Annotated in this window: 108 protein-coding genes, 7 tRNA genes and 1 riboswitch (1 of these 116 running past the window's edge); of the genes, 71 read left to right on the top strand and 44 right to left on the bottom strand. The window is 50.3% G+C overall.

Features of this window, described 5'->3' with window-relative positions; all coding sequences use genetic code 11:
* Positions 1 to 121, top strand: the 3' end of a protein-coding gene (locus Q8M75_RS00575) for a YqjK family protein (RefSeq protein WP_305485042.1). It extends 191 nt beyond the left edge of the window; the window shows 121 of its 312 coding nt (coding positions 192–312); the start codon falls outside the window, past its left edge; it ends in the stop codon at positions 119 to 121.
* Positions 122 to 166: 45 nt separating this feature from the next.
* A complete protein-coding gene (gene yjgA / locus Q8M75_RS00570; protein WP_305485039.1) occupies positions 167 to 673 on the top strand; it encodes a ribosome biogenesis factor YjgA in 507 nt (168 codons plus the stop codon).
* On the opposite strand, the gene Q8M75_RS00565 is transcribed toward yjgA, so the two are convergent.
* The 3 genes from Q8M75_RS00565 to Q8M75_RS00555 form a co-directional block, all read right to left on the bottom strand.
* A complete protein-coding gene (locus Q8M75_RS00565) occupies positions 670 to 1968 on the bottom strand; it encodes a DEAD/DEAH box helicase (RefSeq protein ID WP_305485037.1) in 1299 nt (432 codons plus the stop codon). The two genes, yjgA and Q8M75_RS00565, sit on opposite strands and share 4 nt — an antisense overlap.
* A gap of 237 nt (positions 1969 to 2205) precedes the next feature.
* Entirely contained in the window at positions 2206 to 3141 is a 936-nt protein-coding gene (locus tag Q8M75_RS00560) for a tripartite tricarboxylate transporter substrate binding protein (protein ID WP_305485215.1), read from the bottom strand.
* A gap of 420 nt (positions 3142 to 3561) precedes the next feature.
* Complete coding sequence (locus tag Q8M75_RS00555; RefSeq protein ID WP_305485035.1) at positions 3562 to 4371, bottom strand: enoyl-CoA hydratase/isomerase family protein; 810 nt, start codon at positions 4369 to 4371, stop codon at positions 3562 to 3564.
* 66 nt (positions 4372 to 4437) lie between these two features.
* On the opposite strand from Q8M75_RS00555, the gene Q8M75_RS00550 reads away from it, so the two are divergent.
* From Q8M75_RS00550 to Q8M75_RS00540, 3 genes are read left to right on the top strand one after another with little or no spacing between them, the layout of a single operon-like run.
* A complete protein-coding gene (locus tag Q8M75_RS00550; protein ID WP_305485032.1) occupies positions 4438 to 5682 on the top strand; it encodes a CaiB/BaiF CoA-transferase family protein in 1245 nt (414 codons plus the stop codon).
* Positions 5683 to 5707: 25 nt separating this feature from the next.
* Entirely contained in the window at positions 5708 to 6106 is a 399-nt protein-coding gene (locus Q8M75_RS00545) for a VOC family protein (protein WP_305485031.1), read from the top strand.
* Between the two features lie 2 nt (positions 6107 to 6108).
* On the top strand, positions 6109 to 6594 hold the full coding sequence (locus Q8M75_RS00540; protein WP_305485029.1) for an isoprenylcysteine carboxylmethyltransferase family protein: 486 nt from the start codon (positions 6109 to 6111) through the stop codon (positions 6592 to 6594).
* Between the two features lie 14 nt (positions 6595 to 6608).
* Here Q8M75_RS00540 and Q8M75_RS00535 read toward each other — a convergent pair whose 3' ends face one another.
* Positions 6609 to 8207, bottom strand: a complete 1599-nt coding sequence (locus Q8M75_RS00535) for a gamma-glutamyltransferase family protein (RefSeq protein WP_305485026.1) — start codon at positions 8205 to 8207, stop codon at positions 6609 to 6611.
* Positions 8208 to 8461: 254 nt separating this feature from the next.
* On the opposite strand from Q8M75_RS00535, the gene Q8M75_RS00530 reads away from it, so the two are divergent.
* From Q8M75_RS00530 to Q8M75_RS00520, 3 genes are read left to right on the top strand one after another with little or no spacing between them, the layout of a single operon-like run.
* Positions 8462 to 9562, top strand: a complete 1101-nt coding sequence (locus tag Q8M75_RS00530; protein WP_305485024.1) for a TRAP transporter substrate-binding protein — start codon at positions 8462 to 8464, stop codon at positions 9560 to 9562.
* Positions 9563 to 9595: 33 nt separating this feature from the next.
* Positions 9596 to 10120, top strand: a complete 525-nt coding sequence (locus Q8M75_RS00525) for a TRAP transporter small permease subunit (RefSeq protein ID WP_305485022.1) — start codon at positions 9596 to 9598, stop codon at positions 10118 to 10120.
* Entirely contained in the window at positions 10113 to 11438 is a 1326-nt protein-coding gene (locus tag Q8M75_RS00520; protein WP_305485019.1) for a TRAP transporter large permease subunit, read from the top strand. The genes Q8M75_RS00525 and Q8M75_RS00520 overlap by 8 nt, the downstream gene beginning before the upstream one ends.
* A 113-nt stretch (positions 11439 to 11551) precedes the next feature.
* Here Q8M75_RS00520 and Q8M75_RS00515 read toward each other — a convergent pair whose 3' ends face one another.
* Complete coding sequence (locus tag Q8M75_RS00515; protein WP_305485016.1) at positions 11552 to 12085, bottom strand: hypothetical protein; 534 nt, start codon at positions 12083 to 12085, stop codon at positions 11552 to 11554.
* Positions 12086 to 12140: 55 nt separating this feature from the next.
* Here Q8M75_RS00515 and Q8M75_RS00510 point away from each other — a divergent pair, with 55 nt between their 5' ends.
* The 4 genes from Q8M75_RS00510 (at position 12141) to Q8M75_RS00495 (ending at position 17751) form a co-directional block, all read left to right on the top strand.
* A complete protein-coding gene (locus Q8M75_RS00510; RefSeq protein WP_305485013.1) occupies positions 12141 to 12797 on the top strand; it encodes a cupin domain-containing protein in 657 nt (218 codons plus the stop codon).
* A 79-nt stretch (positions 12798 to 12876) separates the two neighbouring features.
* Entirely contained in the window at positions 12877 to 13998 is a 1122-nt protein-coding gene (locus Q8M75_RS00505) for a glycosyltransferase family 4 protein (protein WP_305485011.1), read from the top strand.
* A gap of 97 nt (positions 13999 to 14095) precedes the next feature.
* Positions 14096 to 16042, top strand: a complete 1947-nt coding sequence (locus Q8M75_RS00500; protein ID WP_305485008.1) for a spermidine synthase — start codon at positions 14096 to 14098, stop codon at positions 16040 to 16042.
* Positions 16043 to 16050: 8 nt separating this feature from the next.
* Positions 16051 to 17751: a GMC family oxidoreductase gene (locus Q8M75_RS00495; protein WP_305485006.1), complete on the top strand. Its 1701-nt coding sequence runs from the start codon at positions 16051 to 16053 to the stop codon at positions 17749 to 17751.
* 41 nt (positions 17752 to 17792) lie between these two features.
* Here Q8M75_RS00495 and Q8M75_RS00490 read toward each other — a convergent pair whose 3' ends face one another.
* Together Q8M75_RS00490 and Q8M75_RS00485 are read right to left on the bottom strand one after the other, a co-directional pair.
* Positions 17793 to 18053 (bottom strand): hypothetical protein, encoded by a 261-nt coding sequence (locus Q8M75_RS00490; protein ID WP_305485003.1) that lies wholly within the window; start codon positions 18051 to 18053, stop codon positions 17793 to 17795.
* A gap of 91 nt (positions 18054 to 18144) precedes the next feature.
* Positions 18145 to 18220, bottom strand: a tRNA-Asn gene (locus Q8M75_RS00485).
* Between the two features lie 47 nt (positions 18221 to 18267).
* On the opposite strand from Q8M75_RS00485, the gene Q8M75_RS00480 reads away from it, so the two are divergent.
* Complete coding sequence (locus tag Q8M75_RS00480) at positions 18268 to 19188, top strand: DMT family transporter (RefSeq protein ID WP_305485002.1); 921 nt, start codon at positions 18268 to 18270, stop codon at positions 19186 to 19188.
* A 9-nt stretch (positions 19189 to 19197) separates the two neighbouring features.
* A complete protein-coding gene (thiD, locus tag Q8M75_RS00475) occupies positions 19198 to 20088 on the top strand; it encodes a bifunctional hydroxymethylpyrimidine kinase/phosphomethylpyrimidine kinase (protein ID WP_305485000.1) in 891 nt (296 codons plus the stop codon).
* 19 nt (positions 20089 to 20107) lie between these two features.
* On the opposite strand, the gene Q8M75_RS00470 is transcribed toward thiD, so the two are convergent.
* From Q8M75_RS00470 to Q8M75_RS00415, 12 genes are all read right to left on the bottom strand, one after another.
* The gene (locus Q8M75_RS00470) at positions 20108 to 21304 is read right to left on the bottom strand and encodes a multidrug effflux MFS transporter (protein ID WP_305484997.1); all 1197 of its coding nucleotides are present in this window, start codon (positions 21302 to 21304) and stop codon (positions 20108 to 20110) included.
* 17 nt (positions 21305 to 21321) lie between these two features.
* Positions 21322 to 21453: a hypothetical protein gene (locus Q8M75_RS00465; protein ID WP_305484996.1), complete on the bottom strand. Its 132-nt coding sequence runs from the start codon at positions 21451 to 21453 to the stop codon at positions 21322 to 21324.
* A gap of 200 nt (positions 21454 to 21653) precedes the next feature.
* Positions 21654 to 22595: a thiamine phosphate synthase gene (locus Q8M75_RS00460; RefSeq protein ID WP_305484994.1), complete on the bottom strand. Its 942-nt coding sequence runs from the start codon at positions 22593 to 22595 to the stop codon at positions 21654 to 21656.
* Positions 22592 to 23407 (bottom strand): thiazole synthase, encoded by an 816-nt coding sequence (locus Q8M75_RS00455; protein ID WP_305484992.1) that lies wholly within the window; start codon positions 23405 to 23407, stop codon positions 22592 to 22594. The genes Q8M75_RS00460 and Q8M75_RS00455 overlap by 4 nt, the downstream gene beginning before the upstream one ends.
* Before the next feature lie 27 nt (positions 23408 to 23434).
* Positions 23435 to 23632, bottom strand: a complete 198-nt coding sequence (gene thiS, locus Q8M75_RS00450; RefSeq protein WP_305484990.1) for a sulfur carrier protein ThiS — start codon at positions 23630 to 23632, stop codon at positions 23435 to 23437.
* A complete protein-coding gene (locus Q8M75_RS00445; RefSeq protein ID WP_371131721.1) occupies positions 23620 to 24852 on the bottom strand; it encodes an FAD-dependent oxidoreductase in 1233 nt (410 codons plus the stop codon). The genes thiS and Q8M75_RS00445 overlap by 13 nt, the downstream gene beginning before the upstream one ends.
* Positions 24815 to 26731, bottom strand: a complete 1917-nt coding sequence (thiC, locus tag Q8M75_RS00440) for a phosphomethylpyrimidine synthase ThiC (RefSeq protein ID WP_305484988.1) — start codon at positions 26729 to 26731, stop codon at positions 24815 to 24817. Before thiC ends, Q8M75_RS00445 begins: the two co-directional genes overlap by 38 nt.
* 40 nt (positions 26732 to 26771) lie before the next feature.
* Positions 26772 to 26870, bottom strand: a riboswitch (TPP riboswitch).
* Between the two features lie 51 nt (positions 26871 to 26921).
* Entirely contained in the window at positions 26922 to 27764 is an 843-nt protein-coding gene (locus Q8M75_RS00435; protein ID WP_305484986.1) for a DUF4743 domain-containing protein, read from the bottom strand.
* Between the two features lie 341 nt (positions 27765 to 28105).
* Positions 28106 to 28180: transfer RNA gene (locus Q8M75_RS00430), tRNA-Arg, on the bottom strand.
* 23 nt (positions 28181 to 28203) lie between these two features.
* Positions 28204 to 28365, bottom strand: a complete 162-nt coding sequence (locus tag Q8M75_RS00425) for a hypothetical protein (RefSeq protein ID WP_305484984.1) — start codon at positions 28363 to 28365, stop codon at positions 28204 to 28206.
* Between the two features lie 41 nt (positions 28366 to 28406).
* The gene (locus Q8M75_RS00420) at positions 28407 to 29639 is read right to left on the bottom strand and encodes an MFS transporter (RefSeq protein WP_305484982.1); all 1233 of its coding nucleotides are present in this window, start codon (positions 29637 to 29639) and stop codon (positions 28407 to 28409) included.
* A 12-nt stretch (positions 29640 to 29651) separates the two neighbouring features.
* Positions 29652 to 30872 carry a CaiB/BaiF CoA-transferase family protein gene (locus Q8M75_RS00415; RefSeq protein WP_305484981.1) on the bottom strand — a complete coding sequence of 407 codons (1221 nt, stop codon included), beginning with the start codon at positions 30870 to 30872 and terminating at the stop codon, positions 29652 to 29654.
* Positions 30873 to 31001: 129 nt separating this feature from the next.
* Here Q8M75_RS00415 and Q8M75_RS00410 point away from each other — a divergent pair, with 129 nt between their 5' ends.
* A complete protein-coding gene (locus Q8M75_RS00410) occupies positions 31002 to 32990 on the top strand; it encodes a DNA topoisomerase IV subunit B (RefSeq protein WP_305484979.1) in 1989 nt (662 codons plus the stop codon).
* 122 nt (positions 32991 to 33112) lie between these two features.
* On the top strand, positions 33113 to 35416 hold the full coding sequence (parC, locus tag Q8M75_RS00405; RefSeq protein ID WP_305485212.1) for a DNA topoisomerase IV subunit A: 2304 nt from the start codon (positions 33113 to 33115) through the stop codon (positions 35414 to 35416).
* Positions 35417 to 35480: 64 nt separating this feature from the next.
* Here the strand turns inward: parC and Q8M75_RS00400 are convergent, their stop codons facing one another.
* Positions 35481 to 35945 carry a RidA family protein gene (locus Q8M75_RS00400; protein WP_305484976.1) on the bottom strand — a complete coding sequence of 155 codons (465 nt, stop codon included), beginning with the start codon at positions 35943 to 35945 and terminating at the stop codon, positions 35481 to 35483.
* Between the two features lie 134 nt (positions 35946 to 36079).
* Between Q8M75_RS00400 and Q8M75_RS00395 the strand changes: the two genes are divergently transcribed.
* Both Q8M75_RS00395 and Q8M75_RS00390 read left to right on the top strand, forming a co-directional pair.
* Positions 36080 to 36460 (top strand): cytochrome c, encoded by a 381-nt coding sequence (locus Q8M75_RS00395; protein ID WP_305484975.1) that lies wholly within the window; start codon positions 36080 to 36082, stop codon positions 36458 to 36460.
* Between the two features lie 21 nt (positions 36461 to 36481).
* Complete coding sequence (locus tag Q8M75_RS00390) at positions 36482 to 36823, top strand: cytochrome c (protein WP_305484973.1); 342 nt, start codon at positions 36482 to 36484, stop codon at positions 36821 to 36823.
* Between the two features lie 12 nt (positions 36824 to 36835).
* Here the strand turns inward: Q8M75_RS00390 and Q8M75_RS00385 are convergent, their stop codons facing one another.
* Positions 36836 to 37468, bottom strand: coding sequence for a GntR family transcriptional regulator (locus tag Q8M75_RS00385; RefSeq protein ID WP_305484970.1), 633 nt, complete (start codon positions 37466 to 37468; stop codon positions 36836 to 36838).
* 121 nt (positions 37469 to 37589) lie between these two features.
* Here Q8M75_RS00385 and scpA point away from each other — a divergent pair, with 121 nt between their 5' ends.
* The 8 genes from scpA to Q8M75_RS00345 are packed head-to-tail and all read left to right on the top strand — an operon-like array spanning position 37590 to position 46752.
* Complete coding sequence (scpA, locus tag Q8M75_RS00380) at positions 37590 to 39770, top strand: methylmalonyl-CoA mutase (protein ID WP_305484968.1); 2181 nt, start codon at positions 37590 to 37592, stop codon at positions 39768 to 39770.
* Between the two features lie 6 nt (positions 39771 to 39776).
* The gene (gene meaB, locus Q8M75_RS00375; protein WP_305484966.1) at positions 39777 to 40802 is read left to right on the top strand and encodes a methylmalonyl Co-A mutase-associated GTPase MeaB; all 1026 of its coding nucleotides are present in this window, start codon (positions 39777 to 39779) and stop codon (positions 40800 to 40802) included.
* A 9-nt stretch (positions 40803 to 40811) separates the two neighbouring features.
* Positions 40812 to 42344 (top strand): acyl-CoA carboxylase subunit beta, encoded by a 1533-nt coding sequence (locus Q8M75_RS00370; protein ID WP_305484964.1) that lies wholly within the window; start codon positions 40812 to 40814, stop codon positions 42342 to 42344.
* Between the two features lie 17 nt (positions 42345 to 42361).
* Positions 42362 to 44398 (top strand): acetyl-CoA carboxylase biotin carboxylase subunit, encoded by a 2037-nt coding sequence (gene accC / locus Q8M75_RS00365; RefSeq protein ID WP_305484963.1) that lies wholly within the window; start codon positions 42362 to 42364, stop codon positions 44396 to 44398.
* A gap of 10 nt (positions 44399 to 44408) precedes the next feature.
* On the top strand, positions 44409 to 44879 hold the full coding sequence (locus Q8M75_RS00360; RefSeq protein WP_305484961.1) for a VOC family protein: 471 nt from the start codon (positions 44409 to 44411) through the stop codon (positions 44877 to 44879).
* A 10-nt stretch (positions 44880 to 44889) separates the two neighbouring features.
* Entirely contained in the window at positions 44890 to 45630 is a 741-nt protein-coding gene (gene tsaB, locus Q8M75_RS00355) for a tRNA (adenosine(37)-N6)-threonylcarbamoyltransferase complex dimerization subunit type 1 TsaB (protein WP_305484959.1), read from the top strand.
* 46 nt (positions 45631 to 45676) lie between these two features.
* Positions 45677 to 46195, top strand: coding sequence for a ribosomal protein S18-alanine N-acetyltransferase (gene rimI / locus Q8M75_RS00350; RefSeq protein ID WP_305484957.1), 519 nt, complete (start codon positions 45677 to 45679; stop codon positions 46193 to 46195).
* Positions 46192 to 46752, top strand: a complete 561-nt coding sequence (locus Q8M75_RS00345) for a DNA polymerase III subunit psi (protein WP_305484954.1) — start codon at positions 46192 to 46194, stop codon at positions 46750 to 46752. Before rimI ends, Q8M75_RS00345 begins: the two co-directional genes overlap by 4 nt.
* 23 nt (positions 46753 to 46775) lie before the next feature.
* Here Q8M75_RS00345 and lplT read toward each other — a convergent pair whose 3' ends face one another.
* A complete protein-coding gene (gene lplT / locus Q8M75_RS00340) occupies positions 46776 to 48095 on the bottom strand; it encodes a lysophospholipid transporter LplT (protein ID WP_305484952.1) in 1320 nt (439 codons plus the stop codon).
* Positions 48096 to 48145: 50 nt separating this feature from the next.
* Here lplT and alr point away from each other — a divergent pair, with 50 nt between their 5' ends.
* Positions 48146 to 49246 carry an alanine racemase gene (gene alr, locus Q8M75_RS00335; protein WP_305484950.1) on the top strand — a complete coding sequence of 367 codons (1101 nt, stop codon included), beginning with the start codon at positions 48146 to 48148 and terminating at the stop codon, positions 49244 to 49246.
* Positions 49247 to 49261: 15 nt separating this feature from the next.
* On the opposite strand, the gene Q8M75_RS00330 is transcribed toward alr, so the two are convergent.
* Positions 49262 to 50155: an outer membrane protein assembly factor BamD gene (locus Q8M75_RS00330; protein ID WP_305484948.1), complete on the bottom strand. Its 894-nt coding sequence runs from the start codon at positions 50153 to 50155 to the stop codon at positions 49262 to 49264.
* Between Q8M75_RS00330 and Q8M75_RS00325 the strand changes: the two genes are divergently transcribed.
* The 7 genes from Q8M75_RS00325 to Q8M75_RS00295 all read left to right on the top strand — a co-directional run bounded on the left by Q8M75_RS00325 (position 50149) and on the right by Q8M75_RS00295 (position 57758).
* Positions 50149 to 51180: an RluA family pseudouridine synthase gene (locus tag Q8M75_RS00325; RefSeq protein WP_371131719.1), complete on the top strand. Its 1032-nt coding sequence runs from the start codon at positions 50149 to 50151 to the stop codon at positions 51178 to 51180. The two genes, Q8M75_RS00330 and Q8M75_RS00325, sit on opposite strands and share 7 nt — an antisense overlap.
* Positions 51170 to 51976, top strand: a complete 807-nt coding sequence (gene pgeF, locus Q8M75_RS00320; protein WP_305484944.1) for a peptidoglycan editing factor PgeF — start codon at positions 51170 to 51172, stop codon at positions 51974 to 51976. Before Q8M75_RS00325 ends, pgeF begins: the two co-directional genes overlap by 11 nt.
* A 118-nt stretch (positions 51977 to 52094) precedes the next feature.
* Positions 52095 to 53726, top strand: a complete 1632-nt coding sequence (gene phaC, locus Q8M75_RS00315) for a class I poly(R)-hydroxyalkanoic acid synthase (RefSeq protein ID WP_305484942.1) — start codon at positions 52095 to 52097, stop codon at positions 53724 to 53726.
* Positions 53727 to 53792: 66 nt separating this feature from the next.
* Positions 53793 to 54533: a 3-ketoacyl-ACP reductase gene (locus Q8M75_RS00310; protein ID WP_305484939.1), complete on the top strand. Its 741-nt coding sequence runs from the start codon at positions 53793 to 53795 to the stop codon at positions 54531 to 54533.
* A gap of 54 nt (positions 54534 to 54587) precedes the next feature.
* A complete protein-coding gene (gene phaR / locus Q8M75_RS00305; RefSeq protein ID WP_305484937.1) occupies positions 54588 to 55142 on the top strand; it encodes a polyhydroxyalkanoate synthesis repressor PhaR in 555 nt (184 codons plus the stop codon).
* A 2-nt stretch (positions 55143 to 55144) separates the two neighbouring features.
* Positions 55145 to 56503 (top strand): 30S ribosomal protein S12 methylthiotransferase RimO, encoded by a 1359-nt coding sequence (gene rimO, locus Q8M75_RS00300; RefSeq protein ID WP_305484934.1) that lies wholly within the window; start codon positions 55145 to 55147, stop codon positions 56501 to 56503.
* Positions 56504 to 56573: 70 nt separating this feature from the next.
* Positions 56574 to 57758, top strand: coding sequence for an acetyl-CoA C-acyltransferase family protein (locus Q8M75_RS00295; RefSeq protein WP_305484932.1), 1185 nt, complete (start codon positions 56574 to 56576; stop codon positions 57756 to 57758).
* Between the two features lie 28 nt (positions 57759 to 57786).
* Here the strand turns inward: Q8M75_RS00295 and serB are convergent, their stop codons facing one another.
* Positions 57787 to 58683 carry a phosphoserine phosphatase SerB gene (gene serB, locus Q8M75_RS00290; protein WP_305484929.1) on the bottom strand — a complete coding sequence of 299 codons (897 nt, stop codon included), beginning with the start codon at positions 58681 to 58683 and terminating at the stop codon, positions 57787 to 57789.
* 73 nt (positions 58684 to 58756) lie between these two features.
* Complete coding sequence (mfd, locus tag Q8M75_RS00285) at positions 58757 to 62311, bottom strand: transcription-repair coupling factor (RefSeq protein WP_305484926.1); 3555 nt, start codon at positions 62309 to 62311, stop codon at positions 58757 to 58759.
* A gap of 23 nt (positions 62312 to 62334) precedes the next feature.
* On the opposite strand from mfd, the gene ispD reads away from it, so the two are divergent.
* The 10 genes from ispD (at position 62335) to Q8M75_RS00235 (ending at position 71816) form a co-directional block, all read left to right on the top strand.
* A complete protein-coding gene (gene ispD / locus Q8M75_RS00280) occupies positions 62335 to 63090 on the top strand; it encodes a 2-C-methyl-D-erythritol 4-phosphate cytidylyltransferase (protein WP_305484924.1) in 756 nt (251 codons plus the stop codon).
* Between the two features lie 24 nt (positions 63091 to 63114).
* The gene (gene ispF, locus Q8M75_RS00275) at positions 63115 to 63627 is read left to right on the top strand and encodes a 2-C-methyl-D-erythritol 2,4-cyclodiphosphate synthase (protein WP_305484922.1); all 513 of its coding nucleotides are present in this window, start codon (positions 63115 to 63117) and stop codon (positions 63625 to 63627) included.
* 110 nt (positions 63628 to 63737) lie between these two features.
* A tRNA-Leu gene (locus Q8M75_RS00270) sits at positions 63738 to 63824 on the top strand.
* A 56-nt stretch (positions 63825 to 63880) separates the two neighbouring features.
* Complete coding sequence (gene tig / locus Q8M75_RS00265; RefSeq protein WP_305484919.1) at positions 63881 to 65215, top strand: trigger factor; 1335 nt, start codon at positions 63881 to 63883, stop codon at positions 65213 to 65215.
* Between the two features lie 26 nt (positions 65216 to 65241).
* Positions 65242 to 65895, top strand: coding sequence for an ATP-dependent Clp endopeptidase proteolytic subunit ClpP (gene clpP, locus Q8M75_RS00260; protein ID WP_305484917.1), 654 nt, complete (start codon positions 65242 to 65244; stop codon positions 65893 to 65895).
* Positions 65896 to 67275, top strand: coding sequence for an ATP-dependent Clp protease ATP-binding subunit ClpX (gene clpX / locus Q8M75_RS00255; RefSeq protein ID WP_305484915.1), 1380 nt, complete (start codon positions 65896 to 65898; stop codon positions 67273 to 67275).
* Positions 67276 to 67455: 180 nt separating this feature from the next.
* Positions 67456 to 69888, top strand: coding sequence for an endopeptidase La (lon, locus tag Q8M75_RS00250; RefSeq protein WP_305484913.1), 2433 nt, complete (start codon positions 67456 to 67458; stop codon positions 69886 to 69888).
* Positions 69889 to 69988: 100 nt separating this feature from the next.
* A tRNA-Val gene (locus Q8M75_RS00245) sits at positions 69989 to 70064 on the top strand.
* 102 nt (positions 70065 to 70166) lie between these two features.
* On the top strand, positions 70167 to 71633 hold the full coding sequence (locus Q8M75_RS00240) for a peptidylprolyl isomerase (RefSeq protein WP_305484910.1): 1467 nt from the start codon (positions 70167 to 70169) through the stop codon (positions 71631 to 71633).
* 6 nt (positions 71634 to 71639) lie between these two features.
* Positions 71640 to 71816: a hypothetical protein gene (locus tag Q8M75_RS00235; protein WP_305484908.1), complete on the top strand. Its 177-nt coding sequence runs from the start codon at positions 71640 to 71642 to the stop codon at positions 71814 to 71816.
* Positions 71817 to 71836: 20 nt separating this feature from the next.
* Here Q8M75_RS00235 and Q8M75_RS00230 read toward each other — a convergent pair whose 3' ends face one another.
* Positions 71837 to 72472: an arylesterase gene (locus Q8M75_RS00230; protein ID WP_305484905.1), complete on the bottom strand. Its 636-nt coding sequence runs from the start codon at positions 72470 to 72472 to the stop codon at positions 71837 to 71839.
* Positions 72473 to 72484: 12 nt separating this feature from the next.
* Here Q8M75_RS00230 and Q8M75_RS00225 point away from each other — a divergent pair, with 12 nt between their 5' ends.
* The 3 genes from Q8M75_RS00225 to Q8M75_RS00215 are packed head-to-tail and all read left to right on the top strand — an operon-like array spanning position 72485 to position 78017.
* A complete protein-coding gene (locus Q8M75_RS00225; RefSeq protein WP_305484903.1) occupies positions 72485 to 73171 on the top strand; it encodes an ABC transporter ATP-binding protein in 687 nt (228 codons plus the stop codon).
* A gap of 39 nt (positions 73172 to 73210) precedes the next feature.
* Positions 73211 to 77248 carry a phosphoribosylformylglycinamidine synthase gene (gene purL / locus Q8M75_RS00220; RefSeq protein WP_305484901.1) on the top strand — a complete coding sequence of 1346 codons (4038 nt, stop codon included), beginning with the start codon at positions 73211 to 73213 and terminating at the stop codon, positions 77246 to 77248.
* Positions 77249 to 77255: 7 nt separating this feature from the next.
* Positions 77256 to 78017, top strand: a complete 762-nt coding sequence (locus Q8M75_RS00215; RefSeq protein ID WP_305484898.1) for a spermidine synthase — start codon at positions 77256 to 77258, stop codon at positions 78015 to 78017.
* 101 nt (positions 78018 to 78118) lie between these two features.
* On the opposite strand, the gene acnB is transcribed toward Q8M75_RS00215, so the two are convergent.
* Together acnB and Q8M75_RS00205 are read right to left on the bottom strand one after the other, a co-directional pair.
* Entirely contained in the window at positions 78119 to 80704 is a 2586-nt protein-coding gene (gene acnB / locus Q8M75_RS00210) for a bifunctional aconitate hydratase 2/2-methylisocitrate dehydratase (protein WP_305484896.1), read from the bottom strand.
* 169 nt (positions 80705 to 80873) lie between these two features.
* The gene (locus Q8M75_RS00205) at positions 80874 to 81062 is read right to left on the bottom strand and encodes a superinfection immunity protein (protein ID WP_305484893.1); all 189 of its coding nucleotides are present in this window, start codon (positions 81060 to 81062) and stop codon (positions 80874 to 80876) included.
* A 131-nt stretch (positions 81063 to 81193) separates the two neighbouring features.
* On the opposite strand from Q8M75_RS00205, the gene Q8M75_RS00200 reads away from it, so the two are divergent.
* The 4 genes from Q8M75_RS00200 to ftsB are packed head-to-tail and all read left to right on the top strand — an operon-like array spanning position 81194 to position 85364.
* Positions 81194 to 82855, top strand: coding sequence for a CTP synthase (locus tag Q8M75_RS00200; RefSeq protein WP_305484891.1), 1662 nt, complete (start codon positions 81194 to 81196; stop codon positions 82853 to 82855).
* Positions 82852 to 83703, top strand: coding sequence for a 3-deoxy-8-phosphooctulonate synthase (kdsA, locus tag Q8M75_RS00195; RefSeq protein WP_305484888.1), 852 nt, complete (start codon positions 82852 to 82854; stop codon positions 83701 to 83703). Before Q8M75_RS00200 ends, kdsA begins: the two co-directional genes overlap by 4 nt.
* A gap of 10 nt (positions 83704 to 83713) precedes the next feature.
* Entirely contained in the window at positions 83714 to 85000 is a 1287-nt protein-coding gene (gene eno, locus Q8M75_RS00190) for a phosphopyruvate hydratase (RefSeq protein WP_305484887.1), read from the top strand.
* Between the two features lie 31 nt (positions 85001 to 85031).
* Positions 85032 to 85364, top strand: coding sequence for a cell division protein FtsB (gene ftsB, locus Q8M75_RS00185; RefSeq protein ID WP_305484885.1), 333 nt, complete (start codon positions 85032 to 85034; stop codon positions 85362 to 85364).
* Positions 85365 to 85375: 11 nt separating this feature from the next.
* Here ftsB and Q8M75_RS00180 read toward each other — a convergent pair whose 3' ends face one another.
* Positions 85376 to 86341: an Hsp33 family molecular chaperone HslO gene (locus tag Q8M75_RS00180; RefSeq protein WP_305484880.1), complete on the bottom strand. Its 966-nt coding sequence runs from the start codon at positions 86339 to 86341 to the stop codon at positions 85376 to 85378.
* A 50-nt stretch (positions 86342 to 86391) separates the two neighbouring features.
* Here Q8M75_RS00180 and gltX point away from each other — a divergent pair, with 50 nt between their 5' ends.
* The 4 genes from gltX to Q8M75_RS00160 all read left to right on the top strand — a co-directional run bounded on the left by gltX (position 86392) and on the right by Q8M75_RS00160 (position 88188).
* Positions 86392 to 87813: a glutamate--tRNA ligase gene (gene gltX, locus Q8M75_RS00175; protein ID WP_305485211.1), complete on the top strand. Its 1422-nt coding sequence runs from the start codon at positions 86392 to 86394 to the stop codon at positions 87811 to 87813.
* An 81-nt stretch (positions 87814 to 87894) separates the two neighbouring features.
* Positions 87895 to 87970, top strand: a tRNA-Ala gene (locus Q8M75_RS00170).
* 41 nt (positions 87971 to 88011) lie between these two features.
* A tRNA-Glu gene (locus Q8M75_RS00165) sits at positions 88012 to 88087 on the top strand.
* 24 nt (positions 88088 to 88111) lie between these two features.
* Positions 88112 to 88188 (top strand) — tRNA-Asp (locus Q8M75_RS00160).
* 45 nt (positions 88189 to 88233) lie between these two features.
* Here Q8M75_RS00160 and Q8M75_RS00155 read toward each other — a convergent pair.
* The 3 genes from Q8M75_RS00155 to Q8M75_RS00145 are packed head-to-tail and all read right to left on the bottom strand — an operon-like array spanning position 88234 to position 90715.
* A complete protein-coding gene (locus tag Q8M75_RS00155) occupies positions 88234 to 89103 on the bottom strand; it encodes a M48 family metallopeptidase (RefSeq protein WP_305484878.1) in 870 nt (289 codons plus the stop codon).
* Between the two features lie 30 nt (positions 89104 to 89133).
* The gene (locus Q8M75_RS00150; protein WP_305484876.1) at positions 89134 to 89730 is read right to left on the bottom strand and encodes a hypothetical protein; all 597 of its coding nucleotides are present in this window, start codon (positions 89728 to 89730) and stop codon (positions 89134 to 89136) included.
* Positions 89731 to 89770: 40 nt separating this feature from the next.
* On the bottom strand, positions 89771 to 90715 hold the full coding sequence (locus tag Q8M75_RS00145) for a LysR family transcriptional regulator (protein WP_305484873.1): 945 nt from the start codon (positions 90713 to 90715) through the stop codon (positions 89771 to 89773).
* A gap of 129 nt (positions 90716 to 90844) precedes the next feature.
* Here Q8M75_RS00145 and gcl point away from each other — a divergent pair, with 129 nt between their 5' ends.
* From gcl to Q8M75_RS00115, 6 genes are all read left to right on the top strand, one after another.
* A complete protein-coding gene (gcl, locus tag Q8M75_RS00140; RefSeq protein ID WP_305484871.1) occupies positions 90845 to 92635 on the top strand; it encodes a glyoxylate carboligase in 1791 nt (596 codons plus the stop codon).
* A 105-nt stretch (positions 92636 to 92740) separates the two neighbouring features.
* The gene (gene hyi / locus Q8M75_RS00135; RefSeq protein ID WP_305484869.1) at positions 92741 to 93517 is read left to right on the top strand and encodes a hydroxypyruvate isomerase; all 777 of its coding nucleotides are present in this window, start codon (positions 92741 to 92743) and stop codon (positions 93515 to 93517) included.
* Between the two features lie 126 nt (positions 93518 to 93643).
* The gene (gene glxR / locus Q8M75_RS00130; protein WP_305485209.1) at positions 93644 to 94558 is read left to right on the top strand and encodes a 2-hydroxy-3-oxopropionate reductase; all 915 of its coding nucleotides are present in this window, start codon (positions 93644 to 93646) and stop codon (positions 94556 to 94558) included.
* 57 nt (positions 94559 to 94615) lie between these two features.
* The gene (locus Q8M75_RS00125) at positions 94616 to 95203 is read left to right on the top strand and encodes a YqiA/YcfP family alpha/beta fold hydrolase (RefSeq protein ID WP_305484866.1); all 588 of its coding nucleotides are present in this window, start codon (positions 94616 to 94618) and stop codon (positions 95201 to 95203) included.
* A gap of 320 nt (positions 95204 to 95523) precedes the next feature.
* Entirely contained in the window at positions 95524 to 96105 is a 582-nt protein-coding gene (locus tag Q8M75_RS00120; protein WP_371131718.1) for an HNH endonuclease, read from the top strand.
* Positions 96106 to 96191: 86 nt separating this feature from the next.
* Positions 96192 to 97082 carry a DUF3108 domain-containing protein gene (locus Q8M75_RS00115; protein WP_305484864.1) on the top strand — a complete coding sequence of 297 codons (891 nt, stop codon included), beginning with the start codon at positions 96192 to 96194 and terminating at the stop codon, positions 97080 to 97082.
* Here the strand turns inward: Q8M75_RS00115 and Q8M75_RS00110 are convergent.
* Genes Q8M75_RS00110 through mltG form a run of 6 tightly spaced genes read right to left on the bottom strand, consistent with a single transcriptional unit; the run spans position 97045 to position 102002 of the window.
* A complete protein-coding gene (locus Q8M75_RS00110) occupies positions 97045 to 97563 on the bottom strand; it encodes a transporter (protein WP_305484862.1) in 519 nt (172 codons plus the stop codon). The two genes, Q8M75_RS00115 and Q8M75_RS00110, sit on opposite strands and share 38 nt — an antisense overlap.
* A 55-nt stretch (positions 97564 to 97618) precedes the next feature.
* A complete protein-coding gene (locus Q8M75_RS00105; RefSeq protein WP_305484860.1) occupies positions 97619 to 98332 on the bottom strand; it encodes an ankyrin repeat domain-containing protein in 714 nt (237 codons plus the stop codon).
* Positions 98329 to 99117, bottom strand: coding sequence for a TatD family hydrolase (locus tag Q8M75_RS00100; protein WP_305484858.1), 789 nt, complete (start codon positions 99115 to 99117; stop codon positions 98329 to 98331). The genes Q8M75_RS00105 and Q8M75_RS00100 overlap by 4 nt, the downstream gene beginning before the upstream one ends.
* 58 nt (positions 99118 to 99175) lie before the next feature.
* On the bottom strand, positions 99176 to 100321 hold the full coding sequence (locus Q8M75_RS00095; protein WP_305484856.1) for a DNA polymerase III subunit delta': 1146 nt from the start codon (positions 100319 to 100321) through the stop codon (positions 99176 to 99178).
* Positions 100294 to 100935, bottom strand: a complete 642-nt coding sequence (gene tmk, locus Q8M75_RS00090) for a dTMP kinase (RefSeq protein ID WP_305484854.1) — start codon at positions 100933 to 100935, stop codon at positions 100294 to 100296. Before tmk ends, Q8M75_RS00095 begins: the two co-directional genes overlap by 28 nt.
* Positions 100936 to 100946: 11 nt before the next feature.
* Positions 100947 to 102002 carry an endolytic transglycosylase MltG gene (mltG, locus tag Q8M75_RS00085; protein WP_305484853.1) on the bottom strand — a complete coding sequence of 352 codons (1056 nt, stop codon included), beginning with the start codon at positions 102000 to 102002 and terminating at the stop codon, positions 100947 to 100949.
* 76 nt (positions 102003 to 102078) lie between these two features.
* On the opposite strand from mltG, the gene Q8M75_RS00080 reads away from it, so the two are divergent.
* Positions 102079 to 103041 carry a folate-binding protein YgfZ gene (locus tag Q8M75_RS00080; RefSeq protein WP_305484851.1) on the top strand — a complete coding sequence of 321 codons (963 nt, stop codon included), beginning with the start codon at positions 102079 to 102081 and terminating at the stop codon, positions 103039 to 103041.
* Between the two features lie 17 nt (positions 103042 to 103058).
* The gene (locus Q8M75_RS00075; protein ID WP_305484849.1) at positions 103059 to 103916 is read left to right on the top strand and encodes an NRDE family protein; all 858 of its coding nucleotides are present in this window, start codon (positions 103059 to 103061) and stop codon (positions 103914 to 103916) included.
* 11 nt (positions 103917 to 103927) lie between these two features.
* Here Q8M75_RS00075 and Q8M75_RS00070 read toward each other — a convergent pair whose 3' ends face one another.
* On the bottom strand, positions 103928 to 104410 hold the full coding sequence (locus Q8M75_RS00070) for a PaaI family thioesterase (RefSeq protein ID WP_305484848.1): 483 nt from the start codon (positions 104408 to 104410) through the stop codon (positions 103928 to 103930).
* Positions 104411 to 104480: 70 nt separating this feature from the next.
* Between Q8M75_RS00070 and Q8M75_RS00065 the strand changes: the two genes are divergently transcribed.
* The 8 genes from Q8M75_RS00065 to Q8M75_RS00030 are packed head-to-tail and all read left to right on the top strand — an operon-like array spanning position 104481 to position 109913.
* Positions 104481 to 105941, top strand: coding sequence for a YdiU family protein (locus tag Q8M75_RS00065; protein WP_305484846.1), 1461 nt, complete (start codon positions 104481 to 104483; stop codon positions 105939 to 105941).
* Between the two features lie 36 nt (positions 105942 to 105977).
* A complete protein-coding gene (gene msrB / locus Q8M75_RS00060; RefSeq protein WP_305484844.1) occupies positions 105978 to 106382 on the top strand; it encodes a peptide-methionine (R)-S-oxide reductase MsrB in 405 nt (134 codons plus the stop codon).
* Positions 106383 to 106398: 16 nt separating this feature from the next.
* Positions 106399 to 106950, top strand: coding sequence for a septation protein A (locus Q8M75_RS00055; RefSeq protein ID WP_305484842.1), 552 nt, complete (start codon positions 106399 to 106401; stop codon positions 106948 to 106950).
* On the top strand, positions 106947 to 107237 hold the full coding sequence (locus Q8M75_RS00050) for a BolA family transcriptional regulator (RefSeq protein ID WP_305484838.1): 291 nt from the start codon (positions 106947 to 106949) through the stop codon (positions 107235 to 107237). Before Q8M75_RS00055 ends, Q8M75_RS00050 begins: the two co-directional genes overlap by 4 nt.
* Before the next feature lie 54 nt (positions 107238 to 107291).
* On the top strand, positions 107292 to 108089 hold the full coding sequence (locus Q8M75_RS00045; RefSeq protein WP_305484835.1) for a peptidylprolyl isomerase: 798 nt from the start codon (positions 107292 to 107294) through the stop codon (positions 108087 to 108089).
* Positions 108090 to 108091: 2 nt separating this feature from the next.
* On the top strand, positions 108092 to 108478 hold the full coding sequence (gene gloA, locus Q8M75_RS00040; RefSeq protein WP_305484833.1) for a lactoylglutathione lyase: 387 nt from the start codon (positions 108092 to 108094) through the stop codon (positions 108476 to 108478).
* 5 nt (positions 108479 to 108483) lie between these two features.
* On the top strand, positions 108484 to 109668 hold the full coding sequence (locus Q8M75_RS00035; protein WP_305484831.1) for a GNAT family N-acetyltransferase: 1185 nt from the start codon (positions 108484 to 108486) through the stop codon (positions 109666 to 109668).
* A complete protein-coding gene (locus Q8M75_RS00030; RefSeq protein ID WP_305484828.1) occupies positions 109665 to 109913 on the top strand; it encodes a DUF1289 domain-containing protein in 249 nt (82 codons plus the stop codon). Before Q8M75_RS00035 ends, Q8M75_RS00030 begins: the two co-directional genes overlap by 4 nt.
* Here the strand turns inward: Q8M75_RS00030 and Q8M75_RS00025 are convergent.
* The 5 genes from Q8M75_RS00025 to msrP all read right to left on the bottom strand — a co-directional run.
* Positions 109910 to 110176, bottom strand: a complete 267-nt coding sequence (locus Q8M75_RS00025) for a DUF1488 family protein (RefSeq protein WP_305484826.1) — start codon at positions 110174 to 110176, stop codon at positions 109910 to 109912. The genes Q8M75_RS00030 and Q8M75_RS00025 overlap by 4 nt on opposite strands.
* A 3-nt stretch (positions 110177 to 110179) precedes the next feature.
* On the bottom strand, positions 110180 to 110563 hold the full coding sequence (locus tag Q8M75_RS00020; RefSeq protein ID WP_305484824.1) for a translational machinery protein: 384 nt from the start codon (positions 110561 to 110563) through the stop codon (positions 110180 to 110182).
* Between the two features lie 205 nt (positions 110564 to 110768).
* Positions 110769 to 112376 carry an ABC-F family ATPase gene (locus tag Q8M75_RS00015; RefSeq protein ID WP_305484822.1) on the bottom strand — a complete coding sequence of 536 codons (1608 nt, stop codon included), beginning with the start codon at positions 112374 to 112376 and terminating at the stop codon, positions 110769 to 110771.
* 265 nt (positions 112377 to 112641) lie between these two features.
* Positions 112642 to 113232, bottom strand: a complete 591-nt coding sequence (locus Q8M75_RS00010) for a sulfite oxidase heme-binding subunit YedZ (RefSeq protein WP_305484820.1) — start codon at positions 113230 to 113232, stop codon at positions 112642 to 112644.
* On the bottom strand, positions 113233 to 113897 hold a 665-nt coding region (gene msrP, locus Q8M75_RS00005; RefSeq protein WP_305484818.1), incomplete at its 5' end, for a protein-methionine-sulfoxide reductase catalytic subunit MsrP. It lies immediately after the preceding gene.

Raw genomic sequence — 113897 nt, 5'->3', positions numbered from 1 at the left:
GGCAAGTTACAAGCCAGCAGGCGCTCGTAAGCTCGTGGTATTTGCGGTGAGTGCGCTAAAGATAGCGCACCACGTACGTGATTTAATTTCACCCAATACTTCATCCAAGCCAAAGGCTTAGGCCGGGCTATCGGCACTGGGCGGGATTGCGACTAAAATACGCCTTATGCCATTGAAACCCGAAGAAGACGATCTAGGCCCGAGTAAGTCAGAATTAAAGCGCGAGATGACCGAGCGCCAAAAATTGGCCGAAGTGTTATCGAAGTTAAGTAGCGATGCACTCAAGAGCGTTCCGCTGGAAGAGAACATTCGTGATGCGATTGCGCAAACCCAAAAGATTAAAACATTTGAAGCCCTGCGGCGCCATAAGCAGTATTTAGGTAAATTGATGCGCGCACTCGATGCCGAGGAAATTGCTGCGATTGAAAAGCGCTTAGAGATTATTGAAGGGCCTGGCAAAGTAGAGACAGCAAAGTTGCATCAGCTTGAGGCACTGCGCGATCGACTCATTGCCAATGATGCTGCCTTGACTCAGTTAATCGAGCGCTTTCCAGACCTAGATGTGCAAAATGTTCGTACGCTTATTCGCAACGCACGAAAAGAAAAGGAGCTGAATAAGCCTCCCAAAGCGTATCGCGAGATCTTCCAGCTGCTGCGTAGTTTAGATACTTAACTAGCCTTGCGTGCTGGCCTCGATTGCGGGCGTCGTGGTGCGTTACTCGGCCTTGGCGCATTTCCAGTCGGCTTCTTACTTGCCTGCCCCTGACCTCGACCTTGCCGCTGGCCTTGACCACTACGTAATTGAATAGGCTGCGGTTTAGCATGCGGATCTGGCTCAAATCCAGCAATTACTTCTTGTGGCAAGGTTTGTTTAATTAGTCGCTCGATGTCACGTAGCATTTGATGCTCATCAACGCAAACCAAGGAAACTGCAACACCATTAGAGCCAGCACGGCCCGTGCGGCCGATGCGGTGGACGTAATCTTCTGGCACATTGGGTAAGTCGTAGTTAACCACGTGGGGCAGCTGATCAATATCAATACCGCGGGCAGCAATGTCGGTGGCGATCAAGGCCGTTAACTTACCCGCCTTAAAGTCAGCCAAGGCCTTGGTCCGAGCAGATTGGCTTTTATTGCCATGGATGGCCATACAAGTAATGCCATCCTTTTCTAATTGCGTTACCAGTTTATTGGCCCCATGCTTGGTCCGCGTGAAGACCAGCACTTGCTCCCATTGATTCGATTTAATTAAGTGTGCTAACAAAGGGTGTTTGGCAGTACGGTCTACCGGATGAATCTTTTGGGCGATGGCATCGTTGGTGCTATTGCTGCGTGCCACCTCTATCAATGCCGGCGAATTGAGAAGGCCGTCGGCCAAGGCTTTAATCTCAGTAGAGAAAGTGGCTGAGAATAGGAGGTTTTGGCGTTGCTGCGGTAAGGCTGCCAATATTTTTTTAATGTCGCGCAAAAATCCCATGTCCAGCATGCGATCTGCTTCATCCAAAACAAGAATCTCAACACCTTTAAGTGAGACTGCGTTCTGACCCATGAAATCCAATAAACGGCCAGGGGTCGCCACCAAGATATCGAGACCACTTTGGATGGCTTTGAGTTGCGGGTTAGGGCCAACGCCGCCAAAAATGACGGCGGACTTGAGTTTGGTGTACTTGCCATAGGTCATCACAGACTCATGGACCTGCGCAGCTAACTCACGGGTAGGCGTCAAAATGAGCGCACGAATCGTGCGACGACTACCTGCTGCTGGTGGAGCTCCTGTGATGAGGCGCTGCAAGATGGGCAGGGTAAAGCCAGCGGTTTTGCCAGTACCTGTTTGGGCTGCTGCCAATAGATCACCGCCTTTGAGAACCGCAGGGATCGATTGGCTTTGAATTGGGGTTGGGGTGGTATAGCCATGCTCTTTGATGGCTAAAAGGATAGGGTCGGATAAACCGAGTTCTGTAAATAACATGTAAACCAATACAAAAATAAACCAAATAAAAAAAACAGGAAGAACAAAAAAAGGAAATCAGAAAGAAGGATATGGAGCTGAAACGACTGGCGTTTTCAGAAATGGATCCCTTGCGTGTTTCTAGGCGATCTGGCTCTTCGAGCGCGTGAGATCAATAAGACCTCAGTACGGAGAATAGCACAGCGGGCATGAAAAAAGCCGCTGATGCAGCGGCTTTTTCAGTGGGGCTAGATCGAATTAATCGAGCTTAGCGCCGGATTTTGCTACAACAGCAGCCCAGCGCTTCACGTCTGCGTTCACTTGCTTGCCGAATTCTTCACCGTAGAGGTTGGGAATCTCGGAGCCGTTCGCCGCCCAAATTGCTTTGAGTTTTGGTGTGTTGAGTGCTTTTTGAACTTCAGCAATCATCTTGTCAACGATGGGCTTTGGTGTGCCGCGTGGAGCAAACAGCGAATACCAGGTTGACACGATATAGTCAGGCATGCCAGCTTCTACAAAGGTAGGTACATTTGGAATAGCTGGATTGCGATTCTTCGATGCCACTGCAATCGCCACCAACTTACCAGCATTAATTTGCGGTGCGGACGTTGCCAAGCCATCAAACTCCAGATCAACCTGACCGGCTAACAAGTCACTCATTGCTGGACCTGCACCGCGGTAAGGAATGTGAGTAATAAAGGTACCGGTTTGAATTTTATAGAGCTCGCCAGCCAAGTGATGCACTGTACCGCTGCCGGCGCTAGCGAAGTTGAACTTACCTGGATTCTTTTTCATCAGCTCAACGAATTCCTTGGCATTGCGCGCACTCACTTTTTGTGGGTTCACAACTAAGACCTGGGGCACGTTTGCAAGCATGGCTACTGGAATAAAGCTCTTCTCAATGTCATAGTCCAAATTCTTATACATCGAAGGAGCGATGGTGTGGTGCGTAGCGCCCACAAACCAGTTATAACCATCAGGTGCTGCTTTAGCTGCAGCAGAGGCGCCAACGGTACCACCAGCACCGCCGCGGTTATCAATAATCACTTGCTTGCCAAGTTGCTCGGTTAACTGGGCAGCTAGAGGGCGTGCGAACGCATCAGTACCACCGCCTGCTGGGAATGGGTTCAGAAATGTAATGGGCTTAGCTGGCCATTCTTGTGCAATTGCTGCAGTACCTGTTACCAAGGACATGCAAAGCGCAGTCTTTAGTAACTTCTCAATCAATGCGTTTTTGATCATTATTCTTCTTCCTTCTTCATTAAAAAATTGGCTCTAACGTAATTCAGTACTTCAAAAATTCAATACAGGAGTTCAAGGAACGAAAGCAGTCTAGCTGAGAATCAATATTAAAAAAGTGACAAGGGTCAATTAAACCCCAGTGCCTTTAATGATCTTGTCTCATCCTAGCGGTCTTCCGCCATGTTGTTCTTGTAACAAAAGGCTATTTTTCATTGAATTTCTTCTCAGCCATATAGCGGTTTACCCCTAGCAACTGGACTGCCGTCTAGATAGGGACTGGCCTATAAGAACTCCGCCCTGAATACAAAGAAAGGCCTGTGTTATGTGGTCAGGACGGTGATATGTTTTTTTTACCGGGTCGGTAGTCTAAATCTATTTACCTTCCCACTTAGGGGGTATTCCACTTAAAAAGGCATTTACGCCGGTTTTAAAGTCAGCGCTGCCATAGCATTCGCGTACTAAGTCGTCGCAATTGGGTAATTGACTCCGAAGGATGCGGTGAATGGTTGCTTTTGATGCTTTCTGCGTCACAGGGGCAAGTGAGCTGAGTTTTCTGGCTAAAGTGCTTGCTGCGCTATCCATTTCTTCGGGGGAGTAGGTTTTCAGAATGAAGCCATTAGCAAGCAGTTCGTTCGCAGGCACGAGCTCAGCTAAGAGCAGCATGCGCTTTACGATACCAACGCCGAGATGATGCGTCAGCCATGCAACATTACCAGCCGATAGGCAATTTCCGAGCGTACGGGCGATGGGGACGCCAAAACGAGCATCGTGCGTAGCGATCCGAAAATCGCAGCAGCTAGCAATTGCAAGACCACCACCCACGGCCAAACCCTCCACTACGGCGATGGTTGGAATCGGCAAGTCAATTAAAGGCGCAAAGTAACTATCAATCGAGGCCTCATAAGTAATGCCGTCAGCGCCGCTAGTAAAGCTGCTGAACTGGGCAATATCACTACCAGACACAAAGGATTGACCACCCGCGCCGCGCAGAACTACCGCCCGAATGCTTGGTGTCTGGGCAATTTCCAGGCAAATACTGCGCAGACGCTCATACATCCCCACGGTCATGGCGTTACGCGCAGCCACATGATCAAAGGTAATGTGTGCCACATTGTTTTCTACAGAAAACAGGACTTGAGCAAGCTTAGGTGCGGTAGAAGGGGGTGTGGCCGAAGTGTTCATAAATGATTTATATTAGACGATTGGTTCATTCTAAATATAAAAGAACCGGTTTAAGTAAGTGAGACCATGACAAATTCCACGCAACATGTAAATAAGCCGCTGCAGGCCGCCAATCGACCACTGCCACTTGCCGGAGTGCGCGTCTTAGATGTGAGTCAAGTGATGGCAGGACCATACTGCTGCATGCTCTTAGCTGATCTCGGTGCAGATGTGATCAAGATTGAGCCGCCGGGTACCGGGGATCAAACCCGGGGCGCGATGGGTTTCAAAATGAAAGGCTCCGATAGCATGGGCTTTTTAAACATGAACCGCAATAAGCGCAGCGTTGCTCTCAATTTGAAAAGCAAAGCGGGCAAGCAAGTCTTTTTTGAGCTAGTGAAGACTGCTGATATTTTGGTTGAGAACTACCGCCCCGGAGTCATGAAAAAACTGGGGATTGACTATGCGGTTTTAAAAGACATTAACCCGGGCTTGGTTTACGCCAGCATTTCAGGATTTGGTCAAACCGGCCCCTGGGCAGAGCGCCCCGGTTTTGATTTAATGGCTCAAGCGATGTCGGGGGTCATGAGCGTCACCGGCTATCCCGATGGCCCGCCGGTAAAAGCAGGTGTTCCGGTTGCTGATATTGGCTGCGCACTCTTTGCGGTCTATGCCATTTTGGCGGCGCACATTGGTAAGAAAAATACCGGGGAAGGGCAGTTTATTGACGCCTCTTTATTTGATGCGGCATTGGCGTTTTCCATTTGGGATACCTCGCAGTATTGGGGAACTGGAGTTGAACCCTACAAGCTAGGTACCGCCAATCACATGAGCGCTCCATACCAGGCAATGAAAGCAGCGGATGGTTACTTTGTGATGGGCGCCACAAATCAAAAGTTGTGGGCTTTGCTGTGCGAGAAAATAAATCGGCCTGAGCTCATGAACGATGCTCGCTTTATGACGAACCCATTGCGACTTGCGAACCGTGAAGAGCTAGTCATCGAGCTTGAAAAGACCTTTGTGACTAAAACGGGAGCAGAGTGGGTTGATCTATTGCTGGCTGAAGGTATTCCGGCAGGTCCAATCAACACCTACCCCGAGGCATTCGAGAGCGAGCATGGCAAGCACCGCCAAATGCGCATGGAAATTGATCATCCGATTGAAGGCAAGGTTCCGAATATTGGATTTGCAGTGAAGTTATCGGGCACACCTCAACAGGTTCGCATGCACCCGCCTTTATTAGGTGAACATACGAATTCAGTCTTAGCCGAAATTGGCATTACGGGCGACGCGCTCAAAGCCTTTGAGGCCGATGGCGCCTTTTTACCTTAAGTAAACCCCATTACAGGAGCATCCCTTGAATACCTTAATTGATCGCATTGACCACATTGTTCTCACCGTTACGGACATTGAAGTCACTACTCAGTTTTATGAAAAAGCCTTTGGCTTTGAGCGTGAGTTTTTTAGAGGGCCGGAAGGGCAGCCCCGTCATGCTTTGCTCTTTGGTCAATTGAAAATAAATTTGCAAGACCGCAATACAGAAACGCCTACCAAGGCACGCATCCCGACGATTGGTTCTGGCGATTTTTGCTTGATTGCATCAGTACCATTGGATGACTTCATCAAACACCTTGAGGCACAACAAATCCCAATTGATGTTGGCCCAGTTTCACGTCGCGGTGCTTTGGGTCCGATACGTTCGGTTTATTTACGTGATCCGGACGGTAACTTAGTTGAGGTAGCCGAGTATATATAGCGATGGCGCCTCAAACAAAATCACTTAAAGGCAATGGAATTGGTTTTGTTCTGGTGCAAGCTATTTTATTGGGTATGCTTTTCTTTGGCCCGGTTCGCCTCAATGCGAGTGAAGTTTGCGGTGTGCAAAATGAGTCTCTTCAATGGCTTGGCTATGCTATTTTTATCGTTGGTAGCAGTATTGCAATCATTGCAGCAGTTCATTTAGGCAAAAACCTCACACCACTGCCTAAGCCAAAAGATAATGCTGAGCTCGTGCAAACTGGCTTATATGGCTGGGTTCGCCACCCGATTTATTTTGGGGTGATTGTGTTGGCTTTGGGCTGGGGGCTAATACAGCAAACCCTATTGGTCTGGATTTACGTAATAGCCTTAATTATCTTTTTTGATATCAAATCGCGCAAAGAAGAGCGGTGGTTGGTAGAGTGTTTTTCTACGTATGCCGACTACCAAGGGCGAGTACGCAAACTCATCCCTTGGATCTACTGAAGCATCCCCGTTTTTTAAAAAGCCGCAACCGAGCCGTCGCTACGAGGGTCCCATCCACCACGCAATACGCCGGATGGTTCCCGAATGATGCAGCCCGCATGACCAACTGTTTCATCAAAATCACTGAGCATTTCAATGTCGTGACCCATGGCAGCAAGTTGTGACACCACTTTGCTATCAAAGCGGGACTCTAGTTTGAGACTGTCACTGGTTTGACCCCAGGTTCTGCCAAGTAACCAGCGTGGTCTGCTGATAGCATCTTGTGGATTGAGGCCGTAGGTCGCGGTTCGCGTAAATACAGCGCATTGTGTTTGGGGCTGGCCATCGCCACCCATCGTTCCGTAGACCATCGATCGGCCGTCTTTAAATAGTGCCAGCGCAGGGTTGAGAGTGTGAAAGGGTTTGCGATGGGGCTCTAAGGTGTTTAAGTTATGCGGGTCCAATGAAAAACTACAACCCCTGTTTTGCCAATTCACACCAGATTTAGGCAAGACAATACCGGCGCCAAACTCGTGATAAATACTTTGAATGAAGGAGACGCATCGGCCTTCGCCATCCACTACGCCCATCCAAATGGTATCGGCTGGCCCCCGTCCAGCGCCCCAAGGCAGGGCTTTCTGACCATCCACCTTGGATGCTAAATTCTTTAAAAAATCAGGGCTTAAAAAGTGCTGGGCATGATGCGACATATAGGCCGGATCCGTTACGTGTTGATCGCGCACTTGAAAAGCTTGCTTGGTTGCTTCAACGCAGTGGTGAACGTACTCAGCACTGTCCACATTAAAACGTTTTAAGTTGAGCTGATCCAGAATGCCCAAGATCATGAGGGAAACAACACCTTGAGTGGGTGGCGTCATGTTGTACACATTTCCCAAGCTGTGTTTGAGTTCAAGCGGGTCAATTAGTTTTGCCTGATGGCGCTGCAAGTCCGCTAGTCGCAATGGACTGCCGATGGCTGTTAGCTCTTTTGCGAGCAGCTCAGCCAGTTCACCGCGGTAATAGTCGTTGGTTCCTTTTTTTGCAATCTGCCGCAGAGTGGCTGCAAGCCTGCCTTGCTTAAAAATGCTACCGACTTCTGGACTTTTTCCATTCACTAAAAAAGTTTCAGCAAAGCCTGGAATGGACGATAACTCGGGGCGCTTTTTTTCTGTCAAACTGGATTGGCTGAGGGTGACAGGTACGCCGGCCTCTGCATAATGAATCGCATCCTCTAGCAGGCGAGATAAGGGCAATTTACCACCCAAGCCCTTTTTGGATAAAGCATGCGCAGCACCCCAGCCTGAAATGGTTCCAGCAACCGTGTTGGCTGCGACTGGGCCACGAAAGGGAATAGCTTTAGTGATGCCTTGGTCTGCATACCATTTCTTTGTGGCTAATCCTGCTGATGCACCGCACGCATCAATACCGCCCATGGCTTTACCTGGAGCATGCACTACCCAAAACGAGTCACCACCAATGGAGTTCATGTGGGGATAGACCACAGCAATGGTTGCCGCCGCTGAAATCATGGCTTCTAGTGCATTGCCGCCTTCACGTAAGACCGCAAGCGCTGATTCAGACGCGAGTGAGTGTGGCGCTACCGCCATTCCTTGAATACCCCATTTTGCTTGCATTTTTTTTTGCTCTCTGCTGTTAACGCGTAATTAAAGACACAGTTTAAATTGTTGCATTCACCAAATTGATGCATGAACAACATCCGCTACCAAAATAGTGCAATAAATGCACCTAACTAGGGAATATCCCGATTAGAACAAGTTGGGTTTGTACTAAATTGAATTGGAAGCATTTATTTTCGATATTTTAGTTGCACCGCACAATATTAATCACATTATTTTTTAATTTAGTTCAACTTCTTAGGAGATTTAATATGGAATCAAACCGCCGTAAGTTTCTTAGTACCGGTATTGGTGCAGGTGTTGTTGGGGCTACCTTAGGTGCTCCAGCCATCGTGCAAGCCCAATCAGCACAAACATTTAACTGGAAAATGACCAGCGCCTATCCTAAGGGCTCGCCTTTTTATATGGATGGCCCCGGAAGCGCTACCGATCTAGCAAAGCGCATCGGCGAGATGTCCAATGGCCGGTTGAAGATTCAAGTTTTTGGAGCGGGTGAGTTAATTCCAGCATTTGAGGGTTTTGATGCGGTGCGATCGGGCACCGTGGAAATGAATCACGCCAATAGCTATTTTTGGACTGGCAAAACAGCCGCTGCCCAATACTTCACAGCTGTACCTTTTGGCCTGAATTTCCAAGGTATGAACGGCTGGCTGTATGACGGCGGCGGTATTGATCTCTGGAATGAGACCTATGCTCCATTTGGCATGGTGGCTATGCCTTGCGGTAATACTGGTGTACAAATGACCGGTTGGTTTAAAAAGAAAATTAATAGCGTTGCAGACCTCAAGGGCCTGAAGATGCGTATCCCTGGCCTGGCCGGTAAGGTCTACGCTAATCTAGGTGTCGACGTGAAGGTGCTCCCAGGCGGCGAGATTTTCCCTGCGCTAGAGCGTGGCGTTATTGACGCAGCGGAGTTCGTTGGCCCATTCCAAGACCGTCGTCTCGGTTTGCAAAAAGCAGCCAAGTTTTACTACACCACCGGATGGCATGAGCCCGCAACCACTTCTGAACTTCTCATCAATAAGGCCGCATGGGAGAAGCTACCAAAGGATCTCCAGGCAGTAGTACAAAACGCATCTGCCGCATGTAATGTCATTGGCGAGGCATGGTGCCAGCGCAACAATGCGGAAGCAATGGAGGACTTGGTTAAGAAGCAGGGAGTTACTGCGCTTCCACTGCCGGATTCAGTTGTGGCTGCAATGCGTACAGAGACGAAGAAGATTTTGGATGCCGCCGCAGCTGCTGATCCAATGACAAAGAAAGTGCACGACTCGTATTTTGCGTTTAAGCGGAACTATGACATTTGGGCTTCATACAGTGAGGCCACTTACCACAACAAAGTTCGCGGCTAATTTGTTTTTTAATTATTTGAGTTAGGAATTCGTGTGCAAAAGTCCTTAGATACAATCGCAGCGCGTATTGAAGGCTTACTTGATCACATTGGCAGGGCCACGTCGTACGTGGCCCTAGCCATTGTTGTCTTGATAGTCATCAACGTAACATTGAGATACAGCATGAGTCTGGGAACCGTTTGGGCTCAGGAGCTGGAGTGGCACCTCTTAGCAGCATTAATTTTGTTTGGCATGAGCCATGCATTGCTTCGTGGTGACAATGTCCGAGTTGATTTGTTTTATGCCAACTACAAACCAAAAACTAAGTTATATGTTGACCTTTTGTCAGCAACATTAACCGTCATTGTGGCAATCTTTTTTATATTGCTCTCCATTAAGTACGTTAACCAATCGTTTTCGATTGGGGAAATGTCGCCGGACCCCGGGGGGATTCCATACCGCTGGATGGTGAAGGCGCTCATTCCGATTGGCTTCTCCCTTTTAGCACTGCAAGGTGTGGGTGAGTTTTGTCGCGTGATTGTGAACTACCAAACAAAAGGCGAGGGCAATCATGTTTGAGATGCAAACCATGGCTATTTTTATGCTCATTGGCTTTTTTGTCATGCTAATGATTGGTGTGCCAGTAGCAATTTCCCTAGCAACCGTTGGTTTTGTATTCGGTTATCTGGGTTTTGGGCCAGTCCTATTCAACCTCTTGCCGGCGCGAGTCTTTGGCGTGGTGGCAGGTTATCAGTGGCTTGCCATTCCCTTATTTATCTTTATGGGGATTACGCTAGAAAAGTCTGGACTAGCGGATGATTTATTGGACGTAATCGGACACGTTGCTGGCGGTATTAAGGGCGGCATGGCGGTTGGCATCATCCTGTTTGGCGCATTAATGGGCGCTACTACGGGTATCGTTGGCGCAACGGTCATTACCTTGGGATTATTAACTTTACCTACCTTGATTCGGCGGGGCTATGACAAAAGTATTGCGTGCGGCGCCATTTGTGCGTCCGGAACTTTAGGGCAAATCATTCCACCTAGTTTGATTTTGATTTTGCTCTCCGACATCATGCAACTGTCCGTAGGAACTCTATTTGCAGCCGCAGTAGGACCTGGAATGATGTTGGTGGTGGTCTATATCGTTTTCATTCTGATTCTGGGATGGCTTAAGCCCGACTTAATGCCTCCCATTCCCAAGGAAGAGCGTAGCCGGGTTTCCGGTAAGGAGCTCACCATCCGCTTTTGGAAGGTGGTGGTTCCTCCCATTATGTTGGTCGTCGCCGTATTAGGCTCAATCGTTGCGGGTATAGCTGCCCCAACCGAAGCGGCAGCGATGGGCGCCATTGGCGGCGTTATCGTCACCATTTTCTCTGGACGCTTTTCATGGGCAAAGCTGAAATTGGTTGCGCTGGATACAACCAAAATTAGTGCCATCATGATGTTCATTCTGATTTGCGCTCAAGTGTTTGCACTGTCATTTCGCGGCCTCAATGGTGAGGAACTGATTGCCGGCATGTTTGAGGTGATTCCAGGCGGCGTTAATAGCGATATTTGGTTTATGTTGCTGCTGATTTTTATTCTGGGTTTCTTCATTGAGTGGATTGAGATTAGCTATATCGCCGTTCCACTTTTCTTGCCAGTACTCATAGCGCAAGGTGCTGATCCTGTCTGGATTGCCATGATGATCACGGTATGTTTACAGTCATCGTTCCTAACGCCACCATTCGGCTGGGCCCTGTTTTATTTAAAAGGGGTGGCGCCACCGGAGGTGAAGATCAAGCATCTATATAAAGGCGTCATTCCATTTATCTTTATGCAGGGCGTTGCTTTGTTCTTGGTGTTCTATTACCCACAGATTTCATTGTGGCTACCTAAGACGATTGGTTGGTGACGTAATACTCTCGGGGTAACGTATCAGGAAAATCAGGATCGCTATGCGATCCTGATTTCTTTTAAAGGGGCAATAAAGGAGAGGGCGGATACTGAACGTTGCTTTAACGCGTATTACTTTGGTTTAGAACCAAATAAAATGGCAGCAACGGCTTGATTGCCAATCGATTGTTGTAATCCTAAGAAAATCAAGTAAGGCCAGAGAATCAGCCAATACATCAACGCTAGTGCTGCAATGTAAATTGGGTCGCCGTGTCCAAATGACGATATGGACTCTAAAAATGATTTGCCATGCAAAAGTCCATCAATTCCTGCCTCGGCAAAACTCAGTGCGAGCACAATGCCAAGGTAGGCTATGGAGTGCCAGACGATGGATTTAATGAGGCCGCGATTGGTATCCACGCGTAATGGAAATATTGCTTTGCTGATCATCATGAATTTAGCGCATAAAGCCGCTTTAATAATGGCAAGCCCAAACGGGGTAATTGGTATTGCCGCCTCCCGCAGGAGCGCAAACGAAAAAAAGGCGATTGCACAAAACCAGGTAGCAAAATACAGAGTCAAGAGTGCAGCTTGAACAAATTCATCCTTGATCCGGTGACGTAGACCTTCTTTGGCCTTTTGGGTAGGGGGATTCAGGCTATTCATCGCTGAATTGTAACGATCTTCTTACGGGCTGATTACTTTGATTTATTCTTATGGGATGAATATCCACAGTGATTTTGCCGAGCGCATTGTTTTGCATGCGGATGAACTGGTATGGCAAGCGTCACCCGTCGCTGGAGTGAGGCGTAAATACCTCGATCGTGTGGGCGATGAGGTCGCACGCGCAAGCTCGATTGTGCGATACGAGCCTAATACATCATTTGAACAACATACCCATGATGGGGGTGAAGAGATTTTGGTGCTCGATGGCTGCTTTTCAGACGAGAAGGGTGATTATTCCGCGGGAACGTATTTACGCAATCCGCCGGGTAGCCATCACACCCCCTTTTCGAATGCTGGCTGTACCCTATTTGTAAAGCTACGGCAGTTTGAGCGAGCGGATAGCCAGGAACTTCGTATCAATACGAAAACCAGCGATTGGTATCCTGGGCTAGTGCCTGGACTATCAGTGATGCCCCTGCATGAGCATCAGGGCATTAGTACGGCCTTAGTGCGCTGGGCTCCCAATACGGTGTTTAACCCCCATGTTCATCCGGGCGGCGAGGAAATTTATGTCCTGGATGGCGTCTTTCATGACGAGTTTGGAGTCTATCCCAAGGGAAGCTGGATTCGTAGCCCCCGGTACAGCAAACATGCTCCATTTACTCGGCAGGAGGGTGCGCTTATTTACGTCAAGGTAGGGCATTTGGCCTAATAGTAGAGGCTTAAAGGGATAGTTTTGCAAGTAAGTATGAATGGCTTGGTTAGCACCCTCAAAGTGTATGATCTGAGCCATGCAAACCGGCCTTAATCCACCCCAGCCAGCACCTACTGGTCAGCATATTATTCAGGTCGTCCGCAACTGGGGTCCTGTGGGCGGCATGGAGTCTTATGTTTGGCATTTAAGCCATGCGCTAGCGCAGCACAATTACCGTGTCACCATCGTTTGCGAAAAATCCCATGAAGTAACGGCCGCTTGCAATATTGAGGTTATTGAGACGGGTTTGTTGCCACCAAAGCCACGCTGGATTTTGTATTGGCGTTTTGCAAATAAAGTGGAGGCGGTGATTCAATCGATTCGAGGTCAGTGCATTGTGCATAGCCACGAGCGCTCGGTTAGCCACGATCTCACCACCTTTCATTCGATGCCGTTTGCTGGAATAAAAGAGAAATCCATTTGGCGTCGACTATCGATTCGGGTATGGGCTTATTTGCGGATGGAGGCGCGTGAGCTTGGCGTATCGCCAAATCCTGCTGTTTCTATTGTTCCCGTGTCCGCTGTCATTGCCAAAGCGATTTCGAAGTATTACCCCTCGGTGGTCAATCAAATCGTCTCCCCCATCTCTCCGGGTGTCATGGCCATGCCACAACGACCACAGCGTATCGTCCCCATGGACGGCGGCACGATTGGTTTTATTGGAAAAGAGTGGGGTCGTAAGGGTTTTGCTCTTTTTATGCAAATCGCCACGCAGTTACAACAGCTACGCCCTCATTTGCGGCTCGTCGTATTGGGGCCAGAGCAGGCGGAGGTAGCGGATCAGTGCCGCAATTATCCCGGCGCGATTGCGTTTTTGGGCTGGCAATCCAGCGGGTCTTTTTTTCAGGATCTCGATTTACTTATTCACCCAGCCTCCAGCGAAGCCTATGGCATGGTCATTGCTGAGGCTATGGCCTGCCATGTGCCGGTATTGGTATCGGATGCCTGCGGGGCAGCAGTGGATGTATCCGAGCGCCATGGAACAGTTCTATCTATCCAAAATTCAGTCAGCGAATGGGTTCAAGCCGGAGATGCATTGCTCCGGAGTACACAACCCGCGGCAGGATATCTGCGGCCATGGGCGCAGGTTGCTGCAGAATACGAAACGCAATACCACGCCATTTCATTAAAAAAATACCAAACCACCACAAAAACATAACAACATGAAATACAACGTACGGCTAACTTTTCAATACGGGCTCACTATTTTTTTGAGTGCATTTTTATTATTTCAGGTTCAGCCCTTAATTGGAAAAATGATCCTGCCATGGTTTGGTGGCTCTGCATCGGTTTGGACGACCTGCATGCTGTTTTTCCAAGCCACTTTGCTATTTGGCTATATCTATTCGCATTGGATTGTGAAAGCGCTCAGTCCGTATCGGCAGAGCATGCTGCACATCGCATTGCTATTAATTAGTTTGTCATTGCTGCCACTAGCTGCTAGTGAGTTATGGAAGCCCACCGGTAGTGAAAATCCCACCTTGCAAATTTTGGGCCTCTTATTTGCTTCCATTGGTTTGCCTTACTTTGTGCTATCGACAACCGGCCCGCTGATCCAGGCTTGGTTTGCGCGGGAGCGCACGGGCGGCATTCCATATCGCTTATTCGCTTTATCTAATTTTGGATCGATGCTGGCTTTATTGGCCTATCCAATTGCCTTTGAGCCCATGCTGCCAACCCAGTGGCAATCGTACTGCTGGTCAGGCTTGTATGTCATTTTTGTCTTGACCTGCGGCCTCTTGGCATGGCGCAATCGCAATAGCGTCGCCCTGGTAGAGACAGAAAAAGATAATTCGCCGGCACCCACTGCACTCCATTTGCTTACTTGGATCCTATTGGCAGCGTGCCCTTCGATTCTGATGGTGGCGGATACCAGCTTCTTAACTGAAAACATTGCCCCAGTTCCGATGATCTGGGTTGCTCCTTTGGCCCTGTACCTGCTGTCCTTCATTATCTGCTTTGAGGGGAGTGGCTGGTATAAGCGCAAGCTTTTCCTGCCCTTGCTTGTTGCATCGCTATTTATCTTGGCTTATCTGCCCACCCTTGGCTTAAATGAGCTGCCCGTGATGATTTCGACCGGGGTTAATTTATTTTCATTCTTTGTGGTGTGCATGGTTTGCCATGGCGAGCTGGCAGCCCAGCAGCCAAATTCACGTTACCTGACTACCTATTATTTGATGCTGGCCGTTGGCGGTGTGATGGGCGGCTTCTTTGTGGGCATCATTGCGCCATATTGGTTTACCGAAAACTATGAACTATCGGTTGGCATCGTATTAACTGGCATTGTGGTTGCGCTAGTGTTTTTGTCGAATACACGGTTTAAAACTAAGCAACTTAAGCTTACAGCTGCCGCTGGCATTGCTTCCTTTTTAGTGCTCATTAGCGTGATTCGGATTGACGATCATTCGCATGACATTGCTGGCATTGAGTTAACGCAACGTAATTTCTATGGCACCCTCAAAGTCTATGTTGATGAGGCTCGTGGTTATAAAACCATGCAGCACGGTCAGATTAGCCATGGCAGTCAATTTACGGATCCTGCTAAAGCCCAAGAGCCCACGACATATTATGTGCGCGAGAGTGGGGTAGGTCAGGCCATCGTGATCAAGTCCCAATCCAGTGAGCCGATTAAAGTGGGCGTGGTCGGTCTCGGGGTTGGCACCCTAGCTGGCTACGCACGCAAGGGCGATGTGTATCGCTTTTATGAGATCAATCCGCAGGTGATTGACGCTGCTCAAAAGCACTTTACATTTTTATCCAATAGTGCTGCCAGCATCCAGCATGTCTTAGGTGATGCGCGCTTGCAGTTGGAGCAGGAGCCCAATCAGCAATTCGATGTCCTCGTGATTGATGCCTTCTCGGGCGATTCCGTGCCGATTCATTTGTTAACCAAGGAAGCCTTTACGCATTACTTTAGGCACCTAAAGAGCGATGGCATCCTAGCGCTGCACATTACCAATCGCTTTTTGGATTTAAAGCCCGTAGTCAAAACCGCTACGAATGCTTTTGATCAAGATGTGAAGGTGGTGCGCTTTGCTGCCTCAGAAACCAAAGTGGGCTACCGGTCCGAGTGGGCGCTGATTAGTAAGGATAAAAAATCCTTCCGGGAGATCCAGTTTGTCAATGCCGAGGAAATTGATACGCCAAAAGACTTTAATTTATGGCGCGATGATTACAGCAGCCTTTTGTCCATCATCAAATAAACCAATCAATGAGTGTATCGGTTTCCTCTCTTGAATTTGACACCATTATTGTCGGTGCCGGCAGCGCGGGCTGCCTTTTGGCTAACCGGCTATCTGCCGACCCAAAACACCGGGTGTTATTACTTGAGGCTGGTGGTGAGGATGATTGGTTTTGGATCAAAGTGCCTGTTGGTTATTTATTTACGATTAACAATCAACGAACCGATTGGTGTTTTAAGACAGAGACTGATCCGGGTCTAAATCAGCGTTCGATTCATTACGCCAGAGGCAAGGGCATCGGCGGATCATCGTCCATCAACGCCATGATTTATATGCGCGGGCAGGCGAGTGATTATGAGCGCTGGGCAGAGCTCACGGGCGATCCGATATGGCAGTGGGATCAAACTCTTGAGACCTATAAATCGCTCGAAGATTACTATGCGGGCCCCAATGCATGGCACGGCGACTCTGGCGAGATGCGCGTGGAGCGGCCTCGTGTGCAATGGGACATTCTGGATGCGTGGCGCGAGGCAGCTAATCAACAAGGGATACCCAAGATTGAGGAGTTCAATCGGGGTGATAACGAGGGCTGCGCCTACTTTCAGATGACGCAAAAACGAGGAGAGCGTTGGTCAATGGCCGATGCTTACTTACATCCCATTCGGCAACGACCGAACCTCACCATACTGACGAAAGCCCAGGTGTTGCAATTAAAACTTCGCCCCATTAGCGATGCAAGCCTAAATCAACATCGCTTCACACAATCGGCTTGGCACGGCGCCCAAACCGAAGTCTACGGTTTGGACTTTTTGCACGATGGCGTTCGCAAAACGGCCTTAGCCCAAGATCAGGTCATCCTCTCTGCTGGATCAATCGGATCGCCGCACCTGATGCAGATTTCAGGGATTGGATCAAGAGCGCATCTGGAGAGTATCGGCATTAAAACGCAGGTTGAGCTCCCTGGCGTTGGTGAAAATCTGCAAGATCATTTGCAAATTCGGACGGTTTATCAGGTAGACAACTGTAAAACCGTCAATACACTCTATAAGAATTGGCTAACCCGAATTGGTATGGGCCTAGAGTATGTCTTTAAGCGGACTGGGCCCTTAACGATGCCGCCATCTACCTTGGGTGCCTTTACGAAAAGCGACCCCAGTCAAACCAGTGCCAATATTGAATGGCATGTGCAGCCTCTATCTTTACCTAAATTTGGTGAGCCGCTGCACCCATTTAATGCCATTACGCCAAGCGTATGCAATTTACGCCCCAGCTCACGTGGCTGGGTGAGGGCGGTATCGCCCGACGCTCTGCAAGATCCGCAGATTCAGTGCAACTACTTATCTACTGCCGATGATATGGCGGTGGCTGTTGCCAGCTTAAGGCTTACTCGAACGATTATGGCCAGCCCCGCACTCCAGCCTTTTGCTCCAAAAGAGGTATTGCCTGGAGCGGATATTCAAAGCGATGCGGACTTAGAAGAGGCTGCCCGAAATTTAGGGACCACCATCTTTCATCCTGTTAGTACCTGCGCCATGGGGAAGGTAGATCAGCATGGCAAAGCAGAAAATCCCCATACCGTGCTTGACTCAGAATGCCGTGTGAGGGGTGTAGCTCGGTTGCGGGTGATTGATGCCTCTGCTATGCCCTGCATTACTTCTGGCAACACCAATGCCCCCGTTATGTTGATTGCAGAGACAGTGGTGCGAAAGATGCTCGCAGAGTGCGCATAGTATCTGGCTAAAAAAAGACTAGCTTCTACGATTCCTAAGAATTAATGCGCAACTGCTTTTTGAGCAAGCTTTCTGCGTTTTTTCAGTAACCAGGCAGTATGGATTCGGGTGAGTGCCATGATCGGCCACAGCATCGCGCAAAGCAGGACCCAAAAAATGCGACTTTCAAAAAATGGGTTCCCATCCAACTCTTTTGCCGTATGAGGCCCTTCGCTAAACAAGTGCCGCTGTGAAAACGTTACAAATCCAAAACAAGCACCAAAGAGGATGTAAAGACTGATAAAAGTCGTGTCGGTCATCATTTTTACCTCACATCAGTTGTGTAAAGTAAATATTACATTAAAGATGTAAAAGAAAAAGCCCCTTATTTTAAAAAGGGGCTTTTGATGTATTTGGCTCCTCGACCTGGGCTCGAACCAGGGACCTACGGATTAACAGTCCGGCGCTCTACCGACTGAGCTATCGAGGAATTGCGTAAGCCAATATCATACAACATCTTCCATTTTTGCCTTAAATATGCGCTTTATCGACCTGCGAGTAATCCTGTACCTAATCCTAGCTGCCTTACTGTGGGCTGGTAATGCGGTCGTGGGGAGATTGCTCGTTGGGGAGATATCCCCATTGTTGCTGAGTACCGTCCGCTGCTTGGTGGCCGCGGCCGTGTTATTGCCATTCGGTGTCTCAGTGTTGCGTGCCAATAGCGATCTTTGGAAAAACAAAAAGCGCTTTTTGCTACTGGGCTTATTCGGCGTGGGCGGCTATAACATGCTGCTCTATTTGGCGATTCAGACATCTACTCCCATTAATGTGACCTTAATCGGGGCAAGCATGCCCATTTGGATGCTCTTAATCGGCGCTTTATTTTTTGGCAATCGACCTAGCGGCTACCAAGTGATCGGGGCCTTGATTTCCATCCTTGGGGTTTGCATCGTTCTTTCAAGAGGAGATTGGCTGGCCATTTTGCAAGTCCAATTTGTGTACGGTGATTTACTCATGGTCTTGGCAACGGTTTTGTGGGCGTTTTACAGCTGGATGCTGACAAAGCCGGGAAATAGCTCCGAGCGTCGTTGGCCTTGGAATGATTTCTTATTAGCGCAGGTTTTGGTGGGTCTACTGTGGTCGTCTGCATTTTCTGTTGTGGAGTGGCAGGGCGGTTATATGCATTTTGAGCCCAGTCTGTTGGTCTGCCTGCTGATTTTGTATGTGGCCATTGGCCCATCCCTGATTGCATACCGCTGTTGGGGTCTGGGCGTTGCTAAAGCAGGGCCAACGGTTGCTGCCTTCTTTGCTAATTTCATACCCCTTTTTACTGCCATCCTCTCAACGTTGATTCTGGGAGAATCCCCTCAGGGCTTTCATGGACACGCCTTTTTATTGATTGTGATCGGAATTGGCTTGTCGGCAACATTAAAACCAAAAGAGCGTATTTCGAACTAAGATAGCAGCATGGAAACCAGCAAAAAAACCTCGGTACGCATTCCTAAAATACTGACGATTGCCGGCTCGGATAGCGGCGGTGGAGCGGGTCTGCAGGCGGATCTCAAGGTGATTACCGCCCTAGGTGGATACGGCATGACAGTGGTGACTGCAATCACTGCGCAAAACACCCTTGGCGTGACTAAAATTCAGGGGATCGATCTGGATGTAATTGAGGCGCAAATTGATGCGGTAGTCAGCGACATCGGCGTAGATGCAGTGAAGATTGGCATGCTTTCCAGCCCGGAGATTGTGCACTGCGTTGCTGCGTCACTGCGTCGCCATGCAATCAAAACCATTGTGCTAGATCCTGTCTTGCGGGCAACATCGGGCGCAAGCTTAGGAGGCGATGCAACTGCACACGCCATACGTGAGGTTTTATTTCCGCTGGCAACGGTGATTACACCCAATATGGAAGAGGCCTCCATATTGCTTGGCCGCCCAATTTCAGAGCCTACCGACTTTGAGCAGGCGGCACGGGATTTGATCGAAATGGGCCCAGCCGCGGTATTGATTAAGGGCGGACACCTTGATGCAAAGCATACGCAGCTAATGGATTTTTTGATGTGGCGAGCAATCGATGGGGATGGCAAAAAAATCCTAGAACAGAAAAAACTCCTGCATTACCGTGTCAATACACCCAACACCCATGGCACTGGCTGCTCTCTTGCATCGGCAATTGCGACCTATTTAGCAGATGGTCATCACCTTAGTCATGCTGTTGCAAAAGGAATTGCTTATGTTGAGGCTGGATTGGAAGCGGGCGTTTATCTGAGTATTGGCGTAGGCCCGGGACCACTATGGCATATGCATGCCTTTTATCCTACGGTATTACTTGACGATCTGGATTTAGGGCATTGATCAAGTTCACCGTAGGCATTTATTTGTGAGGCAACATAATCCGAATAGTTACATACATGAGCAGTGCTGCAATTGCCATCATGCAGGAGGCAATTAATGGGCTAATGCTTTTAAAAAGGCCTAATATGCCCCCGGTGATGGCTCCAAAAAACATTTCAAACGCGTAAAAACTGCCGGCTACAAGGCCAAAATTTGACTTAAATGGGCGCATTACTGCAACCTGCGTCGCCGGAAATATAGCCCCAACTCCAAAAAGGATAACGGCAACTAAAAGTAGCAAGAAGAATAAATTGATTACCTCTAATGCCGAAAAAAGCAGCATTAGGCTGGATGCCAATAAAACCAAGATGCTTGCTCGCCGTATTAGGCTGTCAAGTGATGTATGTGCACCACGTTTACGTGTAAATACTGTTCCCGCAATATAGCCAATAATAACTGCAGAAAATGAAAAACCATAAGCAACTGGCCCTAAGTCAAAATACTGCTGCAATAAAAATGATGATGATGCTATGAATGAAAAATAAATGGACCATGCCAAGCTAATAATTAGAGTGTAGGCAATAAATTCCCGATGCGTACCAAGTAATCTCAGCTCTATAAGCGTATCCAAAAGACTCAACTTGTTTTTGCAATGAGTATGAGACTCCCTCAAAAGCAAAAAGGCAAGTGTAAATAAGATTAGCGAAAATGCTGCAATAAAGACAAATGTGCCGCGCCAGCCAACACTTTCTACCAGCATTCCTCCAAGAATTGGACCTGCAGTCGGCGATAGAGCTAGGCCGGCTGAAAGATAGCTCAGTATTCGAACCTGATCATTACAGTCAAATAAATCGCGAACTACAACACGGGCCAGTAACGTTGCAGATCCACCTCCAAAGGCCTGAATGAATCGCAGTAATACTAAACCGCCTATTGACTCTATAAAAATAGAGGCAACAGAGGCTGCTGCAAAAATAGCAATCCCAGCAAGAATGATTGGTCGCCTGCCATATCGATCTGAAATAACTCCAGAAATCATGAGGCTGCTAGAGTAGCCGATCATATAGGCTGTGAGAGTCAGCATCACATTGGCTTGATTCGTCGATAAACTTTCCTGAAGAAAGGGGAGTGCTGGTAGATAAACGTCTGTAGCCAGCATTGGCAGTATTACTAGTAATGTGAGTAGAAAAACTAGTAATCGGGGATTGCTCACTACGTGTTTTTCTATCTTATTCATGGGCAACTGTCTGTTTGTCAGTTTGCGAACCATGGATAAGATTTCTTTTGCGCAGCCATTTTTTGAAGCAAAATTTTGCAGTACCCGTTGGCTGTGCCAGCAGCTCCGCCGCCAACGATAGCAATAGCAATGGGTTCATTATTTGTCATGCAGTCTTTTTGGTTTATCAATGGCTTTATAGGGCGCCATTGGATTAAGTTGACCGCACATTATGATGTGCTTCAGCACTTCTTTAATTAGTATTTACCCTTAAAATAGGGTTTTTTATAGACTTAATTTAGAAAAAATAGACTAAAGTCATTTTTATTAATTAATAAATATTGTAGGAATTTTATAAGTAATAAATATATCAGTGATCCAAGCGCATTAGCTGACTTAGTCGCTTTACTGCAGCCTCTGGATCGTCTGACCCTGTAATTGCCCGCACTACCGCAACGGAACCCACACCGGTTTGCGCTACCGCTTGAATGGTGTTTTCATTAATGCCGCCAATACCAACCAGGGGATAGTGGCGCATGAGCTGGGCATACTTGCGCAGTCGCCCGAGTCCCTGCGGAGCAGTAGGCATCTTCTTTAACTGCGTTGGAAAGACGGCGCCCATCGCAATGTAACTCGGTAAAAATGAGTCGGCGTACACCATTTCAGCATAGCCATGCGTACTCAAACCCAAACGTAAACCGGCTTTACGAATGGCATCCAAATCAGCCAGTGCCAGGTCTTCTTGACCTAAGTGAACGCCATAAGCGCCTGCATCAATCGCTTCTTGCCAATAGTCATTAATAAACAGAAGGGTCTTACTTCCTTTGACGGCAGCAACGGCAGCATTGATTTCTGCTATGAGGCGTCCGCGGTCAAGGGTGCCTTCGGCTTTATAGCGCAACTGAACTGTCGGCACTTCGGCATCGACCATGCGCTTAACCCATTCGGCATTGGGCAATACAGCATATAGTCCGAGTGCATGAGGGCATGCAGGAAAGGCTTTGGAATGCGCCTGGTGCGGCGTTGGCATTAAGTCAAAGTAGTCGGGCAGGCTTGGCCAGCTCGCCGGATGAAAGCCGCCCGCATGGTGCGCCATGCGTGACCACGCTTTACCTAAGACCTGTGCATCGGTTTGAATAAACCCCATCTGGATTGCAGCCAGAGCGCCAGCTAGTTCGTAATGATCGCCAGCGTGCGTATTATCTAATGCAGGTGGCAGTTGATTGATGCTGGATTCAGGAACAGGAATGGCGAGATCATCTTGCCGATGGCAGGCGATGATTTGCTCCGCAAGATCGCGAATCAGACTCATGAGGTCTGATGCCAAAACGGGGTGCCAACCAAGGGGGTGCTCGCCTGCGCTGAATTCTGCGCCTGCATGGCACCAGATAAATAGGCTGCCCGACCGGCATCGACGGCTTTTGCAAACGCCGTCGCCATTGCTACTGGATTATCGGCCAAGGCTACGGCGGTGTTGAGCAAAACACCATCAAAGCCCCACTCCATGACAGTGCAGGCATGGGATGGTAGGCCAAGACCGGCATCCACCAAGAGCGGCACCTGCAAGCGCTCACGCAAGAGTTTCATGGCATAGGGATTAAGTGGCCCTTGCCCAGTTCCAATGGGCGCTGCCCAGGGCATCACTGCTTGGCAGCCAACGTCTACTAAGCGTTGACAGAGGATTAAATCCTCGGTGCAGTAGGGCAAGACCTTGAAGCCATCTTTAATCAGGGTTTCAGCAGTTTGAACTAAACGCAAGGTATCGGGCTGCAGGGTGTAATCATCACCAATTAATTCGAGCTTAATCCAGTCAGTCTCAAATACTTCACGGGCCATCTGCGCTGTCGTAATGACTTCTTGTGGGCTATGGCAGCCAGCGGTATTTGGCAAAACGGGGACAGCCATTTTTTTCAGTAAATCCCAAAAGCCACTGTGCGCTTCGGTAGTTGAAGTACCTTGGCGCCTGAGGCTCACAGTGATCATTCCGGGCTTTGCTAGTGCAACCGCATTTTCCAGAATTTGCGGCGATGGATAGCGTGAGGTACCAAGGAGCAAGCGACTTGCAAAGGTCTCGCCATAGAGAACCAATGCATCGCTGGTAGAAAGGGGAAGTGAAGTCGTCATGGGAACAGATGTATTGTCGAAGGTAGATTAACCGCCGGTGACCGGAGCGATGATTTCAACCTGATCGTTGTCCTGCAGGATATATTCCGCATGGCGCGTCTTAGGCACAAATTGCAAATTAACAGCAACCGCATAGGGCGGCTTTGCCTCAATCATCACCAAGAGATCGGTAATGCGGCTATTGCTGGGTAGCTCGCGCGGAATTTGATTGGCTATGATGCGCATGCGAGTAACTCACGTTGGGGGTCCTGCGTCACCCGCAAATCGAGGCGCTTGGCTAATGCACTACTGGCAGACGACTGGTCTGCCGAAGACCTCAGTAGCTCAATAGCGCAATCCATTACTGCGGGCGCAATTAAGAAGCCATGCCGATACAAACCATTAATTAACATCAGCCCAGGCTTGCTGACTCGAATCTCAGGCAAATTATCTTTGAGGGTGGGGCGGCATTGCGTACTCATTTCCAGAATACGTGCTTCAGCAAAACCGCTGTGCACGGTATAGACCGCACTGAGTAATTCCATTGCCGAGCGAACGCTGGTGGGCGATAAGTCTTCGGATTCAATTTCAGTAGCACCAACCACATACATATCATCCTCTTTAGGAGCAATGTAAATGGGGTAACGTGGGTGAATGAGCCGAGTAGGGCGCTTGAGTTTGACTTCAGGCGCATGCAGTCGAATCACTTCGCCGCGGATGCCGCGCAAGGGATTCGATTCCCAAGCCTCTTTTGCACCTAGGCCGCGGCAATCAATCACCCAGTCATGCTTTCCTTGGCGATGCAAATCATCGGGATCGATTGCCTGATTCCAATGCAGCTTCACTTGCATGGCACCGAGTGCATGCAATAAGGAGACCAGCAGTTGCCGATTATCGAGTTGGCCTTCGTGCGGCAAAAACAAACCCTGATGAAAGCGGTCGGCTAGGCTGGGCTCAAGTCCTTCTAGGGAGTGACGATCGAGTTGTTGTGGCTGCTCTAGCGGAAAGGCGGAAGCACCCGGCTGCTGACTCTCACGGCAATTACGGATGAGTTGCGAGCTAAGACGTTTGGCTTCGATAGCATCTTGTTGGTGCCAAACAAACACCGTCCCTTCTTGCTGAAAAAAAACCGGAAGACTGAGTTCGGCTGTGAGGGCTTGCCAGCGCGGTAAGCTGTACATGCCCATTTGCACCACATTGGCCTCGGTGATTGCAGACTCTGCAAGTGGAGCCAGCATTGCTGCCGCAATGGTTGCAGCAGCATGCTCGCCATCCGTTCCGCCGCGGTCATAGAGTGATACATCCGCACCCCCTTTTGCTAGGGCGTAAGCCATCATCCGGCCGATGAGGCCAGCCCCGACGATGGCTATTCGCTTGCCAGCAAAAGATGGACTCTGGTCAACGAGCATGGTGTGTACAGCCAATGCCTTATTGGTAAATCTCGCTACCGCGTTTGCGGAACTCAATCGACTTTTCTTCCATGCCTTTGACTGCCTCCACTACTTTTGGATTGCCATTGGCATCTAAAGTAGCAGCGTAGTCACGCACCTCTTGAGTGATCTTCATTGAGCAGAACTTCGGACCGCACATCGAGCAGAAGTGGGCAATCTTGGCTCCTTCCGCAGGCAAGGTGGCGTCGTGATACTCACGCGCACGCTCCGGATCGAGGCCTAAATTGAACTGATCTTCCCAGCGGAACTCAAAGCGCGCTTTTGATAGTGCGTTATCGCGAACTTGAGCGCCGGGCAAGCCTTTGGCTAAGTCTGCGCCATGCGCTGCAATCTTGTAGGTAATGATCCCTTCGCGCACATCTTCTTTATCTGGTAAACCCAAATGCTCTTTCGGTGTGACGTAGCAAAGCATCGCTGTGCCGTACCAACCAATTTGCGCTGCGCCAATGCCGCTGGTAATGTGGTCATAGCCTGGTGCAATATCGGTAATCAGTGGTCCAAGGGTATAAAAGGGCGCCTCTAAGCAATGCTTGAGCTCTTCAGTCATATTCTCTTCAATGCGCTGCATCGGAACATGGCCGGGGCCTTCGATCATGACCTGAACGTCGTGCTTCCAGGCTTTCGCAGTGAGCTCGCCCAAGGTATGCAATTCACCAAACTGGGCCGCATCATTGGAGTCCGCAATACAGCCTGGACGTAAACCATCGCCTAAGCTAAAGGACACGTCATAGGCCTTCATGATCTCGCAAATTTCATCGAACTTGGTGTAGAGGAAATTCTCTTTGTGGTGAGCGAGGCACCATTTCGCCATGATCGAGCCACCGCGCGACACAATGCCAGTGATGCGATCGGCTGTGAGCGGAACGTAACGGAGTAAGACCCCAGCATGAATGGTGAAGTAATCCACGCCTTGTTCAGCTTGCTCTACCAAGGTGTCACGGAACATTTCCCAGGTAAGGTCTTCGGCGATGCCGCCGGTTTTATCCAGGGCCTGATAAATCGGTACCGTACCAATCGGTACAGGGGAATTGCGAATAATCCATTCGCGAGTTTCGTGGATGTGTTTACCAGTGGAGAGATCCATGATGGTGTCTGCACCCCAACGAATCGACCACACCATCTTTTCGACCTCTTCATTAATCGAGGAAGTGACGGCAGAGTTACCTAAGTTACCGTTAATCTTGACGCGGAAGTTGCGGCCAATAATCATCGGCTCTAATTCGGGGTGATTAATGTTGGCTGGAATAATCGCACGACCGGCAGCAATTTCTTGGCGAACAAATTCAGGGGTCACGATCTCTGGTAAGTTCGCGCCATAGCCTTTACCAGGATGTTGCTTGAGCAATTGGGTGTAACGAGGGTCTTTGCGTAATTGCTCCAGACCCATCGACTCACGCAAGGCAACGTATTCCATCTCAGGTGTAATGATGCCTTGGCGGGCGTAATGCATTTGACTAACGTTAGCGCCAGACTTCGCTACGCGCGGCGCGCCGATGTGGGCAAAGCGCAGGTGTTGGGTAGCAGCATCTTTGGAGCGCGCGACACCATACTCTGAAGTAGGGCCAGCTAATTGCTCGGTATCACCCCGTTCTGCAATCCAATTGGCACGCAGTTTTGGCAAGCCTTTTTCTAGGTTAATCACAATATCCGGATCACTGTAGGGACCCGAAGTGTCGTAGACAGGCACAGGTGGATTGGGAACCATCTCTTTACCAACCGCGGTAGCCAATTGCTCAATCATGCGAATCGGTGCCTTGATGTCTGCGCGCGAGCCCTCTAAGTACGTCTTGGTTGAAGCGGGATACGCAAACTTTTGCCCAAAGTCACGCTCAAGGCTTTTGAGGGTGGGGATCTCTGGTTTTGCGGGTTTTGTTTTTACGTCTGCTGTGCTCATATCCATCTCCTAACTGATTATTCGATGGACGAAACCGGGTACCGGTTTTGATGATACTCCCCACGCCAGCATTATCTGGATCGGGTAATAGGGTCTTTCTCAGCGCCACCAATTACGGAGGGCACCCCTGTTTCATCCTTATTTATATTTAACCATGATTCGAGGACAAGTGTCCTGACCTGAGTCAAACTTAAATAATGCTGCGCCGCAAAATAAAATCAGCGGTGACCAGGGCAGCATCGGCAGTAAATTCATCGGCTAAGATCCGGGCAGCCGCCTCTGCATAGGAAACCGCAATAAAGCCAGCGACCTCGCCATCCCGGTTGGTGGGCAATAGATTGCTTGGCAGCACTAAATCATAGACAAATAGCGATTCCGCATGGAATCCCAAGGGCGGGGTAGGCCTACGCATCTCTATACGGCCTGCGGGCTGAATCTCGCTCGCAATGGCTTTGGGGACGCCAGCTTCCTCCCAAAGCTCACGGGAGGCGCAAACCCAGGGGGTTTCATCTGCTGAAATGCCGCCAGCACTCAAGTTATCTAGTTTTCCAGGGTCAATTTGCTTGTTTTCACTGCGGCGACCCAGCCAGATTTGGCCATGTTCGGTAAAGCCGTTGATGTGGCTAGCCATGCTCTTGAATCCAAATGTACGAAAAGCAGCCCGCTCTACTTGAAATAAGGCATGCCCTTGCGCATCAATAAAGGCAAATTCTTCGTTACGCCAGCCGGGAATAAACCCCCTTTGGCGCATGCGATCGGCCAAGGCCCGCATGGTTTGGCTGAGCAAGGCAGGACGAGAGCCATCAAGCAGCACGCGATGTGGCTCGATGTGCACCCCGGCGATCGGACTGGTGGTCAGGGATTGCTTTAAAAAAGTAAAAAAATCCAAGTGCAGATGGCCTACCGTTTGACCAGCTTGATTGCCTGATGGAATTGCAAGAAAAATGGGCACGTATTCCGACGGAACCGAGCGCGCCGTATTTTGGAGCATTTCTTCTAGGGCGGCGCGGGTGCTGGGCGTAAGTGCATTCATGGTGATTAAGTGTACGAGAAATCCATTCGTGCGAAGGCAGGGGATGAAATGCAGACCGTTTTTTTAAGTCATGAATTGGTATTGCGATGATCGCTAATACGGAACGACTAGATTAAAAAAACAAAAGTCAATGGTGAAACAAAACAAAAAACCGCCGAATAAACGCTGCTTATTTTTTAAGCACTCCAGATCGGCCTATAAAAATTCAACACTTAGCAACACTTTCTGTAATTTATCCACATTCGCTGTGGATAACTTTTTGAGTAAATAATCCGATTGACTTTTTAAATCATTTGAGAAGTAAAAATATGCGAACCACTTAGAGTGAAGTGTGTGGACCGTGGTCCCGCCGACAGGAATCGAACCTGTATCCCACGCTTAGGAGGCATGTGCACTATCCATTGTGCTACGGCGAGTAATGCGATTCAATCACTTGCATCTAAAAGCCGCACAGCGCCCAAACGGTATTGGTTAAGGCAACCATGAGGTCGGGTGCAAAGTAAGCCATAAAGGTCAAGGCTAAAACAAGACCGCATAGCATTGCCGCGGCAAAACTTTGCCACCTTGGCTTGCGGACTGGCGTGCTAAAAAGGGTGCGCATAAATGATTGTACTCAGACGGGCCGTCTTGGTGGGTAAGCGCTTAGGTAGACTGCAGTCGCCCAAGGCCACGCTCTTGGATTGGTAAGTTAATGAGTGCGGCAAAAATACCTAGCGCAATCGCAATCATCCACACCACTTCATAGGTGCCGCTGCGATCATACAAAAGGCCGCCGAAATAAGCGCCGCAAAAACTCCCTACTTGGTGCGAAAAGAACACAAGGCCAGACAACATACTCAAATACTTCACACCAAAAATCTGTGCCACGATGGCATTGGTGAGGGGTACAGTCGAGAGCCAAAGAAATCCCATCACCGCTGCAAACAGATAGGTTGAGAATGGCGTGATTGGCATAAAAACAAAGAGCGCGATCGCAATAGCGCGGCTCGCATAGATGCCGGATAGTAAATACCGTTTTGGAAAGCGCTGACCCAAAACGCCCGCATAAAAGGTACCGAATACATTAAAGAGCCCAATCAAGGCGAGTGCTGTGCTGGCAACCGCGGGAGAGCCAACCGCGGGGACTGCCTTAGATAGATCGCTAAGGTAAGGCGCCAAGTGCACCGATATAAATACGACCTGGAAGCCGCAGACAAAATAACCCAATGTGAGTAACTGAAAGCTGCGGTTATGCATGGCTTCGCCCAGCGCCTCTGCAATGGTTTGATTGCCTAACTGCAATTGGCTTGATCCTGCAGGCTCTTTGAGTTGAAAGGCAATGGGCAACATTAAAGTCGCCATTAAACCGAGCAGCAGGAGTGCGTCGCTTGCACCAAAGTGGCTAATTAACCCTTGCTCCACCGGAATCATCAGGAACTGGCCAAAGGACCCAGCTGCTGCTGCAACCCCCATTGCCCAAACCCGTTTCTCAGCGGCTACATTGCGGCCCAAAATTCCATAGACGACACTGTAGGTGGTGGCGGTTTGGGCTAAGCCAATTAAAAGACCGCCCGCCACGGTAAACGGAAGAATGTCGGTTGAAAGGCCCATGCCCACCAAACCCAAAGCATAGAGGATGCCGCCAGCCATCATGATGCGAAAAGCGCCGAAGCGATCGGCGAGAGCCCCAGTAACCGGCTGCAACGCTCCCCAAACTAAATTTTGCAGGGCAATCGTGAGCGCAAAGGTTTCGCGATCCCAACCATTGGCGGCAGTAATGGGGAGGTTAAATAAACCAAAGCCATGGCGAATGCCCATCGACAGGGTGACTAAAAGGCCACCATAAATAAGGAGGTGTTTCAGCGGGATAATGGCTTTGGATTGCGTGCTTGCCATGCGATGGGGAGCTTAGATGGCGTGCTTTTGGCGCAGTGCTGAAATCGCTTCAGCGCTCAGGCCAAGGCGTTCGCGCAGCACCTCGTCGGTATGCTGACCTAATGTCGGTGGCGGCATACGTACCTCAACCGGCGTTGCCGATAACTTCATGGGGCTCGCAACTAATTTCATGGTGCCGGCAGTAGGGTGAGGCACTTGCAGTTCAACCTGGCGGGAGACCACTTGCTCATTGGCAAATACTTCTTTCAAATCATTGATCGGTCCGCAGGGCACGTTGGCTTTTTCGAGGGTGGTGATCCAATCGTTCTTGGTTTTGGTCTTCGTCATCTCTGTCAGCAAGGGAACCAAAATAGAGCGGTGTGCAACGCGCGATGGATTGTCGGCAAAGCGGACATCGTCTGCCAGCTGTTCTTGCCCACCCGCTTTTACAAACTGACGAAACTGACTGTCATTACCAACGGCGATGATCATCCAGCCATCGGAGGTAGGGAAAGTTTGATACGGAACGATATTGGGGTGGGCATTGCCCCAGCGTCGCGGCGCAGTTCCGGTGCACAAATAATTGCTCGAGATATTGGCCATGACCGCAATTTGGGTATCGAGTAAAGCCATGTCGATGTATTGACCCGTACCAGTGCGGTCACGATGGATCACCGCAGCCAGAATGGCTGAGCTGGCATACATGCCGGTAAATAAATCGACAATCGCAACCCCAGCCTTTTGCGGTCCACCACCCGGTAAATCATCTGCTTCACCCGTGACACTCATGAAGCCGCCTAAGCCTTGAATAATGAAGTCGTAGCCAGGGCGCTGAGCATAGGGGCCAGTTTGACCAAAACCGGTGACGGAGCAATAAATCAGATCGGGTTTTAGTAAGGCGAGGGTGTCGTAATCCAGCCCATATTTTTTTAACTGGCCCACCTTGTAGTTTTCAATCACGACATCGGATTCGGCAGCGAGTTTGCGAATGATGTCTTGACCCTCGGGCGTGCTGATATCGACGGTAATCGAGCGTTTATTGCGATTGATCGAAATGAAGTAAGCGGCTTCCGCCGTATCTTCACCTTGCGGGTTTTGCGCAAACGGAGGCCCCCAATGGCGGGTATCGTCGCCAACATCAGGGCGCTCGACTTTGATCACGTCAGCGCCTAAATCGGCTAAATTTTGGGCGCACCAAGGGCCCGCAAGAACTCGGCTGAGATCTAAAACTCGAATATGACTAAGTGCACCCATGGCCCAATTTTGGCATGAATGGCCAAATAATCGCGCGCAAGTGCCCAAGATCGCCTCAAAATGCGCAAGCGAAGCCCGCGCAACGGTAAAAAAAGAAGCGAATCCCAGACATGGCTACAATTTCTGCGCATGGCAACCCGTAAAACCTCCGAATACAGCGAATCGTCGATTCAAGTTCTCAAAGGACTTGAGCCCGTCCGTCAGCGCCCTGGGATGTACACCAGGACCGATAACCCCCTCCACATCATCCAAGAAGTGCTGGATAACGCATCCGATGAGGCGCTGGGCGGCTTTGGCAAGCAAATCATGGTGACCTTGCATGCCGATGGCAGCGTCAGCATTGAGGATGATGGCCGCGGCATTCCGGTGGGCATGCACCCCACCGAAAAATTACCCGTGGTGCAAATTGTCTTTACCCAGCTGCACGCGGGTGGCAAGTTTGAAAAAGGCAGCGGCGGGGCGTATGCCTTCTCCGGCGGTTTGCACGGCGTTGGCGTGTCGGTAACGAATGCTCTTTCGAAGCGCCTGGATGTCACGGTATGGCGTGAGGGCCAAATGTCTACCTTGAGTTTTGCCGATGGCAATGTCATCGAGAAACTCAAAACCAGACCGGCCGATAAGGGCGATAAAGCCCACGGTACGCGTGTCCGGGCATGGCCCGATGGCAAATATTTTGACAGTGCTGCCATCCCGATGGCGGATCTGATTCGCCTACTGCGCTCCAAAGCGGTGCTACTGCCTGGCGTCAAAGTCACCTTGATCCAAGAAAAAAGTGGCGAGACGCAATCCTGGCAATACGCGCAGGGCTTGCGTGGCTACCTGAATGAAGCCTTGGCTCAGGCGGGTCACAGCGCTGAAGTGATTCCCGCATTTGAAGCCGAGCAATACGCTACTGGTAATGCCGATGAAGATACCTTTGCTGAAGGCGAGGGCGCTGCTTGGGTAGTGACCTGGACCGAGGATGGCCCACCCGTTCGCGAAAGTTATGTGAATTTAATTCCGACTCCTGCCGGCGGTACTCATGAAAGCGGTCTGCGTGAAGGCCTCTTCAACGCGGTTAAAGGCTTTATTGAAATGCATGCCTTGCAACCTAAGGGCGTGAAGTTAATGCCTGAGGATGTCTTTGCACGCGCTTCCTTTATTTTGTCTGCCAAAGTACTCGATCCCCAGTTTCAGGGGCAAATTAAAGAGCGTCTGAACTCACGCGATGCCGTGCGTTTGGTTTCTGGTTTTTCCAAATCCGCACTTGAGCTTTGGCTCAACCAGCACGTCGACTATGGTCGCAAATTAGCTGAACTGGTCATCAAACAAGCGCAAGCCCGCACCCGTGCTGGACAAAAAGTTGAAAAGAAAAAATCTTCCGGCGTTGCGGTACTGCCAGGCAAGCTAACGGATTGCGAGAGTCAAGACGTTGCCATGAATGAACTCTTTTTAGTTGAGGGTGACTCTGCCGGGGGTTCAGCCAAAATGGGTCGTAATAAAGAGTACCAGGCGATATTGCCGCTGCGCGGCAAGGTTCTCAATACCTGGGAAGCAGAGCGAGACCGCCTGTTTGCTAATAACGAAGTGCACGATATTGCGGTAGCGATTGGTGTTGATCCCCATGGCCTGAATGACACGCCTGACTTATCTAATTTACGCTACGGCAAGATCTGCATTCTGTCGGATGCCGACGTGGATGGTTCGCACATCCAAGTTTTATTGCTCACCTTGTTCTATAAACACTTTCCAAAGCTGCTGGATGCAGGGCATGTGTATATCGCTCGGCCACCACTCTTTCGGGTTGACGCACCTGCGCGCGGTAAAAAGCCAGCGCAAAAGATTTATGCCCTGGATGCCAGCGAGCTCAATGCGATCGAAGATAAGTTACGTAAAGATGGTGTTCGTGACAATGCCTGGCAAATTTCCCGCTTTAAGGGTCTTGGCGAAATGAGTGCCGAGCAATTGTGGGATACCACGCTTAATCCCGATACGCGCCGCTTACTCCCAGTTACCTTGGGCGCATTAAGTGAGCAAGATACATTTAAAACCATGGACATGCTGATGGGTAAATCCGAATCCGGTGCAAGGCGGGATTGGCTTGAAGAGCGTGGCAATGAAGTAGAGGCGGATATTTAATGGCAACGCGCAAACCCAGTTCAGAAGCCAGCATGCAAGAGCAAGCGGATTTATTTGCGATAGACAGTGCTGGCGCAAGCGTCGGTTCACCTCCTATTCCACCACGCGCATCATCTGGCAGCATGGATGGTGACGGAGGCGATGGAAGCGAAGGCTTAACGCTGGCGGTCTATGCGGAGAGAGCCTATTTAGATTACGCAATTAGCGTAGTGAAGGGCCGCGCTCTGCCTGAAGTGGCCGACGGTCAAAAGCCTGTACAGCGGCGTATTCTCTTCTCGATGAGCGAGATGGGCTTGCGTTCGGATGCAAAGCCAGTGAAAAGCGCTCGGGTGGTTGGTGACGTATTGGGTAAATTTCATCCGCATGGTGATCAATCGGCTTACGATGCCTTGGTTCGATTGGCCCAAAGCTTCTCATTGCGTTACCCCCTGATTGATGGTCAGGGCAACTTTGGTTCACGTGACGGCGATGGGGCTGCAGCGATGCGCTACACCGAAGCGCGCCTCACCAAGATTGCGACCCACTTACTGCTGAGTGAAATCGATGAAGGTACGGTTGCGTTTGCGCCAAACTACGATGGCTCGTTTCAGGAACCTAAATTACTTCCGGCGCGCCTGCCTTTTGTATTGCTGAATGGCGCATCTGGCATTGCAGTGGGCATGGCCACGGAAATCCCATCGCATAATTTGCGCGAGGTGGCTGCAGCTGCCATAGCGCTCATGAAGTCGCCGAACATGAGCAGCACTGATTTGCTGGCGATTGTGCCGGGCCCAGATTTTCCAGGTGGCGGTCAAATTATTTCGTCTGCCAGTGATATTGCCCAGATTTACGAGGGTGGTCGCGGCAGTTTAAAAGTGCGGGCACGCTGGTCAGTCGAAGAATTGGCCCGCGGTCAATGGCAAATTGTGGTGAATGAGTTGCCACCAGCAACGTCGACGCAGCGGGTACTGCAAGAGATTGAAGAGCTGACTAACCCCAAAATCAAATTGGGCAAAAAATCATTAACGCCCGATCAAAGCAATACCAAAGCAGCCATTTTGAATGTACTCGATTGTGTTCGTGACGAATCCAGCAAAGACGCCGCGGTACGCTTAGTGTTTGAACCCAAGAGCAAGAATGTGGAAGTCAATGACTTCGTCAATTTGCTGCTTGCACACACTTCGCTTGAGTCCAATGCGCCAATTAATCTCGTGATGATTGGCAATGATGGCCGGCCACGCCAAAAGAATTTAAAAGACATCATTTCCGAGTGGATTGCCTTCCGCGTTGCAACGGTAACGCGCCGCACCGAGCATCGCCTTGGCAAAGTCAATGCCCGCATTCATATTCTGGAAGGCCGCCAGATTATTTTGCTCAATATTGATAAGGTCATCAAAATCATTCGCAATAGTGATGAGCCAAAGGCTGATCTGATTACTGCTTTTAAGCTCAGCGATCGCCAAGCCGAAGATATTCTTGAAATTCGTTTGCGCCAATTGGCACGGCTGGAGGCAATTAAGATTGAGCAAGAGCTCAAAGAACTCCAAACCGAAAAAGCGGATTTAGATGGCCTGTTGCAGAGTGATAGCACCTTGCGTAAACGCATCATCAAGGAAATTGAAGCCGATGCCAAAGAGTTTGGCGATGAGCGTCGTACTTTAATTCAGGAAGATAAGCGCGCAATCGCTGAAGCTAAAGTAATTGATGAGCCGGTCACGGTCATCGTGTCGCAAAAGGGCTGGGTTCGCGTTCGCCAAGGCCATGAACACGACGCACAGCAGTTTTCGTTTAAGTCGGGTGATGCGCTCTACGCCACATATGAGTGCCGCACGGTTGATGTGATGCAAGGCTTCGGCAGTGACGGTCGTGTGTACACCGTTCCTGTTAGCGAGTTGCCCGGAGCGCGCGGTGATGGCGCCCCCTTGACTAGCTTTATTAACTTAGCAGCAGGCTCGCAAATGGTGGCCTATTACGCCGGCCAATTGGATGATTTGGTGTTGATTTCAACGCGGGCTGGTAATGGCTTCTTAGCAAATGTGTCCGATATGCTGACCCGCAATAAGGCGGGCAAATCCTTTATTGGCGTTGACAGCAAGTTCAGCCCGGGCGATGCCCCACTGGGGGCCAGCAAGGTTCGCCCTGGTATGAAACAGGTCGCCTGTTTATCGGAAAGTGCGCGGCTATTAGTCTTCCCGCTGGATGAGCTCAAGCGCCTACCAACCGGCGGTAAGGGCGTCATTTTGATGGGGCTTGATGATAAAGAGCGCCTAGCGTCGGCGGTTGCCGTGGGCCCAGATGGCGCCACTTATTCTGGCGCAGGCCGGGCTGGAAAGCCAACTGAGTTAAGTCTCGATAGTAAGACCTTGAAGTCGTTTGCGGGTAACCGCGCGCGCAAGGGCCATTATTTAGAGCCACGCTTAAGAGATGGAAAGCTAAGCCCGAATTAGGTCACTGCCTTGGAACAGATAAAGCCGGGCTGAGCGATGATTAACTTGGCTTTTTTACTGGGCCTTACTCAATCTCGGCGATGAGTTCAATTTCAACGCAGGCACCTAGGGGGATTTGAGTTACCCCAAAGGCACTACGAGCATGTTTGCCGGCTTCGCCAAAGACGTCAAATAACAGCTCGGAGCAGCCATTGACCACCAGATGCTGCTCAGTAAAGAGGTCGGTCGAGTTAACCAGTCCCATCACTTTCACAATGCGCTTGACGCGATCCAGTGAACCCAAATGCGACTGTAAGGTGGCCATTAAATCGATCGCAATCGAGCGCGCTGCGGCTTTACCGCTAGCAGTATCCATATCAAGACCTAATTTACCAACCCAGGGCTTACCGCCTTGCTTGGCGATATGCCCAGAAACAAAGACGGTAGAGCCGGTGGTCACGGCCATGACGTAAGCGGCAGCAGGGCTTGCGGTGGCGGGGAGCTCAATACCGAGGTCTTTAAGGCGATCGCTGATGGGTTTAGTAGACATATATTTAGGTACTTTTTAGGGGTAAAGGAGAGGGTAGAATCTTACCGCTAAATGCGGTAAAAATGAGTAATTGAGCGCTGTCCGCTATACTCTTGCAAGCAAATTAGTCTGTTTTTTATATATTGATGATTTCCATGAAAAAAACTGCCGTGACCCGTTTATTGTCCACACTGATATTCACTGTCGGCGCTGGATTTTCTGTTCTCTCTGTGAATGTACAGGCACAGGATGTCAAAGGCTCTGCCGAGGCTGGCCAGGCCAAAGTTTGGCTTTGCACTGGCTGCCATGCCATTCCTGAATACCGCGCTGACTATCCTTTGGTTTATCGCGTACCGAAAATTGGTGGCCAAAATGCCGCCTATATTTACGCTGCCTTAGAGGCGTACAAGTCAGGGGAGCGTAAGCATCCCACGATGCGCTCCATTGCTGGCAGCATGACTCCTCAAGATATGGCCGATGTGAGCGCGTATTACGCCGCACAAAATTCGACCTCTCCCACAAATCCCTTAAAGTAATTTTGATTTAGAGGTCTATTTATGAAAGTTGCACTCCTGATTTCTTTTTTACTTTCCAGCATTGGTATTGCTCAGGCTTCCAATCTCGCTAAAGGAAAAGAGCTGGTTGAAAAGAACAATTGTGCCGCCTGCCATGGCGCCAATTTGAATGAGCCGGTTGCTCCGGCCTACCCCAAGATTGCCGGACAGTACGCTGATTACCTGTATTACGCTTTACGCTCCTACCAGGTGTCGAATAACCCACAATTCGGCCGTAAAAATGCCGTTATGACATCCCAAGTCGCCCAGTACAGCGATGCGGATTTACGCAACATGGCTGCTTACATTGCCTCATTGCCTGGCACCATGGTGATTAAGAAGTAATTCAGTAAAAGCCTAGCGCGTGGCCTCGAGCCCGCGCGCAAGGTGGGCTTGCATGGCGTCTTGTGCAGCAGCCCCATCCCTTTTTATCAATGCTTTCAGGATGTTACGGTGCTCGTTTAAGGCACTCTGTAATCGTCCGGAACGGCCTAAAGAATCCCGACGTTGTAATTTAAGTACCTTGCGTAGGTCGTCAACCACTCCATTCATCCAGCGGTTACCTGCAATCTCCATGATCAGCTCGTGAAAGCGCACGTTGATCTCAAAAAACTGCTCTTCATCACGGTCGGCAGCGGCTTTTTCAAGTTTTAAGTGCAAATTATCCAATTGATTGAGTTGTGCTTCGCTGGCTTTAATCGCGGCTTCCTTGGCTGCAAACCCCTCTAATTGGGCTAAAACAGCAAAAATCTGCTCTAAATCGCCGCTCTCCACCTCGGTAACGTAAGCGCCGCGTCTCGGCTTCATGGTCACCAAGCCCTCGGAGGCGAGCACCTTGATTGCTTCGCGCATGGGCGTTCGGCTGATACCAAAGGTGATCGCCAAGCTTTGCTCATCCAGCCAGCTGCCGGGCGGTAGTGTGTGCGCGAAAATTTGCGCGCGCAGACGTTCTGCGACGTCATGGTAAAGGGGTTTATTGCTTAAATTCATGGATTTCTACTGAAATTGTATTCATAATTATGTATACAATATCTAGACAGAAGTCCATTTGTCAAGCAAAATAGCAATAATTAAACATGATGTCGTCACTAAGCCAACAGGAGTAAGTGAAATGAGTTCATCCAGTGCTAAGCCCAATCCATGGCCTGATTCCAAACAAGTGGGATTGAGCGATTGGGAAAAAGCAGCGCAAAAATCAGCCCCCAATGGCAATACTGATGCACTGGGCTGGAATACGCCAGATGGCATTCACTTAAAAGCCCTGTATACGGCAGCAGATTCTGCCAGCCTGCCGTATGCCAATACCTTGCCTGGATTTGAGCCATTTGTACGCGGGCCACAAGCCACCATGTATGCGGTTAGGCCTTGGACCATTCGCCAATACGCTGGCTTCTCGACCGCAGAAGAATCCAATGCGTTTTACCGTAAAGCGTTGGCAGCCGGTGGTCAGGGCGTCTCGGTTGCATTCGATTTAGCAACCCACCGGGGCTACGATTCCGATCATCCCCGTGTTACTGGTGATGTGGGTAAGGCTGGCGTTGCGATTGACTCCGTCGAGGATATGAAAATCCTCTTCAATGGCATTCCGCTCGATACCGTTTCGGTATCCATGACCATGAATGGCGCTGTATTGCCAGTGCTTGCTGGCTACATCGTAGCAGGCGAAGAGCAGGGCGTGAGCCAAGCTCAGCTCTCCGGGACGATTCAGAATGACATTCTGAAAGAGTTCATGGTTCGCAATACGTATATCTATCCGCCAGAGCCATCGATGCGCATCATTGGCGACATCATTGAGTACACCGCAAAGCACATGCCTAAGTTCAACTCGATCTCGATCTCGGGTTATCACATGCAAGAAGCTGGCGCCAATCAAGTATTGGAACTTGCCTTCACCTTAGCCGACGGCAAAGAGTACGTTAAAACCGCATTAGCCAAGGGCTTAGATGTCGACGGCTTTGCTGGACGCCTCTCATTCTTTTTTGCGATCGGCATGAACTTCTATTTGGAGGTAGCGAAATTACGCGCCGCTCGTTTGCTGTGGTGGCGCATCATGAAAGAGTTCAATCCGCAAAATCCAAAATCACTGATGCTACGAACCCATTGCCAGACCTCGGGTTGGTCTTTAACTGAACAAGATCCCTATAACAATGTGGTGCGCACCACGGTGGAAGCGATGGCAGCAGTGTTTGGCGGCACCCAGTCCCTGCATACCAATTCGTTTGACGAAGCGATTGCCTTGCCATCGGAAACCTCGAGCCGAATTGCGCGCAACACCCAGTTAATTCTTCAGGAAGAAACCCACATCACCAGCGTGATTGATCCTTGGGCCGGCTCCTACATGATGGAAAACCTCACGCAAGAGATGGCCGATAAGGCATGGGAAATTGTGCTCGAAGTAGACGCCATGGGCGGCATGACCAAAGCGGTTGAAAGCGGTTGGGCTAAGCTCAAAATTGAAGCCGCTGCTGCTGAAAAGCAAGCCAAAATTGATTCGGGCGCCGACGTCATCGTGGGCGTGAATAAATACAAACTGGATAAAGAAGAATTAGTCGATGTCTTGGTGATTGATAACGACAAAGTGCGCGTCAATCAAATCGAGCGCTTAAATTCGATTAAGGCATCGCGCGATAGTAAAAAGGTAGCGGCTGCACTGGAGGCGCTAACCAAGGCAGCGGCAGATCAAACCGGCAATTTATTGGAGTTAGCGGTGGCAGCAATGCGCTTGCGTGCTACCGTCGGTGAAGTATCTGACGCTTTAGAACAAGTCTACGGGCGCCATCGCGCCGATACGCAAAAGGTGACCGGAGTGTATGCAGCTGCTTATGACTCAGCCGAGGGCTGGGAAAAACTCAAAGGGGAGCTCGCTCAATTCGCGAGCGATTTTGGACGCAGACCTCGCGTGATGATTGCCAAGCTTGGTCAAGATGGCCATGATCGCGGCGCAAAAGTCGTCGCTACTGCATTTGCGGATCTGGGTTTCGACGTGGATATTGGACCCCTGTTTCAGACTCCAGAGGAATGTGCGCGTCAGGCAATTGAGAATGACGTTCACGCATTAGGCATCTCTACTTTGGCAGCTGGCCATAAAACCTTGGTGCCAGCGATCATCGCTGAATTGCGCAAGCAGGGCGCCGATGACATCATAGTCTTCGTTGGCGGCGTCATTCCGCGACAAGATTATGAATTCTTGTATGAGGCGGGCGTAAAAGGAATTTACGGTCCAGGCACCCCGATTCCGGCATCTGCCAAAGACGTACTCGAGCAAATTCGCAAACAGGCAAAGCCGCTCTAATTCACCATGCTGCCTGCCGCTGATCAAGCCTTGTTTGATGCAATTACGGGTCCATCAGGACCAGCGCAGCGCCGCGCCTTAGCCAAGGCCATTACCTTGCTTGAGTCGACCCGCCTGGATCATCGCAAGCGTGCAGATGAATTGCTGAATGCTTTGCTGCCAAAGACTGGCAAGTCCTTTCGGTTGGGTATCTCCGGCGTTCCGGGGGTAGGGAAGTCAACCCTGATTGAAACCCTAGGACTCTATTTGATTGAGCGCGGGCATCGCGTGGCTGTTCTAGCAATCGATCCATCCTCAAGCCTATCGGGCGGATCAATCTTGGGTGACAAGACCCGCATGGAGCGGCTATCGGTACATGAATGTGCATTTATTCGGCCGAGCCCCTCTTCCGGAACATTGGGCGGCGTTGCTGAAAAAACCCGTGAGGCGCTTTTAGTTGCAGAAGCGGCTGGGCACGACGTCGTGATTGTGGAAACCGTCGGTGTTGGTCAGAGTGAAATTGCTGTGGCTGGCATGACCGATTTATTTTTGCTATTGCAATTACCCAATGCAGGCGATGATTTGCAGGCGATTAAAAAGGGGGTCATGGAGTTGGCTGACTTGATCGTCATTAATAAAGCCGACATTGATCCTAATGCTGCCATGCGTGCACAAGCATTTATTACCAGCTCACTGCGATTATTGGGCTTTCAGGGAAATCCGGATCACGCCTCGTACGATGCCGAGTATTGGCATCCTATGGTCATGTCCTTATCGGCATTGCAAGGGACTGGCATCCCCGATTTATGGGATCACATTCTGCGCTTCCAGAAACTACAAACGGCCAATGGTCGATTGGCTGCCCGGCGTCAAGTCCAGTCAGGTGCCTGGATGTGGGAACGTATCGATGCTGGATTGAAAAGTATATTTAAAAATAATCCTGCGGTTCAGGCTTTGCTTCCCGAACTGAGCAATGCCGTCAATCTCGGAACCATCGCCCCCTCGGTTGCTGCAAGGCGCCTACTCGAGGCAATGGGCCACACCTCTTTCTAAGGAGTCAGTATGCAAGACATCATCCATCAACTCGAAGCCAAGCGCGAACTCGCGCGCCTAGGTGGCGGACAAAAACGGATTCAGGCACAGCATGCCAAAGGCAAGTTAACCGCCCGTGAGCGCATCGAATTGCTCTTGGACGCAGGCAGCTTTGAAGAATGGGATATGTTTGTTGAGCACCGCTGCACCGATTTTGGGATGGCAGATCAAACCGTACCTGGCGATGGTGTTGTCACGGGTTACGGCATGATTAATGGACGGCTGGTATTTGTGTTTTCCCAAGACTTTACGGTTCTGGGCGGCTCTTTATCCGAAGCTCATGCCGAGAAGATTTGCAAGATCATGGACCAGGCCATGAAAGTTGGCGCTCCCGTCATTGGCTTAAATGATTCGGGCGGCGCCCGCATTCAGGAGGGGGTTGCGTCCCTGGGTGGCTATGCCGATATCTTTCAGCGCAATGTGACCGCTTCGGGCGTGATTCCACAAATCTCCTTAATCATGGGCCCGTCTGCTGGCGGCGCGGTGTACTCACCGGCACTGACTGACTTTATTTTTATGGTGAAAGACAGTTCTTATATGTTTGTAACGGGTCCTGAGGTTGTCAAAACCGTGACCCACGAAGATGTAACCGCAGAAGAGCTGGGCGGAGCAGTAACCCATTCGACGGTTTCAGGTGTGTGTGATTTGGCCTTTGAAAATGATGTTGAAGCGATCATGATGCTGCGCCGCTTCTTCAACTACTTGCCCTTATCGAATAAAGAAAAACCACCGATTTTGCGCTCGGCTCGGCGCGATGAAGCGCTGGATTATTCACTGGATACCTTGGTCCCCGCCAATCCCAATCAACCCTACGACATGCATGAGTTGATTCGCAAGATTGCAGACGATGGGGAGTTCTTTGAGTTGCAACCCGATTACGCCAAAAATATTTTGATTGGTTTTGGTCGGATCGAAGGGCAAACGATTGGCATCGTCGCCAATCAACCTCTGGTTTTGGCTGGCTGCTTAGACATCAAAGCATCGATTAAGGCTGCCCGTTTTGTGCGTTTTTGCGACGCCTTTAATATTCCTGTTGTTACCCTAGTCGATGTTCCTGGCTTTATGCCAGGTACTGCGCAAGAATACGGCGGCATTATTAAACATGGCGCGAAATTACTTTACGCCTATGCAGACTGCACCGTACCCAAAGTTACCCTGATTACCCGTAAAGCCTATGGCGGTGCCTATGATGTGATGGCATCCAAGCACCTGCGCGGCGATGTGAACTTTGCATGGCCTTCCGCTGAGATTGCGGTGATGGGCCCAAAAGGCGCTGTCGAAATCATCTTCCGCGAAGAAAAAAGTGATCCCCAAAAAATCGCTGCACGTGAGGCGGAATACAAAGCCAAGTTTGCTAACCCCTTTGTAGCAGGTCGGCGTGGCTACATCGATGATGTGATCTTGCCGCATGAGTCACGTAAGCGTATTGCACGGTCACTGGCCATGCTCAAAGACAAGGACCTCAAAAATCCAGAACGTAAACACGGCAATATTCCCCTGTAATGGATAGGCATGATCACATGAAAACCACTTTATTTAAAAAGATACTGATCGCCAATCGTGGCGAGATTGCGTGCCGCGTGATTAAAACGGCCAAACGCATGGGCATTGAAACCGTTGCGGTTTTTTCTGAAGCCGATCGCGAAGCAAGGCACGTTCAGCTGGCCGATGAAGCAGTCTGCATCGGGCCTGCGCCATCGCGCGAATCCTATTTGGTGATGGACCGTATCATTCAGGCCTGTAAAGAGACTGGCGCTCAAGCAGTGCATCCGGGCTATGGATTTTTATCCGAGAACGAGCAATTTGCACGGCGCTGCGAAGAAGAGGGCATTGTCTTTATCGGGCCTAAGTTTGGGGCGATTGCTGCCATGGGCGATAAGATTGCCTCTAAAAAACTTGCGATGGAAGCAAAGGTTAATACTATTCCTGGCTTTAACGAGGCGATTGATAGTCCAGACGTCGCGGTCAACATTGCTAAGGACATCGGCTATCCCGTGATGATCAAAGCATCGGCTGGCGGCGGCGGTAAGGGCCTGCGGGTTGCGCACAATGATCAAGAGGCGTTTGAAGGTTTTGCGGCCTGCCGTACCGAGGCCCTCAATAGCTTTGGCGATGACCGCGTATTTATTGAGAAGTTTGTCGAGGGTCCGCGCCACATTGAGATTCAGATACTCGGCGATGCCCACGGCAATATCGTCTATCTCTGGGAGCGTGACTGCTCGATTCAGCGCCGCCACCAAAAAGTGATTGAAGAAGCGCCATCGCCTTTTATTGACCCAGCCACCCGCAAAGCCATGGGTGAGCAAGCCGTTGCCTTGGCACGCGCCGTCAATTACCAATCGGCCGGCACGGTCGAGTTTGTCGTTGGAAAAGATAAATCCTTTTACTTTCTGGAGATGAATACCCGCCTGCAAGTGGAGCATCCCGTGACGGAATCGATTACGGGACTGGATTTAGTAGAGCAAATGATTCGGGTTGCTGCTGGCGAAAAGCTCTCTTTTACTCAAGACCAGATCAAGCTCGATGGCTGGTCCATGGAGTGCCGGATTAATGCCGACGATCCCTTCCGCAACTTTTTACCATCCACTGGCCGCCTCGTGAAATACCGTCCTCCAGCAGAAGAAAATGGCGTACGTGTTGATACGGGTGTATACGAGGGCGGAGAAATCCCAATGTACTATGACTCGATGATTGCCAAGCTGATTGTGCATGGTCGTGATCGGATGGATGCGATTCATAAAATGCGCCACGCACTCAATCAATTTGTGATTCGCGGAATTCATTCAAATATTTCGTTTCAGGCAGCGCTCTTGCAACATCCGCGCTTTGTTTCTGGCGACTTCACAACTGGCTTTATTCCAGAAGAGTACCCCAATGGATTTCAGCGGGATTCCGTTCAGCCGGCCGATCCCAATCGCCTGGCTGCGCTCGCCACTTTCATGCGTACACGCTACCTGGAATACATTCAAGTGATTGATGGTCAGCTGCCAGGCCATGAGATGCAAATTGCCAAACAATTTGTATTGGTAACCGGCAAGCGGGTGGGTTCGATGAATGATCCCATCAACATACCAACGCGGGTTGAGCACAAAGATGGCGTCTACTCGGTTTATGTCGAAACTGCAGAGGGTATTAGTCGCTACGACATTGCTAGTGAATGGCGCCCAGGCCAAATTGTCCTCAATGCCACCATCAACGGTACGCAGTCCATATCGGCACAAGTCGAGCGCCGAGGTATTCGTTACTATTTAGTGCTCGATGGCGCCCAATACGAATGCATCGTCTTAAGTCCGCTTGGTGCCGAGATGCAGGCACGTATGCCAGTCAAGTTGCCGCCAGATACCTCGAAAATGGTCTTATCGCCGATGCCAGGTCTTTTAACTAAGTTATTAGTGAAGGAGGGCGATCGTGTTACAGCAGGCCAGAAACTCGCCTCGATAGAAGCCATGAAAATGGAAAACACCCTCTCGGCATTGCAGGACGGCGTCGTTTCTGAAATCTTGGCCAACGAGGGCGATAGCCTCGCGGTGGACCAAATCATTATTCGTTTTGAGTAAAGGACAGAGGATGAGTGACGCAAGGCCATTTCGTATTTTAGGTATCCAGCAAATTGCTATTGGTGGCGAAGATAAAGTGCGTTTGCGTTCCTTGTGGGTCGATTTGCTTGGCTTTACCTTCAAAGACACTTATGTATCGGAGCGCGAAAACGTCAATGAAGACATCTGCGCCATCGGTCAAGGTGCGTATGAGGTTGAAGTGGATTTGATGCAGCCGGTGGATATCGCTAAAAAACCCGCAGTACATCAAACGCCTCTGAACCACATTGGCCTTTGGGTCGATAATTTACAGATAGCCCATGACTGGCTCAGCAGTAAAGGCCTGCGCTTTGCTCCTGGTGGAATACGTAAAGGGGCTGCAGGCCACGATATTATTTTTATCCACCCCAAAGGTAATGATGAATTTCCATTCGGGGGTGAGGGTGTTCTGATTGAGCTGGTTCAAGCGCCGCCAGACATCATTCAAGCACTGTCGTCTTAAGGCACTGTTCTTGAAACCCATACTAGCGATCGACACTTCATCGGCTTGGTGTTCGGTTGCGCTCTCACTTGATCCGTCGGCTGAGGGCGTGGTGCTACGCCATGAATTACTGGGACCAGGAGCCAGCCAGCATCTCTTGCCATGGATTACAGAATTACTGCAGCAAGAAGGAATTACCTTACGGGACTTGGGAGCGATTGCCGTGGGTATTGGCCCAGGCGCCTTTACCGGAGTGCGCTTAGCGGTTGCAGTAGCGCAAGGCTTAGCCCTTGCTAGCCATTTACCAGTAGCACCGGTTGCAAGTCTAGATGCCATCGCTGCCAGTGCAATCGATCACCCCTGGATACAGGCAATGGATGTTAGCAAACATCAATTCACGGTGGCGATTGATGCCCGCATGGGTGAAGTGTATTGGGCCAATTACAGCGTAATGAAAGCTGCACAAGCGAGTGGCGGCAATACGGTGTTGCCAGAGCGCACGGGCGATATTCAGCTGAGTAGGCCAGAAGATGTCCAAATCGGCATAAGCGAATGCGTATTTGGCAGCGCCGTCACGCAATACTCCAGTCATTTTGAGGAGTATTTGCCATCCAGTCAGCTGGATGGATCTCTTGGGGTGAGTGCGAGCGGCGTATTACGCTGCGCAAAGGCGATGTTGGCTAAAGGGCGGCTCATTGCCGTAGATCAATTGGAGCCCTTGTATGTTCGCAATAAAGTAGCGTTAACCAGCGCTGAACGTGGTGCAAAATAGAAGCTTCTATTTTGGATTGCAGCAATCTTTTTAATTAATGCCTCAAATGACGACTACCCAGGATGCCCAGTTAACCTTCATGCCGATGCAGCCATCGGATATGCGCGCAGTTATGGCTTTGGAGGCAATATCGCATAGCCATCCGTGGACACAAGGTAATTTTTTGGATTCGCTGACTGCAGGGCATTGGGCCTATTGCATTCGGCCAGAGATGACACCCAATACAAAGTTAGCAAGTCATTTACCTGAATTGTGGGGCTATTGCATTTTGTATCCGGCTGTTGACGAATTGCATTTACTCAACATCACCATCGATCCTGCATTGCGACGCAATGGCATTGGCAGCCGTGTGATGCAAGCCATTGAGGGCATTGCGATGCGGCAAAAAATGAGTCGCATTATTCTCGAGGTGCGCCCCTCCAATATTCCTGCGGTGAAATTGTATGAGCACATGGGCTACGACATCATTGGCGTGCGGAGGGCATATTACCCGGCTGATGAAGTGACGGGGAAGCGTGAAGATGCCGGCGTCATGGCAAAATCGATTACCCTTGAGGCGCCATGAATCCCGCTCCATCCAATAACGCAAGCATGCGCTCTTCCTTTTTGAGGGAAATGGGCATTACAGAGTGGGTGGATCGCTCCGGCCTCAGCGCTACCCTGAGTACCTCAGCAGTGCCTCAAAGCAATACCCAAGCATCTCCTGAACTCACAGCAAACCCATCGGCGCATTCAGCTGAGATTAGCGGCCGCTGGATTTTTATTGGCACCAAACCCCAAGGGGATGCCCTCACTTTGTTTCAAAACATCGTGCGGGCGCTGGGCTTGCCGAATGACGCTTGGGCCTGGCAAGACCAAAAGGCGAGCATCGATGCGCTGATCGAATCAAGCACAGTACCGCTGGTAGCAATTGCATTTGGCGCGGCCAGTGCGCAGCGCTTAACGGGGGAAAATGCCCCCTTAACTGAGTTGCGTGGTGCTATCCATTCCCTGATGCACGGCGAAACAGAGGTACCTTTGATTGCAACGCTGGAATTGGCACAAGTCTTAGCAAAGCCACAAGAGAAGGCTTTACTTTGGGAAGATTTACTACTTGCCCGCTCGGTATTGCAAAGTCTTTAAACACCAAACTTATAAACTGATTCTTAGTGTTTGCTTTCGCCGATCAGGTGCAGGGAGTCATACTCCGCTTGGTTGCGAGCATGCCGGCGCATGATGAGGATCATGATGATGCTGACCGACAAACCAAAGCCAGTGATGACAAAGGCAATTGGCACATCAAGCCAGATGAGTAAGGCGTAGAGCAGCAGCATGCTGAGGACAGACAGATTTTCATTGAAGTTTTGTACCGCAATGGAATGGCCTGCGGAGAGCAATACGTGGCCACGATGTTGCAAGAGGGCGTTCATTGGCACGACGAAGTAGCCTGCAAGCCAGCCGACTAAGATCAGCAGCACATACGGCGGAATCAGATTGAGCGTGAGTTTCATTTTGTCAAACTCGATGAGCACAATCGGCGGAATCATATCGATGTGATAGATGGCCATGACGCAAACCACAAGGCCCATCACAACGCCATAGGGCAATACCTTCAAGGATTGCTTTAGGGGAATGCGGCTGGCAGCCCAGACTGCGCCTCCGGCCACGCCTACTGCAGAGATGGCCTGCAAAATAGCCCCCTGGGAAAGACTCATATTGAGCGCGACTTCAGCCCACTTGAGCACGATAAATTGCAAGGTGGCGCCAGCACCCCAAAAGAGCGTGGTTACGGCCAAGGAGATCTGACCCAAACGGTCATTCCATAGGGTTTTAAAGCAATGGGCAAAATCCACAATCAAATCGATTAGGTTTGTTTTTTGGGCGACGTAGCGAGCACCGGTATCAGGAATTTTGAGGTTAATGAGTGCGGCGATGATGTAAATCATCATAATGACCAAAATAGCGGCTTCGGCCGGTGTATCGATGCCCGTTTCAATCATCGGCAGATCAAACCCGAGTAAGCGCGATGAGACGCCGACGCTAATGAGGACTCCGCCCAAAACCGTGCCCAAAATAATGGAGCCGACAGTTAGGCCCTCAATCCAGCCATTGGCCGCTACCAAGCGTTCCGGGGGGAGCAGTTCGGTGAGAATGCCGTATTTGGCGGGCGAATAGGCAGCAGCACCAAGGCCGACAATGGCATACGATAGCAGGGGGTGGCTGCCGAACAACATGACCGCACAGCCTACAAACTTAATCGTGTTGGTGATGAACATCACATTACCCTTGGGCCTAGAGTCTGCAAACGCACCCACAAAGGCGGCCAGAAGGACATAAGACAAGACAAAGAAAAGCTTGAGCAAAGGGGTCATCCAGTCCGGAGCGTCCAGCTGGATTAGGAGTGCAATAGCCGCAATGAGGAGTGCGTTATCAGCCAGCGACGAAAAAAATTGCGCCGCCATAATGGTGTAAAAACTACGGTTCATTCGTACAATCGAGTCATTTACAGCATTAAAACATGAAAGGGGTTTCAGATATGAATCGGCCTATTTTGGCATCCATTCACATTGAGGCCTTTCGCCATAATTTGGCTCGCGTGCGTGCACTCGCTCCAGGGGCGCAAATTTGGTCGGTTGTCAAAGCCGCTGCGTATGGTCATCGCCTAGAGTCCATCTTAGAAGGCTTAAGCCAGACCAATGGATTTGCGTTACTTGATCTGCGGGACGCGAAGTGGCTGCGGAATCAAGGCTGGCAGGGCCGCATCCTATTGCTCGAGGGCTTATTTGAGGCTGAAGAGCTCGCAGAAGCAGTGTCACTGGACTGTGATTTGGTGGTCCATTGTCAGGAACAGGTGGGACTGCTTGAGCGCCTGGCCCAGCAATCTAGTCATACGTTTCAGGTTTTTCTCAAGCTCAACTCGGGAATGAACCGACTGGGCTTTTCCCCTACGACTTATCGGGATATGTACCACCGGCTCCATTCATTAGGGCATCAGGTGCACCACATGACCCACTTTGCCAATGCCGATGCGATCGATCAGAAGCCAACGGTAGGCGAACAAATGGATTGCTTTACGACAGTCACTGATGGTCTGGCTGGCCAGACTTGCCTGGCAAATTCCGCTGCCATTCTGTGGCATCGTACCGCCCTCGGTGACTGGGTGCGCCCTGGAATCATGCTGTACGGACTTTCACCGACTGGTATCCATGCGGATATTGAACATGCACACCTTCAGCCGGTGATGTCCCTAACCAGTGAAATCATTGATATCCAGCATTTAGCCGCTGGTGAGCATGTCGGCTATGGCGGTCGGTTCACTGCGCCTGAAGCAATGCGGATTGGCGTGATTGCCTGTGGTTATGCGGATGGTTATCCACGCCAGGCGCCGGACGGTACTCCGGTATGGGTTGAGTCCGGCAGCGCTGGGGCGATTTGTCCGATTGCCGGTCGCGTATCCATGGACATGATTACGATCGATTTACGCAATGCGCCGGATGCACAGATCGGAAGTAAGGTGGAGCTATGGGGGCAGATGGTTTCTGCAGACACCGTTGCTGCCGCTGCCGGCACGATTGGTTATGAACTCATTTGCGCACTAGCGCCGCGAGTGCCAGTCGAATTAATTCGCAAATCCTAAAGGGAATAACTGAGGTTATTTATTCCAGATTTGCCACCACGAGCGCTCTTTTTTGGCACGCTGTCCGGTAACGAGCATTTGGCTATCGGGAAAGTTGAGCTTAAACACCCGAATACCATCGGTACTTAAATCGGTCATGCCTAAGCGCTCGTATGACTTAATCAGAATGTAAAGCGCCTCTTCCACTGCGGGTGCACGGTCATAGTCTTTGAGTACGAGCTGCGCGCGGTTTGCTGCAGCAAGGTAGGCGCCGCGCTGAAAGTAGTAGCGCGCAACGATGACATCAGCCTCAGCCAAGGAGTTGACGATGTAGCGCATCCGGTCCAGCGCATCGGGTGCGTATTTACTGTTTGGAAAGCGATCCACCACTACCTTAAATGCCTCGAATGCTTCACGGGCTGCCTTGGGATCGCGCTCGCTTAAATCTTGACCAGTGAACTTACCTAAAAATCCCAGATCATCGTTAAAGGTAATTAAGCCTTTAAGGTAGAAAGCGTAATCAAGATTTGGACTGCCTTGGTGGAGCTTGATGAAGCGATCAACCGCTACTAAGGCTTGAGCTTGTTCGCTCGCCTTCCAGTAACAATAGGCGGCATTGATTTGGGCTTGCTGCGAATAAGGGCCAAACGGGAATCGAGCCTCGAGTTTTTCAAAGTAGCTTCCGCATTTTGCAAAATCATTGTCTTTGAGTTTTTCCGTAGCCTCACTGTAGAGCTTGGTCTCAGACCAACCATCGGTCTCATCTTTATTGCCATCGCTAGCACAGCCACTGATTAATAAGGTGGCAAGCAGAGCAAGGCCGAGCAGCAAGGAGCTGATGCGGGACGTGAATGGCAAAGCATTTGGGCTTACCTTGGTAGGCCTTACACTGTCGGCTATAACTACATATGGGTACTTCAAGCGTGGCATTGCCGAAAACTCCTGATTCGAATCCAATTGATTATATCGATGAAGAGGATTTCATTGCCCTAGAAATTCCGTGGGAGGCATCTGGCGAGCGTCTAGATAAGGTTTTGGCAGGTGCTTTGCCTGATTATTCCCGAAATCGCTTAAAAACCTGGGTTGAGGCAGGGGCGGTGACCGTAGACGGCAAGGTCACGCGAGCCCGTTACCTTTTGCGGGGCGGCGAGAGCGTCAAAGTCTATCCCCAAGAAATGCCTGAGCAATTTGCGTTTCAGGCGGAGGATATTCCCCTTGATGTGGTGCACGAAGATGCTAGTCTGATTGTGATTAATAAACCCGCAGGCTTAGTGGTTCATCCTGCTGCGGGCAATTGGTCGGGAACATTGCTAAACGGTTTGCTATTTCGTTACCCGGAGCTCGCGCAGTTGCCGCGTGCCGGTATTGTGCATCGCCTCGATAAAGAGACATCGGGCCTGATGGTGGTGGCGCGGACCGATCTGGCGCAAACAGCATTGGTACGCCAGTTACAAGAGCGCACAGTGGGACGCCGCTATTTAGCTTGGGTATGGGGAACGCCCGCAGCGCAGGGAAAAATACAAGCCATGGTGGCGCGTGATCAACGCGACCGGCTCAAAATGGCCGTCCACTCGATTCAAGGTAAGCCTGCAATTACGCTCTACCGTCGATTGGCTAATGGCCACTTTGCACAAGCGCCCGTATCGCTTTTGGAGTGCCGCCTGGAAACAGGGCGTACCCATCAAATTCGGGTGCATTTAGAGTCATTGGGATTTCCCCTCTTGGGCGATCCGGTCTATCGTAAGAAAGCGCCGAATGTGGCCAAAGACTTGCCCTTGCATAGACAAGCATTGCATGCCTATGCTTTAAGCCTGATTCATCCGGGAAGCAATCAAGTCATCCAGTGGTACCGTCTGCCGCCAGACGATCTCATGGCGCTATTGCCAGTCGTCGGGATGACTACTGCGGATTTGCCGGATGAGCCTAAGTTAGAGGTGCCCCAGCATGATGAGTGAGCACGGCAGTCAATTTCAAACCATGGACGGGCTTCGGCTACTTATTCCGAATTGGCCCGCTTCACCTCAGATTGGAGCCTTTTGTACGACCCGAGCTGGAGGCGTTAGCAAGGCACCCTTTGATAGCCTCAACTTAGGCCGCTACGTCAACGATGAGCCCCTGGCCGTGAGCGAAAATCGCGCTCGTGTGCGGGCTTTGCTCCCAGCCGAGCCGGTATGGCTGAAGCAGGTCCATGGCACTCGGGTTTGGGACGCCGATTTGGCTCCAACCGAAGAGGTCATTGAGGCCGATGCGGCGGTGACCACCAAGTCCAATACCGTTCTAACAGTGATGGCTGCTGATTGCTTACCGGTCTTGATCAGCAGTCCGGATGGTGAGGTGATTGGCGTCGCCCATGCCGGTTGGCGGGGTTTATTGGGGGGCGTTCTCGAAAATACCGTAGTTGCAATGCAGGCAAAAACAGGGCTCGGTAATGCGACCCAATACCTTGCCTGGCTTGGTCCGGCGATTGGCCCCAAGGCGTTTGAGGTGGGTGAGGAGGTGCGTTCTGCGTTTCATGATTTTGGCCAAAACCATGGCCTACCAGTGCCCGCTGAGGCATTTATGGCAGTCGATGGCAAGCCGGGCAAGTATTGGGCCAACCTCTACCAACTGGCTAGGCAGCGCCTTCAGAGCAAAGGCCTGACCCATATTGATGGCGGGGAATTCTGTACGGTTCGTGATCAAACTGACTTTTTTTCCCATCGCCGCGATGGCCTATCTGGGCGATTTGCTGCTTTTATCTGGCGCCGCTAGGCCAGGGTATAAGCTCTAGGGCTAGGGTTAGTGCTTATAACCCTTGCGCCCCATTCAAACGAGAATGAGTATGTGCGGCAAGCCGGTACGGCCTGCCTGGTTGAGAATAGAGAAAAGCATGTTTACTGGAATACCGTCTGGAAAGTCGCCAAGTTTGGCACCGCAACACATGGCCTTAATTCCGCCTGAGCGCTTATCTGAAATTCAGCAGCATTACATGACGGAATTAGCCGCCTACGTTAGTAATCCAGGCGCCTTGGAAATTAAAGATCGGCGCTTTTCAGGCAATGCCTGGCAATCGCCGTGGAGCAAAGCCATTGCTGGAATGTATTTGCTGAACTCCAAGCATCTAATGGAATTGGCGGAAGCAGTCGAGACTGATGCAAAAAGTAAGCAGCGCATTTTGTTCAGCACTCTGCAAATGGTGGATGCGCTCTCGCCATCGAATTTCATGGCGACTAATCCAGAAGTGCTCGAGCACATCATTAGCTCGCAAGGGCAATCAATTCAAAACGGTATTTTGAATTTACTGGGCGATTTAAAAAAAGGCAAAGTCTCGCAAACCGATGAAACGGCTTTTGAGATTGGCAAAAATTTAGCCACCACCGAAGGTGCTGTGGTCTTTCGCAATCACTTGTTTGAACTGATTCAATACAAGCCGCTCACTGAAAATGTATACGAGCGCCCGTTTTTGATGGTGCCGCCGTGCATCAATAAATACTACATCCTTGATTTGCAGCCCGATAACTCGGTAGTACGTTACATGGTGAGCCAGGGCCACACGGTCTTTTTGGTGTCATGGAAAAACCCCGACAAATCAATGGCAAAGGTGACCTGGGATGATTACATTGGCGATGGCGTGATTAAAGCCATCGAAGTAACGAAAGAGATCGGCGGTCTAGATCAAATTAATTTGCTGGGCTTCTGTGTTGGTGGAACCTTGGTGAGTAATGCGTTGGCGGTATTGGCGGCCCGCAAACAAAAGCCGGTGGCCAGCTTAACTTTGTTAACGACCTTGCTCGACTTTAGTGACACCGGAATCTTAGATATTTTTGTTGATGAGGACACAGTTAAGCTTCGAGAAAACACCATCGGCGGCGAGCAAGGCCAGTTTGGTTTGATGTCTGGACTGGATCTCGGCAATACCTTTTCCTTTTTACGCCCCAATGATTTGGTGTGGAACTACGTAGTTGAAAATTACCTCAAAGGCAATTCACCGCCGCCCTTTGATTTGCTGTATTGGAACGGTGACTCCACTAATCTGCCAGGCGCAATGTATTGCTGGTATTTGCGCCACACCTACCTGCAAAATGAATTGGTGAAGCCGGGCAACCTCAAGGTTTGTGGCGAAAAAGTTGACCTGTCATTAATTGATTGCCCCGCCTATATTTATGCATCACACGATGACCATATTGTTCCGTGGCATAGCGGTTATCGCTCGACTCAAATTCTCAAAGGTAAGAACCGCTTTGTACTCGGCGCATCGGGTCACATTGCTGGCGTGATTAATCCGCCCGCAAAAAATAAACGCCACTACTGGGTTAACCCAGCTTTACCAGCAAAGGCAGACGATTGGCTTGCCGGCGCTAAAGATGTTCGCGGTAGTTGGTGGCCTGACTATGTGGAATGGCTTGCCCAATTTGGCGGCAAGCAAGTAAAGGCGAGCAGCACTTTCGGTAATGCAAAGTATAAAAAAGGGATAGCAGCCCCAGGTAAGTATGTCAAAGAAAAAGTGGATGAATCAAGTTAAGTAATCAATATCAATTAATGCAATATCTTTTAGACGCAGCACATATAGAGAGAAGAGGGTAATACGATGACACAACGAATTGCTTATGTAACAGGTGGTATGGGCGGAATTGGTACCGCAATTTGCCAGCGGCTGTCTAAAAAAGGGCATTTGGTTATTGCGGGCTGTGGCCCAAATTCCCCGCGCCGCGATCGTTGGCTTGGCGAGCAAAAAGACCTGGGCTATAACTTCATCGCCTCTGAAGGCAATGTGTCAGATTGGGCGTCGACTGTAGCGGCGTTTGACAAAGTCAAAGCCGAAGTAGGCCGCGTTGACATTCTGGTCAACAATGCTGGTATTACACGGGACAGCGTCTTTCGCAAAATGACGCCAGAGGACTGGAAGGCGGTCATCGACACTAACCTCAATTCCCTGTTTAACGTCACCAAGCAGGTGATCGAGGGCATGATCGACAATAACTGGGGTCGGGTCATCAATATTTCCTCCGTCAACGGCCAAAAAGGGCAGTTTGGGCAGACCAATTACTCCACCGCTAAAGCCGGTTTACATGGCTTCACGATGGCTCTGGCGCAAGAAGTGGCCGGAAAAGGGGTCACCATCAATACGGTCTCCCCTGGCTATATTGCAACCGATATGGTCAAGGCAATTCGGCCCGATGTGCTCGAAAAGATTGTTGCCGCCATTCCAGTAAAACGCCTGGGAACCCCCGATGAAATCGCCTCCATGTGCGCCTATATCGCTTCAGATGACGCTGCATTTGCTACCGGAGCCGATTTCTCCCTCAACGGCGGCATCCATACCGGATAATTCTGGAGCTAAACTGTCGTTTATTGCATTCATGTAGTGCGGAGGATTGGGGATATGGCAACCAGAACAAAACGAGCGGGTGAAGAGCGGCTGATTAAGAAGTACCCTAATCGCCGCCTTTACGATACGCAAACCAGCACGTATGTAACCTTGGTCGATATCAAAGGCTTGGTGATGGCAAATGAGGCATTCAAAGTAGTCGATGCCAAAACCGAAGACGATCTGACGCGCAATATTTTGATGCAAATTATCTTGGAAGAAGAGGCCTGCGGTTCTCCGGTCTTTTCTTCACAGATGCTATCGCAAATTATTCGTTTTTATGGCAACTCCATGCAAGGCCTGATGGGCAATTACTTGGAAAAAACCATGCAGTCCTTTGTTGATATTCATGGGACCCTACACGATCAATCCAAAGGTGTTACTGGCGGTGCCGATGCATGGGCGCAAGCCATGAATATGCAGAACCCGATGATGCAAGGCCTCATGGGCAACTACATGGAGCAAAGCAAAGATCTGTTTATGAAGATGCAAGAGCAGATGCAAAGTTCGCAAAGTATGTTTAAGGGATTTCCTTTTACACCTCCCACGCCTAAAAAAGAAAACGACTAGTTGTGGCGGGCAAGGTTGGTTTTGTTTCCTTAGGATGCCCTAAGGCGCTAGTTGATTCAGAGCTCATCCTCACGCAATTGAGCGCGGAGGGTTATGAGACCGCAAAGGATTACTCCGGCGCCGATCTAGTCGTAGTCAATACCTGCGGCTTTATTGATTCGGCTGTCGAAGAGTCTCTTGCAGCCATTGGTGAAGCCTTGTCTGAAAACGGCAAGGTGATTGTGACGGGCTGCCTTGGCGCGCGTAAAAATGACGATGGCTCTGATTTAATTAAAAGCATTCATCCTAAAGTGCTTGCAGTAACGGGGCCTCATGCCACAGCCGAAGTGATGCAAGCAATTCATTTGCATTTACCCAAGCCCCACGACCCGTTTACTGATTTACTGCCGCCTATTGGCGTCAAGCTCACACCAAAACATTACGCCTATTTAAAGATATCGGAAGGCTGTAACCACCGCTGTACGTTTTGCATCATTCCTAGCATGCGTGGTGACTTAGTATCTCGGCCGATTGGCGAAGTCCTGCTCGAGGCAAAGCGTCTATTTGAATCTGGCGTGAAAGAACTACTCGTTGTGTCGCAAGATACCAGCGCCTATGGCGTTGATGTGCAATACCGCACCGGCTTCTGGGATGGCAAGCCTCTCAAAACAAAGATGCTGGATTTAGTCAGCGCCCTTAATCAAATTGCGCGTGAACATCAAGCGTGGGTACGCTTGCATTACGTCTATCCCTATCCGCACGTCGATGATGTATTGCCGATCATGGCTGAGTTTAAAGAGCATGGCTATGGACTCTTGCCTTACCTTGACATTCCATTGCAGCATGCCCATCCCGATGTGCTCAAGCGGATGAAGCGTCCTGCTAGTGGTGAGCGTAATTTAGATCGCATAGAGGCATGGCGCGCAACTTGCCCTGAGTTAGTCATCCGCAGCACTTTCATTGCTGGATTCCCCGGGGAAACTGAAGAAGAGTTTAGCTATTTATTGGATTTTTTAGATCAAGCGCAAATTGATCGAGCGGGGTGCTTTGCCTATTCTCCGGTGGCGGGTGCCACAGCCAATGCACTGGAAGGCGCCCTGGATCAGTCGATTCGGGATGAGCGCCAGGCCCGATTTATGGCCAAAGCCGAAGCAATTTCGGTTAATCGACTCAAAAGTCAGGTGGGCAAACGCATCTCCATTTTGGTTGATCAGGTAAGCGAGGCGGGTGGATTTGGCCGCACCGCGGGCGATGCCCCCGAAATCGATGGAATCGTGCGGATTTTGCCGATCAGTAAGCCGTCCAAGCGCTATCGGGTGGGGGATTTTGTGCGCGGAACAATCGTAGATACACAGGGGCACGACCTAATTGCTCAATTGTAGGCAATCAGGTAAAAAAGCCTTTAGAGAATGAATGCTTTTCAGATGCAATGCTTAATTTAAGGGGATTACTATGAGTCGTGAAGTCGTTGTATTAAGTGCGGTCCGTTCCGCCATTGGTGCCTTTAATGGCAGTCTGAGTAGCATGGAGCCATCCGAACTCGGCGGCATCGTCATGAAAGAAGCGGTCGCGCGGTCCGGCGTTAATCCCCAAGATATCAATTACGTTACGGTCGGTAATACCATTCCAACCGATAGTCGCTATGCCTACGTTGCGCGCGTTGCCTCGATTCAGGCAGGCTTACCAATGGAGTCGGTAGCGATGTCTTTAAATCGCCTGTGCAGCTCTGGCCTGCAAGCGATTGTTACGACCTCGCAAGCCATCATGCTCAATGATTGCGACTATGGCGTTGGCGGCGGTGTTGAAGTGATGTCGCGCGGTATGTACGGTTCGCCTGCAATGCGCAGTGGTGCACGCATGGGCGATACCAAAATGATTGACCTGATGGTTGCTGTGTTAACCGATCCATTTGGCGTTGGACATATGGGTGTGACTGCGGAAAACCTCGCTGAAAAATGGAAGCTGACGCGTGAAGAGCAAGATGCGTTTGCGGTTGAGTCACATCGCCGTGCTGCCGTTGCCATTAAAGAGGGTCGCTTCAAGTCCCAAATCGTTCCAATTACGATTAAGTCGCGCAAAGGCGATGTGGTATTTGATACCGACGAACATTGCAAGCCTGACACTACGATGGAAACGCTAAGTAAGATGAAAGCAGTTTTCAAAAAAGAGGGCGGTACCGTGACTGCAGGTAATGCATCTGGCATTAATGATGGCGCAGCCTTCTTTGTCTTGGCCGCTGCTGATGCTGCTGCGAAAGCCGGTCAAAAGCCGATTGCCCGCTTAGTGTCCTACGCTGTTGCTGGTGTGCCCAATCACATTATGGGCGAGGGTCCCATCCCTGCATCTAAAATTGCATTGACGCGCGCGGGATTAAAGTTGGATCAGATTGATGTGATTGAATCCAATGAGGCCTTTGCTGCTCAGGCATTGGCGGTTACCAAAGGTCTGGGATTAGATCCTGCTAAGACGAATGTGAACGGCGGTGCGATTGCCCTTGGTCATCCGATTGGTTGCTCAGGCGCTGCGATTGCAACCAAAGCGATTCATGAATTACAGCGCGTGAATGGCAAGTACGCTTTGGTCACCATGTGTATTGGTGGCGGTCAAGGCATCGCGGTGGTATTCGAGCGTTTGTAAAACTGGATCGATTGCGTAAGGAAACGCGTTACGCAATCAACGCCAATGTGGCGTCTAAGCCGACTCGGTCAAACGCCGCGTCGGCTTTTTCTTTGACCAAGGGCTTGGCTCGGTAGGCAATGCTGAGACCCGATCCATCCATCATCAATAAATCATTAGCGCCATCACCGATGGTAATAGTCGCAGTCTTTTTACAGCCCAAGGCCTTGCATGCATTTTTTACATGCATCGCCTTGCCGCTCGCATCCACGATATCGCCGAGCACTACACCGGTTAATTTGCCATCCTGAATTTCTAAGGTATTGGCATGCGTTTCTGTAAAGCCGAGATCGCGCTGCATGCGCTGCGTAAAAAAGGTAAAGCCACCAGAGACCAGAATGGTATGCAAACCCGCTGCATTGGCAGCGCCTAGCAATTCAGTTGCACCCGGATTAGGTCGGAGTCGTTCTCGGTAAACCGCTTCCAGTACCAATTCTGAAATGCCGTTAAGTAGTGCAACACGGCGCCGCAAACTTTCACTAAAGTTGGCAATCTCACCGCGCATGGTGGCCTCGGTAATTGCTGCTACCTCCGCTTTCTTGCCAGCAAAATCGGCAATCTCATCAATGCACTCAATATTGATTAAGGTGGAGTCCATATCCATCGCCAAAATCCGTAGGCGACTGGGATTAAAGGCGGGGGCTAAAAATGCCAGATCAAGGCTAAGGGTAGAGGCCAGCTTTCGAAAGGCCTCACGCTCGGTTGGAGCAAGCTCGCGGGACACTTGCCAGCGCTGTGCGTGGGTGTTGCCAACCGCGATGGAGCCCAGTTGATCGTAGGGCTTGAGGGATAGACCTAAATTGGTGGCCAAATTGCCCAAGGTATTGGATAAGCCGCGATCGATCGGGGCCGTGGATAGGACAACAATAATTTGACCAAGACTCATAGTGGGCTACTCATAACACCATAGTAAGCGAATTTTGCTTTAAAAAGGGATGGCTTTTGTACGCTTTCCACGTTTAGGCGCTCATCAATGTTGCGGATGCATTCAGGTGCTTTAAAAGCCGGCGTATTTGATCTAAGCGCTGCTCTAATTTATCAAAGTCGCCCGCCTTTTGGGGTAATACCTTGAGGCGATCTTGGCCGTTGAGTAAAACCTGTTTATTGGATTGCACCAACTGAATAATGCGCAGCGAATCAATCGGGGGATTGGGGATAAAGGTTATCTGAATGGCAGTTGGCCCAGCATCAATTTTCTTGATACCAAAGCCACTCATTTCAAGGCGGAGGCGATGGGTTTCGTAAAAGGATTTAGCGGGATCTGGCAGATCGCCAAAGCGATCGACTAACTCCTCGCGCAAACCCATTAACTCGGAAAAGTCGGAGCTTCCCGCAAAGCGTTTATACAGCGATAGACGCTCATGCACATCGGGGCAATAATCTTCTGGCAGTAGCGCTGGAACGCCCAAATTGACATCGGTTGTGACCTGGAGAGGGGCTAATAAATCAGGCTCCTTTCCACTACGCAGAGATTTGACTGCGCGATTGAGCATCTCGGTATAGAGCTGAAATCCAATTTCATGAATATCACCCGATTGTTTATCGCCCAGCACTTCACCCGCACCCCGAATTTCTAAATCATGCATTGCCAGATAAAAGCCGGAGCCCAATTCTTCCATTGCCTGAATCGCATCGAGTCGCAATTTGGCTTGCTTGCTGAGCGCCTCTGGATCTGGCACCAATAAATACGCGTAAGCCTGATGGTGTGATCGACCAACACGGCCACGCAATTGATGCAGCTGTGCCAAGCCAAATTTATCGGCGCGGTGCATGATGATGGTGTTTGCAGTGGGAACGTCAATGCCGGTTTCAATGATGGTGGTGCAGAGCAAGATGTTGCTGCGCTGGGTTACAAACTCCCGCATCACCGACTCCAGCTCACGTTCATGCATTTGCCCATGCGCAACACAAATGCGCGCCTCCGGGATCAAGGTTTGCAAAGCATGGCGGCGATTCTCAATGGTTTCTACTTCATTGTGTAAAAAGTAAACTTGCCCGCCGCGTTTAATTTCGCGCAGTACTGCCTCGCGCACAACCCCATCGCCTTCACGTCGCACAAAGGTCTTGATTGCGAGGCGCTTTTGCGGTGCGGTTGCGATGACAGAAAACTCCCGCAATCCTTCCATCGCCATTCCCAAGGTTCTTGGAATCGGGGTAGCGGTGAGCGTCAAAATATCAACTTCAGCCCGCAGTGCTTTGAGTGCATCTTTTTGGCGCACCCCAAAGCGGTGCTCTTCATCGACGATCACGAGACCTAAGCGTGCAAACTGCGTTTCTTTCGAAAGCAATTTATGGGTGCCAATGACGATATCGGCTTCACCACTCGCAATGGCTTGCAAGGCGGCATTGATTTCCTTGCTGGTCCTAAAGCGCGACAGCTCGACGATGCGGACTGGCCAGTCGGCAAAGCGGTCTTTCCAGGTAGCCACATGCTGCTCGGCGAGGAGGGTGGTTGGTGCGAGTATCGCGACTTGCTTGCCGCCCATGACTGCAATAAAACTGGCCCGCAAGGCAACTTCGGTTTTGCCGAATCCCACATCACCGCATACCAAGCGGTCCATTGGAGTGCCGCTGGTCATATCGCCAATCACTGCTGCAATGGCATTGGCTTGATCGGGCGTTTCTTCAAAGCCAAAACTTTCCGCAAACGCAGCGTAATCGTGCGCTGAATATTCAAAGGCATGCCCTTGGCGTATTGCTCGGGCTGCATACAGGCTCAACAACTCAGCGGCAGTATCCCGAATTTGCTGCGCAGCCTTACGCTTGGCTTTATCCCACTGACCGGAGCCCAATTGATGCAGCGGCGCTGAATCGGGGTCTGCGCCAGCATAGCGCGTCACCAATTGCAGTTGATGGACTGGTACGTATAAGGTGGCGTTGTTCGCGTAAATGAGATGCAAAAATTCTTCGAAAATAGGCGCTTCTTTTGGAGGGGCTAGGTTGAGCAACACCAAACCTTGGTAGCGGCCAATGCCATGTTCCACATGTACTACCGGATCGCCGATCTTGAGTTCAGCCAAATCCTTAAAGAGCATGTCAGGATCACTTGCTTCCTTACTGCTATCTTTGCGTCGCTGACGCGTAGTGAGCGTAAATAGCTCGGCCTCCGTAATAAAGAGGAGGCCCTGACTGGGCCAATCAAAGCCATTTAAAAGTGGGGAGACAACTAAGGCGAAGGGCGCTGTACCTTTAACAAAGGAGGCTAAATCATCGAGGAGCACTGGCTCAAGCGGATGAAGAATTCCGCCGCCATTGGCTGATACCGCATTGCTTTCATCCAGGAGTGCGCGAATGGATTCACGGCGACCAGCGCTATCGCAGCAAATCACAATGCGGCGATGCGCCTGCGCAACCTGATGGCGTAGTCGCCCAATCGGATCATGTTCGCGGCGGTGAATGCCCACGTCCGGCACCGATAAAAACTGGGGCGGCTCGTTCGCTTCTACATTCGAAACAATGCCGTTGCGATTGAGCACAAGACGCGCGCTGATTTTTGAAAGACTAAAAAATTGATCAACGTCTAAAAAGAGTGCTTTAGGCGCGAGTATCGGTCGATCTAAGTCGTGCTTTAAGAATGCATACCGTTGCTCGGTGTCTTTCCAAAAACCGCGAATCGTTTCTTCTGCATCGCCGACGGTAACGAGCCAAACCGGATCGCCCGAGCGCGGGAAATAATCAAATAGGGTGGCAGACTCGTCAAAAAAGAGAGGTAAGTAGGATTCAATCCCTGCACTCGGGATACCCAAGTTGGCATCTTTATAAATGGAGCAACGGGTTGGGTCACCCTCAAATACTTCACGCCAGCGATTGCGAAACGCAGTGCGCGCCGCATCGTCAAAAGGAAACTCATGGCCCGGTAGTAAGCGAATTTCCTTGACGGGGTACAAGCTCCGCTGCGTATCCGGATCAAACGCGCGTATTTGCTCAATTTCATCGCCGAACAAATCCAATCGATACGGCAGCGCAGATCCCATCGGGAATAAATCAATCAGGCCGCCACGCACGCTGTATTCGCCGGGGCGCATTACCGCGCTGACGGGGTCATAGCCGGCTTGTTGTAGCTGCAGTCGCAGGGCGCTTTCATTGAGGCGATCGCCTTGCCGAAAGAAAAAGGTATGGCCGGATAGGAAGTCAGGCGGCCCCAGCCGTTGTAGCGCGGTAGTGACTGGCACTAAGACAATGTCACAGGTACCCGCCAGCATTTCATAGAGGGTAGCGAGGCGCTCGGAGACTAAATCCTGATGGGGCGAAAAATGATCATAGGGAAGAATCTCCCAGTCAGGCAGCAACCGTGTTTTTAGCTGTGGGGCAAAAGCAGGGATTTCCTCTAGGAGGCGCTGCGCTTCTTGTGCTTGAGCGCAAAACACCACCATGACGGAAAAATCAGCCCGGTGCCGAAGAGCAGATTGAGCGATTAGGGCGGCATCAGCAGAGCCAACCAGGCCGGAAAAGGTAAAGCGCTGCCCAGCCCGCGGAGCAGGTATGGGGGGCGCTTGATTTGTTCCATCCGACATCTAGCCTCATTATAGAATCAGACATGCGCGATATTCTTTCTTCATGCCATGCGATTTTGCCGACCGCCGGTACCGGGTCTCGTTTGGGCGGCGCGGTTCCCAAGCAGCTTCGCGTCCTTGCAGGCAAGCCCATGCTGGCGTATGCGCTCGAGGCGCTGATTGCAACACCAGAGATTGAATCGATTTGGGTTGGGGTCAGCCCCAGCATGCACGCATCGGGTGATTTTTCTGAGTTTCAGGAAAGCAGCAGCGCTTTACTCAATACCAAGCCCAACTACTTTCTGCCAACTGGCGGCCCAACGCGTCAAGAAACCGTATTAAATACCCTGCGGGCAATGCTGGAAGCTGATCTTCCGGGTGAAGATTGGATTTTGGTGCATGACGCTGCTAGGCCAGGCATTACATCTGGCGCTATTCAAGATTTAATTCATGGTGTCTTGGATGCCGACTCCGGAGACCGATTCCATGGCGGCATCTTGGCCATGCCGGTGGCAGACACCCTAAAACAGAGTACGCCAAGTAGCGAGTGGATTGAGTGCACGATTTCGCGGGATGCCATTTGGCAGGCGCAAACCCCTCAAATGTTTCGACTTAGAGACTTATACGACGCACTGGAAAGTGCTGTTTCGGATCGCGCAGAGGTGACGGATGAGGCTAGCGCAGTTGAACGCTTGGGTGGAAAACCTTTATTAATCAAGGGCTCAACACGCAATTTTAAGGTTACACAGCAAGCAGACTGGGAGTTGATGGAGTTGGTACTCCGTCAACAACATCCCTAATACTCGATGAAAGCAGGAGAAGAAATGGCTTCAGGACACCCCGCAGAACAAAACGGACCACCATTTCGAATTGGTCAGGGCTACGATGTCCACGCCTTAGTGGAGGGTCGCCCGCTGATTTTGGGCGGCGTCAAGGTCCCCTTCGGCAAAGGATTGCTGGGTCATTCGGATGCCGATGCGCTGTTGCATGCATTGACGGATGCTTTATTGGGGGCTGCAGGTCTGAATGACATTGGACAGCTTTTCCCAGATAACGACCCGCAATTTAAAAACATGGATAGCCGCATTTTGCTCAGGCGAGCCCTGGAATGCGTTATTGAGGCTGGTTACCGGGTTGGCAACGTCGATGCCACGATCATTTGCCAACAACCCAAACTAGCAGGCTTTTTGCCTGAGATGCGGGTTCATATCGCCGCTGACCTCGGTGTCGCGGTCAATCAAGTCAATCTAAAAGCAAAAACCAATGAATTATTAGGGCATCTTGGGCGAGGTGAGGGGATTGCTGTCCATGCCGTTGCATTGGTTTATTTAGCCTAAGTAAGATTCTTCTGATTCTCAAATACGGCTTTAAACCAGCCTAAACCCTTGATCATTGTAGAATCGACCTCTTAGAGTGAAGTTTAAGCAGGGTATTGTCTGCGGTATTCGCGAGGATGGCGAAATTGGTAGACGCACCAGGTTTAGGTCCTGACGCCAGAAATGGTGTGGGGGTTCGAGTCCCCCTCCTCGCACCACAAGGCTTACCTTGGCTTGGGCTTCACATAACCTGATCTTTATAGAAGAGACGAGAATGGCTTTGCAGATAGAAAATTTAGGTCAATTAGACCGCAAGATGACCTTGGAAATTCCACGTGCTGACTTAGCAAAAGCCCGTGCCGCTCGTTTGGCTAAAGTCGGTAAGACCATTAAAATGGCGGGCTTTCGTCCAGGCAAGGTGCCCCCAAAAGTGGTTGAGCAGCAGTACGGCATGCAAGTCGATTTCGAGGTGCAATTTGATAAAGCATCCGAGCTCTTCTTTGAGCTGAGTAAGAAAGAGGGCATTTTGTTAGCAGGGCAGCCTCGCCTTGAGCCAAAGAGTGAAATTGGCGCTGACCCAATTGTGTTTGAGGCTTTCTTTGAAGTTCTGCCTGAAGTGAAGATTGGCGACCTGAGTAAAGCAGCAGTCAGTCGTTACACCACGACGATTGGCGATGTCGAAATCGATCGCGCGCTGGATGTATTGCGCAAGCAGCAAGTGCATTACCACCCACGAGGCGTTGTTGGTGAGCATGGCGACGGCGGCAGTAACCTCGCAGCCCAGAGCGGCGACAAAATCACCATTGACTTTGTTGGCAAGATTGACGGCGTGGAGTTTGCCGGCGGTAAAGCAGAAGGCTTCGAGTTTGTGTTGGGTGAAGGCCGCATGTTGCCCGAGTTTGAGGCAGCAGCACTGGGCCTTAAAAATGGAGAGAGCAAAACTTTCCCATTGAAGTTTCCTGATGATTACCACGGCAAAGATGTTGCTGGAAAAACAGCAGAGTTCACTGTTACCGTGAAGCAAGTCAATTGGCCCCACATGCCGGAAGTGAATGATGCCTTTGCTCTTTCTCTCGGTGTAACTGAGGGCGTTGCCAAGATGCGCAGTGAAGTGCGTGAGAATTTAGAGCGTGAAGTTAAGCGCCGCACGACGGCTTTGCTCAAGAATGAAGTGATGGATCAACTCGAAAAACTCTGCGAGCTAGATGTACCCAAGTCGCTGATTGCCAGCGAGCAAGAGCGCTTAGTTGAAATGGCGCGTCAAGATTTAATGCAGCGCGGTATCCCGAATGCCAAAGATGCACCCATTCCTGCAGAAATGTTTGCAGAGCAAGCCCAAAAGCGGGTTCGCCTCGGTTTAATCCTTAGCGACCTCGTTAAGCAGCAAAATCTGGTTGCTACCCCGGACCAAATCAAAGCCGAGATTGAAGAGCAAGCTTCAACCTATGAAGATCCAAAAGAGGTGGTGCGTTGGTTCTATAGCGATCCCCGTCGCTTAAAAGATGTGGAATCTGTAGTGCTAGAGGCCAATGTGATTCAGTATGTCAGCGGCCTTGGCACAATTACCGATAAAGCAGTAAGCTTTGAAGAACTAAGTAAGCTTAATTAATCGATTGCCCATGAAAGCCCATTCGCATGAACCGTACTGATTCCCATTTTTTCAATGCCAGCAATGCCTCTGCCGGTGACCTAGAAACCCGCGGTCTTGGTATGGTTCCGATGGTCATTGAAACCTCGGGCCGCGGTGAGCGCGCATATGATATTTACTCCCGCCTTTTAAAAGAGCGTGTTGTTTTCTTAGTCGGCGAAGTGAATGATCAAACGGCTAATTTGGTGATTGCGCAACTCCTGTTTCTCGAGAGCGAAAATCCCGATAAAGAAATCTCGCTCTACATCAATTCGCCTGGCGGCTCTGTGTCTGCTGGCCTGGCTATTTTCGATACGATGCAATTTATCAAGCCAGATGTGAGTACTTTGTGTATGGGTATGGCTGCCAGCATGGGCGCTTTCTTATTGTGTGCCGGCGCAAAGGGCAAGCGTTATGCCTTGCCTAATTCCCGTGTGATGATTCACCAGCCACTCGGTGGCGCACGCGGTCAGGCATCGGATATTGAAATTCAGGCGCGTGAAATTTTGTATTTACGTGAACGCCTCAATCAGATTTTGTCTGATCGCACTGGACAGTCGATTGAGACCATTGCAAAAGATACGGATCGCGATAATTTCATGTCTGCAGATCAAGCCCGTGATTACGGTTTAATCGACAAAGTTATTGATAAGCGCCCCTAATTGAGTGATTCCAAAACGCCCGCTTCAGCTGACAAGCTGCTTTATTGCTCGTTTTGCGGGAAGAGCCAACACGAAGTCAAAAAACTCATTGCAGGTCCCTCGGTATTCATTTGCGATGAGTGCATCGACTTATGTACCGACATCATTCAAGAAGAGTTAGCCAATCTCCCGTCTGAAAAAGGTGATGGCGGCCTACCTACACCACACGAGATTCGTGCCGACTTAGATCAGTATGTAATTGGTCAGGATCAAGCGAAAAAAACCTTAGCAGTGGCGGTGTACAACCACTACAAGCGCTTGCAATATTTGCCTGTACCCAAAAAAGAGAAGTTAGAGGGTGCGGCTGATGCCAAAGACAATAAATCAGCAGCCGAAACCAAACAATCCAAATTACCAGCCAAGGCGATGGTCGATGGCGTTGAGCTAGCCAAAAGTAATATTTTGCTTATTGGCCCAACCGGTTCAGGCAAGACTTTATTGGCGCAAACACTGGCACGTCTGCTCGATGTTCCCTTTGTGATGGCCGATGCAACCACCTTAACGGAAGCCGGCTATGTTGGCGAGGACGTTGAGAACATTATTCAAAAGCTGTTGCAGGCCTGCGATTACAACGTCGAAAAAGCCCAGCGCGGTATTGTTTATATCGATGAGATTGACAAGATTTCACGCAAGTCAGATAACCCCTCCATCACTCGTGACGTTTCGGGTGAGGGCGTGCAGCAGGCACTATTGAAATTGGTTGAGGGAACCATGGCATCTGTGCCTCCGCAAGGCGGCCGTAAACACCCCAATCAAGACTTCTTGCAAGTCGATACAACCAATATTCTCTTTATCTGCGGCGGTGCATTTGATGGCTTAGAGAAAGTGATTCAGCAGCGTACCGCTAAAACGGGCATCGGCTTCAGTGCTGAGGTGCCTGGCAAAGATGACCGCGGCTCTAGCGAGCTCCTCAAGGAAGTGGAGCCAGAGGATCTGATTAAGTTCGGCTTAATTCCGGAGCTAATTGGCCGTTTGCCAGTGTTAACCACCTTAGCTCAGCTCGACGAAACGGCCTTGGTACAAATCTTGACTGAACCCAAGAATGCGCTGGTGAAGCAATACCAAGCCTTGCTGACCATGGAGGGCGCTGAGCTTGAAGTCCGCCCCGAAGCTCTTTCAGCGATTGCCAAGAAAGCCATTGCACGTAAAACCGGAGCTCGTGGTCTGCGCTCCATCCTGGAGGGCGCATTAATGGATGTCATGTATGACTTGCCATCCCTGCGCAATGTTCAAAAAGTGGTGATTGATGAAAGCAGTATTCAGGGTCTAGGTAAGCCGCTGCTCGTCTACAAGCAGAGTGAATCCCCTGCTGAAAAGCAGGAATTGTCGAAAAAAGCCTAATTTCGTCTTTTTTCGGCTGTTTTTGACTTGTTTTTGTCACTTTTTTGCGTTTTTACTCTTGTAATCCCGCAGCCCAAACCCATATAAGTAGTATCCTGCTCATAGAAATACCCCTTTTAAGTAGCTTTTGGTACTTTTGAGACTTTTTTGAGTGTTTGACTACTTTGGAGGATCCGCCCCATGCCTGGCCATTTATTACTACCCTCTGAACCGATTCAACTGCCTTTGCTCCCCTTGAGGGACGTAGTTGTCTTTCCCCATATGGTGATCCCTTTATTCGTAGGGCGTCCCAAATCAATCAAAGCACTCGAGGCTGCCATGGAAACGGGCAAAAGTGTTTTATTGGTTGCCCAAAAGACAGCTGCAAAAGATGAGCCCTCGGTGGAGGATTTATACGATGTCGGCTGCATCGCCAGTATTTTGCAAATGCTCAAATTGCCCGACGGTACCGTGAAGGTATTGGTTGAGGGTTCCCAGCGTGCTGAGGTGAGCCAAATTGAAGACGCACTGGGCTACTTTAGTTGCGAAGCAACGCCCAAAGCAATCGACACACTCGATGCGCATGAGACCGAAGCGCTGCGCCGCGCAATCATGGCGCAGTTTGATCAGTACGTGAAGTTAAACAAAAAGATTCCGCAGGAGATTCTGGCTTCCTTAGGTGGCATTGATGATCCCAGCCGGCTAGCCGATACCATCTGCGCGCATTTGCCCGTGAAGCTCGAGCAAAAACAGCGCCTCTTAGAAATGACCGATGTCGTGAAGCGCTTAGAGAGTTTATTGGCTGACTTAGAGAGCGAAATCGACATTCTGCAAGTCGAGAAGCGTATCCGTGGTCGCGTGAAACGCCAAATGGAAAAGAGCCAGCGCGAGTACTACCTCAATGAGCAAGTCAAAGCCATTCAGAAGGAGTTAGGTGAGGGCGAAGAGGGCGCTGATCTCGAGGAATTAGAGAAGCGCATCAAAGCGGCGAAGATGCCGAAAGAGGCACTGAAAAAAGCCGAGTCCGAACTGAAAAAACTCAAGCTGATGTCGCCGATGTCGGCTGAAGCAACGGTCATTCGTAATTTCATCGACACTTTAGTTGGCTTGCCTTGGAAAAAGAAAAGCAAGGTCAATAATGATTTAGGTAACGCCGAGAAGGTGCTCGATCAGGACCACTATGGCCTTGATAAAGTGAAAGAGCGCATCTTGGAGTACCTCGCAGTACAACAACGCGTCGATCGCGTGAAGGCTCCCATCTTGTGCTTAGTTGGCCCTCCTGGTGTTGGTAAAACATCCTTAGGCCAATCGATTGCACGCGCCACGAACCGCAAATTTGTGCGTATGGCCTTGGGCGGCGTACGGGATGAGTCAGAAATTCGTGGCCATCGACGCACTTACATTGGCTCCATGCCGGGCAAGATTTTATCGAGCCTAGCTAAGGTGGGCGTACGTAATCCTCTGTTCTTATTGGATGAAGTCGATAAGATGGGTATGGATTTTCGGGGTGACCCGGCCAGTGCGCTACTCGAGGTACTCGATCCAGAACAAAACCACACCTTTCAAGATCACTACGTTGAAGTTGACTTTGATCTGTCCGATGTGATGTTTGTCGCCACCGCGAATTCTTTAAACATTCCTGGTCCGCTCCTCGATCGCCTTGAGGTGATTCGCCTCGCTGGCTATACCGAGGATGAAAAAACCAGCATTGCTACGAACTATTTAATTCCGAAGCAAATCAAAAACAATGGTTTGAAAAAGGGTGAACTGCAGATTGAAGAAAGTGCGATTCGCAGCATGATTCGCTACTACACCCGCGAAGCCGGCGTGCGCTCACTGGAGCGCGAAATCAGCAAGGTTTGCCGTAAGGTAGTGAAGCTGTTACTACTCAAAAAAGAAGCTGCGCCCATTACCGTGGATGCGGATAATTTAGAGAAGTTCCTCTCCGTGAAGATCTTTGATTACGGCTTAGCCGCAAAAGAGAATCAGCTCGGACAAGTGACGGGCTTGGCTTGGACTGAGGTCGGCGGCGATCTGCTGACCATTGAAGCGGCGCTGATGCCAGGCAAAGGCGTCATCACACGTACCGGTTCTCTAGGTGATGTGATGAAAGAGTCGGTAGAGGCTGCCAGAACCGTAGTGCGTTCACGTGCTCGCGCCCTGGGTATTACCGATGAGGCCTTTGAGAAAAAAGATATTCACATTCACTTTCCAGAGGGTGCAACTCCGAAGGATGGGCCTTCGGCCGGTATTGCGATTACCACTGCCTTGGTTTCCGTCTTTACTGGGATTCCAGTGCGCTCGGATGTCGCCATGACCGGGGAAATTACCTTGCGCGGCGAAGTTTTGCCGATTGGCGGCCTGAAAGAGAAGCTGTTGGCAGCTCACCGGGGCGGAATCAAGCTGGCCTTAATTCCGGAAGAGAATGTCAAAGACTTAATTGACATCCCGGATAACGTCAAGAATGCAATCGAGATTGTTCCCGTGCGCTGGATCGATAAAGTCTTGGAGCTTGCTTTGGAGCGCAACCCTGAAGCGCTCCCAGACCCAAGTCCGGACGAGTTAGCCAAAAAGGCGGCAGAAGCCAGTAAAGCTGCCCCTGGTATATCGGGCGGGGAAGTCTTAAAGCATTAATTGGATCGCTGGAATGTACCCCATGTGCACGACAGGCATAGGCTTAATCTAAAAAATAAGCGCCTGAACTGGACTAAGGGTACAATTTCGGTTGTTTATGGGGCGCTTAGCTCAGTTGGTAGAGCGTCTGCCTTACACGCAGAATGTCGGCGGTTCGAGCCCGTCAGCGCCCACCATGCCCTATATGTGATCTCGATTGGATTTCCTCATATTTCGACTGCTCACCGCTCCCCGACATTTTTATAAACCCTGCGATCATTAATCGGTAAACCCCATTCATGTTAGATTCCATACGCCAGCACCGGCGATTCATGATGTTCTTTGTGATGTTGTTGATCGTTCCTTCCTTTGTTTTTTTTGGCGTGTCTGGCTACACCGATTTCTTCGAACAAGAAACCGACTTAATCAAGGTCAATGGCAAGGCCATTACCGCCCAAGAGGTCGACAATTCAGCTAAGCGTCAATCTGAGCGCGTTGGGGCCAATTCCCAAATTGCACAAAGTCTGCCGTTTCGCCAGGCCGTATTGGATGAACTGTTACAGCAACGCCTCTTAGCTTTCGCGGTCAACAAGTTGCAGTTACGTATTAGCGATCAAGCGTTGACCAAAAACCTAGCGACCATTCCCGAGATCAAGGCCCTCTACAAGCCCGATGGAAGTTTTGATAACACCCGCTATCGCCAGCTCTTGGCTAATGCCGGAATGACCATTGAGCAATTTGAAGGTGGCCAGCGTTTTGACTTGATGATCCAGCAATTCGTGACCTCTGCAGCGCGTACTGAGTTACCGGCACCTAAGATTGCCAACATCATTTCTGCCTTGTATGAGTCAGAGCGTCAAGTACAGTCGATTCAATTCACGGCGGCTGAATTTGTTTCAAAAGCAAATCCTACTGAAGCTGAGCTGCAGGATTTTTATAAGGCAAACTCCCGTTTATTTGAAACACCAGAACGCATTGATATTGAGTTTTTAGTATTGCGTGCCGACCCCAAGGAAGATGCTAAGGCCTTTGGTGAAAAAGCCGATCAGTTTGCTAATCTAACCTACGATCAATCCGATAGCCTGAAGCCTGCTGCTGATAAGCTCAAGCTCAGTATTCAGTCGGTTAAGGGAGTGTCCCGCGGTGGTAAAGCTGGGCTTCCAGCGGATCATCCTCTGAACAATCAAAAAGTGATTCAAGCGCTTTTTGGTGATGATGCTTTAAAAAACAAACGCAATATTGAGGCAGTGCAAATTACTCCCGGGGTCTTTGTATCGGCCCGTGTAACCCAGTTACTTCCGGCAGAAGTTTTGCCTTACAGTGCGGTAGCCAGTGAAGTTAAACGCCAGGTTACTGTGCGTAGTGCTGAAAAGCTGGCCAGTGCCGCCGCCGCTGAGCGCTTTATTGCTGCTGAAAAAAATCCATCGAGTGCTGCTGGATTTGCTGCCCCAATTTGGGTCTCCCGCAACAAGCCTGCGAACTTAGTTGGTCCCGCTTTAGATGCTGTGATGGCAGTTGATCCAGGTAAGTTACCTGCGGTTATCTCGGTTACGAATGCGGGATCGGGCACAACGCTGTATCGGATTGAGCAAGTGCGTCAACCGCCTGCAGCCGACGCGAAAGTTCGACAAGCGCAATCCCAACAAATTCAAGCCCTGGCTGCTCAAGCAGAATTCGTTGGATTTATGTCCTTCTGGCGCAACGAGGCTAACGTCAAAGTGATTAACCCTCTGAAGCAAGCAAGTGCGGGTAGTGCCGGGGGTTAATAAGATATGGAAGCTAGTACACCTTTTCCGGAGTCTTTTGCTAAAAACCCAATCCAAAAGCATGAGCTACATGACGCTATAACAGCCGCATTGCTGGAGTTTGATGAGCCAGTACTCTTGATCCGAGAGCGGTCTAGTCAGAGTGAGCGTGCAGAAATTGCACTTTCAGATTCCACCGATTGACTTATAAATTAGTAATTCATTTACTTTTTGAGTAGTAATCCATAGAACGGCGTCAGGGCAGTCCAGACGTTCTGAAACATAATCGCCTGTGCTGCCTCATTCGGATGAATCCGATCTGCTTGAAAGAGTTCATTGCGCTGAGCGACGCCCTCCAAGAAAAAAGGCAGTAGAGCTACCTGCTGGCTTTTTGCAATCCGCGCAAAAAGCCCCGCAAATTGCTGGGTGTATTCCTGGCCATAGTTTGGCGGAATACGCATACCAATCAACAGCACGTCAGCGCCTGATTTTTTGCTTAGCTCGACCATGGTCCGGATGTTCTTTTCCGTTTCTACTAGCGGAAGGCCACGCAAGGCATCGTTTGCCCCTAATTCGATGATGACCAGCTTGGGTTTTTTCTGAGCCAATAACTTAGGCAGGCGCGTTAAGCCTCCAGAGGTAGTTTCGCCACTGATGCTGGCGTTCATAATTTCCCATGAACTGCCTTCTTGCTTGAGGCGATTTGACAGGAGCGCAACCCAGCCAGTTCCCCGTGCAATCCCATACTCAGCCGAGAGGCTATCGCCGGTGACCAAAAGGGTGGGTTTAATAGGGTCTTGTGCCTGGGCTGGGCCGATTAATGTGAGCCCGAGTAAGATGGTGGCAATGCAAAATTTCAAGCGATATTCCTTATGAGCAATCAATCCGTTGTGCTGCGCGCTCAGCAGCTGGGTAAGGCGGTCAACACCAGCGATGGTCCGCTTACTATTTTGCATGACATTTCATTTAGCGTCTGCGCCGGAGAAAGCGTTGCGATTGTGGGCGCATCGGGATCTGGAAAAAGCACCTTGCTCAGCATACTGGCTGGCCTAGATACGCCCAGTAGCGGTGTAGTTGAACTGGTCGGAGAAAATCTCGCCAGATTGAATGAAGACGGCCGGGCACAATTATGCGGTAAGCACGTTGGCTTCGTGTTTCAGTCATTTCAGCTCATACCGCATCTCAGCGCTTTAGAAAATGTGATGCTACCTTTGGAGTTGCGCGGCATATCGCTGAGCGACGCTCGGGAGCAGGCGCAGTATTGGCTAGATAAAGTGGGTTTAAGCGCACGCCTTAACCACTTCCAAAAAACCTTATCGGGTGGTGAGCAGCAACGCGTTGCCTTAGCCCGTGCTTTTGTCGGCAAGCCAGCCATTTTGTTTGCGGATGAGCCTACTGGCAGCCTTGACCAAGCCAGTGGCGGTAGGGTGATCGATCTCTTATTTGACCTAAACCAGGCCAATGGATCGACCTTGATTTTAGTCACCCACGATGCGGTTTTGGCAGGTCGGTGCGCTCGCCAGCTTCACCTTCAGGCTGGGGCCTTACTGGCGGAGTAAAAATACGGAGGTTTTTGGTCCAAACCTTATAATTGGCAAATGTCTTTTTTCCGTTGTTTGCCTGGGGCCGATGCCCTCTCAGCCTTCCGCCAACAGCGGCTTTTAGCTTCGCTTGCAGAGCAGGGCATTTCCCTAGCAGCCATACAAGCGCAATACCTCCATTTCGTATGGTCAGAGACCGCGCTGGATGATACCCAGCTTCTCGTTTTGGAAGGTCTCCTAACCTACGGCTCCCCTTTTACACGCGTAGAACCGAAAGCAGGGTGGTTAGCTAGCCTGAGTAAATCGCCACAACCATCGCAGGCTATTGCGATTCCGCGCTTTGGTACCGTATCGCCATGGGCTAGTAAGGCCACCGATATTGCGCATCAATGCGGTCTACCATTGCTGCGCATTGAGCGTGGCATTCAATTTACCTGGTTTGCTGAGCGAGCCCTTAGCGCAGATCAGCAGCAAACCGTATTGGCCGCCTTGCATGACCGCATGACAGAAACCGTCGTGGACTCGGTTGAAGCGGTTGCGCCACTCTATCAAACCCTTGCCGATCGTCCACTGCTGCGCATCCCAGTGATAGCTGAGGGTGAAGCTGCTTTAGAAAGAGCGAACCTAGAGTTGGGCCTTGCGCTCTCGGAAGACGAGATTACCTACCTTGCTGAGAATTTTAAACGCCTGGGTCGTGACCCAAGTGATGTTGAGCTCATTATGTTTGCGCAAGCCAATAGCGAACATTGCCGGCACAAAATCTTCAATGCCTCATGGACGATTGATGGCAAGCAGCAAGATATTTCCTTATTTGGCATGATCCGCAATACCCACCGCCTCCAGCCCAAAGGAACCATCGTGGCGTACTCCGATAACTCGGCCGTTATGGAGGGTTGCGAAGCGCAAACCTGGGTACCGCAAGGCCCCGATCAGCGCTACCAAAAAGAGCAGCGACTGACCCATACCTTGATGAAGGTCGAGACGCACAATCACCCCACAGCGATCGCTCCTTTCCCTGGGGCATCTACGGGTGCTGGTGGCGAAATACGCGATGAGGGCGCCACCGGTATTGGCGGCAGACCCAAAGCGGGTCTCACGGGCTTTTCCGTTTCGAATTTAAATATTCCTGGAAGCAATTTGCCCTGGGAGGCACCGCACTACGGTAAGCCCGAGCGGATTGCGACGCCACTGCAGATCATGATTGAAGGCCCGCTCGGTGGCGCTGCCTTTAATAATGAATTCGGGCGCCCGATTCTGGGTGGCTATTTTCGAGTATTTGAACAAACCATTAATGGCCTGCGCCATGGCTATCACAAGCCCATCATGATTGCAGGCGGCATTGGCAATATTGACGCAATCCATACGGCCAAAAAAGAAATCAAAGCAGGGCACTTACTGGTTCAGTTGGGCGGCCCCGGTATGCGCATTGGCATGGGCGGCGGTACTGCGAGTTCGATGGCAACCGGCAGCAATGCAGCTGATTTGGATTTCAATTCCGTGCAGCGCGGTAATCCAGAAATCGAACGCCGTGCACAAGAAGTGATTAATGCTTGCCGCGCTATGGGCGCCGCAAATCCCATTATTTCCATTCACGACGTGGGTGCAGGCGGTTTATCCAATGCCTTCCCAGAGCTGGCCGATGGCGCCGGGCTAGGGGCTGACTTTCAGTTGCGTAGCATCTTGCTGGAAGAGAGCGGCATGAGTCCGGCAGAGATTTGGTGCAATGAATCACAAGAGCGCTATGTATTGGCAATTGATGCTGCCCATTTGGATTTACTAACCGCCTTATGTGAGCGTGAGCGTTGCCCTATCTCTGTAGTGGGACATGCCACTACTGAGCGTCAATTGCGTCTCGGCGATAGCAAGCAGCAGCCACATTCGGATGCAGCATTCCCAATAGATATGCCGATGGAGGTGTTGCTGGGCAAGCCGCCCAAAATGCACCGCGATGTGACTCATGTTGAGCGGCAATTTACTGAGCTCGATGTCACCGACGCCAAGTTAGAGGAATGCATTGCCTGGGTGTTGCAGCAGCCGACTGTCGCCAGCAAATTATTTTTGATCACCATTGGTGATCGCACGGTGGGCGGACTGAATGCACGTGACCAACTGGTTGGCCCATGGCAGGTTCCGGTTGCCGATTGCGCCGTGACAATGATGGATTATGTGGGTTACCGTGGCGAAGCTATGTCGATGGGTGAGCGCACCCCAATCGCTGTGATCGATGCGCCTGCAGCAGCCCGCATGGCAGTGGGTGAGGCCATTACTAATTTATTGGCGGCCGATATTAGCGGACTCGATACGGTGAAGTTATCAGCAAACTGGATGGCGGCATGCGGCAAGCCTGGCGAAGATGCCAAACTCTTTGACTCCGTGAAGGCAGTCGGCATGGAATTGTGCCCCGCATTAGGTATATCGATTCCGGTAGGGAAAGATTCCTTATCGATGGCAACCGAATGGCGCGATGGCGATAGCACTAAAAAAGTGATTTCGCCTGTTTCCTTGGTGATCTCGGCATTTGCGCAGGTAGCCGATGCACGTAAAACTAGCACACCGCTGTTGCACCGCGAAGAGCACGGACAGCCCCTCGAGACCGAACTGATTTTGATTGATTTAGGTCGCGGCAAAAACCGCATGGCTGGCAGCATACTGGCTCAAGTGTTAAATCAATCCGGTAAAGCTGCAGCGAACCTAGATGATCCCAATGATCTCAAAGCGCTTGCAACTGCCATTATCGAATTGCGTGCTGCAGGTCAACTCTTGGCCTACCATGACCGTTCGGATGGCGGGCTCTTAGCCACCATAGCTGAAATGGCCTTTGCCTCCCACTGCGGCGTTTCGATAAATGTCGACATGATTGCGGTCGATTTGAATCAAGAGCCCGATTATGGGGATGCGAAAAATTGGGCGCAGCAAGTATCGGGTCGCCGCCATGAGCAAACGATTCGAGCCCTGTTTAATGAAGAGCTAGGCGCCGTTATTCAGATTCGGCGCGCAGATCGGGATGCCGTGTTTGCAGTATTGCGTAAGGTTGGCCTCAGCGCCTGTAGCCATGTGATTGGCAAACCAAACACCACCGGCCGAATTGAGATTTGGCGTGATGCTAAGAGTATTTATGCAGAGCCACGTGAAGTGCTTCACAAGACATGGCAAAGCACCAGCTGGCAAATTGCCCGGTTGCGCGATAACCCATCGTGTGCCGATAGTGAATATGCTTTACTCGATGACATCACCGATCCAGGTCTGACACCAAAATTGACATTTGATGTCGCGGAGGATGTTTCTGCCCCATTTGTAAATACAGGCGCCCGCCCCAAAATGGCGATTTTGCGCGAGCAGGGCGTGAACTCCCATGTGGAAATGGCATATGCCATGGACTGGGCAGGCTTTGATACCTACGACGTTCATATGTCGGATTTAATTTCCGGCAAAGCTAAATTAGCTGACTTCCGTGGTCTGGTTGCCTGTGGCGGATTTAGTTACGGTGACGTACTTGGTGCTGGTGAGGGCTGGGCCAAAACCATTTTATTTAATGCGCAATTGCGTGATCAGTTTTCGAGCTTCTTTAATCGCTCGGATAGCTTTGCGCTCGGCGTATGTAATGGTTGCCAGATGATGAGCAACCTGGCAGGGATCATTCCAGGAGCCGATGCCTGGCCCAAGTTCACCCGCAATCAATCGGAGCAATACGAAGCGCGGCTTGTAATGGCAGAGGTGCTTCAGTCACCATCCATTCTGCTGCAAGGCATGGAAGGTAGTCAGATTCCGATTGCGATTGCGCATGGCGAAGGCTTTGCTAATTTTAGTCAGCAGGGCGATTTAGCAACACTGCAAAGTAAAGGCTTAGCTGCATTGCGTTTTGTCGATCACCGCGGCAATCCAACCGAAACGTATCCGATGAACCCCAATGGCTCTCCTGGCGGCCTCACTGGCGTAACGACGGCTGATGGTCGCTTTACGGTGATGATGCCCCATCCCGAGCGCGTGTTCCGCGCGGCGCAGATGAGCTGGTCACCAAGTCATTGGCAACAAACCCCTGATGGGGCAAGTCCATGGATGCGCTTATTCCGCAATGCCCGCCGCTGGATAGCGTAGTGCAATCATGTTGATGGAGCCAGTCACCTTTTCCGAATCGGGCGGCATTCGGTATTTGCATTTCGGTACGGAGTTGATTCAAGGGGCAATGCGTTTGCGCGACCCCAATGAAATCTACCTGGAATACAACCAGCAAATGATGGCTTGGCTTTTATTTTTAGAGACCAAGCCCGGAATGCAAGTCGCCCAATTGGGTCTTGGCACCGGTGCATTGACTAAATTTACGCACCTGCATTGCCCAGCCGTCAAAAATACAGTGGTCGAAGTCAACCCTGCTGTCATCGTTGCGGCGCGCAGTATGTTTTATACCCCGAGCGATGATCGTCGTCTCAAGACCTTGCAAATCGATGCGCATGCTTTTGTGCATGATGAGCAGCTTCATAATCGCTTTGATGCCTTGCAAGTCGATTTGTACGACGCTATCTGCGATGGTCCATCGGCCAGCTCGCTTGATTTTTATTCTGGCTGCTATGACTTGCTGAAGTCACCTGGTGTCTTAACGGTTAATTTGTTTTCTCGGCATAAAAGCTTTGATATCAACCTGAACAATATTTGCGAAGCCTTTGATAATCGCGTTCTGCTGTTTCCGGAATCCCACGACTGCAATGTCGTAGCCATGGCATTTAAGGGACCGCTTTTACATGCCGAGTGGAATGATGTGGTCAAGCGCGCCAAACTGATTCAGGAAAAAACGGGCTTAGCAACCGCATCGTGGGCGCCTGGCTTGCGCTATGCCAATGCCAGACAAGAAAGCGCCCTGAATATCTAAAGCGCGATACCTCAATCCGATTAGAGTAAAAAATAAGGGGATCAATGATCCCCTTATTCAATGCAAGCAATTACGCCTTGCTCAGTTTTGAGCTACCTTGCTTAAACCGTGACAGTATCAGCAACATCACTAAAGGACTTGATCTTGTCAAAGTTCATGTAGCGATAAACCTCATCTGCCTTCGCGTTGAGCGAACCCAGTTGATCGAGGTACTCCTGCATAGTCGGAATGCGGCCCAAGAGTGCAGCAACAGCAGAGAGTTCAGCAGAAGCCAGGAAGACATTGGTATCAATGCCTAAACGGTTAGGGAAGTTGCGAGTCGAGGTCGAAACCGCCGTGGCGCCTTTGCGCATCGACGCTTGGTTACCCATGCATAAGGAGCAGCCAGGCGCTTCCATGCGAGCACCTGTACGCCCGAGAATCCCGTAGTAACCTTCTTCAGTGAGGACCATGGCATCCATTTTGGTTGGAGGCGCGATCCACAAGCGCGTTGGGATATCCGTTTTGCCTTCGAGTACTTTTCCAGCAGCACGGAAGTGACCAATATTAGTCATGCAAGAGCCGATAAAGACCTCATCAATCTTGGTTCCCGATACTTCGGAGAGGAATTTCACATCGTCTGGATCATTGGGGCAGGCGAGGATAGGTTCTTTGATTTCGCTAATGTCGATTTCAATGATCTCAGCATAATCTGCATTGGCATCGGCCTTGAGTAACTGTGGATTCGCAATCCAGGCTTCCATGGCTTTAATACGGCGACCTAAAGTACGTGCATCCTCGTAGCCATTGGCAATCATCCACTTCATTAAGGTGATGTTCGAGCGCATGTACTCAATGATCGGCTCTTTATTTAAATGCACGGTGCAGCCACCAGCAGAGCGTTCGGCCGAAGCATCTGACAATTCAAAAGCCTGCTCTACTTTGAGATCAGGCAAGCCTTCGATCTCCAAAATACGGCCTGAGAAAATATTCTTCTTGCCTTGCTTTTCTACTGTCAGTAAGCCGCGCTTAATCGCATAGAGTGGAATCGCGTTCACTAAATCACGCAGGGTAATACCAGGCTGCATGTTTCCTTTAAAGCGAATCAATACTGACTCTGGCATATCGAGCGGCATCACACCGGTTGCTGCAGCAAACGCAACTAAGCCAGATCCAGCTGGGAATGAAATACCAATTGGGAAACGGGTATGGCTATCGCCACCCGTGCCGCAGGTGTCGGGCAAGAGCAGGCGATTGAGCCAGCTATGAATCACCCCATCGCCCGGACGCAAGGAAACGCCGCCGCGATTGGTCATGAAGGAAGGCAGCTCGTGGTGGGTACGAATATCCACTGGCTTGGGGTATGCCGAGGTGTGGCAAAACGATTGCATCATCAGGTCGGCTGAAAAGCCTAGGCAAGCCAAATCTTTGAGTTCGTCACGAGTCATTGGGCCGGTCGTATCTTGGGAGCCAACCGTGGTCATGTGGGGTTCACAATAGGTTCCAGGACGTACGCCTTGACCTTCAGGCAAGCCACACGCGCGACCCACCATTTTTTGCGCCAAGCTAAAGCCTTTTTTATTGTCTGGCGGACTAATCGGCAAGCGGAATTCAGTCGATGCTGGAAGGCCCAAGGCAGCGCGCGCCTTAGCAGTAAGTCCGCGACCCACGATCAGCGGAATACGGCCGCCAGCGCGTACTTCATCCAAAATCACGGGGGACTTGAGTGAAAACGCAGCAATCTCAGCACCGTTTTTAAACGCCTTACCTTCGTATGGGCGCAATTCAATCACGTCGCCCATATTCATTTGATTGACGTCGAGCTCAATGGGCAATGCACCAGCGTCTTCCATGGTGTTAAAGAAGATCGGGGCAATCTTGGTTCCAAGGCAAACACCGCCAAAGCGCTTGTTGGGCACAAAGGGGATGTCTTGGCCAGTCCACCAGAGCACCGAGTTGGTGGCTGATTTGCGGGAAGATCCTGTACCAACTACGTCGCCAACATAGGCAATTTGATGACCTTTTTTCTGCAAAGCCTCAATCTGCTTCATAGGGCCACGTACGCCCGTCTCATCTGGCTCGATGCCAGCGCGGGGATTTTTTAGCATTACAGTGGCATGCAGCGGAATGTCCGGGCGGCTCCACGCATCCGGCGCTGGCGACAGGTCATCGGTATTGGTCTCACCAGTGACCTTAAAGACGGTCAAGGTCATGCTCTCGGGAACGGCAGGGCGACTCGTAAACCATTCAGCATCGGCCCAGCTTTGCATCACCGACTTCGCATGGGCATTGCCTTTCTCAGCCATCTCTTGAACGTCATTAAAGTAATCAAACATCAAGAGGGTTTTCTTGAGCGCCTCGGCTGCGGCTGCGGCGCACTCTGCATCTGCCAGCAATTCAACCAAGGGGGCAATGTTGTAGCCGCCCAGCATGGTGCCGAGCAGCTCGGTGGCTTTAACACGGGAAATGAGGGGGGATTTATCAGTTCCTTTGGCCACTGCAGCTAAAAATTCAGCTTTTACTTTGGCGGCCTCATCAACGCCAGCGGGAACACGGTAGCTTATGAGATCAACCAGCTCCGCCTCTTTACCCCTTGGGGGGTTTTTCAACAAACCAATCAGCTCAGCGGTCTGATCTTTGGTTAAGGGCAGGGCAGGGATGCCAAGTGCTGCACGTTCTGCAACATGGGCGTTGTAAGCTTCTAACATCGCGTTTCCTATGAATAAGGGGTTATCAATCGAATGGCAATGCGAGATCGGTAAAGGACTTGACCTCGATCAAGTCAATTGTAATGTTTTGGCTGGTTTATGGACAATAAAATTTGTAAAAAAAGCTATTAAATAGGGCTAAATAGCCGATTTCGGGACCCTAAAGACCCTAAATAGTGTGCTCGGCCTTGAGGGCCCAAACCAAGGCAATGACCCACCCAACCAAAGACCAGCCCAAAAACAGATTTAGGGCAAAAATAGCCCCGGTATTGATCCGTTTTTTGTAAAACGCAATGGCAAACGGCAAAAAATAGAATAGGGAGAGAACGCTGATTAAAAGGGCACATACAAAGCGCATGTCTTCTCACTCTTGAGTCGATTGGGTCTGGGGCCGAATTGGCCTACATTATGGATTTTACTGCTAGGTCAAATTCTGGACTCGGGTAGAGGTATCGTTATAATTAGAATTTCCAACAGAGCCAAAGCGCGATGACCAAATACGTTTTTGTCACTGGTGGCGTAGTTTCTTCCCTGGGGAAAGGAATTGCAGCTGCCTCGCTTGCCGCGATTCTCGAATCCCGCGGCCTGAAAGTCACCCTCCTAAAACTCGATCCCTACATTAACGTTGATCCGGGCACCATGAGCCCCTTTCAGCATGGCGAAGTCTTTGTGACCGAGGATGGCGCCGAGACCGATTTGGATCTGGGCCATTACGAACGATTCGTGTCTGCCAAGATGCGCAAGAGTAATAACTTTACGACCGGCCAGATTTATGAATCGGTAATCCGTAAAGAGCGTCGGGGTGAGTACCTTGGCAAAACAGTTCAAGTGATTCCGCACATTACCAATGAAATCCAAGCCTTTGTCGAGCGGGGCGCTAAAGCCAGCCATGATGGTCAAGTGGATGTCGCCATTTGCGAAATTGGTGGAACAGTAGGTGATATTGAGTCCCTACCGTTTTTAGAGGCCGCACGCCAAATGAGCCTGCGCCTGCCGCCCCATAGCTGTGCTTTTGTTCACCTAACCTTGGTTCCCTACTTAATTAGCGCCGGCGAACTGAAAACAAAGCCAACTCAGCATTCCGTGCAAAAGCTACGCGAAATCGGCATCATGCCGACCGTGTTGCTGTGCCGTGCCGATCGCCCGATTCCAGAGGATGAGCGCTCGAAGATTTCCTTATTCTCGAACGTACGGGAAGAATCGGTTATCTCGGTATGGGATGTCGATACGATTTACAAGATTCCACAAATGCTGCACGAGCAAGGCATGGATGATCTGATTTGCCGCGAACTGCAAATTGAGGCAAAGCCGGCTGACCTCTCCGTATGGACGCATTTGGTCTATGAGATGGAGAACCCCCAACATGAAGTCACCATCGGCATGGTGGGCAAGTACGTCGACTTAACCGAGTCGTATAAGTCCTTAATTGAAGCCTTGCGCCATGCGGGGATTCATAACCACACGCGGGTGAATATTCGTTACATCGATTCAGAGCAGGTGGAAAAAGATGGAGTGGATTGCCTCGCCAACCTCGATGCAGTTCTGGTGCCAGGCGGCTTTGGTAAACGCGGTACAGAAGGCAAGATCGCTGCTATCCGCTATGCCCGTGAAAACCGCATTCCCTACCTCGGCATCTGCTTAGGTATGCAATTGGCGGTCATCGAATTTGCCCGCCACGTAGCGCACATTACTGGTGCCAACAGCACTGAGTTTGATCCGGAGACGGCGCATCCCGTTGTGGCGCTCATTACCGAATGGCTTGACCGTGAAGGGCGCGTGGAAAAGCGCGGTGATGATTCCGATTTAGGCGGCACGATGCGCCTAGGCTCCCAGCGCTGCCCAGTAAAAACAAATACCTTGGCACATACCATTTACGGTGACGAAGTAAACGAACGCCATCGCCATCGCTACGAAGTCAATAATATTTACGTACCCCGTTTAGAAGAGTCCGGACTGGTGATCTCAGCACGTACCCCAACGGAATCACTGCCGGAGATGATGGAATTACCTAAGTCAATGCACCCGTGGTTCTTTGGTGTGCAGTTTCATCCTGAATTTACTTCGACGCCGCGTGATGGACATCCGCTCTTTTTGGCTTACATTAAAGCGGCATTGGCGCACCACGACGCAAACCAGGCGGTGGCAGCATGAAACTCTGCGGATTTGATGTTGGACTAGACCAACGTTTTTTCTTAATTGCCGGTCCTTGCGTGATTGAGTCTGAGCAGTCGGCTCTGGATATCGCTGGTACGCTTAAAGAAATTACTGGATCGCTCGGCATTCCATTTATTTATAAATCGTCTTTCGATAAAGCCAATCGCACCTCGGGCAGTTCCTTTCGGGGGCTTGGCATGGAAAAAGGCTTAGCGATTTTGGCCAAAGTTCGTAAAGAGATCGGCGTGCCAGTCTTGACGGACGTGCATGATATAAGTGAAATTGCATCCGTTGCTGCAGTGGTGGATGTCATGCAAACACCGGCTTTTTTATGCCGCCAAACGGACTTCATTCGGGCTTGCGCGCAAAGCGGTAAGCCGGTCAATTTCAAGAAGGGCCAGTTTCTGTCTCCGCATGAGATGCTCAATGTCATCCAAAAGGCGCGTGATGCAGCGGCAGAAGCACATGTGCCAGATCAGTTTATGGTTTGCGAACGCGGCGCCTCATTTGGTTATAACAATTTAGTGTCGGACATGCGTAGCCTCGCCATCTTGCGTGAGACCCATGCACCTGTCGTATTTGATGCGACCCATTCTGTTCAGTTACCAGGCGGGCAGGGTGGCAGTAGCGGTGGACAACGTGAATTTGTCCCCGTGTTGGCGCGCGCTGCAATAGCGGTCGGCATCAGCGGTCTCTTCATGGAGACCCACCCTGATCCAGCGAAGGCGCTATCCGATGGACCGAACGCGGTGCCATTAAATCGCATGAAAGAATTATTGGAATCGCTTGTTGCAATCGATGCGGTTGTCAAGAAAAGCGGTACTTTTTTAGAAAAGCAGTTTTGAGGAGAAGTTCATGAGTGCCATCGTCGATATTATCGGTAGAGAAATCTTAGATTCACGCGGTAATCCAACGGTAGAGTGCGATGTGCTCCTCGAGTCGGGCGTCATGGCCCGCGCTGCGGTTCCATCCGGTGCTTCAACGGGTTCCCGCGAAGCAATTGAGATGCGTGATGGCGATGCCGAGCGCTACTTAGGCAAAGGCGTTCTCAAAGCCGTTCAAAACATCAATACCGAAATTTCTGAAGCAGTGATGGGGCTGGATGCCAGTGAACAAGCCTTCTTGGATCGCACCATTAATGAACTTGATGGCACCCATAACAAGGCGCGTCTGGGCGCCAATGCTACCTTAGCCGTCTCTATGGCTGTGGCCCGCGCTGCTGCAGAAGAAGCGGGTTTGCCTTTGTACCGCTACTTTGGCGGCTCTGGCGCGATGCAACTCCCAGTTCCAATGATGAACATCGTCAATGGTGGTGCGCATGCGAACAATAGCTTAGACATTCAAGAATTCATGATTATGCCGGTGGGTACGGAAACCTTCCGTGAGGCATTGCGCTGTGGCGCTGAAATCTTCCATGCCCTCAAAAAAATCCTGCACGATAAGAATATGCCCACCTCGGTTGGTGATGAGGGCGGCTTTGCGCCAAACTTCACGAGCAATAAAGAGTGCCTCGAGACCATTTTGCTCGCCATTGAAAACGCAGGCTACAACGCTGGCGAAGATGTGCTACTTGCACTCGATTGTGCTGCTAGTGAATTCTATAAAGACGGTAAATACCATCTAGCTGGTGAAGGCCTGCAGCTGAGCTCGAGCGAGTTCTCGGATTACCTGGGCAATTTGGCCGATCAGTTTCCGATTGTTTCCATCGAAGATGGCATGCACGAGAGTGACTGGGATGGCTGGGCTGACTTAACGCAAAAGCTAGGCAAAAAGATTCAACTGGTTGGCGATGATTTATTTGTTACCAATACGCGCATCCTCAAAGAAGGCATTGAAAAGGGCGTTGCGAATTCGATTCTGATCAAGATCAATCAAATCGGCACCTTAACCGAGACCTTTGCTGCAATCGAGATGGCCAAGCGGGCCAACTACACTGCAGTGATTTCACACCGCTCTGGCGAAACCGAAGACAGTACCATCGCAGACATTGCAGTGGGCACGAATGCAGGCCAGATCAAAACGGGCTCGTTGTCGCGCTCTGATCGCATTGCCAAGTACAACCAGTTATTGCGCATCGAAGAAGATTTGGGCGATGTGGCTAGCTATCCAGGTAAATCGGTTTTTTATAACCTGAAGAAGTAGCAGTCGACATCGACCTCGACCTTCATAGGCCATGCGACTCATTATCTACTCCATGTTTGGTTTGCTGATTGCCATTCAGTACCCCCTATGGCTTGGGAAGGGCGGCTGGTTCAAGGTCTACGAGATGGAAAAGCAACTCAAAGATCAGAAAGAGTTGAATCAAGCCCTAGCACTGCGCAATACGAAGTTAGCCGGCGATGTGAATGACCTGAAATCAGGAACGCGCGCGATTGAAGAACGGGCTCGGGCAGAGCATGGCATGCTGAAAGAGGGCGAGTACTTTGTACAAATTCTGCCTAGCGATAAATCCGTAGCAGAGGCAAAGCAGGATGCGCTCGCCAAAGAGGCGCAAAAACCGCAGTAAGCAGGATCTGCTTAATGTCCGCCCGATGGCGGCCGGGTGGCATCCGTAAGTAAGTCAGTCTTGAACACCTGGATGCAGTCCACCGCATCAAATCGGTAAGCCTTGCCGCAAAACTCACAACCGGTTTCCACTGCACCCTGTTCAGCAAGAATGCTGTTTACTTCCTCTTCCCCAAGCATGCGCAAAACATCGGCCACCTTGAGGCGTGAGCAACGGCAGGCAAACTGGACTGGCCTTGTCGGGAAAGCTCGAACGCCAGCTTCACTGGATTCATTTAAAAAGAGCCGGCGTAATGTGGTCTCGGGGCTGAGCTCAAGCAACTCATCCGTAGTAATGGTTTCGCCCAGCGCCTGAATGCGACTCCAGCCCTCGGCTGCAGCCTGAGGATCAAGATGCACATGGCCGCCCGAATTGGGTAAGCGTTGCAACAGTAGACCGCCCACCACTTTTTCATTGGAAGCGAGCCAAATGCGGGTCTCCAATTGTTCCGAATGGCGCATGTATAGCATGATGGCTTCGGCAGCATTCGTAACAGGAACGGCAATGCCATTCCGGCCTTGCTGGAGGGCAACGATGCCTTGATAGGGCGGTTGTCCAGGCTGACGCTCGGCTGGATCCAGTGTAATCACCAGACGGCCGGTATTGGCGGCATCCAGTAAATCCGCTAGCGTGGCATTCGGATCAATCTCAGTAGGCTCTACTGATAACTTGACTGTGGCACGCATGGTGAGTTTTGAGCTGCACTCCACCACCAAGAGGGAAATTGGCCCCTTGCTTTGCGCCTGAATAATCAGGGTGCCATCAAATTTAAGGCTGGCACTTAGCAGGGTTGCAGCCGCGACAAAATCGCCCAAAATCTGACGAATAACAGGGGGGTCATCACGCCGCGCTAATACCGCCTGCCATGCAGTACTAATTGAGACAATTTCGCCGCGAACAGGGGCGCCATCGCATACAAAGACAAGCAGTTCATTCATAAGCCAAAGTATCCTTGGTTTTGCCTTGATTTGGTTGACCTGAGATAATACTGGCTATGTCTATACGTACCCGATTTGCACCCAGTCCGACTGGCTTTATCCACCTCGGCAATCTACGCAGCGCGCTGTATCCGTGGGCTTTTGCGCGCCATCATGGCGGTGACTTTATTCTCCGCATTGAAGATACTGACTTAGAACGCTCCTCCCAAGAGGCGGTAGACGTCATCATCGATGGCATGGCCTGGCTTGGACTTGATATCGACGAAGGCCCCATCTATCAAATGCAGCACATGGATCGCTACCGTGAAGTGATTGCAGAGATGCTGAAATCCGGCCTTGCGTACCCTTGTTATATGAGTGAGGCCGAACTGAATGCCTTGCGCGATCAGCAGATGGCAAATAAAGAGAAGCCGCGCTACAACGGTCTATGGCGACCAGAGCCGGGTAAGATTTTGCCACCGGTTCCGGAGGGCGTATTGCCAGTCATTCGCTTTAAGAATCCCATTGGCGGTTCGGTTATCTGGCAAGATGCCGTCAAAGGACAAATCGAGATCAGTAATGACGAACTCGATGACCTCGTAATTGCTCGGCCTGATGGTACGCCGACGTATAACTTTTGCGTAGTTGTCGATGACATTGATATGCAGATTACCCACGTGATTCGTGGCGATGATCACGTCAACAACACCCCTCGTCAAATCAATATCATGCGCGCTTTGGGTGGTACGCCGCCGATTTATGCGCATTTACCGACCGTCCTCAATGAGGATGGCGAAAAGATGAGTAAGCGTAATGGCGCTATGAGTGTGCGCGATTACCAGCGTGAAGGCTATTTACCTGAGGCCATTCTGAATTACTTAGCACGGCTCGGCTGGGCACATGGTGATGCTGAAGTCTTTACCCGCGATCAATTTGTAGGGTGGTTTGATTTGGATCATTTGGGGCGCTCCCCGGCGCAGCACAACCCTGAAAAGTTACTCTGGCTGAACCACCATTACATTCAGCATAGCGATGCGGCAAAACTGGCGGAGCAGGTCAAGCCATTTGCTCTCGAGCGCGGGATTGCTATTCCAGAAGCGGGGCAGGGCCCGGACTTTGTTCAGGTAGTGGGGCTCCTGAAAGACCGTGCCAATACCTTGCTGGAAATTGCCGATGGCGCTAAGCTGTTTTACATGCCAGCACCCGCGTTTTCACAGCAGGAAATTGATACCAATATTCCGGCGAATATACGTCCTGCATTGGCTGATTTGATTGCGGCATTTGAGGCGAGTGATGGCAGTAAAGAGGGGTATTCAGCCGCATTTAAGGCCGTCTTAACCCAGCATCAACTGAAGATGCCGGCCTTGGCCATGCCTGTTCGCTACGCTCTCTTTGCCACCACTCAAACCCCAGCGATTGACGCCGTCTTGGTCATCCTAGGGAAGGCCGAAACCCTTGAGCGCCTGAGGAGGGTGCTTGCAACCAAAAATTAGGGCAGGCAGGCAAAAATAGGCTAAAATCTTGGATTGTTTTAAATGTCTTGTGTTGCAGTGGCAGTTTGAACGCGAGATTATGGGGGTATAGCTCAGCTGGGAGAGCGCTTGCATGGCATGCAAGAGGTCAGCGGTTCGATCCCGCTTATCTCCACCAGCATTTAGAATGGCAGTATATGCAGTAAATGGTAGTCCACGGTCCCCATCGTCTAGAGGCCTAGGACATCACCCTTTCACGGTGAGTACGGGGGTTCGAATCCCCCTGGGGACGCCAGATTTTGTAGTAACGCAGCAGTTTGGAGCGGTAGTTCAGTTGGTTAGAATATCGGCCTGTCACGCCGAGGGTCGCGGGTTCGAGTCCCGTCCGCTCCGCCAAGATTAATAAAAAAGCCCCTTAATCGGGGCTTTTTTATTGCTGCTCTATTTCGTTGCCGGAGCAGTACCCGGAGCTTTGGGTGCGTCGCGATACAAAGGCTCGACTGCCGGCATTAATGCGCTGAGTTGTTCGATGCGCGTTTCGCCCGAAGGGTGGGTTGATAAAAATTCGGGGGGATTTTTACCTTGCGTTGCCTTCATCATCTTTTGCCATACGGAGATGGCTGCACGGGGGTTATAGCCCGCTCTAGCAGCCAACTCAATTCCAATCGCATCAGCTTCGCTTTCATGTTGTCTTGAGTTTGGCAAAACCAATACATATTGCGCCACTTGATTGGCTGCATTGATTTGCGCACCATAGCCTCCAGCTGCAGCCAGTGCAATATTGGTGATCGTGCTTTGTGCCATGGCTTGCGAAAGGCGTTCTCTGCCGTGTTCGCGTAATGCATGCGCAATCTCATGCCCCATGATGGCGGCAATCTCATCATCATTGAGATTGAGTTGATCGATGATGCCGGTATAAAAAGTAATCTTGCCGCCGGGTGCGCAGGTGGCATTCAGAATAGGCGCATTAATGAGGCTCAGCTGCCAATTCCATTTCTGGGTATCGTCACGAAAGTAAGCGGTTTGTGGAATAAGGCGATTGGCAATATTGATCAAGCGATCGTATTGCGGTCCTGATGTAATCAGAATCTTTTTGTCTTGGGCTTTTTTATTTTGTTCGTTAAAGCTAATGGCCGATAAACGCTCGACTTCACTTTGGGAGGCCATCATCAGTTGCTGACGATTGACGCCCACTACGCCTGGACGGGTCGTAGTGGTGCATGCAGAAAACAGGGTAATGCTGGCAATGCAAAGGGCAATAACACGGTAATGCGTATTACTGATGCACTTACGTATCAATGGCCTCTGCATTACGTTCGCTACTAAATTGATAGCGGCGTATTACTTCTTTCCTGGTGTAATCGAAGCTGCCATCCGGTCGATGAAAACAGCACGCACCACATCGCCTACTGCAATGTCTTTTAGGAGGTCTGGGTTCTTCACCTTCACCACAGTGACCTTACCATTAGGACCTTTAATAGAAGCAGTCTTCTTAGTGCGATCTACCGCAACCACGTCGGCAATGATTTCAGTCGCGTTGGTAATGGTCTGTGCTGGCTTTTGGCCAGGCTGTGCAGTGGTAACAGCAGAAGCTTCTTGTTTGCTGCGAATGCCATCGCTCTTGGTTTTAATTAGCTCAAGCGCAACTGCAACTTCATAGGTCACGCTCAAGTGGTCGCCTACTTTGATCTGCGCAAAGTTCTTAATTTCTGGACCAGCCACAAAACTGGACTCACCCTCTTTATTTTTAAAGGTGATGGTGCGTGTTTTGGCATCAATCTTCACGACATCGCCCTGATATAAATCATAGACGGTATCCATAATGGCAGCCGCCTCTACTTTAGGCTTAGCGGGGCTGGCAGGTTGTGCCTGAGCAAAGCTAGTTGTTGCGAGCAATGCAGCAGTGACTGCAGCGATGTGGAGGGATTTACGTTTCATATGCTTCCTTTTGGTTTGATAAAAAAATGGACCTCTGGTTTTACTGCGTATTAATAGATTCAACAAGCTGGGTTTTACTTTCTTGGCGCTCCCACCAATTGCCTACAAAGTATCCCTGTAGCCAGTCGATGTATTGACTAACCTTACCAGGCACGAGGCGTGGGGAAGAAAATACTGCATGGATTTCTTGAGAGGGCAAGGTCCAGTCCGTCAAAATGGGTTGCAAATTTCCTGTTTGAACTGAGCGGTGCGCTACGTACCAAGGGATCGCTGCTAAACCCATTTTAGCGATGGTGGCCGCTAATAATGTCGATAAATTATTGGAATAGAGCGGTCCTTTAACGGGGATTGAAAGTGCCGCGCCATCAGCTCCACTAAAGTGCCAACGGTGGTTATCCTGAACCGAGCTATAAATTAAAGCCTGATGCTCCGCTAACTCGGTCGGATGCTTGGGGGTGCCATGCTCTTCTAAATAGGCCGGGCTAGCAACCAACACCCAGGGATTTAGCCCCAAATACCGGGAACCCAACGATGAGTCTGGCAATCGCCCCATACGAACCGCCAAATCAATCCCTTGCTCCACCAAATTCACATAATGGTCATCTAAACTAAGGTGCACTTGCAATTGGGGGTGCTGGCTCATGAATTCCAACACCAAGGGGGTCAAAATGCGTCGCCCGAAAGCAACCGAAGAGCTAATGGACAATTTCCCCTGAATCTTGCTTTGCAAGAGGGCGGCTAAGTTATCTGCGTCCTCGAGCTCACGCGAAATGACTTTGCATTTCTCATAATAGATTTGGCCAATTTCCGTCGGGGTTACGCCTCTTGTACTGCGGTGCAGCAAAAGGGAGCCGAGGCGCTTTTCTAAAAAGGCGATGTGTTTGGTGGCGGTTGGCTGGGTAATACCAAGGCTGATGGCGGCCTTGCTAAAGGAGCCAGTCTCAACAACGCGGACAAATAGGGCAATGCCCTGGATGCGATCCATTTGCCTATTCTAGCCTGATTCTGATACAGGGTATTCCAAATTGGAATAGGTGATATGAATCCACCTGCCATTCTCATTTGGGTGGGAAATCGTCATCATCCTTACATTCTTAAACGTAGAGGAGACATCATGGCCAAAATGAAAGCCGCAATGGCTGCAGTACTAGTAATGGAAAAAGAAGGCATTACAACTGCCTTTGGTGTTCCAGGTGCAGCAATCAATCCGCTCTATGCGCAATTACGCGAGCGTCAATCAATTACACACATTTTGGCTCGCCACGTAGAGGGCGCCTCCCACATGGCCGAGGGTTACACCCGCGCCAAAGCCGGCAATATTGGCGTTTGCATTGGCACCTCAGGCCCCGCCGGTACCGACATGATCACTGGCCTTTACTCTGCCATTGCTGATTCCATTCCAATTCTGTGTATTACTGGTCAAGCACCGCGTGCGCGCCTCTACAAAGAAGACTTTCAAGCGGTTGATATTGAGTCTATTTCCAAACCCGTAACCAAGATGTCCGTTACCGTGCGCGAGCCTGGCTTAGTGCCGCGGGTGTTCCAGCAAGCTTTCCATGTGATGCGCTCGGGACGTCCTGGTCCAGTCTTAATTGATTTGCCAATAGACGTTCAGCTTGCGGAAATCGAATTTGATATTGATACCTATGAGCCATTGCCGGTCTACAAGCCTGCAGCTAGTCGCAAGCAGATTGAGAAAGCCATTGAAATGCTGATGGCATCTGAAAAGCCCTTGATCGTATCCGGCGGCGGCGTTATTAATGCGGATGCAGATAAGTTATTGGTTGAGTTTGCCGAACTGACTGGCATTCCAGTGATTCCGACCCTGATGGGTTGGGGCACGATTCCGGATGACCATCCGCTGATGGCTGGTATGGTTGGATTGCAAACATCGCATCGCTACGGTAATGCCACGATGCTCGCCAGCGACTTTGTTTTAGGTATCGGTAATCGCTGGGCTAACCGCCACACGGGTTCACTCGAGGTGTATTGCAAAGACCGTAAGTTTGTTCACGTCGACATTGAGCCAACACAAATCGGTCGCGTCTTTAATCCAGACTACGGCATTGTTTCCGATGCTAAAGCAGCCCTAGAGTTGTTTGTTGAAGTAGCCAAAGAATGGAAAGCCAAAGGCAAGCTCAAAGACTATAGCGACTGGGTTAGCCGTTGCCAAGAGCGTAAGCGTTTGATGCTACGCAAGACCAATTTTGATAATGTGCCTATCAAGCCACAACGCGTATACCAAGAGATGAACTCGGTATTTGGTCGCGATACGGTTTATGTATCCACGATTGGTTTGTCACAGATTGCAGGCGGTCAATTCTTGCATGTGTATGGCGCTCGCCAGTGGATCAATTGCGGTCAAGCCGGCCCATTGGGCTGGACCATTCCTGCAGCACTCGGCGTATTAGCGTCCGATCCAACCAAGACGGTCGTTGGTCTTGCCGGTGACTATGATTTCCAGTTCTTGATCGAAGAGTTGGCTGTTGGCGCGCAGTTCCATTTACCGCTCGTCATGGTCTTGGTGAACAACAGCTACCTCGGGTTGATTCGTCAAGCACAGCGCGGTTTCGAGATGGACTACTGTGTCCAGCTCGCCTTTGACAACATCAACGTCGACGATCAAAACCTCAAGGGTTATGGCGTTGACCACGGTAAGGTGGTCGAAGGACTCGGCTGCAAGGCACTACGTGTGACCGACCCGAGCAAGATCAATGCTGCTTTGATCGAAGCGCAAAAGATGGCCAAAGAACACCGCGTACCAGTCGTAGTGGAAGTGATTCTGGAAAAAGTGACGAACATTGCGATGGGTACTGAGATCAATAATGTCAACGAGTTTGAAGACATTGATTGCCGCCACCCTGCCGGCACTGAGGGACTGGTTACAGCCGGTTTGCTCGAGTAAAGGTTTCAAGTAATAGAATGCTGTTCTAATGCGGTATTACGAAGGTAATACCGCAACTTTTTTGCGATTTAAGTTTTGTTTGTTTGAATTTGATAAGGAATAGGAATGCCGAAGTTTGCTGCCAATCTCACCATGTTATTTAATGAAGTTCCATTCATGGAGCGCTTTGATAAGGCTGCAGCAGCCAAATTCAAAGCAGTGGAATTCTTATTTCCATATGCATTTCCGGTTGCTGACATTAAGGCAAAGCTTGATCAAAACAAACTGACTTTGGTGCTGCACAATTTGCCCGCAGGAAATTGGGAGGCCGGTGAGCGCGGGATTGCCTGTCTGCCAGACCGCATTGAGGAGTTCCGTAAGGGCGTATCGAATGCTGTGGAATATGCCACTGCACTTGGCGTGACCCAAGTGAACTGCTTAGCTGGAAAAATGCCTGAAGGTATTGCCCATAACGCATTACGTACCACCTTTATTGATAATCTCAAGTACGCTGCTGCGGAGCTCAAAAAGGCCAACATCAAGCTACTAATTGAGCCCATCAATACCTTTGATATTCCAGGCTTCTTCTTATCAGGCACGCAGCAGGCCATCGACATCATCACGGAAGTTGGCTCGGATAATCTATTTTTGCAGTACGACATCTACCACGCACAGCGCATGGAAGGTGAGCTTGCTAACTCCATTCAGAAGCACCTGGCTAAAATTGCGCATATTCAGCTCGCTGATAATCCTGGTCGTAACGAGCCTGGTACTGGCGAGATCAATTACGCTTATATCTTTGCCATGCTCGACCGCATTGGTTATGCTGGCTGGATTGGCTGCGAGTACAAACCCGCAGCAACAACTGAGGCGGGCTTGGGTTGGTTTAAGCCCTTCGCTTAAGTTGGCTGCAGCCATATTGATTCGCTCGTTTGGTATTTCAATCGGGAATAGGGTTCTGCTCTTGCGAGATAATTTACTTATGCGATCCCGCAGACCCAAATAATAAAGTCCATCACTTCAAATAGGATAACTACCATGTCACAACTTAAACTCGGTTTCGTCGGTCTTGGCATTATGGGCGCCCCCATGGCTGGCCATTTAGTTGCTGCAGGCCATACGGTGTATGTCAATACCCGCAGCAAGGTGCCTGATGCCATTGCGAAATCAGCCGCAATTCAATGCGCAAGCCCAGCTGAAGTTGCTGAGAAAGCAGACATCATTTTTACAATGGTTCCAGATACCCCCGATGTTGAGCGTGTTCTCTTTGGTGACAAAGGCATTGCTAGCGGTCTAGCCAATGGTGGCAAAGGCAAAGTGGTTGTGGATATGAGCTCCATATCGCCGATTGCTACAAAGGAATTTGCGAAGAAGATTAATGCGCTGGGCGCCGATTATCTCGATGCGCCAGTCTCGGGTGGTGAGGTAGGTGCAAAAAATGCAACCCTGTCCATCATGCTGGGCGGTGAGGAATCCGTATTTGAGCGGGTTAAACCGGTTCTGGAATTAATGGGCAAGAATATTAATTTAGTCGGTGGTAATGGTGATGGTCAAACGGCTAAGGTAGCCAATCAGATTATTGTGGCCTTGAATATTGAAGCAGTTGCTGAGGCCTTGTTGTTTGCCGCCAAAGCCGGCGCCGATCCTGCAAAAGTACGCCAGGCATTAATGGGTGGCTTTGCCAGCTCCAAAATTTTGGAAGTGCATGGCGAGCGCATGGTCAAGCGCACCTTTGATCCTGGTTTCCGGATTGAGTTGCATCAGAAAGATTTAAATCTGGCGCTCAACAGCGCACGCGCATTGGGCGTTTCCTTGCCCAATACCGCAACCGCCCAAGAGTTGTTTAATTCTTGCTCAGCTCATGGCGGTAAAGCATGGGACCACTCAGCCATGGTGCGCGCTTTAGAAAAACTGGCCAACTTTGAAATCGGCCAAAAAGCTTAATTCATTGTTCCTGGCTTGACTTAAACCAGTATTGGATTCGGTTGCATAATATGCAACATGAATTCACTTCTGGTTGTTTACCTTCACGGCTTTCGTTCGTCCCCACGCTCGAGCAAGGCCCAGATGACTGGCGATGCCATCGCGCATCGCAAGAAGCAGGGCGCTGCCATCGAATGGTATTGCCCTCAATTACTTGCCTCCCCGCGCGAGTCCATGGACATGGTTCAGCGCCACATCGATGCCTCTAAAGCAGATCGACTATCTGTCATTGGTTCTTCTTTAGGCGGCTTTTATACCAACTACCTCGCAGAACACTATGGTTGTAAAGGCATTGCACTCAATCCAGCGGTAAGGGCAGGGCGCGAACTTGCGCCGCATGTTGGCATGATGACAGCATACGACAGCGAAGAGCCTTTTGACTTTCGAGCTGAATACATCGATGAACTCAATCGCATGCAGATTGAATCAATCACTCTGCCAGAACGGTATCTGCTATTGGCTGCAACCGGTGATGAGTTACTGGACTGGCGCGAGATGGCCGCTTTTTATCCGGGCGCCCAGCAGATCATTATTCAAGGAAGCGATCATGGGATTCACAATTACAGTGACTATCTTGATGACGTAGTGCGCTTCGCTTGCGATTAATTGCATAGGCTCATTTCATGAGCTTCTAGCTCGACATACTGCATTCTGGACTAACCAGCGCACTAGCGCTAAACCGGAGTGCACCATGCAAACCTTAAAAACATTTTTTATCTGGCTGATCTTTGCTGAAAAGCAGGGTGAATGGCAGCGATCAGAGTGGATTTGCCGCAGTCGAATTGAGTAAACAAATCCGAATGGGCTGGCCCAGTCATTGCCGCATAGGGTCAATGGCGGTGCGTTGATCGCCCCTATAATTTTCTGTAAGATGGTTGTCATGCAGTGATGCGATGATTGGGGCCATTACAGAGAGGGGAGTGTGCGTGCTGAGCATCTTGAAGCTAGACGCCGGTGGTATTCCGCAATGCTGGATTAATGCGGAGGAGGCGACCAAACAATATGCGGATCAGAGCGTATTGTGGACACTGGGTGATCCGATTGCGGTGATGCGCGGCGGCATCTCACGGGCTACTGGCAAACAATCCATCATTGGGCTTCATTCCATCGTTGCCGTCAAGGGCTCGGCACGCATCAATCTATTTGATGTTGTACCTGGAATTACGAAGCGCAAGCTGTATCGCCGTGATCGTGGCATGTGCGCCTATTGCGGTGAGCGCATTAGCGAGAATGATGCCGAAGCAGAACACATTATTCCCAATAGCCGTGGCGGCAAATACACTTGGATGAATTTAGTTGTTTCCTGTAGGCCATGCAACCAGCGCAAAGGCAATCGCACCCCCGAAATGGCGAACATGAGTTTGCTATATGCGCCTTATATGCCAAGCCTGTATGAGGACATGATTCTTAAAGGCAGAAATATTCTGGCCGATCAAATGGATTTTTTGGCCGCAAACTTACCCAAGAATAGCCGCCTGCTGGAAGGATTATTCTGGGAGCAATCCTAAGTCGTTTTAAGCCGCTATGGATTCTGTTGGCAGCCTTGGTGCTGTCCATAGTCGCACACCTGATTTTATTTTTTTGGTTGTGGCTGATGCCTACCGGCACTCTGCTGGCACCCCCGCAGGAATCTCCTGTTGTCGCCACCTTAAAAGAAGAGCCGGTTAAGAAAATCAAGATGGCCCGCTCTGCAAAAAAAGCAGTGCCGCAGCCCGGTAATACCACTGGTGATGTAGGTAGTGCGGCCGGGTCTCCAGAAGGCGTTTCAACGGAGCGGGGCAATGGCTTGGCCGAGCAAGATGGGGTGGCCTTTCGACTTCCCGAATCCGCGCTGCTATATTACGACGCCTATGTCGATGGGCAGCAAGTACAAACAGGCGAAATCAAATGGATTGCCGATGACTCAGGATATGCGCTTTCGATTACGATTCCTTATGCCTTTGTGGGCCCGTTTGTCTTTGAATCCAAAGGCAAGATTGACGCCTACGGTTTAGCGCCCTCGATTTACTGGGCTCAGCGTGGTAAAAATCCCCCGCGGTTTTCACGCTTTGAACGCAATGCGCAGGGTGGACCAGTGATGTTTTTTTCAGAAAAGATGGATTTTTCTCCGCCGATCCCGCCAGGTACTCAGGATCGATTCAGCCTGATTTTTCAGTTTGCTTCACTCTTGAATGGTGACGGCAAAATCGATGAGGCGGGCACCATTCGGTCAATACCTGTCGCCAGCTTTGACACGATTGAGCCGTGGCAATTTAAAAGTTATGGCGAACTTGTTTCCGATGACGTGCCAAGCATGGGCGTAACGACCTTGCGCCACTATGAATTACTTGATCGCCCCAGTAATAAGTTCAAACGGCGCGTTGATCTATGGCTAGTTCGTGATTTGGACTGGCTGCCCGGCCGCATTAGAACAACGGAAGCGAATGGCAGGGTGTTTGAGCTCGTTTTTAAACAGAAGGCGCCCCTGAGCCGGGCTTCCGAGTAACTAAGGAGCCCATCATGGAATACAGGGCTGCGCCCGACATGGATACTGAAAATACTCCGGAAAATGAGATCAAAATAGGCAGGCCTTGCCATGAGCTACTCAAGGCGTAGCTACCAAATCCTAGGGTGGTGTACATCTCGCCAACAAAGTAAAACGTTTGTGTCACGCTCGGGAAGACAGAGTGGGCTACTAGCACATAGGTCCAAGCCACAATTTCAAGAATGTGTGTAAAGATAATAAGTAGGATGGCAATGAAATAGGATATAAAGCTAGCGCCCGCTAAATGCGGTATTGATTTTAGAAGGCGATCCAAGGCATGGAATGCGCTTGCTATTACTAAAACTGCCATGCCATGCAGTGTGAGTATGGCAGCCATAAATGCCAATATGAGATATAGAGTGTCATTGTTGCCAATATCCACCTGAATCTGCTGGACCAGCTCGATCAGCGAGGGTAAGGCAGTTGTCTTTTCTGTTCCCATTTATCTATTGAACAAACTCATCTATCTTGTTTGACATAATAATGATTATACGCATTTAGGATTTGGGTCCACCAGGATATGGCTCGTTATAAAGCTTTTGCCAGCGAGTCCTTAGACCCTTTTGAATCTCTTCTTGATTGAATAACTCAGCGACATCGATCGCTGAATAACCTTGCTGATTACGTATCCGAATATCAGCTCCGCGATCCAGTAACAAGCGCACAAGTTGTATATTGCCAGCGCGAATGGCCATCATTAAGGGAGTTGTCTCATTCGGACTTGGTGCATCGACTACAGCGCCTTTATCTAGCAAAAACTGGGAAATTTCCAGATGCCCATTGGTGCAGGCGTAATGCAGTGGCGTCCAGCCAGAACGGTTAACTGGAACCTGTTTCTGATCAACGAGGCTCTTCACTTCCGACATTTGGCCATACAAGGCGGCAAACATGAGTGGAGTCTCATTGGTCATATTGGGTTGATTGAGGTCAATGCCTTTAGCATTAATGAGGTAATCCACCGTTTTAGTTGAGTTTTCTTGAATTGCAACCATCAAGATGGGCATGCCGCGCGGATCCTTTTGATTGGGGCTGACGCCTTTCTCAATTAAGGATTTAACTGCCTTGACATCATCAAATTTAGCCGCACTCGTGATCGCTGCTATTTGGGCGTCAGTTTGAGCATGAGCCCAGCTTGGGGTAAGCGCAGTAGCAAGAATCACCGCTCCAAACAGGCTCTTTTGAGTGCGGATTAACTTCGGATTCAATATCATGATAATTCTCTATTTACTTGAAAACATTGGAAAAAATTATGTGTTGTATGCTCTGCAATCGTATCAACGGAGACACCTTTTAGGTCCGCAATATAGCGCGCCACATGGGAGACCCAAGCGGGTTCATTGGTCTTACCTCGGTGCGGCATAGGTGCCAAATAGGGGGAATCAGTCTCAATCAGCATGCGCTCTAAAGGCACCTGCCGACAGGTCTCCTGCAGGTCTTTTGCGCTTTTAAAGGTCACAATGCCGGAAAAAGAGATATAAAACCCCAAATCAATGGCCTGCTGTGCCACTTCCAGGCTTTCGGTAAAGCAATGCATTACGCCACCAATGCGCTCAGCGCCCTCCTCCTTCAGAATCCGTATGGTGTCTTCCGAGGCCGAGCGGGTATGAATGATTAATGGGCAGCCTGACGCTATTGCTGCTCGGATATGCGTCCGAAAGCGGTCGCGCTGCCACTCCATATCGGCGTAGGCGCGGTCGGCCATGCGGTAATAGTCCAGACCCGTTTCGCCAATCGCAATCACCTTAGGGTGCTTTGCTGCCTCAACCAAAAAGTCGACCGTGGGCTCTGGCGTATCTTCGTAATCGGGGTGTACGCCAACCGAAGCATATAAATGGGGATGGGTCTCGGCCAACTGCCGCACCAATGGAAAGTCCGGGAGATCGACCGAGATACAGAGTGCGTGACTAACCTGAGCGGAGGCCATATTGGCCAGGACTTCGGGCAAACGCTCCCGATACTCCGGAAAATCAAGGTGGCAATGGGAATCAATGAACATAACCTTATTTTAAGCGCCAGCGCCCATTCCCATCGATGGATTCAAATAAGGGGGTTATTTAGTCACTAAAAATCTGCTGGTATTGCATCAGCATTGATTCGAGCTGAATACGCGTTGCCAGCGGGTGATTTTCATGGCGGCGAGCCTGGGTGACCGCTTTCCACAGGCGCAATAGCTTGTCGATACGCACCTGTTTTGCCAACATCTCAATACTCTCAGCATGTTTGGGATAAAAACGCACTGCATTGGCCTGCGCACTGCCTTGTAAATCAGCCAACCATCGCTGCATTGAGGCAAGCAATACTGCAAACGATGCTTTATGGGTTTTTTCTGCCACATCCAACCAATCAATCCGAACGCCTTGGGATAGGCCTTTCAATAAGTAGCGGGAAGCCTGAATTGAAATAAACAGTTCGTCTTTATCGTTTTGACCTTGTTTGGCCGATAGAAAATCCAGGGTCGCATGGGGCGCCCCACCCTGCTCGTAAAAAATGGTTTCCAGTTCGTCGCTAGAGACGGTCAAGTCGGGACGTGAGGCGATTTCCTGTTGCAGCCACGTAAGGCCAGTTGCTCGATCAGGCGGCGGCAATGCAATTAACCGGCAACGGGAACGAATGGTCGGTAAGACCCGATCGAGGCGATTGGTTACCAGTATAAAAATAGTGCTGGCAGGCGGCTCTTCCAAGGACTTGAGTAAGGTGTTCGCTGCATCAGGTCTCAGTGCCTCTAAGGGGTAGACCAAAACAACACGATTGCCGCCGCGGTGGGTGCCAATCCCCAATCCATCAATAGCGGATCGCGCCTCTTCAATCGCAATGTTTTTTTTCTCTTTCTTTTCGCTCGAGTCGCCTTCGTCATCGCGCGGTGCTTTTGCCTTTTTGCTAGGGGTAGGCTCGCCATCGGCGCCCTCCAAGGCTTCATTGGGCATGAAGCGGCGGTGGGTTTCCGGAACCAAGGCAACAAAGTCGGGGTGATTGCCCGTATCAAACCAGCGGCATGCCTCACAGCAATTACAGGGCTTCTTATTTCCATTTTGTGAAACCTCGCATAGCAATGCTTTAGCAAGCGTCAGTGCGAAATCAGCCTTACCGATGCCTGCCTGCCCATGCAAGAGCAAGGCATTGGGGCATGCTGCTAAGTTAATGCCATCCCATTGTGGCTGTAGCCAAGGTGCAATCATCGAATGGCCAATGGCACCTTGCATAAAAAATCCCAAATCGCCTCTTGCGTTTGCGTAGCATCGACCATTACAAAACGGTCTGGATCTGCCTTTGCTCTGCGCAGGTATTCTTGGCGAACCCGCTCAAAGAAAGCCAGATCGAGGCTCTCAAACTTATCGGGCGTGCGCGCCTTGGAGCGTCGCGCTTCTGCAACTGCTCCCGGTAAGTCAAATAAAAAAGTGGTATCGGGTTGCAATAGCAGTCCATTGCCTTGTCCCTGCACCCATTGCTCTAGGGCATTGAGTTTTTCAATCGAGAGGCCACGGCCACCGCCCTGATAAGCAAAGCTAGCATCGGTAAATCGATCTGACACCACAATATGCCCTGCCGCAAGAGCAGGCTTAATCACTTGCGCTAGATGCTCACGGCGTGCGGCAAACATCAGCAGCGCTTCCGTCTCTAAATGCATTGGCGCTTCCAGTAGGAGCGCTCGGAGCTGTTCACCTAAAACGGTACCACCTGGTTCACGAGTACTGACCAGCGTGCGATCCGGAAAACGGCTTTTCAGCAAATCGCAAAAGGCATCAATGTGGGTACTCTTGCCGGCGCCATCGATGCCCTCAAAGCTGATAAAAAAACCGGGTTGATTTGTATTCATCGTGGCATCCATTATGGTGATGATGTCTTTGATGGCGTTGTTATACGCCGCTGATATCGATCGACGGCTTTTTCATGTTCAGTCAGGGTCTTGGAGAAGTGGCTGCTGCCATCACCTTTCGCAACAAAGTACAGTGCATCGCTTTTTGCAGGGTTGACTACCGCAAGCAGCGATTCCGCACTAGGAATCGCAATCGGGGTGGGAGGTAAACCGGCACGCATATAGGTATTGTATGGACTGTCGCGGCGAAGATCTACTTTGCGTAAATTGCCATCAAACTGGGGGCCGATGCCATAAATGACGGTGGGATCGGTTTGCAGGCGCATGCCAATCTGCAGGCGATTCAGAAACACCGCGGCAATCTGGCTGCGTTCGCTCGATTTACCGGTTTCTTTCTCCACAATCGAAGCCAAAATGAGCAAATCGTATGGTGATTTCAGCACGCCTGTGTTGGGCATGTTGCCCCAAGCCTTTGCTAGATTTTTCTGCATGGCATCGGCAGCACGACGGTATATTACGAGATCGCTCTCACCGGGATCAAAAACGTAGGTATCCGGAAAGAAGAGTCCCTCTGCGTTTGTATGGCTTAAGTTAACTGCCTTAGAAAATGCGGCAGAGGTCAGTCCTTTAGTCTGGTGCTCTAAAGCAGGATGGGTATCGACCAATTGCCGCAGTTGCCAAATCGCCATGCCGGGTACAAAAGTGATCGACTCTTTAATGCTCTCGCCGCGAGCCATCTGCAATAGGATGCTTGCCATGCTCGCATTAAATGGAAACAGATAGGTTCCAGGCTTTAACTTCGCTTTCACGAGCAAGGCGCGAGACCCAAGCTGAAACACAATGCTATTGAGCTCAATACCTTGATTTTGGAGCTGCTGCGCAATGCTCGCAACGCCGGATTTGGGAGTAACTTTGGCAGTAAAGCCGCCCGGCCTTGCTGGGTCATTTGCTGCAGAGGGAACCACACCCCAAAAAAACAGGGTCGCATAAAAGAGCAAGGCTGTTAGAGCTGCAATTCCGAAGAGTTTGAGGGGTAATGCCCAAAATGACGCACGTTTTTTTCGCATCAGGCTATGATAAAAGCGTCTAGACTTTGTTTATGCAAATCGCACGCCCTACGCCACCCTAAAAAAGATCCATTCTATGAAAACCGCTGCCAATCTCTCCGACTGGGGACTCATTATCGTTGAGGGCGACGATGCGGCCAGTTTTTTACAAAACCAACTAACCAACTCAGTTTTGGGACTTACTGCAATGGCGCCTCCGGCGATTGCAAACGGGCCCGATGCAGTGCGCCTCGTTGGCTATTGCAGCCCTAAAGGCCGCTTAATTGCCAGCGCATGGCTCGGCCTTTTTTCAACGGCGGATGGAGGCAAGCGATTCTGCCTATTTATTTCGAAAGACATCGCAGCCAGTACTGCAAAGCGCTTGGCTATGTTTGTCTTACGTTCCAAGGTAACGGTCACGGATGTCAGTAATAGCTGGGCGATTACTGGCTATTGCACCAGTGGAACATTGGATAACGTAGAACTAGATAAAACCAGCATCCTGCTGCAACTGCCCGACGTTGTCACGGCAGGTGTGGCGATGCAGCGGGTATTAATCGCCCAACCCATTGCTTCTGAGGCGGCACCAATCGAGGGGGCTTCTGAGGATGCCACGATTCTGTGGCGCTCGCTGGAAATCATGAGTGCAATTCCTCGTATTGTTGCCGCAACCCAAGATCAATTTGTACCCCAAATGGTGAACTTTGAGTCTGTGTACGGCATTGACTTTAAAAAGGGGTGCTACCCCGGCCAAGAAATCGTCGCACGCAGCCAATACCGTGGCGCAATTAAGCGACGCCTGCGGTTGGCGCATTGCCCCATCGATCAACTTGAAAATGCCCCAACCGGCCCGGGAAGTGAAATTTTTCATGCAGATGATGCGGGTCAGCCAGCTGGAATGGTTGTCCTCAGCGCCCCCAGTATTGCCAATACCCGGCGTATGGACTTCCAAATTGAGATTAAAACCGAGCTGCAAGCCGGTGGCACCTTCCACCTTGGGGCGCCCGATGGCCCGATTTTGATGTTAGATCAACTGCCCTACCCCCTAATTGAAATTTAATCAGGCATAGTATTGCTATGTGCCTCATTCTTTTCGCCTGGAAATCCCATCCCGACTATCCACTGGTAGTCGCTGCGAATCGCGATGAGTTTTATGAGCGCAATACTGAAAAAATGGATTGGTGGTCCGAGCATCCTCAGTTACTTGCTGGCCGTGATCGTGCCGATGTCTTGGGCAGTCCTGGCACCTGGCTTGGCTTTACCAAATCAGGCCGCTTTGCTGCGCTCACCAATGTACGAGCGCCCAGCGAAAAAAATCCGGACGCACGAACCCGTGGCGAACTATCGCTGATGTATCTAACGGGCGAGCATAAGCCGGGTGGATTTATTCAACACAATGCAAAGCGGTTTGAGCAATACAACGGCTTTAATATGTTGATGGCCGATCTTAGTAATCCGAGCGATGCCCAGATGCACTGGGTGAGTAATCGCATGATGCTTGGCCAATCGATCCGGCCACGCAAAACCTTTCCACCGAATGCTTTAGATGCCGGCGTCTATGGTTTGTCGAATGCCATGTTGGATACGCCTTGGCCTAAAGTCACGCACCGGGTGGCTGCTTTTGCCCAAACCCTAGCGATGGATCAAGGTAATCTGAAGCACGTGGATCACTACCTACATCTGCTGAGTGATACCCGCGTTGCAGTAGATCAAGAATTACCCAGCACCGGCGTCAGCAAAGAATGGGAGAAAGCCCTTTCTCCCGCATTTGTCCAAACCCCAATGTATGGCACACGCTCTAGTACGGTATTACGCATTCGAAAAGACGGCGCATTTGAAATGGTTGAACGCCGTTTTGATGCCAATGGCACCATTGGCCACGACGTGATTACCGGCGCTCTCACCAGCGCATCCGGCTCCAATCTCTCGGTTTAACCTAGACGGATTTACTCGACCCGCTGATCGGGGTTAATCACGCGCTCCCCATTTGCGTTACGTGTGGGTAAACGTCGCAGGTACTTAAATGTGCCAGTAGCCATGCAGCACACGCGGCCTTGATCATCATACAACTTGGCTTCACAAAAGGCCATAGTGACGGTACGGTGGACGGTATCAGCCTTCACACGCAGAATGCCATTGGCGGCTTGTAAAAAATTGGTATTGAGCTCAATCGTCACCACGCTGCGGTCGTCTGGATCGCCCGAGCGCGCGGCAACCGCCATCGCCACATCCATTAAGGTCAATAGAACGCCGCCATGCGCAACTTCCCAGGTATTTTTATGCTCGGGCTTAATTGCGAGCAGAATTTCGCCGCTGCCCATTTCGGCGCTAAGACAACGAATCCCGAGTAATTTTAAGAATGGGACATCAAGCTCTTGGCCTAGGTTACTCAGTTTGGCGGCGGCGGTGAGTTCAGTTTGATTGGTCATGTGCAGTATGGGGCAATAGGTGTATTGGTCTTGGGCGTTAGGGGCTAAATACCCATAGAATAATGAACTTATGGCATTTTCTCTCATCGGCGACGACACCTGTCAATTTATCGCCCCCACCCCCCTTCCAGATCCGTATTGGATTGCGGTTTCCCCTGAGGCAGCCGAACTCCTTGGTATTCCCTTGGGCTCGAACCATTTACCGCAGGATCCGGATTGGCTCGCAGTATTGGCGGGAAATCCAGCAGAATTAGGTCAGCGCCTATTTCCAAATCCCATGGCTACAGCGTATAGCGGCCATCAATTTGGTCATTGGGCTGGGCAATTGGGCGATGGTCGTGCGATTCTCTTGGGGGAGCTAAACCATCAAGAGCTGCAACTAAAGGGTGCAGGTATGACGCGCTACTCCCGCATGGGCGATGGCCGGGCTGTTCTGCGCTCATCCATTCGGGAATTTTTATGCAGTGAGGCCATGCACGCCTTGGGCATTCCGACAACCCGCGCACTATCCTTGGTGGGCTCTAAACAGCCGGTACGGCGCGAAACCATCGAAACAGCAGCGGTATGCTCCCGCTTTGCCCCCAGCTTTATTCGGATCGGTCATTTTGAGCACTATGCTGCGAATGGATTACATGCGCGCTTACAGGAACTGGCGGCGTATTTAATCGAGGCGCACTACCCCGAGTGCCAATCCAGCACTACTCCGTACCTTGCATTATTTAAAGCGATCTCTGCGCGTAATGCGAGATGCGTTGCGCAGTGGCAATCCGTCGGATTTTGCCATGGGGTTCTTAATAGCGACAACATCAGCGCCCTTGGCCTGACCATGGATTACGGCCCTTTTGGCTTTTTAGACCATACTGCACTCGATCACATTTGTAACCATACCGATAGTGGCGGTCGTTACGCCTACCATCGCCAACCTAAAATCATGCATTGGAATATGGCCTGCCTGGCTAATGCTATGGTGCCACTCGTCGAGAAAGAAAGTTCAGGCGAGGATGCTGCTGATATTCTACGAACTGCCTTGAGCGCTTTTCCGCCCGAATATGAAGCGAAATGGTTAGCACTCTTTCGGGGGAAGCTAGGCTTACAGATTGAAGCACCAGAGGATATGGAATTAATTGAAGCCTTATTACAACTGATGCATGCCAATCGGGCTGACTTTACGAATGTGTTTCGCAGTCTATCTGCAGTAGAAAAGAAAGATACCCTTTCTAATTGGCGCGATCAGTTTTTAGATCGGGATGCAGCTGATGTCTGGCTAATGCAATATCGCATGCGTTTAATACAGGAATCAAATTCCGATGTTGAGCGCGCAGCGCGGATGAAACAGATGAACCCTAAATTTATTCTGCGCAACCATTTGGCGCAACGCGCAATCGAGATGGCGGAGCAAGATGACTTTAGTGAAGTGAATCGATTGCAGCGAATTTTAAGACGACCATTTGATGATCAACCTGAGTTTGAACGATATGCATCGGCCCCATTGCCCGATGAGGTAGTTTCGGATCTCAGCTGCTCGTCGTGAGAATAAACAATTCAATAAAAAGAACAGGTCAAGATAATGCAAAAAACCAATGAAGAGTACCGCGCTGAGTTAAGCGATATCGAATACCGCGTAACGCGCGAGGCCGCCACAGAGCGCCCTTTTACTGGAAGGTATTGGGATCACTGGGAAAACGGAAAGTACCAATGTGTCTGCTGCGGCACTCCCCTGTTTGAGTCAGCCACCAAATTCGATGCTGGATGCGGATGGCCGAGTTACCACACCCAGTTAAATCCGGATGCAATCTCGGAACATCAAGATGGCGCTTATGGCATGGTCCGCACTGAGGTACGTTGCAGTAGTTGCGATGCCCATTTAGGGCACGTCTTTACCGACGGCCCCAAGCCAACCGGCCTGCGCTATTGCATCAACTCAGCATCCTTGCGCTTTGAGCCGAGCAAAAATGTGGAATCGGGTCAATAGAAGCGATAATCAGACCATGAAATTTTTATTCGATCTTTTCCCCGTCATTCTGTTCTTTGTTGCATTTAAGTTTGCCGACATCTATACCGCCACCATCGTGGCAATGGTTGCCACCATCGCGCAAATTTTATGGGTGTATTACCGCCATCGCAAAATCGATGCCATGCAATGGATGAGTCTCGTGTTAATTGTCGTTTTAGGTGCATTGACCATCTTTTTGCAAGATAAGACATTTATTCAATTAAAGCCAACCGCGCTTTACTGGCTTTTTGCTGCCGGTCTTTTTGTCAGCGCCCAATTTTTTAATAAGAATTGGATTCAGGTGCTGATGGGCAAACAAGTCACCCTGAAAGAAAATTCGGCGCGTAATACCTGGAGTCAACTCAATTTGGCTTGGTCGATTTTTTTTCTCTTCATGGGCGCACTGAATCTATATGTCGCCTTTCAGTTTTCAGAAGATACCTGGGTTAATTTCAAACTCTTTGGAACAACCGCCCTGCTCATCGTTTTTGTCATTGCACAAGGATTTTGGCTGAGCAACCACATGGAAGAGGAAACGCCCTCATGAGTAAAAACCAAGAGCGGATTGCCTTATTTTTAGTCGACCTCAAAGCCGCACTGCCGATTGATGAGATTGCCATCGAAGATGAGAGTCATTTGCATGCGGGTCATGCTGGCGCCGCTAGCGGTGGGGGCCACTTTAAACTGACCTTGGTGTCATCCGCTTTTGATGGTCTCAATCGGGTTGCGCGCCACCGCCTAATCTATGCTGCCCTGAATCGCCATATTCCCACTGAAATACATGCATTGACTATTGAGGCCCATAGCCCCGCCGAAGCACTATTGCTGAAATAAGCTAAGCAGAATTAAACCCATTACTATTACCTATTCTTATTACCCACCGCCACTATGAAACTACTATCTCTATTCACCCTATCCACCGCCTGCGTGGCCTTATTTAGCAGTTCAATTGCCCTAGCGCAAAATGCCGCGATCGTGAATGGCAAAGCAATACCTAAAGCACAACTAGATAGCTTAGTGAAAAAATCGGGGCAGCCGACAAACGATCCCCAGGTTCGCGAAAAAGCGCGCGAGGTACTCATCACTCGTGAACTCATTATTCAGGAGGCCAATAGCCGCGGCCTCACCCAAAAAGAGGCAGTCAAAGAAAAGATTGAGCAATCCCGGGTTGGTATTTTAGTTGCCGCCGTATTTGAGGATTTTGTTGAGCGTGAAGGCGTAACCGATGCCGAGCTCAAAGCTGCTTATGCTTCCATTCAGGCGGATTACACCGGTAAGGAATATCAGGTAAAACATATCTTGGTAGAAAAAGAGGCCGAAGCGAATGCCCTAATTGCAAAGATTAAGGCTGGCGCTAGCTTTGCTGACATGGCGAAACAAAACTCCAAAGATCCCGGCTCTGCCCCTAATGGCGGCGATCTGGGTTGGGTTGGGGATAAATCATTGGTACCCGAATTTTCAAAAGCCATGGTTACTTTAAATAAAGGTCAAATGACCGATAAGCCAGTCAAAAGCCAATTTGGCTGGCACATTATTCGCGTGGACGATGTACGGGATGCCAAAGCCCCTCCCATGGATGAAATCAAAGCTGAGCTGAAACAAATCTTGACAGCCGATGAGAACTGGCAAAAAGCCAAGTTCTCTGAAATGATGCAAAAACTCCGCGCCAAGGCAAAGGTTCAGTAATCATGATGCTATTGCATACCATGCTAAGGGTTGGTGATCTCGAGCGCTCAATTGATTTTTATACCCGCATCTTAGGCATGAATTTATTGCGTACAACGGAACGTCCTGAGCAAAAGTATTCCTTAGCCTTCGTTGGTTTTGGCAAGGGCAATGCCGATGGCCAGGCAGAGATAGAGCTCACCTACAATCATGGAGTCCATCAATACGAACTGGGGACGGCTTATGGCCACATCGCCTTGGGCGTAAGCGATGCCTATGCGACCTGCGCTGCGATTAAATCTGCCGGTGGCCAGGTCACCCGTGAGGCTGGTCCGGTTCTGGGTGGCGATACCATTATTGCTTTTGTCACGGATCCAGACGGATACAAGATCGAACTGATTCAGCGCTGAGCAATGTGGCACTAAATAGCCCCATCGAACTTCGCGTTCTGGATCGCATTCAAGCCGTCTCTGCCGAAGACTGGGATAGCTTATTAGCAGCAGACTCAACTCCGTTTTTGCGTCATGCCTTTCTCGCAGCGCTGGAGGAACATGGCTGCGTTGGTGGCAATACCGGCTGGCAGGTAGCCCACTTAGCCATTTATCCTACGGATTCTGAAAAGCCCATCGGCCTGATGCCGCTCTATTTAAAAAGTCATTCCTACGGCGAGTACGTGTTTGACTGGTCATGGGCAGAAGCCTATAGCCAGCATGGCCTGCAGTACTACCCCAAAGCTTTGTGTGCGATTCCATTTACGCCAGTGCAAGGAACACGCATGCTGCTTGATGGGCAGCATGATCCAGAGCGAACCCAGCAGTGGCTGATACAAGGTCTAAAACAACTGTTAATTCAGAACGGGCTTTCGTCAGCCCACGTTTTATTTGCTGAACAAAAAACCCAAGATGCACTATTGGCACAGGGTTTTATGGCACGCGACGCTGTGCAGTTTCACTGGAATAACCAATCCTATGCCACTATGGATGCGTTTTTAGATCAGCTCACCATGAAACGCCGCAAAAATATCCGGCGAGAACGCAAAGAAGTGGTTGAGGCTGGGGTGCAATTTAGGCATATTCCAGGAGAAATGGCCAACCAAGCCGACTGGGCATTTTTTTACCGATGCTATGCCAATACCTACCTCGAGCACCACTCATCTCCCTACCTAAACGAAGGGTTTTTTCAGGCATGGGGCAAGCAGATGCCGGAACACCTCCACCTGATTGTTGCAGAGAAAGAGGGCCACCCAGTTGCCGCATCGCTTTTGGTGGTCGACAAAAAAGCCCCGATACCAACTGCGTACGGTCGTTACTGGGGCTCGATTGAATACATCCCCTGCTTGCATTTTGAGACCGCTTACTATCAAGCGATTGAGTATTGCATTCGAGAAGGAATACAGGTTTTTGAGGGTGGCGCCCAAGGCCAACATAAAATGGCGCGGGGTTTTTTGCCGGTCACCGTGCAGTCGGCGCACTGGATAAAGGACCCTGAGTTTGCAACTGCCGTTGAGCGCTTCTTAAAACGGGAGCGCGCCGGTGTTGGGGCTTATGTGGATGAGCTAGCCGAGCACTCTCCCCTTAAATCGACTACAGTACTGCCATGAGCACTTCGAATTCCAATGATCCCATTAGCGGCGCCAATTCTTTATTAACAGGCGATGCCGAATCGGACTCCCCCTGCATTGGAATTTGCTCTACTTTGTATGATGAAATCTGCAAAGGCTGCGGGCGTACCCTGATTGAAGTCAGCAATTGGGTATTCATGTCCCCTGAGGAAAAAGCGGCAGTATGGCAGCGCATCCAGGCAGAAGGAACGGCGGTTCGTTTTCAGCGCAATAAGACGGACTAAGATAAAGCCAAGTCGGCACTAAATATCTGAATTTTCCCATCATGCGCATGGCCTTTTAATATCTTCTGCTCCGCAATCGATAGCAGCTTGAGCTGATGGTTTTTGAAGTGAATTAATGCATCACCAAGAATTCCATCAGGTTCCACATCATCTAGAGCCTCATAACTAAAATGGCAGGACAGTTGTTGGCCATCTAATAACGCTGGGTAGTGAACACCACCATCATGAGCCATACTTGCCGGGCCTATGAATTCAATTTTCATGAATTAAATTCCCTTCATATTATCTGCGCCTACAAAATACGTTTTGGCATACGCAATAATTTGTGCGTCCGTAGGATGATCAACGGTCTCGACACCAATAATGGCTCGAAATGCGACTGGATCATGAGCGGCTGCATGCTTTACTAGTTCGGTCTTGGCCGAACCGGGTCCAAGAATCAGAATTTCTTTAACGCTTGCAACCGCAGAAATGACTTTATGAAAGAAGTCATGGTCGATGGGAGTTTTGCCGCTTCCAATGGCATTCGCTTTGTGATGTAAGTTGTGATTCGATGTATCGCTTTTAATAAACTCATTTTTACTGGCGTCAAAGTAAAGAATGTGGGCTTCTTTATGATCGATCCAAATGGTAACGTGATTGGTTTGCATGCTTTTCCTAAAAATGAATAAAACGTAGGCGGGCCCAAAAGGGCATCGGAATTCATTATGACCCTAATAAAGCGGAAATAATTTTTAATATCAAAGAAAATACGTTATTTTCTGGATTGCAATTGATCTATCGCAAACAATTCGATACTAATTGCTGAATTAGGGTTGGAATGCAGGTGGCGCCAACCAGGCTAGCTAAGCGACATCAACCCGCCAGCGACTGACTCCGCAAATACTCCTCGTAGGTACCAGAGTAGTCAACCACACTGCCATCCATCTTCACTTCCAAGATACGATTGGCCAGTGCAGAGACAAACTCACGGTCATGCGAAACAAAGATCAAGGTACCTTCAAATTTCTCGAGGGCAATTTGCAAACTCTCAATGGATTCCATGTCCATGTGATTGGTAGGCTCATCCATTGCCAATACGTTGTGTTTTTGTAGCATCAACTTGCCCCAAATCATGCGGCCTTTTTCACCGCCCGATAGAACTTTGACTGACTTACTAATATCATCGCCCGAAAAGAGTAAGCGCCCTAATGTGCCGCGAATAACTTGGTCGTCGTCGCCGGTATTGCGCCACTGATTCATCCAATCCATTAGCAGATCATCATTCGGGAACAACTCGGAGGTGTCTTGCGGCATGACGCCCACATTTGCGTTCTCGGCCCACTTCACATCACCGCTATCTGCTGGGATGCCGCTAAAGCGTTTACTCAAAATGGTTTTGAGTAAGGTGGTCTTGCCTGCGCCATTTTGGCCAATGATTGCAATTTTTTCACCAGCGCGGACGCCAATTTTAAAGTTCTTAAAGATCGGACGATCGAATGCTTTCGTTAATGCATTGCATTCCACGGCCATGTTGTGTAGCTTCTTTTCATAATCAAAGCGAATAAATGGATTTTGACGTGAGGAAGGCTTGATTTCAGTAATCTCAATCTTTTCTAGCTGACGCTGACGCGATGTTGCTTGGCGTGCCTTCGAGGCATTGGCCGAGAAGCGACTAACGAACGCCTGTAACTCCGCCACCTTTTCTTTGGCCTTCACATTGGATGCCAGTTGCTGTGCCCTCGCCTGCGTCGAGGCCAACATATAGGAATCGTAATTGCCCGGATAGACTTTTAATGTACCAAAATCCATATCGGCCATATGCGTACAGACTTCGTTTAAAAAGTGGCGATCGTGCGAAATAATAATGATGGTGCTATTCAGTTGATTCAGAATTTCTTCTAGCCAATGAATCGAGTGAATATCCAAGTTATTGGTTGGCTCATCGAGCAAGAGCACATCGGGATCAGAAAAAAGTGCTTGTGCTAACAGCACCCGGAGCTTCCAACCAGGTGCAACACTACTCATCAGGCCTTGGTGCTGCTCAATTGGGATACCAATACCCAGCAGTAACTCCCCTGCTTTGGCTTCAGCGGTATAGCCGCCGTATTCGGCATACTTGCCTTCTAATTCAGCGGCGCGCATGTAATCTTCATCGGTAGCATCAGGATTGGCGTAAATGGCATCGCGCTCAGCGGCTGCCTTCCACATTTCTTCGTGCCCCATCATGACAACGTCTAATACGCGTACGTCTTCGAAAGCAAACTGATCTTGGCGTAATTTTCCAAGGCGAATATTCGGCTCTAGGCTAACGTTTCCGCTGCTGGGCTCCAGATCGCCGCCCAAGATTTTCATGAAAGTGGATTTACCACAGCCATTCGCTCCGATGAGTCCGTAGCGATTGCCGCCACCAAACTTAACGGAGATGTTTTCAAAAAGGGGTTTTGCCCCAAACTGCATGGTGATATTGGATGCGGACAACACGGATATATTCTTACTTTCTTAGGTTCAAAGGCGCAATCTGCGCTGCAATACAAGATGGATGCTATTTTAACGGGGTTGTGGGGCTAATGCCCGATTTAGCCTGTGGCATTGAAGCCCCTGCCGCCTGGTCATCACGCTGGCTTTATCCATTGACCAGATATCCACCCCAAATAGTACTAGTCCGCCCCGCCGAAAGCCCATCTAAAGGGCGGCGTAGGTTATTTGGGCTTGCCCCGTTAATATTGACGTGCCATGACGGCAAATCCTATTTTTTGATCTGAATGCGCTGCCGAATAAATGGGAGGCGAGCTAGCAGCAACACCACGATGACAGCAAGATAGATAGAGACGGTTTCATAATCGCTCTTACCGGCTTTGTGCCACCAGTAATGCAGGATAGCCAGTATTGCAATAGCGTAAATCATGCGGTGCAGATGGCTCCAGCGCCGTCCGAGCTTGCGCTGCGCCCAGTGATTCGATGTCAATGCCAGCGGGATTAAAAGCACAAACGCAAGGAATCCAAAGGTAATGTAGGGTCGCTCCAGTACATCCAGCCACATCGCCGCCAGCGAAAAGGCATGATCCAGCCACAGCCAAATCAGAAAATGCACCGTAGCATAAAAGAAACAAAACAAACCAAGCATCCGCCTGAGGTGAATAAACCCAGTCCAGCCGGTTATGACCCGAGCTGGCGTCATGGCCAAACTTAGGCATAAGAAAACCAGAGTCCAAGTACCCATCGAGCGCGTAATGAACTCAATCGGGTTGGCGCCCAAATCTTGTGCGCTACCAAGCCAAATTAGCCTGGCCAAAGGCAGCAAGGCAAGCAAAAAAACGAATGGCTTGGCGTACTGCAATTAGTAATTCTTTTTCAGGTCCATGCCGGTATACAGACTGGCCACTTGCGCAGCGTAACCATTAAACATCTCGGTTGGGATCTTCGGAGCAAAAATTCCACGGTTATCGCCGAGGCGACGCTCGGTGGCCTGGCTCCAGCGTGGATGATTCACATTTGGATTGACGTTGGAATAAAAACCGTACTCCCGGGGCGCCGATTTCACCCAACTGGTCACAGGCATCTTCTCCGTTACCCGAATCGACACAATTGACTTTGCACTCTTAAATCCATACTTCCAAGGAACCACGATACGGACTGGGGCGCCATTTTGCTTGGGTAATACTTCGCCATAGAGCCCTAAGGTCAATAAAGTCAGTGGGTTCATGGCCTCATCTAAGCGCAAAGCCTCACGGTATGGCCAGTCCAATATGGGACGAGCTAAGCCAGGCATTTGCTGGGGATCCGCAAGGGTCACAAACTCGACGAATTTTGCCGAACCCAATGGCTCTACTACATTGAGCAATTTAGAAAGAGAGTAGCCATTCCACGGAATAACCATTGACCAACCCTCAACGCAGCGCATCCGGTAGATCCGCTCTTCGATGGGCGCCAATTTCAGTAGGGCATCAATATCAATCGTCATCGGCTTTTTTACGAGTCCATCAATCGTGACTGTCCATGGGC

The organism is Polynucleobacter sp. (assembly GCF_030693775.1).
Classification (GTDB): Bacteria; Pseudomonadota; Gammaproteobacteria; order Burkholderiales; family Burkholderiaceae; genus Polynucleobacter.
The sequence above is the reverse complement of the archived record's forward strand: the minus strand, read 5'-3'. Positions and strand labels throughout refer to the sequence as shown.

Excerpts from the sequence above, each read along its gene's own strand:
- Q8M75_RS00480 (WP_305485002.1), top strand. The coding sequence starts at position 18,268 with ATGCGCTTTATCGACCTGCGAGTAATCCTGTACCTAATCCTAGCTGCC.
- Q8M75_RS00115 (WP_305484864.1), top strand. The coding sequence starts at position 96,192 with ATGCCTACCGGCACTCTGCTGGCACCCCCGCAGGAATCTCCTGTTGTC.
- phaR (WP_305484937.1), top strand. The coding sequence starts at position 54,588 with ATGGCAACCAGAACAAAACGAGCGGGTGAAGAGCGGCTGATTAAGAAG.
- Q8M75_RS00345 (WP_305484954.1), top strand. The coding sequence starts at position 46,192 with ATGAATCCCGCTCCATCCAATAACGCAAGCATGCGCTCTTCCTTTTTG.
- Q8M75_RS00050 (WP_305484838.1), top strand. The coding sequence starts at position 106,947 with ATGAGTAAAAACCAAGAGCGGATTGCCTTATTTTTAGTCGACCTCAAA.
- Q8M75_RS00055 (WP_305484842.1), top strand. The coding sequence starts at position 106,399 with ATGAAATTTTTATTCGATCTTTTCCCCGTCATTCTGTTCTTTGTTGCA.
- parC (WP_305485212.1), top strand. The coding sequence starts at position 33,113 with ATGGATGGTGACGGAGGCGATGGAAGCGAAGGCTTAACGCTGGCGGTC.
- msrB (WP_305484844.1), top strand. The coding sequence starts at position 105,978 with ATGCAAAAAACCAATGAAGAGTACCGCGCTGAGTTAAGCGATATCGAA.
- Q8M75_RS00415 (WP_305484981.1), bottom strand. The coding sequence starts at position 30,872 with ATGGGTGCACTTAGTCATATTCGAGTTTTAGATCTCAGCCGAGTTCTT.
- Q8M75_RS00105 (WP_305484860.1), bottom strand. The coding sequence starts at position 98,332 with ATGATATTGAATCCGAAGTTAATCCGCACTCAAAAGAGCCTGTTTGGA.
- acnB (WP_305484896.1), bottom strand. The coding sequence starts at position 80,704 with ATGTTAGAAGCTTACAACGCCCATGTTGCAGAACGTGCAGCACTTGGC.
- Q8M75_RS00535 (WP_305485026.1), bottom strand. The coding sequence starts at position 8,207 with ATGCAAGCAAAATGGGGTATTCAAGGAATGGCGGTAGCGCCACACTCA.
- Q8M75_RS00025 (WP_305484826.1), bottom strand. The coding sequence starts at position 110,176 with ATGAAAATTGAATTCATAGGCCCGGCAAGTATGGCTCATGATGGTGGT.
- Q8M75_RS00490 (WP_305485003.1), bottom strand. The coding sequence starts at position 18,053 with ATGATGACCGACACGACTTTTATCAGTCTTTACATCCTCTTTGGTGCT.
- Q8M75_RS00125 (WP_305484866.1), top strand. The coding sequence starts at position 94,616 with ATGAATTCACTTCTGGTTGTTTACCTTCACGGCTTTCGTTCGTCCCCA.
- Q8M75_RS00225 (WP_305484903.1), top strand. The coding sequence starts at position 72,485 with ATGAGCAATCAATCCGTTGTGCTGCGCGCTCAGCAGCTGGGTAAGGCG.
- ftsB (WP_305484885.1), top strand. The coding sequence starts at position 85,032 with ATGCGACTCATTATCTACTCCATGTTTGGTTTGCTGATTGCCATTCAG.
- Q8M75_RS00020 (WP_305484824.1), bottom strand. The coding sequence starts at position 110,563 with ATGCAAACCAATCACGTTACCATTTGGATCGATCATAAAGAAGCCCAC.
- Q8M75_RS00110 (WP_305484862.1), bottom strand. The coding sequence starts at position 97,563 with ATGGGAACAGAAAAGACAACTGCCTTACCCTCGCTGATCGAGCTGGTC.
- thiS (WP_305484990.1), bottom strand. The coding sequence starts at position 23,632 with ATGCGCATCATAGCCAATCAAATTCCGCGCGAGCTACCCAGCAATAGC.
- Q8M75_RS00495 (WP_305485006.1), top strand. The coding sequence starts at position 16,051 with ATGAGTGTATCGGTTTCCTCTCTTGAATTTGACACCATTATTGTCGGT.
- Q8M75_RS00075 (WP_305484849.1), top strand. The coding sequence starts at position 103,059 with ATGTGCCTCATTCTTTTCGCCTGGAAATCCCATCCCGACTATCCACTG.
- thiC (WP_305484988.1), bottom strand. The coding sequence starts at position 26,731 with ATGAGCACAGCAGACGTAAAAACAAAACCCGCAAAACCAGAGATCCCC.
- Q8M75_RS00235 (WP_305484908.1), top strand. The coding sequence starts at position 71,640 with ATGGAAGCTAGTACACCTTTTCCGGAGTCTTTTGCTAAAAACCCAATC.
- Q8M75_RS00435 (WP_305484986.1), bottom strand. The coding sequence starts at position 27,764 with ATGAATGCACTTACGCCCAGCACCCGCGCCGCCCTAGAAGAAATGCTC.
- Q8M75_RS00155 (WP_305484878.1), bottom strand. The coding sequence starts at position 89,103 with ATGCAGAGGCCATTGATACGTAAGTGCATCAGTAATACGCATTACCGT.
- Q8M75_RS00215 (WP_305484898.1), top strand. The coding sequence starts at position 77,256 with ATGTTGATGGAGCCAGTCACCTTTTCCGAATCGGGCGGCATTCGGTAT.
- Q8M75_RS00470 (WP_305484997.1), bottom strand. The coding sequence starts at position 21,304 with ATGAATAAGATAGAAAAACACGTAGTGAGCAATCCCCGATTACTAGTT.
- lplT (WP_305484952.1), bottom strand. The coding sequence starts at position 48,095 with ATGAACCGTAGTTTTTACACCATTATGGCGGCGCAATTTTTTTCGTCG.
- ispF (WP_305484922.1), top strand. The coding sequence starts at position 63,115 with ATGGCTTCAGGACACCCCGCAGAACAAAACGGACCACCATTTCGAATT.
- phaC (WP_305484942.1), top strand. The coding sequence starts at position 52,095 with ATGTTTACTGGAATACCGTCTGGAAAGTCGCCAAGTTTGGCACCGCAA.
- ispD (WP_305484924.1), top strand. The coding sequence starts at position 62,335 with ATGCGCGATATTCTTTCTTCATGCCATGCGATTTTGCCGACCGCCGGT.
- Q8M75_RS00070 (WP_305484848.1), bottom strand. The coding sequence starts at position 104,410 with ATGACCAATCAAACTGAACTCACCGCCGCCGCCAAACTGAGTAACCTA.
- scpA (WP_305484968.1), top strand. The coding sequence starts at position 37,590 with ATGAGTTCATCCAGTGCTAAGCCCAATCCATGGCCTGATTCCAAACAA.
- alr (WP_305484950.1), top strand. The coding sequence starts at position 48,146 with ATGAATCGGCCTATTTTGGCATCCATTCACATTGAGGCCTTTCGCCAT.
- Q8M75_RS00395 (WP_305484975.1), top strand. The coding sequence starts at position 36,080 with ATGAAAAAAACTGCCGTGACCCGTTTATTGTCCACACTGATATTCACT.
- Q8M75_RS00240 (WP_305484910.1), top strand. The coding sequence starts at position 70,167 with ATGTTAGATTCCATACGCCAGCACCGGCGATTCATGATGTTCTTTGTG.
- clpP (WP_305484917.1), top strand. The coding sequence starts at position 65,242 with ATGAACCGTACTGATTCCCATTTTTTCAATGCCAGCAATGCCTCTGCC.
- hyi (WP_305484869.1), top strand. The coding sequence starts at position 92,741 with ATGCCGAAGTTTGCTGCCAATCTCACCATGTTATTTAATGAAGTTCCA.
- tmk (WP_305484854.1), bottom strand. The coding sequence starts at position 100,935 with ATGAATACAAATCAACCCGGTTTTTTTATCAGCTTTGAGGGCATCGAT.
- tig (WP_305484919.1), top strand. The coding sequence starts at position 63,881 with ATGGCTTTGCAGATAGAAAATTTAGGTCAATTAGACCGCAAGATGACC.
- Q8M75_RS00400 (WP_305484976.1), bottom strand. The coding sequence starts at position 35,945 with ATGTCTACTAAACCCATCAGCGATCGCCTTAAAGACCTCGGTATTGAG.
- Q8M75_RS00500 (WP_305485008.1), top strand. The coding sequence starts at position 14,096 with ATGATCCTGCCATGGTTTGGTGGCTCTGCATCGGTTTGGACGACCTGC.
- gloA (WP_305484833.1), top strand. The coding sequence starts at position 108,092 with ATGATGCTATTGCATACCATGCTAAGGGTTGGTGATCTCGAGCGCTCA.
- purL (WP_305484901.1), top strand. The coding sequence starts at position 73,211 with ATGTCTTTTTTCCGTTGTTTGCCTGGGGCCGATGCCCTCTCAGCCTTC.
- Q8M75_RS00310 (WP_305484939.1), top strand. The coding sequence starts at position 53,793 with ATGACACAACGAATTGCTTATGTAACAGGTGGTATGGGCGGAATTGGT.
- Q8M75_RS00515 (WP_305485016.1), bottom strand. The coding sequence starts at position 12,085 with ATGAATAGCCTGAATCCCCCTACCCAAAAGGCCAAAGAAGGTCTACGT.
- Q8M75_RS00460 (WP_305484994.1), bottom strand. The coding sequence starts at position 22,595 with ATGAGTCTGATTCGCGATCTTGCGGAGCAAATCATCGCCTGCCATCGG.
- Q8M75_RS00520 (WP_305485019.1), top strand. The coding sequence starts at position 10,113 with ATGTTTGAGATGCAAACCATGGCTATTTTTATGCTCATTGGCTTTTTT.
- Q8M75_RS00360 (WP_305484961.1), top strand. The coding sequence starts at position 44,409 with ATGAGTGACGCAAGGCCATTTCGTATTTTAGGTATCCAGCAAATTGCT.
- Q8M75_RS00095 (WP_305484856.1), bottom strand. The coding sequence starts at position 100,321 with ATGCAAGGTGCCATTGGCCATTCGATGATTGCACCTTGGCTACAGCCA.
- Q8M75_RS00505 (WP_305485011.1), top strand. The coding sequence starts at position 12,877 with ATGCAAACCGGCCTTAATCCACCCCAGCCAGCACCTACTGGTCAGCAT.
- mfd (WP_305484926.1), bottom strand. The coding sequence starts at position 62,311 with ATGTCGGATGGAACAAATCAAGCGCCCCCCATACCTGCTCCGCGGGCT.
- rimI (WP_305484957.1), top strand. The coding sequence starts at position 45,677 with ATGACGACTACCCAGGATGCCCAGTTAACCTTCATGCCGATGCAGCCA.
- Q8M75_RS00100 (WP_305484858.1), bottom strand. The coding sequence starts at position 99,117 with ATGTTCATTGATTCCCATTGCCACCTTGATTTTCCGGAGTATCGGGAG.
- accC (WP_305484963.1), top strand. The coding sequence starts at position 42,362 with ATGAAAACCACTTTATTTAAAAAGATACTGATCGCCAATCGTGGCGAG.
- Q8M75_RS00330 (WP_305484948.1), bottom strand. The coding sequence starts at position 50,155 with ATGCCACGCTTGAAGTACCCATATGTAGTTATAGCCGACAGTGTAAGG.
- Q8M75_RS00390 (WP_305484973.1), top strand. The coding sequence starts at position 36,482 with ATGAAAGTTGCACTCCTGATTTCTTTTTTACTTTCCAGCATTGGTATT.
- Q8M75_RS00385 (WP_305484970.1), bottom strand. The coding sequence starts at position 37,468 with ATGAATTTAAGCAATAAACCCCTTTACCATGACGTCGCAGAACGTCTG.
- eno (WP_305484887.1), top strand. The coding sequence starts at position 83,714 with ATGAGTGCCATCGTCGATATTATCGGTAGAGAAATCTTAGATTCACGC.
- Q8M75_RS00510 (WP_305485013.1), top strand. The coding sequence starts at position 12,141 with ATGAATATCCACAGTGATTTTGCCGAGCGCATTGTTTTGCATGCGGAT.
- pgeF (WP_305484944.1), top strand. The coding sequence starts at position 51,170 with ATGATGAGTGAGCACGGCAGTCAATTTCAAACCATGGACGGGCTTCGG.
- Q8M75_RS00080 (WP_305484851.1), top strand. The coding sequence starts at position 102,079 with ATGAAAACCGCTGCCAATCTCTCCGACTGGGGACTCATTATCGTTGAG.
- Q8M75_RS00410 (WP_305484979.1), top strand. The coding sequence starts at position 31,002 with ATGGCAACCCGTAAAACCTCCGAATACAGCGAATCGTCGATTCAAGTT.
- Q8M75_RS00150 (WP_305484876.1), bottom strand. The coding sequence starts at position 89,730 with ATGAAACGTAAATCCCTCCACATCGCTGCAGTCACTGCTGCATTGCTC.
- Q8M75_RS00200 (WP_305484891.1), top strand. The coding sequence starts at position 81,194 with ATGACCAAATACGTTTTTGTCACTGGTGGCGTAGTTTCTTCCCTGGGG.
- Q8M75_RS00530 (WP_305485024.1), top strand. The coding sequence starts at position 8,462 with ATGGAATCAAACCGCCGTAAGTTTCTTAGTACCGGTATTGGTGCAGGT.
- mltG (WP_305484853.1), bottom strand. The coding sequence starts at position 102,002 with ATGCGAAAAAAACGTGCGTCATTTTGGGCATTACCCCTCAAACTCTTC.
- Q8M75_RS00540 (WP_305485029.1), top strand. The coding sequence starts at position 6,109 with ATGGCGCCTCAAACAAAATCACTTAAAGGCAATGGAATTGGTTTTGTT.
- Q8M75_RS00205 (WP_305484893.1), bottom strand. The coding sequence starts at position 81,062 with ATGCGCTTTGTATGTGCCCTTTTAATCAGCGTTCTCTCCCTATTCTAT.
- Q8M75_RS00065 (WP_305484846.1), top strand. The coding sequence starts at position 104,481 with ATGGCATTTTCTCTCATCGGCGACGACACCTGTCAATTTATCGCCCCC.
- gcl (WP_305484871.1), top strand. The coding sequence starts at position 90,845 with ATGGCCAAAATGAAAGCCGCAATGGCTGCAGTACTAGTAATGGAAAAA.
- Q8M75_RS00370 (WP_305484964.1), top strand. The coding sequence starts at position 40,812 with ATGCAAGACATCATCCATCAACTCGAAGCCAAGCGCGAACTCGCGCGC.
- Q8M75_RS00295 (WP_305484932.1), top strand. The coding sequence starts at position 56,574 with ATGAGTCGTGAAGTCGTTGTATTAAGTGCGGTCCGTTCCGCCATTGGT.
- Q8M75_RS00550 (WP_305485032.1), top strand. The coding sequence starts at position 4,438 with ATGACAAATTCCACGCAACATGTAAATAAGCCGCTGCAGGCCGCCAAT.
- Q8M75_RS00420 (WP_305484982.1), bottom strand. The coding sequence starts at position 29,639 with ATGGCAAGCACGCAATCCAAAGCCATTATCCCGCTGAAACACCTCCTT.
- thiD (WP_305485000.1), top strand. The coding sequence starts at position 19,198 with ATGGAAACCAGCAAAAAAACCTCGGTACGCATTCCTAAAATACTGACG.
- kdsA (WP_305484888.1), top strand. The coding sequence starts at position 82,852 with ATGAAACTCTGCGGATTTGATGTTGGACTAGACCAACGTTTTTTCTTA.
- Q8M75_RS00455 (WP_305484992.1), bottom strand. The coding sequence starts at position 23,407 with ATGACGACTTCACTTCCCCTTTCTACCAGCGATGCATTGGTTCTCTAT.
- Q8M75_RS00145 (WP_305484873.1), bottom strand. The coding sequence starts at position 90,715 with ATGGATCGCATCCAGGGCATTGCCCTATTTGTCCGCGTTGTTGAGACT.
- Q8M75_RS00425 (WP_305484984.1), bottom strand. The coding sequence starts at position 28,365 with ATGCGCACCCTTTTTAGCACGCCAGTCCGCAAGCCAAGGTGGCAAAGT.
- lon (WP_305484913.1), top strand. The coding sequence starts at position 67,456 with ATGCCTGGCCATTTATTACTACCCTCTGAACCGATTCAACTGCCTTTG.
- serB (WP_305484929.1), bottom strand. The coding sequence starts at position 58,683 with ATGAGTCTTGGTCAAATTATTGTTGTCCTATCCACGGCCCCGATCGAT.
- Q8M75_RS00555 (WP_305485035.1), bottom strand. The coding sequence starts at position 4,371 with ATGAACACTTCGGCCACACCCCCTTCTACCGCACCTAAGCTTGCTCAA.
- Q8M75_RS00465 (WP_305484996.1), bottom strand. The coding sequence starts at position 21,453 with ATGACAAATAATGAACCCATTGCTATTGCTATCGTTGGCGGCGGAGCT.
- Q8M75_RS00045 (WP_305484835.1), top strand. The coding sequence starts at position 107,292 with ATGAAACTACTATCTCTATTCACCCTATCCACCGCCTGCGTGGCCTTA.
- Q8M75_RS00560 (WP_305485215.1), bottom strand. The coding sequence starts at position 3,141 with ATGTCCTTGGTAACAGGTACTGCAGCAATTGCACAAGAATGGCCAGCT.
- Q8M75_RS00180 (WP_305484880.1), bottom strand. The coding sequence starts at position 86,341 with ATGAATGAACTGCTTGTCTTTGTATGCGATGGCGCCCCTGTTCGCGGC.
- Q8M75_RS00565 (WP_305485037.1), bottom strand. The coding sequence starts at position 1,968 with ATGTTATTTACAGAACTCGGTTTATCCGACCCTATCCTTTTAGCCATC.
- meaB (WP_305484966.1), top strand. The coding sequence starts at position 39,777 with ATGCTGCCTGCCGCTGATCAAGCCTTGTTTGATGCAATTACGGGTCCA.
- Q8M75_RS00030 (WP_305484828.1), top strand. The coding sequence starts at position 109,665 with ATGAGCACTTCGAATTCCAATGATCCCATTAGCGGCGCCAATTCTTTA.
- yjgA (WP_305485039.1), top strand. The coding sequence starts at position 167 with ATGCCATTGAAACCCGAAGAAGACGATCTAGGCCCGAGTAAGTCAGAA.